The 115,343-nt window shown below is 60.9% G+C and carries 95 protein-coding genes and 2 pseudogenes (2 of these 97 cut by a window edge); 34 read left to right on the top strand and 63 right to left on the bottom strand.

The window, feature by feature from the left end:
• Together U5A08_RS17980 and U5A08_RS17975 are read left to right on the top strand one after the other, a co-directional pair.
• Positions 1-703, top strand: the 3' portion of a protein-coding gene (locus tag U5A08_RS17980) for a YebC/PmpR family DNA-binding transcriptional regulator (RefSeq protein WP_253396885.1). The gene continues 5 nt to the left of window position 1, outside the view; only the last 703 of its 708 coding nucleotides appear in the window; its start codon lies off the left edge, out of view; it ends in the stop codon at positions 701-703.
• 109 nt (positions 704-812) lie between these two features.
• A protein-coding gene (locus U5A08_RS17975) for an IS3 family transposase (protein WP_321847797.1) occupies positions 813-2,188 on the top strand; the annotation gives its coding sequence in 2 pieces (ribosomal slippage) (positions 813-1,313 and positions 1,316-2,188; 1,374 coding nt in all).
• A gap of 100 nt (positions 2,189-2,288) precedes the next feature.
• On the opposite strand, the gene U5A08_RS17970 is transcribed toward U5A08_RS17975, so the two are convergent.
• The 4 genes from U5A08_RS17970 to U5A08_RS17955 form a co-directional block, all read right to left on the bottom strand.
• Positions 2,289-3,602 (bottom strand): protein kinase, encoded by a 1,314-nt coding sequence (locus U5A08_RS17970; RefSeq protein ID WP_321847795.1) that lies wholly within the window; start codon positions 3,600-3,602, stop codon positions 2,289-2,291.
• 40 nt (positions 3,603-3,642) lie between these two features.
• Complete coding sequence (gene zapE / locus U5A08_RS17965; RefSeq protein ID WP_321847793.1) at positions 3,643-4,737, bottom strand: cell division protein ZapE; 1,095 nt, start codon at positions 4,735-4,737, stop codon at positions 3,643-3,645.
• A gap of 108 nt (positions 4,738-4,845) precedes the next feature.
• Entirely contained in the window at positions 4,846-5,583 is a 738-nt protein-coding gene (locus U5A08_RS17960; protein WP_321847792.1) for an anti-sigma factor family protein, read from the bottom strand.
• On the bottom strand, positions 5,580-6,086 hold the full coding sequence (locus tag U5A08_RS17955; protein WP_253396877.1) for a sigma-70 family RNA polymerase sigma factor: 507 nt from the start codon (positions 6,084-6,086) through the stop codon (positions 5,580-5,582). The genes U5A08_RS17960 and U5A08_RS17955 overlap by 4 nt, the downstream gene beginning before the upstream one ends.
• Before the next feature lie 198 nt (positions 6,087-6,284).
• Between U5A08_RS17955 and U5A08_RS17950 the strand changes: the two genes are divergently transcribed.
• From U5A08_RS17950 to U5A08_RS17930, 5 genes are all read left to right on the top strand, one after another.
• Complete coding sequence (locus U5A08_RS17950; RefSeq protein WP_321847791.1) at positions 6,285-7,892, top strand: amino acid adenylation domain-containing protein; 1,608 nt, start codon at positions 6,285-6,287, stop codon at positions 7,890-7,892.
• Positions 7,885-9,183 (top strand): FNR domain-containing protein, encoded by a 1,299-nt coding sequence (locus U5A08_RS17945; protein ID WP_321847790.1) that lies wholly within the window; start codon positions 7,885-7,887, stop codon positions 9,181-9,183. Before U5A08_RS17950 ends, U5A08_RS17945 begins: the two co-directional genes overlap by 8 nt.
• 43 nt (positions 9,184-9,226) lie before the next feature.
• Positions 9,227-9,991: an enoyl-CoA hydratase-related protein gene (locus U5A08_RS17940; protein WP_321847789.1), complete on the top strand. Its 765-nt coding sequence runs from the start codon at positions 9,227-9,229 to the stop codon at positions 9,989-9,991.
• Between the two features lie 120 nt (positions 9,992-10,111).
• Positions 10,112-11,194 (top strand): catalase family peroxidase, encoded by a 1,083-nt coding sequence (locus U5A08_RS17935; protein ID WP_321847788.1) that lies wholly within the window; start codon positions 10,112-10,114, stop codon positions 11,192-11,194.
• Complete coding sequence (locus U5A08_RS17930; protein ID WP_321847786.1) at positions 11,191-11,730, top strand: cytochrome b; 540 nt, start codon at positions 11,191-11,193, stop codon at positions 11,728-11,730. The genes U5A08_RS17935 and U5A08_RS17930 overlap by 4 nt, the downstream gene beginning before the upstream one ends.
• A 40-nt stretch (positions 11,731-11,770) precedes the next feature.
• On the opposite strand, the gene U5A08_RS17925 is transcribed toward U5A08_RS17930, so the two are convergent.
• Positions 11,771-12,922, bottom strand: a complete 1,152-nt coding sequence (locus tag U5A08_RS17925; RefSeq protein WP_253396865.1) for a M14 family metallopeptidase — start codon at positions 12,920-12,922, stop codon at positions 11,771-11,773.
• Between the two features lie 463 nt (positions 12,923-13,385).
• Complete coding sequence (locus tag U5A08_RS17920; protein ID WP_253396863.1) at positions 13,386-13,736, bottom strand: DUF6124 family protein; 351 nt, start codon at positions 13,734-13,736, stop codon at positions 13,386-13,388.
• Between the two features lie 129 nt (positions 13,737-13,865).
• On the opposite strand from U5A08_RS17920, the gene U5A08_RS17915 reads away from it, so the two are divergent.
• Entirely contained in the window at positions 13,866-14,501 is a 636-nt protein-coding gene (locus U5A08_RS17915; RefSeq protein WP_253396862.1) for a LexA family protein, read from the top strand.
• Here U5A08_RS17915 and U5A08_RS17910 read toward each other — a convergent pair.
• The 4 genes from U5A08_RS17910 to U5A08_RS17895 are packed head-to-tail and all read right to left on the bottom strand — an operon-like array spanning position 14,498 to position 20,024.
• Positions 14,498-16,423: an acetyl/propionyl/methylcrotonyl-CoA carboxylase subunit alpha gene (locus tag U5A08_RS17910; protein WP_321847782.1), complete on the bottom strand. Its 1,926-nt coding sequence runs from the start codon at positions 16,421-16,423 to the stop codon at positions 14,498-14,500. The genes U5A08_RS17915 and U5A08_RS17910 overlap by 4 nt on opposite strands.
• The gene (locus U5A08_RS17905) at positions 16,420-17,226 is read right to left on the bottom strand and encodes a gamma-carboxygeranoyl-CoA hydratase (protein ID WP_321847778.1); all 807 of its coding nucleotides are present in this window, start codon (positions 17,224-17,226) and stop codon (positions 16,420-16,422) included. The genes U5A08_RS17910 and U5A08_RS17905 overlap by 4 nt, the downstream gene beginning before the upstream one ends.
• Before the next feature lie 15 nt (positions 17,227-17,241).
• Positions 17,242-18,849, bottom strand: coding sequence for a carboxyl transferase domain-containing protein (locus tag U5A08_RS17900; RefSeq protein WP_321847776.1), 1,608 nt, complete (start codon positions 18,847-18,849; stop codon positions 17,242-17,244).
• A gap of 11 nt (positions 18,850-18,860) precedes the next feature.
• The gene (locus tag U5A08_RS17895; RefSeq protein WP_321847775.1) at positions 18,861-20,024 is read right to left on the bottom strand and encodes an isovaleryl-CoA dehydrogenase; all 1,164 of its coding nucleotides are present in this window, start codon (positions 20,022-20,024) and stop codon (positions 18,861-18,863) included.
• Between the two features lie 176 nt (positions 20,025-20,200).
• On the opposite strand from U5A08_RS17895, the pseudogene U5A08_RS29945 reads away from it, so the two are divergent.
• Together U5A08_RS29945 and U5A08_RS17890 are read left to right on the top strand one after the other, a co-directional pair.
• A pseudogene (locus tag U5A08_RS29945) lies at positions 20,201-20,368 on the top strand (hypothetical protein); the annotation flags it as partial.
• 81 nt (positions 20,369-20,449) lie between these two features.
• The gene (locus U5A08_RS17890; protein WP_321847773.1) at positions 20,450-25,627 is read left to right on the top strand and encodes an NEL-type E3 ubiquitin ligase domain-containing protein; all 5,178 of its coding nucleotides are present in this window, start codon (positions 20,450-20,452) and stop codon (positions 25,625-25,627) included.
• A gap of 548 nt (positions 25,628-26,175) precedes the next feature.
• Here the strand turns inward: U5A08_RS17890 and U5A08_RS17885 are convergent.
• From U5A08_RS17885 to U5A08_RS17875, 3 genes are all read right to left on the bottom strand, one after another.
• A complete protein-coding gene (locus tag U5A08_RS17885) occupies positions 26,176-27,075 on the bottom strand; it encodes a hydroxymethylglutaryl-CoA lyase (protein WP_253396849.1) in 900 nt (299 codons plus the stop codon).
• Between the two features lie 16 nt (positions 27,076-27,091).
• Positions 27,092-27,487 (bottom strand): MerR family transcriptional regulator, encoded by a 396-nt coding sequence (locus tag U5A08_RS17880; RefSeq protein ID WP_253396847.1) that lies wholly within the window; start codon positions 27,485-27,487, stop codon positions 27,092-27,094.
• A gap of 115 nt (positions 27,488-27,602) precedes the next feature.
• Entirely contained in the window at positions 27,603-28,538 is a 936-nt protein-coding gene (locus tag U5A08_RS17875) for a LysR family transcriptional regulator (protein WP_253396845.1), read from the bottom strand.
• A gap of 151 nt (positions 28,539-28,689) precedes the next feature.
• Here U5A08_RS17875 and U5A08_RS17870 point away from each other — a divergent pair, with 151 nt between their 5' ends.
• Complete coding sequence (locus U5A08_RS17870; RefSeq protein ID WP_321847770.1) at positions 28,690-29,916, top strand: acyl-CoA dehydrogenase; 1,227 nt, start codon at positions 28,690-28,692, stop codon at positions 29,914-29,916.
• Positions 29,917-30,048: 132 nt separating this feature from the next.
• Here U5A08_RS17870 and U5A08_RS17865 read toward each other — a convergent pair whose 3' ends face one another.
• Complete coding sequence (locus tag U5A08_RS17865; protein WP_253396841.1) at positions 30,049-31,380, bottom strand: substrate-binding domain-containing protein; 1,332 nt, start codon at positions 31,378-31,380, stop codon at positions 30,049-30,051.
• 134 nt (positions 31,381-31,514) lie between these two features.
• On the bottom strand, positions 31,515-32,327 hold the full coding sequence (gene xthA, locus U5A08_RS17860; protein WP_321847769.1) for an exodeoxyribonuclease III: 813 nt from the start codon (positions 32,325-32,327) through the stop codon (positions 31,515-31,517).
• 168 nt (positions 32,328-32,495) lie between these two features.
• On the opposite strand from xthA, the gene U5A08_RS17855 reads away from it, so the two are divergent.
• The 7 genes from U5A08_RS17855 to U5A08_RS17825 all read left to right on the top strand — a co-directional run bounded on the left by U5A08_RS17855 (position 32,496) and on the right by U5A08_RS17825 (position 43,413).
• The gene (locus U5A08_RS17855; protein ID WP_253396838.1) at positions 32,496-33,146 is read left to right on the top strand and encodes a GNAT family N-acetyltransferase; all 651 of its coding nucleotides are present in this window, start codon (positions 32,496-32,498) and stop codon (positions 33,144-33,146) included.
• Positions 33,147-33,209: 63 nt separating this feature from the next.
• Positions 33,210-34,937 (top strand): autotransporter assembly complex protein TamA, encoded by a 1,728-nt coding sequence (locus tag U5A08_RS17850; RefSeq protein ID WP_321847766.1) that lies wholly within the window; start codon positions 33,210-33,212, stop codon positions 34,935-34,937.
• The gene (locus tag U5A08_RS17845; protein ID WP_321847765.1) at positions 34,937-38,608 is read left to right on the top strand and encodes a translocation/assembly module TamB domain-containing protein; all 3,672 of its coding nucleotides are present in this window, start codon (positions 34,937-34,939) and stop codon (positions 38,606-38,608) included. The genes U5A08_RS17850 and U5A08_RS17845 overlap by 1 nt, the downstream gene beginning before the upstream one ends.
• 142 nt (positions 38,609-38,750) lie before the next feature.
• Positions 38,751-39,224, top strand: a complete 474-nt coding sequence (locus U5A08_RS17840) for a MarR family winged helix-turn-helix transcriptional regulator (protein ID WP_253396835.1) — start codon at positions 38,751-38,753, stop codon at positions 39,222-39,224.
• The gene (locus U5A08_RS17835; RefSeq protein ID WP_321847759.1) at positions 39,221-40,672 is read left to right on the top strand and encodes an efflux transporter outer membrane subunit; all 1,452 of its coding nucleotides are present in this window, start codon (positions 39,221-39,223) and stop codon (positions 40,670-40,672) included. The genes U5A08_RS17840 and U5A08_RS17835 overlap by 4 nt, the downstream gene beginning before the upstream one ends.
• Before the next feature lie 15 nt (positions 40,673-40,687).
• On the top strand, positions 40,688-41,884 hold the full coding sequence (locus tag U5A08_RS17830) for an HlyD family secretion protein (protein WP_321847758.1): 1,197 nt from the start codon (positions 40,688-40,690) through the stop codon (positions 41,882-41,884).
• Positions 41,884-43,413 carry a DHA2 family efflux MFS transporter permease subunit gene (locus tag U5A08_RS17825; protein WP_321847756.1) on the top strand — a complete coding sequence of 510 codons (1,530 nt, stop codon included), beginning with the start codon at positions 41,884-41,886 and terminating at the stop codon, positions 43,411-43,413. The genes U5A08_RS17830 and U5A08_RS17825 overlap by 1 nt, the downstream gene beginning before the upstream one ends.
• Before the next feature lie 183 nt (positions 43,414-43,596).
• Here the strand turns inward: U5A08_RS17825 and lpxH are convergent, their stop codons facing one another.
• Positions 43,597-44,346 carry a UDP-2,3-diacylglucosamine diphosphatase gene (gene lpxH / locus U5A08_RS17820; protein ID WP_321847754.1) on the bottom strand — a complete coding sequence of 250 codons (750 nt, stop codon included), beginning with the start codon at positions 44,344-44,346 and terminating at the stop codon, positions 43,597-43,599.
• Positions 44,343-44,846 (bottom strand): peptidylprolyl isomerase, encoded by a 504-nt coding sequence (locus tag U5A08_RS17815; RefSeq protein WP_253396825.1) that lies wholly within the window; start codon positions 44,844-44,846, stop codon positions 44,343-44,345. The genes lpxH and U5A08_RS17815 overlap by 4 nt, the downstream gene beginning before the upstream one ends.
• Positions 44,847-45,095: 249 nt before the next feature.
• Here U5A08_RS17815 and U5A08_RS17810 point away from each other — a divergent pair, with 249 nt between their 5' ends.
• Together U5A08_RS17810 and cysS are read left to right on the top strand one after the other, a co-directional pair.
• Positions 45,096-46,793 carry a glutamine--tRNA ligase/YqeY domain fusion protein gene (locus U5A08_RS17810; protein ID WP_253396823.1) on the top strand — a complete coding sequence of 566 codons (1,698 nt, stop codon included), beginning with the start codon at positions 45,096-45,098 and terminating at the stop codon, positions 46,791-46,793.
• Between the two features lie 15 nt (positions 46,794-46,808).
• Entirely contained in the window at positions 46,809-48,197 is a 1,389-nt protein-coding gene (gene cysS / locus U5A08_RS17805; protein WP_321847751.1) for a cysteine--tRNA ligase, read from the top strand.
• A gap of 111 nt (positions 48,198-48,308) precedes the next feature.
• Here cysS and U5A08_RS17800 read toward each other — a convergent pair whose 3' ends face one another.
• The gene (locus tag U5A08_RS17800; protein WP_253396819.1) at positions 48,309-50,195 is read right to left on the bottom strand and encodes a DUF262 domain-containing protein; all 1,887 of its coding nucleotides are present in this window, start codon (positions 50,193-50,195) and stop codon (positions 48,309-48,311) included.
• 214 nt (positions 50,196-50,409) lie between these two features.
• Complete coding sequence (locus tag U5A08_RS17795; RefSeq protein ID WP_253396817.1) at positions 50,410-50,745, bottom strand: DUF6124 family protein; 336 nt, start codon at positions 50,743-50,745, stop codon at positions 50,410-50,412.
• Positions 50,746-51,124: 379 nt separating this feature from the next.
• Between U5A08_RS17795 and U5A08_RS17790 the strand changes: the two genes are divergently transcribed.
• Positions 51,125-51,583, top strand: coding sequence for an HIT family protein (locus tag U5A08_RS17790; protein ID WP_253400406.1), 459 nt, complete (start codon positions 51,125-51,127; stop codon positions 51,581-51,583).
• Positions 51,584-51,710: 127 nt separating this feature from the next.
• On the opposite strand, the gene U5A08_RS17785 is transcribed toward U5A08_RS17790, so the two are convergent.
• From U5A08_RS17785 to U5A08_RS17755, 7 genes are all read right to left on the bottom strand, one after another.
• On the bottom strand, positions 51,711-52,049 hold the full coding sequence (locus U5A08_RS17785; RefSeq protein ID WP_253396816.1) for a Na+/H+ antiporter subunit G: 339 nt from the start codon (positions 52,047-52,049) through the stop codon (positions 51,711-51,713).
• On the bottom strand, positions 52,046-52,324 hold the full coding sequence (locus tag U5A08_RS17780; RefSeq protein WP_253396815.1) for a K+/H+ antiporter subunit F: 279 nt from the start codon (positions 52,322-52,324) through the stop codon (positions 52,046-52,048). The genes U5A08_RS17785 and U5A08_RS17780 overlap by 4 nt, the downstream gene beginning before the upstream one ends.
• Positions 52,321-52,809 (bottom strand): Na+/H+ antiporter subunit E, encoded by a 489-nt coding sequence (locus U5A08_RS17775; protein WP_253396814.1) that lies wholly within the window; start codon positions 52,807-52,809, stop codon positions 52,321-52,323. The genes U5A08_RS17780 and U5A08_RS17775 overlap by 4 nt, the downstream gene beginning before the upstream one ends.
• Positions 52,806-54,488, bottom strand: coding sequence for a monovalent cation/H+ antiporter subunit D (locus U5A08_RS17770; protein ID WP_321847743.1), 1,683 nt, complete (start codon positions 54,486-54,488; stop codon positions 52,806-52,808). The genes U5A08_RS17775 and U5A08_RS17770 overlap by 4 nt, the downstream gene beginning before the upstream one ends.
• The gene (locus U5A08_RS17765) at positions 54,485-54,829 is read right to left on the bottom strand and encodes a Na+/H+ antiporter subunit C (protein WP_007986256.1); all 345 of its coding nucleotides are present in this window, start codon (positions 54,827-54,829) and stop codon (positions 54,485-54,487) included. Before U5A08_RS17765 ends, U5A08_RS17770 begins: the two co-directional genes overlap by 4 nt.
• Positions 54,829-57,750: a monovalent cation/H+ antiporter subunit A gene (locus U5A08_RS17760; RefSeq protein WP_321847740.1), complete on the bottom strand. Its 2,922-nt coding sequence runs from the start codon at positions 57,748-57,750 to the stop codon at positions 54,829-54,831. The genes U5A08_RS17765 and U5A08_RS17760 overlap by 1 nt, the downstream gene beginning before the upstream one ends.
• 209 nt (positions 57,751-57,959) lie before the next feature.
• Entirely contained in the window at positions 57,960-58,889 is a 930-nt protein-coding gene (locus U5A08_RS17755) for a DMT family transporter (protein WP_253396810.1), read from the bottom strand.
• 92 nt (positions 58,890-58,981) lie between these two features.
• On the opposite strand from U5A08_RS17755, the gene U5A08_RS17750 reads away from it, so the two are divergent.
• Positions 58,982-59,545: a helix-turn-helix domain-containing protein gene (locus U5A08_RS17750; protein ID WP_247403865.1), complete on the top strand. Its 564-nt coding sequence runs from the start codon at positions 58,982-58,984 to the stop codon at positions 59,543-59,545.
• A 220-nt stretch (positions 59,546-59,765) separates the two neighbouring features.
• Here U5A08_RS17750 and U5A08_RS17745 read toward each other — a convergent pair whose 3' ends face one another.
• Positions 59,766-60,674 carry a hypothetical protein gene (locus U5A08_RS17745; RefSeq protein ID WP_321847735.1) on the bottom strand — a complete coding sequence of 303 codons (909 nt, stop codon included), beginning with the start codon at positions 60,672-60,674 and terminating at the stop codon, positions 59,766-59,768.
• Positions 60,675-61,004: 330 nt separating this feature from the next.
• A complete protein-coding gene (locus U5A08_RS17740; protein ID WP_321847734.1) occupies positions 61,005-61,913 on the bottom strand; it encodes a hypothetical protein in 909 nt (302 codons plus the stop codon).
• A 333-nt stretch (positions 61,914-62,246) separates the two neighbouring features.
• Here U5A08_RS17740 and U5A08_RS17735 point away from each other — a divergent pair.
• Together U5A08_RS17735 and U5A08_RS17730 are read left to right on the top strand one after the other, a co-directional pair.
• Positions 62,247-62,441, top strand: a pseudogene (locus tag U5A08_RS17735) (ABC transporter ATP-binding protein); the annotation flags it as partial.
• A 12-nt stretch (positions 62,442-62,453) separates the two neighbouring features.
• Positions 62,454-63,848: an FAD/NAD(P)-binding protein gene (locus U5A08_RS17730; RefSeq protein ID WP_253396807.1), complete on the top strand. Its 1,395-nt coding sequence runs from the start codon at positions 62,454-62,456 to the stop codon at positions 63,846-63,848.
• Between the two features lie 290 nt (positions 63,849-64,138).
• Here the strand turns inward: U5A08_RS17730 and U5A08_RS17725 are convergent, their stop codons facing one another.
• Genes U5A08_RS17725 through U5A08_RS17710 form a run of 4 tightly spaced genes read right to left on the bottom strand, consistent with a single transcriptional unit; the run spans position 64,139 to position 68,759 of the window.
• Complete coding sequence (locus U5A08_RS17725; protein ID WP_321847731.1) at positions 64,139-65,392, bottom strand: efflux RND transporter periplasmic adaptor subunit; 1,254 nt, start codon at positions 65,390-65,392, stop codon at positions 64,139-64,141.
• On the bottom strand, positions 65,382-66,863 hold the full coding sequence (locus U5A08_RS17720) for a TolC family protein (protein WP_321847729.1): 1,482 nt from the start codon (positions 66,861-66,863) through the stop codon (positions 65,382-65,384). The genes U5A08_RS17725 and U5A08_RS17720 overlap by 11 nt, the downstream gene beginning before the upstream one ends.
• Positions 66,856-68,055 carry an ABC transporter permease gene (locus U5A08_RS17715; protein ID WP_321847728.1) on the bottom strand — a complete coding sequence of 400 codons (1,200 nt, stop codon included), beginning with the start codon at positions 68,053-68,055 and terminating at the stop codon, positions 66,856-66,858. The genes U5A08_RS17720 and U5A08_RS17715 overlap by 8 nt, the downstream gene beginning before the upstream one ends.
• Complete coding sequence (locus U5A08_RS17710; RefSeq protein ID WP_276197494.1) at positions 68,052-68,759, bottom strand: ABC transporter ATP-binding protein; 708 nt, start codon at positions 68,757-68,759, stop codon at positions 68,052-68,054. The genes U5A08_RS17715 and U5A08_RS17710 overlap by 4 nt, the downstream gene beginning before the upstream one ends.
• A gap of 357 nt (positions 68,760-69,116) precedes the next feature.
• Here U5A08_RS17710 and U5A08_RS17705 point away from each other — a divergent pair, with 357 nt between their 5' ends.
• Positions 69,117-69,869 (top strand): TetR/AcrR family transcriptional regulator, encoded by a 753-nt coding sequence (locus tag U5A08_RS17705; protein WP_253396800.1) that lies wholly within the window; start codon positions 69,117-69,119, stop codon positions 69,867-69,869.
• 168 nt (positions 69,870-70,037) lie between these two features.
• Here the strand turns inward: U5A08_RS17705 and U5A08_RS17700 are convergent, their stop codons facing one another.
• Positions 70,038-71,099, bottom strand: a complete 1,062-nt coding sequence (locus U5A08_RS17700; protein WP_321852247.1) for an FUSC family protein — start codon at positions 71,097-71,099, stop codon at positions 70,038-70,040.
• A 23-nt stretch (positions 71,100-71,122) separates the two neighbouring features.
• Complete coding sequence (locus tag U5A08_RS17695) at positions 71,123-72,739, bottom strand: NADP-dependent glyceraldehyde-3-phosphate dehydrogenase (RefSeq protein ID WP_321847725.1); 1,617 nt, start codon at positions 72,737-72,739, stop codon at positions 71,123-71,125.
• A gap of 138 nt (positions 72,740-72,877) precedes the next feature.
• On the opposite strand from U5A08_RS17695, the gene U5A08_RS17690 reads away from it, so the two are divergent.
• A complete protein-coding gene (locus tag U5A08_RS17690) occupies positions 72,878-73,741 on the top strand; it encodes a Dyp-type peroxidase (protein ID WP_321847723.1) in 864 nt (287 codons plus the stop codon).
• 61 nt (positions 73,742-73,802) lie between these two features.
• On the opposite strand, the gene U5A08_RS17685 is transcribed toward U5A08_RS17690, so the two are convergent.
• Positions 73,803-74,549, bottom strand: a complete 747-nt coding sequence (locus U5A08_RS17685; RefSeq protein ID WP_253396795.1) for a carbonic anhydrase — start codon at positions 74,547-74,549, stop codon at positions 73,803-73,805.
• Between the two features lie 200 nt (positions 74,550-74,749).
• Here U5A08_RS17685 and U5A08_RS17680 point away from each other — a divergent pair, with 200 nt between their 5' ends.
• The 3 genes from U5A08_RS17680 (at position 74,750) to U5A08_RS17670 (ending at position 77,799) form a co-directional block, all read left to right on the top strand.
• Entirely contained in the window at positions 74,750-76,114 is a 1,365-nt protein-coding gene (locus U5A08_RS17680) for an MFS transporter (protein ID WP_253396793.1), read from the top strand.
• A gap of 70 nt (positions 76,115-76,184) precedes the next feature.
• Positions 76,185-77,315, top strand: a complete 1,131-nt coding sequence (locus U5A08_RS17675) for an MFS transporter (protein WP_321847720.1) — start codon at positions 76,185-76,187, stop codon at positions 77,313-77,315.
• A gap of 43 nt (positions 77,316-77,358) precedes the next feature.
• A complete protein-coding gene (locus U5A08_RS17670; RefSeq protein ID WP_373423812.1) occupies positions 77,359-77,799 on the top strand; it encodes an MEKHLA domain-containing protein in 441 nt (146 codons plus the stop codon).
• Here the strand turns inward: U5A08_RS17670 and U5A08_RS17665 are convergent.
• Both U5A08_RS17665 and U5A08_RS17660 read right to left on the bottom strand, forming a co-directional pair.
• Positions 77,796-78,317, bottom strand: coding sequence for a DUF3087 domain-containing protein (locus tag U5A08_RS17665; RefSeq protein WP_321847719.1), 522 nt, complete (start codon positions 78,315-78,317; stop codon positions 77,796-77,798). The two genes, U5A08_RS17670 and U5A08_RS17665, sit on opposite strands and share 4 nt — an antisense overlap.
• 221 nt (positions 78,318-78,538) lie before the next feature.
• On the bottom strand, positions 78,539-78,775 hold the full coding sequence (locus U5A08_RS17660; protein WP_321847718.1) for a DUF6555 family protein: 237 nt from the start codon (positions 78,773-78,775) through the stop codon (positions 78,539-78,541).
• Between the two features lie 120 nt (positions 78,776-78,895).
• Here U5A08_RS17660 and U5A08_RS17655 point away from each other — a divergent pair, with 120 nt between their 5' ends.
• Entirely contained in the window at positions 78,896-79,720 is an 825-nt protein-coding gene (locus U5A08_RS17655; protein ID WP_253396781.1) for an arylamine N-acetyltransferase family protein, read from the top strand.
• Between the two features lie 88 nt (positions 79,721-79,808).
• Here the strand turns inward: U5A08_RS17655 and nuoN are convergent, their stop codons facing one another.
• From nuoN to U5A08_RS17545, 22 genes are all read right to left on the bottom strand, one after another.
• A complete protein-coding gene (gene nuoN / locus U5A08_RS17650) occupies positions 79,809-81,272 on the bottom strand; it encodes an NADH-quinone oxidoreductase subunit NuoN (RefSeq protein WP_253396779.1) in 1,464 nt (487 codons plus the stop codon).
• Between the two features lie 7 nt (positions 81,273-81,279).
• Complete coding sequence (nuoM, locus tag U5A08_RS17645; RefSeq protein WP_247396842.1) at positions 81,280-82,812, bottom strand: NADH-quinone oxidoreductase subunit M; 1,533 nt, start codon at positions 82,810-82,812, stop codon at positions 81,280-81,282.
• Positions 82,813-82,867: 55 nt separating this feature from the next.
• Positions 82,868-84,721 carry an NADH-quinone oxidoreductase subunit L gene (gene nuoL / locus U5A08_RS17640; protein ID WP_253396777.1) on the bottom strand — a complete coding sequence of 618 codons (1,854 nt, stop codon included), beginning with the start codon at positions 84,719-84,721 and terminating at the stop codon, positions 82,868-82,870.
• Positions 84,718-85,026, bottom strand: a complete 309-nt coding sequence (gene nuoK / locus U5A08_RS17635; RefSeq protein WP_026140165.1) for an NADH-quinone oxidoreductase subunit NuoK — start codon at positions 85,024-85,026, stop codon at positions 84,718-84,720. Before nuoK ends, nuoL begins: the two co-directional genes overlap by 4 nt.
• Before the next feature lie 2 nt (positions 85,027-85,028).
• Positions 85,029-85,532: an NADH-quinone oxidoreductase subunit J gene (nuoJ, locus tag U5A08_RS17630; protein WP_247396832.1), complete on the bottom strand. Its 504-nt coding sequence runs from the start codon at positions 85,530-85,532 to the stop codon at positions 85,029-85,031.
• A gap of 9 nt (positions 85,533-85,541) precedes the next feature.
• On the bottom strand, positions 85,542-86,090 hold the full coding sequence (gene nuoI / locus U5A08_RS17625; protein WP_003174725.1) for an NADH-quinone oxidoreductase subunit NuoI: 549 nt from the start codon (positions 86,088-86,090) through the stop codon (positions 85,542-85,544).
• Positions 86,091-86,101: 11 nt separating this feature from the next.
• On the bottom strand, positions 86,102-87,109 hold the full coding sequence (nuoH, locus tag U5A08_RS17620) for an NADH-quinone oxidoreductase subunit NuoH (RefSeq protein ID WP_017848062.1): 1,008 nt from the start codon (positions 87,107-87,109) through the stop codon (positions 86,102-86,104).
• Positions 87,106-89,820: an NADH-quinone oxidoreductase subunit NuoG gene (gene nuoG, locus U5A08_RS17615; RefSeq protein ID WP_017848061.1), complete on the bottom strand. Its 2,715-nt coding sequence runs from the start codon at positions 89,818-89,820 to the stop codon at positions 87,106-87,108. Before nuoG ends, nuoH begins: the two co-directional genes overlap by 4 nt.
• Positions 89,821-89,955: 135 nt before the next feature.
• Positions 89,956-91,311, bottom strand: coding sequence for an NADH-quinone oxidoreductase subunit NuoF (gene nuoF, locus U5A08_RS17610; protein WP_247397094.1), 1,356 nt, complete (start codon positions 91,309-91,311; stop codon positions 89,956-89,958).
• Entirely contained in the window at positions 91,308-91,805 is a 498-nt protein-coding gene (gene nuoE / locus U5A08_RS17605) for an NADH-quinone oxidoreductase subunit NuoE (protein ID WP_321847712.1), read from the bottom strand. Before nuoE ends, nuoF begins: the two co-directional genes overlap by 4 nt.
• Positions 91,806-91,807: 2 nt before the next feature.
• Entirely contained in the window at positions 91,808-93,592 is a 1,785-nt protein-coding gene (gene nuoC, locus U5A08_RS17600) for an NADH-quinone oxidoreductase subunit C/D (protein WP_253396773.1), read from the bottom strand.
• Positions 93,593-93,664: 72 nt separating this feature from the next.
• Positions 93,665-94,339 (bottom strand): NuoB/complex I 20 kDa subunit family protein, encoded by a 675-nt coding sequence (locus U5A08_RS17595; RefSeq protein WP_003219572.1) that lies wholly within the window; start codon positions 94,337-94,339, stop codon positions 93,665-93,667.
• Between the two features lie 10 nt (positions 94,340-94,349).
• Positions 94,350-94,763 carry an NADH-quinone oxidoreductase subunit A gene (locus U5A08_RS17590; RefSeq protein ID WP_003219575.1) on the bottom strand — a complete coding sequence of 138 codons (414 nt, stop codon included), beginning with the start codon at positions 94,761-94,763 and terminating at the stop codon, positions 94,350-94,352.
• 657 nt (positions 94,764-95,420) lie between these two features.
• Positions 95,421-96,746 carry an isocitrate lyase gene (gene aceA, locus U5A08_RS17585; protein ID WP_024076175.1) on the bottom strand — a complete coding sequence of 442 codons (1,326 nt, stop codon included), beginning with the start codon at positions 96,744-96,746 and terminating at the stop codon, positions 95,421-95,423.
• Between the two features lie 492 nt (positions 96,747-97,238).
• Positions 97,239-97,976 (bottom strand): secretin N-terminal domain-containing protein, encoded by a 738-nt coding sequence (locus tag U5A08_RS17580; RefSeq protein WP_321847708.1) that lies wholly within the window; start codon positions 97,974-97,976, stop codon positions 97,239-97,241.
• A gap of 245 nt (positions 97,977-98,221) precedes the next feature.
• Entirely contained in the window at positions 98,222-98,644 is a 423-nt protein-coding gene (locus U5A08_RS17575; protein WP_253396768.1) for a GNAT family N-acetyltransferase, read from the bottom strand.
• On the bottom strand, positions 98,637-99,806 hold the full coding sequence (locus U5A08_RS17570; RefSeq protein WP_321847707.1) for a ribosomal protein uL16 3-hydroxylase: 1,170 nt from the start codon (positions 99,804-99,806) through the stop codon (positions 98,637-98,639). The genes U5A08_RS17575 and U5A08_RS17570 overlap by 8 nt, the downstream gene beginning before the upstream one ends.
• Positions 99,807-99,890: 84 nt before the next feature.
• Positions 99,891-101,261 carry an adenylosuccinate lyase gene (purB, locus tag U5A08_RS17565; RefSeq protein WP_247397111.1) on the bottom strand — a complete coding sequence of 457 codons (1,371 nt, stop codon included), beginning with the start codon at positions 101,259-101,261 and terminating at the stop codon, positions 99,891-99,893.
• Between the two features lie 125 nt (positions 101,262-101,386).
• Complete coding sequence (gene hflD, locus U5A08_RS17560) at positions 101,387-102,010, bottom strand: high frequency lysogenization protein HflD (protein ID WP_253396763.1); 624 nt, start codon at positions 102,008-102,010, stop codon at positions 101,387-101,389.
• Positions 102,007-103,131: a tRNA 2-thiouridine(34) synthase MnmA gene (gene mnmA / locus U5A08_RS17555; RefSeq protein WP_253396761.1), complete on the bottom strand. Its 1,125-nt coding sequence runs from the start codon at positions 103,129-103,131 to the stop codon at positions 102,007-102,009. The genes hflD and mnmA overlap by 4 nt, the downstream gene beginning before the upstream one ends.
• Positions 103,132-103,190: 59 nt before the next feature.
• A complete protein-coding gene (locus U5A08_RS17550; RefSeq protein ID WP_276197516.1) occupies positions 103,191-103,637 on the bottom strand; it encodes an NUDIX hydrolase in 447 nt (148 codons plus the stop codon).
• Positions 103,638-103,852: 215 nt separating this feature from the next.
• Positions 103,853-106,078 (bottom strand): NADP-dependent isocitrate dehydrogenase, encoded by a 2,226-nt coding sequence (locus tag U5A08_RS17545; protein ID WP_321847704.1) that lies wholly within the window; start codon positions 106,076-106,078, stop codon positions 103,853-103,855.
• A 505-nt stretch (positions 106,079-106,583) separates the two neighbouring features.
• Between U5A08_RS17545 and icd the strand changes: the two genes are divergently transcribed.
• On the top strand, positions 106,584-107,840 hold the full coding sequence (gene icd / locus U5A08_RS17540; RefSeq protein ID WP_321847703.1) for an NADP-dependent isocitrate dehydrogenase: 1,257 nt from the start codon (positions 106,584-106,586) through the stop codon (positions 107,838-107,840).
• An 82-nt stretch (positions 107,841-107,922) separates the two neighbouring features.
• Here icd and cspD read toward each other — a convergent pair whose 3' ends face one another.
• Complete coding sequence (gene cspD, locus U5A08_RS17535; protein WP_301295020.1) at positions 107,923-108,201, bottom strand: cold shock domain-containing protein CspD; 279 nt, start codon at positions 108,199-108,201, stop codon at positions 107,923-107,925.
• A 223-nt stretch (positions 108,202-108,424) separates the two neighbouring features.
• Here cspD and clpS point away from each other — a divergent pair, with 223 nt between their 5' ends.
• On the top strand, positions 108,425-108,793 hold the full coding sequence (clpS, locus tag U5A08_RS17530; protein ID WP_010567912.1) for an ATP-dependent Clp protease adapter ClpS: 369 nt from the start codon (positions 108,425-108,427) through the stop codon (positions 108,791-108,793).
• 29 nt (positions 108,794-108,822) lie between these two features.
• Positions 108,823-111,093: an ATP-dependent Clp protease ATP-binding subunit ClpA gene (gene clpA / locus U5A08_RS17525; RefSeq protein ID WP_247397124.1), complete on the top strand. Its 2,271-nt coding sequence runs from the start codon at positions 108,823-108,825 to the stop codon at positions 111,091-111,093.
• 239 nt (positions 111,094-111,332) lie between these two features.
• On the opposite strand, the gene infA is transcribed toward clpA, so the two are convergent.
• The 3 genes from infA to aat form a co-directional block, all read right to left on the bottom strand.
• Positions 111,333-111,551: a translation initiation factor IF-1 gene (infA, locus tag U5A08_RS17520; RefSeq protein ID WP_002553999.1), complete on the bottom strand. Its 219-nt coding sequence runs from the start codon at positions 111,549-111,551 to the stop codon at positions 111,333-111,335.
• A 100-nt stretch (positions 111,552-111,651) separates the two neighbouring features.
• Positions 111,652-112,359, bottom strand: a complete 708-nt coding sequence (locus U5A08_RS17515) for an arginyltransferase (RefSeq protein ID WP_253396753.1) — start codon at positions 112,357-112,359, stop codon at positions 111,652-111,654.
• Positions 112,360-112,414: 55 nt separating this feature from the next.
• Positions 112,415-113,095, bottom strand: a complete 681-nt coding sequence (aat, locus tag U5A08_RS17510) for a leucyl/phenylalanyl-tRNA--protein transferase (protein ID WP_321847700.1) — start codon at positions 113,093-113,095, stop codon at positions 112,415-112,417.
• Between the two features lie 499 nt (positions 113,096-113,594).
• Here aat and U5A08_RS17505 point away from each other — a divergent pair, with 499 nt between their 5' ends.
• On the top strand, positions 113,595-115,343 hold the 5' portion of the coding sequence (locus U5A08_RS17505) for a DNA translocase FtsK (protein ID WP_253396749.1). It continues 657 nt past the right edge of the window; only the first 1,749 of its 2,406 coding nucleotides appear in the window; it begins with the start codon at positions 113,595-113,597; the stop codon falls past the right edge of the window.

Genomic DNA, 115,343 nt, shown 5'->3' with positions numbered 1-115,343 from the left:
CGCACAGTGGAAAGTCAAACATAAAGAAGCGGCAGCCAATGCCAAGGGCAAGATCTTCGGCAAACTGGTGAAAGAGATCACTATCGCTGCCCGTAACGGTGCCGACACCGCGACCAACGCCCACTTGCGTCTGGTGGTGGAGCAGGCCAAAAAAGCCTCGATGCCCAAGGAAACCCTGGACCGCGCCATCAAGAAAGGCGCCGGTCTGCTCGGGGAAACCGTGCAGTACCACCGCGTGACCTACGAAGGGTTCGCCCCGCATCAGGTGCCGCTGATCGTTGAATGCGTGACCGACAACATCAACCGCACCGTGGCCGAAATCCGCGTGGCGTTCCGCAAGGGCCAACTGGGCGCTTCCGGCTCCGTGGCCTGGGACTTCAACCACGTCGGCCTGATCGAAGCCGCGCCGGACAGCCCGGACGCCGATCCTGAAATGGCGGCCATTGAAGCCGGCGCCCAGGATTTCGAAGAGGGCGAAGAAGCGGGTACCACCCTGTTCATCACCGAAACCACCGACCTCGACGCCGTGCAGAAAGCGCTGCCGGAGCAGGGTTTTACCGTGCTGTCGGCCAAACTGGGCTATATCGCGAAGAACCCGGTGACGGGTTTGACCGACGAGCAGATGGCTGAAGTCGAAGCCTTCCTCGAAGGCCTGGACAACCATGATGACGTGCAGGATATGTTCGTCGGCCTGGCCGGCTGATTCGTGGCTGAATAAACACGGTCCAAACTGTGGGAGGGGGCTTGCTCCCGATAGCGGTGTGAAGTGCGCCCCAAAAGTTGGACACTCATCCAACTCCTGGGGCTTTTTCATGAGCAAGTACGCCGCGCAGTTCAAACTTTCCGCCATTACCGCCTTCCTAGAGCGAGGCCGTGGCTTTCGCCATATTGCAGCCCGATTTCAAATGGACCCCACTTTGCTTCGCCGCTGGGTGGAAGCTTACCGGCTGCACGGTGAGGCCAGTCTGAGTAGTTCCGGTGGACGTTATAGTGCTTTGTTCAAGTTCTCCGTTCTGCAACGCATGTGGCGTGACTCCCTCTCTTTTCGCCGCGCAGCGGCACTCTTCAATCTGGGTGACTCTACCCAAGTGGGCAGATGGCAGCAGCAGTATTACAGTGGCGGTATTGAAGCCCTGGCCTCAGGGGAAAAAGGATTGAATATCGCTATGTCCAAACCACCAGCTAAACCTCGAAAAACGGCTGCCCCACTCACCGACCAAGAGCGTGCTCACAAGGCTTTACTTGATGAACTCCAGTATTTGCGCATGGAGAACGCCTACCTAAAAAAGCTTGGGGAGTTAGGCGAGGCGGTAATGAGGCGCGAGAAAGAAGCGAAGAAAAAGCCCGATTAGTCTCTGAGTTGAGGCAAAGCTTCCCTTTGGACCCTTTGCTCAAACTGGTTGGGCTCGCCCGCAGCACGTACTACTACCAACTCAAGGCGATGGACGGAGCAGACCGGTTCGTTTCGCTGAAAGCCTCTATCCAGAGCCTTCAAGACGAGCATAAGGGGCGCTTCGGCTATCGTCGTATGACTTTAGCTCTGCGCAGCAACGGACAGTTGATCAACAGTAAAACGGTGCGGCGACTGATGGGGGAGTTGAGTCTGAAATGTACGGTACGACCGAAGAAATACAGATCGTATCGAGGGCCGATGGGAAAAGTCTCGCCCAATACCCTGGCTCGTCAGTTCGAGGCTGAACAACCGAATCAGAAATGGGTAACGGATGTCACCGAGTTCAAAGTGGCTGGCGGAAAGCTGTATCTGTCTCCAGTTTTAGACTTGTACAACGGAGAAATCGTGGCTTATCAGACCGCCACACGCCCCCAATATGCGTTGGTGGGCGACATGCTGGAACAAGCTCTTGAGCGCTTGCCTGAGGGCGTCAAACCCATGCTGCACTCGGATCAGGGTTGGCACTATCGATACCCAAAGTACCGGGATCAACTAGAAAAAGCAGGGTTGGAACAGAGCATGTCACGCAGAGGAAACTGCTATGACAACGCCACAATGGAGAGCTTCTTTGGTACGTTGAAGTCAGAATTTTACTACCGGGAAAGCTTCGACAGCGTGGCTCAGTTGCAGGCTGGACTGGCTGAATACATCCATTACTACAACCATAAACGAATCAAAACGAAGCTTGGCGGACTGAGCCCTGTAGCGTACAGAGCCCGGTCCGCTGTAGCCTAACAATCACTGTCCAACTTTTGGGGCGCACTTCAGTGTGTCAGTCAACGACGATGTTGAATGGGCCACAGCCATCGGGAGCAAGCCCCCTCCCACATTGGGTTCAGTGGTGTGGAATAGATTGCAGCAGCGCTTCGACTTCTTTGAAGCTCGGCCGGGCCAACACCTCGGGCTGACAGCAGCGCGCCTGTAAGCCTTCCAGGATCTGGCGTGCGGCGTCGCTCAAGCCCGTGTCAATCCGCTCCAGCAACTCCCCGAGCAACACCCCGAACGCACGCACTTCAATGCGTTGCAGCGCCCTGGTTTCCACGGTGTCCGCCGAGGCATGGAACGACGCCGCGCCGAAATCTCCGAGCAAGCAGTCGCCCGCCGCGTTCCACAGAATATTGTGGGCGTAGAGGTCGCCATGGGTGATGCCGTGGCGGTGCAGGTGCGCGGCCACCGAGGCGATGCCGCGTGCCATGCGCAATGCCACGGCGAGGCTGAAGCGGGTGGCCGGTTCGTAGATATCGCGGGTGCAGGACGCCAGGCTCGGCAGGGCGGCGAGGTTGCGGTAGCTCGGCTCGATCAGGTCCATCACCAGTGCGGCCTGGTCATCCGGGTGGCCAACCACGCGGCCTTCCACCTTGATCAGGTTGGGATGCAGCCCGGCGGCAATGCACGCCTGCATTTCGTGCAGCGGTGAGCCATCGCTGGTGATGCTGCCTTTATACAACTTGACCGCCACCGGCTTGGCCGAGGGTTGCCAGAGCGCCTTGCGAATCACCCCGGAGGCGCCTTCTCCGAGAACCTCCGCCAGTTCCAGTGCCGACCACGGAATGTCTGGCGTCGCGTCGTCGTCAGCCACGTCTACCGCCATTTCCACCGGGTTGCCGGCGTAGGCCAGCCAGGTCAGGCTGGGCAGTGCCAGGAGCCAGTGCGGCAGGCCGGTGAGGCGGTTGGAGGCGATGCGGATCAGCTCGAGGTTGTGGCAGTTGGCCAGGCTTGGCGGCAGGTGCGCCAGGTGGTTGCCGGCCAGCATCAGTTTTTGCAGCAGCGGCCGCTGGCCCAATTCGTCGGGCAGTTGGCTGATGCAGTTGTCGGTGAGGATCAACCAGCGCAACAGCGGTGGCAGCGCGGCGGCCGGTACGTGGCGGATGCGGTTGGCCTTGAAGCCGATCATGCTCAGCTTTGCGCATTGGCCCAGGCAGGCCGGCAGCTCGGTAAAGGCGTTGTCCGAGCAAAACAGCACGCGCAGGTGCGGCAGGCGGTGCAGGTCGTCGGGCAGGCTGCTCAGGGCGTTGCCACTGAGGTTGAGGATTTCCAGGGAGTCGGCCAGTTCGAAGATTTCCCGGGGGAATTCGGTCAGCCCGCAGGACAGGTCCAGGCGCTGGATGCCGGCCAATTGGCCGGCCTTGAGTTGGGCGAGGGTATTCATGAACGGCGCGGTCACTCGGCAAGGTGGGTGTAAACGGCGCTCATGATAGCGGGTCGGGCGTGTGTTGCGGGTGGACCGCTTGCAATTGGTTCAGGCGACTGGCAGTACGCGCCAGATCGATGGCTTGGCCGCTCAACGCCTGCTCCAGCGGGTGCGCACCGATCAGGATCAGCTGTTTATCCTGGTCGTAGAGCACGTCCACCAAATTGATAAAGCGCTGTTGCACGGCAATCGGACAGTCTGCCAGGTGCGGCAGCCCGTCGATGATCCAGTGGTCGAAGTCCTGGCACAGCAGCAGGTAATCCATCACCGCCGTGAGTTGTTCGCAGAGGTCAGCGAACGTGAAGGCGATGCGCCGTGCCTGCTGGCTGCGGCAGCGCAACGGGCGGTTGCCGACTTTCAGCACCTGCGCCAGGCAATCCGTGGCCGGCAGCCCGAGCGCGGTGCGCTGCGCCGTCGTGCCTGGCCACACGTACTGACCGCTGCTGAAGCGCTGTTCGGCATGGGCCTGGGGCAGGCTGCGGAAGTCCTCGGGCGAGCTGACTTCCAGCACGTCCATGCGCGCCGCGATCAGCTCGATCACCGGTTTGAAGCGCTCGTGGTACAGCGGGTTGGGTAATAGCCCTTGCGGCGGGTAATTGGACGTCACCAGCACCAGCACGCGACGTTGGAACAACGCCTTGAACAGGCGATTGATCAGCATTGCATCGCCGATATCGTGGACGTGGAACTCGTCGAAACACAGCACGCGGCAGCCGTCCAGCAGCGCATCAAGGGTCACGGCCAGTGCGTCGTGGTGCTGACGATGGGCGAACATGCCCCGGTGCAGGTGGGCGAAAAAGTCATGGAAATGCACGCGTTGTTTTTCAGCAATCGGCAATGCCTGGAAAAACCCATCCAGCAGCCAACTCTTGCCGCGCCCCACCGGCCCGTGCAAATACAGGCTGCGGGCGGGCTGGCCGGCGAGCAGGTGCCGGGTTTCACGCGCCATCGCGGCAATCGCCTGGGCTTGTGCGGCGCTGAGGGTATAGCCGTGCTGCTCGGCCTTGGTCTGAAAGAACGTCGGGATGGGCGAGTCGTCGTGGGTGTGGGGTTTTTTACCGAGCAAACGACGGATCAGGGAACGCGGCGCCAAAGGGAGTCACTCTGTGTGCGGTGGTCGCTCACTTTAGGGCGACACCTTGGATTTGACCAATAGAGAAGCGCGCCGCCAGCTATCTCGAAACCGCATGGCTGTCGGTTTCTAGAAGCGCAGCAGCGGCGTGGTCGGCTGATCCACCGGGCTGACCATCGCATAGTTGTACCCGCCGCCGGACCAGTACTCGGCCTGCAAGCCATCGGCGCTGCGGCTGCCACGGGGCAGGAAGTTATTTTCCGGGCCAGGTGGGCGGATATAAAAACTGATGTGCCGGCCTTGCAGATCTTCGTACAGCACCATCGCCGCCGCGCCTTGTTCGGTGCTGAGCAAGCGCCCGCTGACAGGGCTGAAGCCCGCCTGGCTCAGGTCTGGCAGGCGCTGGGCCTGGTTGAAATAGCGGTCGAGCCAGGCTTGCATCGTGTCGCTGCCCTGGGCGTGATAGTCGGCGGGCAGCACGCCGTCCTGGGCAAACAGGCGGTAGGCCTGCATGGCGTCAGTCATGGGCAACATGGACGGTTGCGTGGCTTCGCGGGCCTGCCAGCCGCCCAGACCGCCAAGGCTGATCGCTATCAGCAGCAGCGCCGCCGTGGCGAAATGGCGGCGCGACTGCTGCTTGATGCGCTGGCGGATCAGCGCCGGGTCCAGATTCGGGTTGGCCGGCTGCTGGAGTGCGCCACTCAAGGCGGCGCGCAATACGTGTGCGTCCTGCTGCCAGGCATGGACCTGAGCGGCGACCTCGGGGTGGGCCGCCAAGTAGGTTTCCAGCACGCGCCGATCGCTCTCCGGCAGTTGCTGATCGACGTAGGCATGCAAATCGTGTTCGCTGGGGGGCAGGCTGATCATTTGAGTATCCGCAGGGAAGGGCTGCTAATTTCGCCATCGCTGAGTTGACGCAGGGCTTGGCGCGCCCTGGACAGGCGCGACATTACGGTGCCGATGGGCACATCGAGAATCTGCGCGACTTCCTTGTAGCTCAAGCCTTCGACCGACACCCACAACAGCAAGGCGCGCTGTTCGCTGTTGAGCTGGTCGAAGGCTTGCAGGGTCGACTGGGCGATCACCGTGCGTTCGACCGAGGGCTGCACATCATCGCGGCCAGTAAACAACTCAAGCATGCGTGCATAGCGACGGGTGCGCCGATGGGCATCGAGAAACTGCCGGTAGAGGATCGAGAACAGCCAGGCGCGCAGGTCGCCGTCGACGGTTTTGTCGGCCCAGCGCGTGATCGCCCGTTCCAGGGTCGATTGCACCAGGTCGTCGGCGCTGCTGGCGTTACGGCTCAGGGACACGGCAAAACGCCGCAGCCTGGGGATGAGTTCACGTAACTGTTCGTCGAGTTCATGCATGGGGAATCGAGTCTAGCCGGTTGTATGCAGGTAGACGCTGCTCCCTGTAGGTTATTCCACTCGCGATGAAAAGAAACTTTACGCGTGACGGTGAGACGTTTCTGTAAATCCTGAGCACCTGTAATCACCGGCTCGCGCCTCAATCCACCCTCGTACCTGCCAGCTATTTTTCGGCAGTCAACCGATGAGGGTGTATCCATGACGTTTTCACCGACCGACAAGCAGCTTTTTTCCCACCCGGTGCTGGCGCATCTGTCTGTCCTGCAGCGAGTCTTGTTTGAGCAATGGGGCTTTGGCCCGTCAACCCCTCCGGGCTACGGCTGTATCCACCACGCCATCGAAGCGCAAGCGGCGCTGGCGCCACACGCGACGGCGGCGGTGTGCGCGGGGCAGCGCATCAGTTACGAACAACTCAACCGCCAAGCCAATCGTTTGGCCGCGCGTCTGGTCGAGCAGGGCGTGCAACGCGGCGACACGGTGGCGCTGTTCGTCGAGCGTTCGATCCCCATGGTGGTGGGCCTGTTGGCGGTGTTGAAGGTCGGCGCCGCGTATGTGCCGCAGGACGCCAGAATCGTACCGCCCCTGCAACTGGCCATGGTCCTCGAGTCCTTGACCAGCCCGGTGATTCTGACCCTGTCGAACCTCGCGGATCGCATTCCGCCGGACGCCGCCCAGCGCCGCCTGTGCCTGGACACCTTCCTGGCCGAAGAGCCCTGGATCTCCCAGGACCATCATCCCGCGTTCGCCGCCGCCGACACCCATGACCTGTGTTTCGTGCTGTTCACGTCCGGCACGACAGGGCGCCCCAACGGCGTGTGTGTCAGTCACCGTAACGTCTGCAACATCCTGCTGACGCAGCCCGGGCGGATGGGCATGGCGCCGGGCCGCAACGTGGGGCAGATCCTCAATATCGGGTTCGACATGGCGGCCTGGGAAATACTCGGCTGCCTGGCCCATGGCGCGACGTTGCTGATTCGCGGCAAAGCCATTGCACAGACCGCTGCACAGTGCCATGTGTTGATTGCAACCCCCTCGATACTGGCGCGCCTCGACCCTCGGCAGTGCCCCGATCTCCAGGTGGTCGCGGTCGCCGGAGAACCCTGTTCCCAGGCCCTGGCCGAGCGTTGGGCCGAGCACTGCACGTTCTACAACGGCTGCGGGCCCACCGAAACCACCATCGTCAACACGCTGCATCGGCATGTGCCTGGCGCGCCATTGACCATTGGCCAGCCGACACCCAACAACAGCGTGTACGTGCTCGACGAACAGGGCCGCCCCTGTGAGTTGGGGCAAACCGGGGAAATGTGGGCGGGCGGCGCCGGGGTGACGGCGGGCTACCTGAACAACCGCGCACTGACCCACGAACGGTACCGCCCGGACCCCTTTCTGGGCGGCGACGCCATGATGTTCCGCACGCGCGACCTAGGGCGCTGGACCGCCGATGGGCAACTCGAACACTTGGGCCGCGTCGATGACCAAGTGAAAGTCCGCGGGTTCCGCGTGGAACTGGACGCGGTGTCCACCGCCCTGGAGGCCGGCGATGGCTGCACGCGGGCGGTCACGCTGAAGCTCGACAGCCGCACCTTGGTGGCCTTTGTTTCGCCGGCCGGCGCCGACGTCGCGTCTTGCCGATGGCAGTGCGAGCAACGCCTGGCCTATTACTGCGTGCCGTCACTGATTGACGTGGTGGAGCATTTTCCACTGACCGCCAGGGGCAAGATCGACAAGGCGCTGTTGCTGCAACGGGCGCGCCAACGGTGGGTGGCATTGCAGGCGTTCGCGCCGCAGGAGTCTGGCCATGCTTGATGCGCTGAGCCAAACCGTGGTGCCGCCCAAGCCGGCGCTCTGGCGGCGCTGGACGGCGTTGCCGGTATTTTCCTACTACAACCGCCTGATGGCGCTGGTGTTGATCAGCAACCTCGCGTTTGCCGTGTTCGGCGTCGGCCTGCCGGGCATCACCGCGCAGACGTTGTCGGAGCTGGTGCTGATCAACCTGTCGCTGGCCATCCTGATTCGCCAGCAATACCTGATCAATGCGTTGTTCTGGTTGGCGACGCGTGTCCCCGTCACCTGGCCGCTACGTGTGCGGCGCAGCGCGGCCAAGGTGTATCACGTCGGCGGGCTGCACAGCGGCGCGGCACTGGCGGCCACGGGTTGGTTCGCGGGGTGGGTCGGTGTGCAGGCCACGGACTATCTGCAGCAGCCGGGCAGTGTTTCGCTCGCCGGGTTGTGGCTCGGGGCTACGTTGCTCGGCGTGTTGCTGTTGATGGTGGTCATGGCTCAACCGCGCATTCGGGGGCGATTTCACAATGGCTTCGAGCGGGTTCATCGGTTTGCGGGTTGGGGCGCGTTGCTGTTGTTTTGGGGGCTGACGGTGCTGGCGTCCGTCGATAGCTTTGCGAGCCTGTTGCACAGCGGCGCGTTCTGGATGCTGGTGCTGTTGACGCTGAGCATCGCGCTGCCCTGGCTGCGGCTGCGCAAGGTTGCCGTTGAACACACGCGGCCTTCCGGGCATGCGGTGATTACGCGTTTTACCCACACCACGCCTTTCGCCGGTTCGTCGACTGCGATCAGCCGGCATCCGCTGCTGGAGTGGCACTCCTTTGCCAACATCCCTACGCCGGGCCAGGCCGGGTTTCGTCTGACCATCTCCCGCGCCGGGGATTGGACGGGGCGGTTTATCGAGGACTTGCCGAGCCATGTATGGGTCAAGGGCATCACCACTGCCGGCGTGGCCAATGTGGAAACCCTGTTCAAGTCGGTGGTGTACGTCGCTACCGGCAGCGGGATCGGTCCGGTCATGCCGCATTTACTCGCGGCGCGGCTGCCGATTCAACTGATCTGGTCGACCCGCAGCCCAAGGAAGACCTACGGCGACGAATGGGTCGACGAGATCCTGCGCGCCCAGCCCGGCGCGTTGATCTGGGACACCGATGCGCGCGGCAAACCGGACCTGGTGCAGTTGGCCTACGGCGCGGTGCAAGCCTTTGGCGCGGAGGCTGTGATCTGTATCGCCAACCAACGACTGACGCGACAGGTGGTGCAAGAACTGGAAGCCCGGGGCATACCCGCCTATGGCGCGATCTGGGATTCCTGAAAAGCGCGTGTTCATTCAACAATATCAATCACTGGAGGTGCCTATGAATGTAGTGATCGAGCGTCAGGGTCGGGTGGTCCTGGTCAGGCTCAATCGTCCCCAGGTCAAGAATGCGCTGAACTCGGCGCTGATGACCGAGCTGGTTTCCTGTCTGGAGGCTCTGGACCAAGACCCCGAGGTCGGGTGTTTTGTCATCACCGGCGGTGCGCAGTATTTTGCCGCCGGAGCCGATATCAAGGAGATGAGCGGCAAGACCTATCAGGACATGCTCAACGAGGATTACTTCGTCGGCTGGGAGGCATTTACCCGCCTGCGCACGCCGACCATCGCCGCCGTCAACGGTTACGCCTTCGGCGGAGGGTGCGAACTGGCGCTGATGTGCGACATGATTTTTGCCGCCGATAGCGCCACCTTTGCCCAGCCGGAGATCAAGCTCGGCGTGATCCCAGGCATGGGCGCGACCCAACGTCTGACAGGCTTGATCGGCAAGGCCAAGACCATGGACCTGGTGCTGACCGGACGGCCGATGAGCGCTCAGGAGGCAGAACAGGCCGGGCTGGTGTCGCGTGTCTATCCGGCGGCGAGCTTGCTTGAGCAGACTCTGGTGGTGGCCGCGCAAATCGCCGGTTTTTCTCGCCTGGCCACGCGGGCGGCGCGCGAGGCGGTCGAGCAATCCCTGCAGCTGGGCTTGCACGAGGGCGTGCGGCTGGAACGCCGGCTGTTCCACAGTCTGTTCGCCACGCCTGATCAGCAGGAGGGCATGCGGGCGTTTCTCGACAAGCGAGCGGCCGTGTTTAATCAGGTCTAGGAGGGCGCAGGACCCAGTGCTGGGGCTACTCTGAAAAAAACTACAGCGGAAGGGGAATAAACCTACACGGGATTCGTCTCATAGCTCAATTCCCCCCTGGCCACGTGCCCTGGAGCTTTCATGGTAGATCACTCATCACCGCCCCGTCGGCCACTCGGCACGGCTAGCCTGGTGCTTAGGCTGGCGTGTATCGGTGGCGTGGTAGCGGCTGTCGCCGGGGCGTTTGCCTACGTCAACGGCACCTTCGACCCACAACGCCTGCAGCCCAAAACCCTGGTCAATGCCCTGGAAACCAATAACGGCGTCCACCCGGGGTTCCGGCGCAACCATGCCAAGGGCGTGTGTGTCGCGGGGTACTTCGAGAGCAGCGCCGAGGCGCGGGCCTACTCCAGTGCCCAGGTATTCAGCGCGGCCAAGACCCCATTGATCGGCCGGTTTGCCTTGCCCAGCGGTAATCCCTACGCGCCGGACAGCAGCGTGCCGATCCGCAGTTTTGCCGTGCAATTCAGCCAGGCCAACGGCCAGCAGTGGCGCACCGGGATGAACAGCATGCCGGTGTTTCCGGTGGGCACCCCCGAGGCGTTCTACCAACTGCTCAAGGCCGGCGCGCCCGACCCGGCCACCGGCAAGCCGAACCCGGCGAATATGCCGGCGTTCTTTGCGGCCCATCCCGAGGCCGCGCCGTTCCTGGCGTGGGTCAAGACGGCCAAGCCATCCGCCAGCTATGCGACGGAAACCTACAACGGTATCAACGCGTTTTTCCTGGTGGGCGCCGATGGCAAGCGCCAGGCCGTGCGTTGGGCGGTTGTCGCGCAGAGCCAGGATGCTGTGGGCGATACCGCGCCAGCCGGCAGTGATTTCCTGGAAAAAGATCTGGTGCAACGCCTGGCTTCCGGACCGCTGCGTTGGCAGTTGAACCTGACCCTGGCCAACCCCGGCGATCCGCTCGACGATGCAAGCAAACCCTGGATCGGTGAGCACACCGTGTTGAACGCCGGCACCCTGGTGCTGCAAAGCAGCCAAGCGCAAGCAGACGGCGATTGCCGCGACATCAACTTCGATCCGCTGATTCTGCCAAGCGGTATCGAAGCCTCGAATGACCCGTTGCTGGCCGCGCGTTCGGCCGCCTACGCCAGTTCCTACCTGCGTCGCGCCGCAGAAGTCAGCCCGTTGCACCGCAGCCCTCAGGAGTCGAAGCCATGAATGCCCAACCACGGTTTTTCGCCCCGCTGGCGCGCTTGCTGCACTGGCTGATGGCGCTGATGATCATCGCCATGCTGTTTATCGGAGCGGGGCTGGCAGCGTCGGTTTCCGAACGGCATGAATGGTTGATTCACCTGCACAAGCCGCTGGGTATCGCGATTCTGGCGTTGGTGATAGTGCGCTTGGCAGTGCGCTTTTCCACGCGCCAACCGCCGTTGCCTAGCGATTTGCCGCGATGGCAAGTGTTGGCGGCCAAGGCTTCCCATTGGCTGCTGTATGCCTTGATGCTGGTGTTGCCGCTGCTCGGTTGGGCGATGATTTCGGCGGCGGGCGACCCGGTGATGCTCAGCCGTTCGGTGCAACTGCCGGCGCTGGTGGCGGCCAACGCGCCGTTGTTCGCGGTGCTGCGCAAGGCCCATGGCTATCTTGCCTACGTGCTGTTTCTCACGGTGCTGTTGCACCTGGCGGCGGCGCTGTTCCATGGGTTGATTCGCCGTGACGGCGTGCTGCAGAGCATGACGGGCACCCAGGACTGAGGCCCGCGCTCGATGGTTGTGGCGAGTACGCTCGCCGCATTCAGCGCAACAGGCTGACGATATCGGCCACGCTGCTCAACACATCCTTGCCCAACTGCATCGACCGTTTGCCCGACCAGCCGGTGTGCGGGTTGGGCGCGTCGTCGTTGTCCTTGAAGGGCATCTCCAGGGTCAGCGACAGGCAGTCGTATTTCTCCCCGACGGCATTGCAGGCCAGGGTCATATTGGCTTCGCCCGGTAGGTCGCGGGTGTAGCCGTGGGTAGTCTGGAAGTCACGGGTCAAGGCGCTCAGGTGGCTGCGGAAGTGTTTTTCCAGGCCTTCGATACGCGGGGTGTAGCCGGGGTTGCCTTCGCAGGCGGCGGCGAATACGTAGGGGATTTCCTCGTCACCGTGGATATCGAGGAACAGGTCGACACCATACTTTTCCATTTGCGTCTGGACGAACAGCACTTCAGGGCTGATCTCCTGGCTGGCGTTCTGCCAGGCGCGATTGAGGTCCTGGCCCATGGCGTTGGTGCGCAGGTGGCCGTGAAACGCGCCGTCGGGGTTCATGTTCGGCACCAGGTACAGGTCGGCGACGGCCAACAGCTTTTTCAGCTCGGTGTCACGGTCCTGCTGCAGGCGTTCGATGATGCCTTCCATAAACCATTCGGCCATGTGCTCGCCGGGGTGCTGCTGGGCGATGATCCACACCTTGCGCCGACCTTCGCCACCTTTGCCACGGCGCAACAGTTGGATATCACGGCCTTCGACACTTTTACCGGTGGCCAGCAAGCGGGTGCCCGCATGGCTCAGCGCCTGGTCGATGAGCCAGTCGTGGCGCTCGCGGCTGTAGGGTTCGAAGTAGGCAAACCAGGCGTGTTTCTCACGGGTTTCGAGACTGATGTGCAGGGTTTCGCCGTCGAAGCGCGTAGGCACCCGGAACCAAGTGACATGGTCATACGACGCCACGGCGTTATAGCCGCTCCAGGCGTGCTTATAGGACGATTGCCCGGCGTTGCTCAGGCGGAAGGTGTGGGTGTGGCCCACATGCATGCCTTCGGCCTTGAAGTGGAACCATTGGAAATGGTGACTGCGGGTGTCGGGTTTGATTGCCAGCAACAAGTGATAGGCATCGCTGGCATCCAGAACCTGGATGTTGCCACTGTCGAAGTCGGTGCTGATTTTGATGGAGGTCAAGGCCACGGTCATAGTCTGGCTGCCTGAGTAGGAGTGTTGTGGCGGTTATCTTACACAGAGGCCGGGCAAAATCCGGATGCAAAATTGTTGCGGGGAGGGGGGGGCGTCATCCTTGACGCCGCGGCAGCTTAGAATTTATGAGATTGATTCTCAAGTGCTATTTCGCAAAGGTCTACGCCAGAGCGGTCGCCTGACTTTCTTTTGACGATGGTCTTTTGCTATCATGCGTGCCATCAAGCAACACAGTCTTCATTAGCCTGAAGCCATGCCAGGAAAACTGGCAAAAAAAAGACCCGGCCAAAGAGCCGGGTCAAAAACCGTGATTAGCCTGATGAGGAGATATTCCAAGAGTCCGACCTAAGGTCCCTTGGTCTATCGACTGATCTCGCGATCAGCTGGGTCCAATAATAATCATTATCATTTGCAAGTCAAATGTTTTTATCCGAGGGATAGAACTATTTTTCTTTCGCGTGGCTCATGCATCGTCCTGAGCCTGCGGCGCCTGCAACGATCGCTCCACCATCGCCTTCGCCATATCAATCAAATACACCACTGAAAATGCCAGGTCACGCTGGTTGCCTTGATGGCTGCTCGCCGATTCGTAGGCCGTGGCAGCCGCGCTGCGCAACAGGTCCGAGGCATGCACCAGGGCTTCCTCCGGGCTGATGCCGGGCTTGATGCTGAAGAAGGCGTCATTCGGGGCCGAGTCGCACATCTCTTCTTTCAAATAATAGTCCAGCGCACGTTGAGCGGCGCCGCTGCTGCGCATGTCGAGCAGTTCATGGGATTCGGGTTCGCCGGGCAGGCGATAGGGGCTTGTCGTCATAGGTCGGTACTCGGGTTGGGTGTCGAAACGCTGATGCCCGATAATAGTACGTATCGTATTTATGTCGTTTTATGGATTACTACAAACTGTTTATTGCCCTGAAAAATACGCAACGTATTGTCAGGCCCCATGGATAACTGGATAGCGTTGGTCAGGGCCAACATGAAAGACCGCAAGGTCACGCAGGATGAACTGGCCGAACGCCTGGGCATGTCCCAGGGCGGTGTGGGGCATTGGCTGAACAAGCGCCGGGTGCCAAGCCTGGCGGACATGAACCGGGTGCTGGAAGCACTGGGGCTGGGCGACCTGGAAGTTGCGCTGGATATTCGCCAGAAGACCGATGCACAGCCGGCCGGGCTACAACATTACAATCCGTATTTTCGCTACCCGGTCAGTGACTGGAAAGGTGTGTGCGAACTTCGCGAAGAGCGCCCGGCCTACGGCGCGGCACGCTTTGAACTGACGGATTATCACGCCCAGGGCGAGGCTTACTGGCTGCCCGTGGTCGGCGATGCCATGACCGCGCCCAGTGGCCTGAGCATCGGTGACGGCATGATCATCCTGGTGGACCCGGCCATCGACGCCGAACCCGGCAAGCTGGTGGTCGCGCAGTGTGCGCACAGCACGCAGGCGACCTTCCGCCAATTGCGCGAAGAGAGCGGCCAGCTGTACCTGGTGCCGCTCAATCCGACTTACCCCAAGCGGCTGTTCAGCGACGATTGCCGCATCCTTGGCGTCGTCGTGCAGGCCTCGGCGAAGTTCTAGTCCGCTGTTTCAAGCTCCACCAGCGCGCAACCTTCGGCAACCATTTCGCCTTCCTGGCAGAACAATGCCTTGACTACCCCGGCCTGGGGCGCGCGGATGCTGTGCTCCATCTTCATCGCCTCCAGCACCACCAATTGCGTGCCGGCTTCGACGGTCTGGCCGACGTCCACCAGCACACGCACGATGCTGCCGTTCATCGGTGCGGTGAGGCCGCCTTGGTGGGATTGGTTGGCCTCAACCGCCGCAATCGGATCGAACAGGCTGATGGCATGCATTTCGCCATCCCAGCGCAGGAACAGCGTGCCGGCGCTGCGCACAGCCAGATGGGCGCGGCGCATCCCCTGGTGCTCGATCAGCAGCTGTTCGCCTTGCAGTCGCGGCGCGTGCTGCGCCAACGTCACCAGGCGATCCTGGCCGTTGCTGCTCAAGTGCAGCGAGACTTCGGCGGGCAGCCCCGCGCGAAAGCCACGGGTGTCCGCCCATGGCCCGTTACCCGCTGGCAGGCTCTGCATGAAGGCCGAACCTGCGGCCTGCCAGAACGCGTCGCTCAATGCTCCGGGCGCCGGCAACAGTTCGTCCTGATAGCGCGGAATAAAGCCGGTATCCAGCTCGGCGGCGGCAAACGCCGGATGGGCGATGATGCGTCGCACGAAGCCCAGGTTGGTCTTGAGCCCGCCGACGGCGAACTCGTCGAGCATGCTCAACAGCCGCAGCCGTGCTTGTTCGCGGTCCTCGCCCCAGGCAATCAGCTTGCCGAGCATCGGGTCGTAGAAGGGCGAAACGCTGTCGCCTTGCTCGACACCGCTGTCCACGCGGCGACCCGGGCCGGGTGCGGATTCACGGTACAGCGTCAGGTGGCCGGTGGCGGGGAGGAAATCATTGGCCGGGTCTTCGGCGTACAAGCGTACCTCGATCGCATGCCCGATCAACGGCACCTGCGCCTGGGTGATCGGCAGCGCTTCGCCCTGGGCCACGCGAATCTGCCAGGCCACCAGGTCGAGGCCGGTAATCGCCTCGGTCACCGGGTGCTCCACCTGCAGCCGCGTGTTCATCTCCATAAAGAAAAAATCGCCCCGGGCATCCAGCAAAAACTCCACCGTGCCCGCGCCCACATAACCAATGGCCTGGGCCGCACGCACTGCGGATTCGCCCATCGCCCGGCGTTGTTCGGCACTCAAGCCGGGCGCCGGGGCTTCCTCGACGACCTTTTGGTGGCGCCGCTGGATCGAACAGTCGCGCTCATTGAGGTACAGGCAGTGCCCGTGCTGATCGGCAAACACCTGGATCTCCACATGGCGTGGCTTGAGCAAGTACTTCTCCACCAGCATCTGCGCGTTGCCGAACGACGACAACGCCTCCCGCTGGGCGGAGGCCAGGGCTTCCGCCAGTTGGCTGACGTCCTCGACCACCTTCATGCCCTTGCCACCGCCCCCGGCCGTGGCCTTGAGCAGCACCGGGTAGCCGATACGCGCACAGGCGGCGCGGAAAGTTTCCAGGTCCTGAGCCTCGCCGTGGTAGCCCGGCACCAGCGGCACGCCGGCGGTTTCCATCAGGGCCTTGGCCGCCGACTTGCTGCCCATGGCGTCGATCGCCGAGGCGGGCGGGCCGAGGAAGATCAACCCGGCGGCCTCGACGGCGCGGGCAAAACCGGCGTTTTCGGAAAGGAAGCCGTACCCCGGATGAATCGCCTGGGCGCCGCTGGCCTGGGCGGCGGCGATCAGCTTGTCGATTTGCAGGTAGCTGTCGCTCGCTTTGCTGCCGCCGAGGTCGACGCGGATATCGGCTTCGCGGCTATGGCGCGCCTCGCGATCGGTGGCGCTGTGTACCGCCACGGTGGTCAACCCCATCGCCTTGGCGGTGCGCATCACCCGGCAGGCAATTTCGCCACGGTTGGCCACCAGCACGCGGGTCAGTGTGTTCATGAACGTGGCTCCTGCGACTGCCAGCTGGGCGGGCGTTTTTGCAGGAACGCGCGCAAACCTTCCTGGCCTTCGGCGCTGACGCGGATCCGTGCGATGGCATTTTCGCAATAGCGGCGCAGCGCCGGGGTGAGGGCGCCGTTACCGACTTCGCGCAGCAAATCCTTGCTCGCACGCATCGCCGCCGGGCTGTTTTGCAGGAGGTTGGTAATCCAGTGGTCGACCTGTTGATCCAGGGTTGCGGCCGGATAGCTTTCCGCCAGTAGGCCGAGTTCGCGCGCTCGCTCGCCGCCAAAGCGCTCCGCGGTCAGCGCATAACGACGCGCGGCGCGCTCCCCAATGGCTTGCACCACAAACGGGCTGATCACCGCAGGCGCCAAACCAATGCGCACTTCCGACAGGCAGAACTGTGCTTCATTCGCCCCAATCGCCATGTCGCAGCAACTGATCAGGCCCAGCGCGCCACCGTAGGCGGCGCCTTGCACCACCGCCAGGGTCGGGATTTTCAGCTTGGCCAGGTTGTACATCAGCTCCGCCAGTTCGCGGGCGTCGTCGAGGTTGGTGGCGTAATCCAGTTCGGCCGATTGCTGCATCCAGGCCAGGTCGGCGCCGGCACTGAAGTGTTTGCCGCGCCCGCGCAGGACCAGAAAGCGCAACGACGCATCGCCTTGCACGTGGTCGAGGGCGATGATCAGTTCGCGGATCATCTGGGCATTGAACGCGTTGTGCTTGGCTTCACGGCTGAGCCACAGCGTGGCGAAACCACGGCTGTCGGTGATCAGTTCGAGGGTGTTGAAATCGTTCATGGGGTACAGCTCCATTTACATGCGGAACACGCCGAAGCGGCTCGGCTCGATGGGGGCGTTCAGCGCGGCAGACAGGGCCAGGGCCAGCACGTCGCGGGTCTGCAACGGGTCGATGACGCCGTCATCCCACAGGCGTGCGCTGGAGTAATAGGGGTGGCCCTGGGTTTCGTACTGGTCGAGGATCGGCTGCTTGATCGCCGCTTCCTCATCGGCACTGAACCCGTTGCCGGCGCGTTCGGCCTGCTCGCGCTTGACCTGCACCAGCACGCCGGCCGCCTGTTCGGCGCCCATCACGCCGATGCGCGCGTTGGGCCACATCCACAAAAAGCGCGGGTCGTAGGCGCGGCCGCACATCCCGTAGTTACCGGCGCCAAAGCTGCCGCCGATGATCACGGTGAATTTCGGCACTTTGGCGCAGGCCACCGCCGTGACCAGCTTGGCGCCGTGCTTGGCGATGCCGCCGGCTTCGTACTTCTGGCCGACCATAAAACCGGTGATGTTTTGCAGGAACAACAACGGAATCCCGCGCTGACAGGCGAGCTCGATAAAGTGCGCACCTTTTTGTGCGGCTTCGGCGAACAGAATCCCGTTGTTGGCCAGGATCGCTATCGGGTAGCCGTGCAAGTGCGCAAAACCACAGACCAGGGTGGTGCCGAACAGCGCTTTGAACTCATCGAATACCGAACCGTCCACCAGCCGCGCAATCACTTCGCGCACATCGAACGGCTGTTTGGCATCCGCCGGGATCACGCCGTACAACTCTTCGCCGCTGTACAGCGGCGCCACTGGCGTGCGTTGCAGCAACTGGCCTTGTTTGCGCCAGTTGAGGTTGGCTACGCTGCGCCGTGCCAGGGCCAGGGCGTGTTCATCGCTGTCGGCATAGTGGTCGGCCACGCCGGAGATCTTGCAATGTACATCGGCACCGCCGAGGTCTTCGGCGCTGACCACCTCACCGGTGGCGGCCTTCACCAGCGGTGGGCCGGCGAGGAAGATGGTGGCTTGCTGGCGCACCATGATCGCTTCGTCCGCCATCGCCGGCACATAGGCGCCGCCTGCGGTACACGAGCCCATCACCACCGCAATCTGCGGGATGCCCTGGGCACTCATGTTGGCCTGGTTGAAGAAGATCCGCCCGAAGTGCTCGCGGTCCGGGAATACCTCATCCTGGCGCGGCAGGTTGGCGCCGCCGGAATCCACCAGGTAGATGCACGGCAGGCGGTTCTGTTCGGCGATGGTCTGGGCGCGCAGGTGTTTCTTGACCGTCAGCGGGTAGTAGGAGCCGCCTTTCACCGTGGCGTCGTTGGCGACGATCATGCATTCGACGCCTTCGACCCGGCCGATCCCGACAATCACCCCGGCGGCGGGCACGTCTTCGCCATACACCTGGTGGGCGGCCAATTGGCTGAGTTCCAGGAACGGCGAGCCCGGGTCGAGCAAGCGGTTGATCCGCTCACGTGGCAGCAGTTTGCCACGCGAGGTGTGACGCTCCTGAGCCTTGGCGCCGCCGCCTTGCTGCACCCGGGCGAGCAGGGTGTGCAGGGCGTCGACCTGTTGGCGCATCGCCGCGCTGTTGGCGGCAAATTCCGCCGAGCGCGGGTTGAGCTGGGTGTGCAAGGTGGCCATGACGCGCTCCTTCAGCGGGTTTCGTTGAAGAGTTCGCGACCGATCAACATGCGTCGGATCTCACTGGTGCCGGCACCGATTTCGTACAGCTTGGCGTCACGCAGCAGGCGTCCGGCGGGGAATTCATTGATGTAGCCATTGCCGCCCAGGATCTGGATCGCGTCGAGGGCCATTTGCGTGGCGCGTTCGGCGCTGTAGAGGATCACCCCGGCCGCGTCCTTGCGCGTGGTTTCGCCGCGCTCGCAGGCCTGGGCCACCGCGTACAGGTAGGCGCGGCTGGCGTTGAGCTGGGTGTACATGTCGGCGACTTTGCCTTGGATCAGTTGGAATTCGCCGATGCTCTGGCCGAACTGCTTGCGGTCATGGATGTAGGGAACGATCAGGTCCATGCACGCTTGCATGATCCCGGTCGGGCCGCCTGAAAGTACGACGCGCTCGTAGTCCAGGCCGCTCATCAGCACTTTGACGCCGCCGTTGAGTATGCCGAGGATATTTTCTTCGGGCACTTCCACATCATCGAAGAACAGCTCGCAGGTGTTGGAGCCGCGCATGCCGAGCTTGTCGAACTTGTTGCTGCGGCTGAAGCCTTTCCAGTCGCGCTCGACGATAAACGCGGTGATGCCGTGGGCGCCTTTCTCCAGGTCGGTCTTGGCGTAGATCACGTAGGTGCTGGCGTCGGGGCCGTTGGTGATCCAGGTCTTGCTGCCGTTGAGCACGTAGTGGTCGCCGCGCTTGTCGGCGCGCAGTTTCATCGAGACCACGTCGGAACCGGCATTCGGCTCGCTCATGGCCAGGGCGCCGACGTGTTCGCCACTGATCAGTTTCGGCAGGTACTTGAGTTTCTGTTCATGGCTGCCGTTGCGGTTGATCTGGTTCACGCAGAGGTTGGAGTGGGCGCCGTAGGACAACGCCACCGACGCCGAACCCCGGCTGATCTCTTCCATGGCCACCACATGCGCCAGGTAACCCAGGCCGGCACCGCCGTATTCTTCCGCCACGGTAATGCCCAGCAGGCCCATGTCACCGAACTTGCGCCACAGGTCGGCGGGGAACAGGTTGTCGATGTCGATTTGTGCCGCGCGCGGAGCAATCTCCTTGGCCACGAAGGACTGCACTTGGTCGCGCAGCATGTCGATGGTTTCGCCGAGGGCGAAGTTCAGGGAGGGGTAACTCATGGAAGGCACCTTTATTATTGAGCTTTGTTGTTGTGGGGTGACGGCGCCGGGGGAGGGGCGCTAACCTTTACGTTAACGTAAGCCTGTGTCGCGGCGCTGTCAATCGTAGTTTACGTATACGTCAACCTGCAAAAAAGACAACAGGGGTGAGCGGTGTACCCGAGGCTACAGCGTGATCGGCCAGCGAGCTGGAACTGCAAGCGTGGTGCAAAGGCCGCATTGCGCATTTCAAGACGCCCAAGCATTTCAGAATCGTGGAGGAATTCCTGATTACGGTGACGGGCAAGGTCCAGAAATTCCGCATGCGCGAAATCGGCATCGAAGAGCTGCACGCCGAGCGCTGAATTGAGGTACATGCCTACTGCTTCCCGCTGACACGCGTTACCTAAAGTGGCGGATTATTTCGCCACTTGAAGGTTGTAACGATGACAGGCAGCACAATTACCCCGCGCGCACGCCCGGTTCCTGATGAGCAGAGCCCACATGTGCAGGTAATCAGGAGCAACACCCCAGACTGGTACACCGAGGCGCTGGATGAGCGCAAAACCGAGTTGGCGTCGTTGGGCCTGAATATTCCCCCCTGGTACAAAAAAGCCTCGACGAGTGCGAGGGACCGCATGAAGGCCGTCCACACGCGCAGCAGGCACTCCTTGAACCAGGTGGATCAAATGTTCAGTGGGCTGCAAGGGCCGACGGAGTATGCCGAGCCGTTGTTGGTGGCCGCAATCGAAAAAAAGTTCGGCCAACGGCTGGACGTCAGAGCGGTGTTTTATGCCCGCAAGATGGAGCAGAAAGAATGCAGCACCGAGCCCAATGAGGTCCTGACCACCCGCGTCAGCGAATTGGCCTCGGAGTACTATTTCTACCGCGGAATCAGCCTGCTGGAGGCAGCGCTGAACAACTTCACCCCGGACGAGGCAATCGAGCCGGTTTGCCAGGACTGTCACCTGCTCACGCGATACAACTTTTACCAATATTCAAGCACGAGGCTTCATCCGGCGGGAAACGTTCGGGTGGCGAAGTTGGGCATCAAGGCCCATGAGTTTGCCCAACTGTGCAGGGAGCTGGATCTGGGGCACTCGTACTACGAACATGTACGAGCCTTTATCAATAGCCAGATACAGACAGACGCAACGCAAGGACGGATTGGCAAACTGTACAGCAACCTGATCATCAGCCATCGGCATCAATTGGAGCTGGCAGCCGAGATTGCCTTGATGAAGGGCGACATCCAGCCCGATGATTACCAACTGATCAAGGACATTTTGATTGACCAGTTGGGGGCCAAGCAAGCACAGGAGACGGTAAAATTTTCGCCGCTGCGGTTATGCACCTTCGTTCTCGAGAACATCCTGATCATCGGACCGGTCATATGGCGCGCCAACCTGAGAAATGCCGAACTCTTGCCGCGACGGTGCATGGTGTACATCCCTGGCGATCCCCTCCATCCGCTCAAAGCCTATAGCAACATTGCGGCCTTTACCGACCACCTGACGACACGCTTGTGTGGTGCCGACTACCGGAAATTCTTCAGTCAGTTCGTGCCGCTTGCCCATCAGGACGGGTTCTTTACGCAACTCAAAGCTTTGCTCGATCCGGATGCGGCCTACTCCGACGGCGACGATTTTGCCCCTGCCAAAAAAGGCCGGATCAATCACCAGGGAACCTACGCGACGTCGTGGCGAGATATGTGGATGGACTGCGCGAAGCAGCGCATCCAGATGATCATGAACAATGCCAGTTCCTGTGCGGTGTCGACTCAGGACGTCACTGATCGGGCTTATAAGGCCTGGCTCTGGTCGTGGGGCGGTACGGCGCTGGATATTCTCAATCTTGCCTCTGCGGTGGTGCCGTTTCTCGGTGAAGTCATGTTGGTCGTCGCGGCCGTACAGATGGTCTATGAGATCGGTGAAGGGATTGAAGCCTGGTCTGAAGACGATGCTCAAGCGGCCTGGGCGCATTTTTCGGTGGTGGGGCTCAACCTGGCGATGCTGGCGGTACCCGTGGGGCTGATGGCGGCGAAAGACACGGCATTTGTCAAACGTCTGGTGCATGTGGAGTTCGGTGGACGCACACGTTTGTATGATTTCAAGCCGAGGGAATACCTGCACCAGGTTACGTTGCCCGACGGGCTCAAGGCGAACGCCCAGGGGCTCTATGTGCATGAACGAGGCCTGTACCTGTCGGCAACGGATGGGGGGTACTACAAGGTTGAGGCCAGCGACACCGCACACGAATTCAAGCTCCTTCACCCCGATGGCGATTCACGTTATGCGCCACGGCTGCGTCACAACAATGAGGGGGCCTGGGTGCATGAGTTTGAACAGCCGTTGACGTGGGATCGCAAGACCCTGCTGCGTCGTATCGGCCATACAGTCGATCACCTGAGCGATAGCCAGCTTGAGCACGCCAGAGCGATGAGCGGTGTGTCGGATGACGAGTTGCGTCAGGTATTTACCGAGCATCGGGAGCCTGCGCCACTGTTCAAGGACATGCTCCGGCGATTTGAATTCAACGCCAGGCAACAGGCCTTTATCGAACGCTTGGGACACTCGGATCCTGAGGTTTTTGCCCGGGTCGACTGGTTTATGCAAGTCAGGTTGTTGATTGACAGTGGTCGGTGGCCTGAATCGCGGGTGCTGGTGGCCGTTGATGAAGGGGGTAACCAGGTGTGGAGATCCGGCCCTGTGACGGACCCCGCTCGGGTGGTCACGCTCAAGCATGAGCAGGTCCAGAGCGGCCTGCTCTTTCCTACATTATTAAACCAGTTGAGCGAGCCCGAAATACGCCACTTGTTGAATGAAGAACTGATTGAGCGCAGGACTCGGCCTATCATCGAAGCGCTCCGTCGGCCACCGGCACATCAACCTGCTGGCGCCGCCGCCCCAACGCTCGATTCCCTGCTCGAACTGGAGATGCTAAAACGGCGTACACCTGCCGGCAGGGCATTGAGATACCGCGACTATTTGCTGGAATTAGCCAAAAGCAACAGAGGCAAGCTGTTCAATATGGAGATGTCGGCCGGTGAAGTTTCCGGTGATGCAAACGTGCAGTTGATCCAGAGCAGCGTTCCCGGTGTGCCTAAACTGGCTGCCGAGCAAATAGTGATCCATGCCAGCAGCCGGGAGTTGGCAAGCATGACGTCTACGTCACGCTTGCCGTTGCGTTTGGCTGAGGAGGCGCGCTACTACGCGCAGAAGGCGCGTGTCATGCGGGCGCATGCGGATCTTCTGTTCGGCAATCAACTCACGATGGACGGCGTGCGTCTGGCCCTGCACAAACTGGCCTCATTACCGGGATTTTTGAGTGATGCGTGTATTGAGTTGCGTGCGGATACGAACGATGGCCCTGTACTGGACCAGGTGGGAGATGTGAGCGCCCCCACACGATTTCGCCTGATCTGCACCGACATGAAGGAGTGGACGCTCTACCGCACGGCGGAAGACCTTGTGTACCGGGGCACAGGCGAGAACGCCTTTTTCAGTGTGCTCTGGTTAGGCAGCGGCGGTAAGTTCACCACTTGGTCAGCGTTCGAGACGTCTACTCAAACCCTGAAAGTTCGGCTTACGCAACTGCCACTGAGCGAACAGGCAAGCCGGCGTGCGCTTGGTTTGCAAACAATCAGGCCGGGGTTCAAATCACCGATGCGCCTGGCCGACGGACGCATCGGTTATCCGCTAAGTCCGGTGGGCGGCGCGGACGGGCGGCCGTTTGTTTGTAAGATGAAAGCGATGTCGCTCTATCCATCAAAGTCCCTGGAAGAGGTCGAGGCAATGCTTGGCCTTCTAGGCGCCGGCGACGCCACGCTTCTGGAGAGGCTGACTCACCTGGAAGTGGAGTTCGCAGAACTGGACAGGACGCTGGTCAGTTGGCAGCAGGAGGCGGGCTCAGGCTACGCAATGACCAGGCGCCGAGTCGCGGGCGCGATCAAGAACGCTTGGCGGCGAGGCTCCGCACAGGCGTTCGCAGGGGATCAAACACCGATCGGTCACGTGCTGGATCTGTCGGATGAGGTGGTCGGCGAACTGCCGGCGATCACCGCGAACATGGACCATGTGGGCCGCCTGGTGTTACGTCGGATGGGGCTTTCGGACAGCACCTCTTCTTTTCTGAATGCATTTGGCGGATTGCGCTGGCTGAACATGAGCGAGAACAACCTTACGCAACTGCCGGAGTTCAAGAATGGCGGAGCAGGGCTGACCAAGCTCAACCTGAGTCGAAATGATATCCAACTGACCGAACAAAGCCGCGTGCGCCTGGAGGCTATGCAGAGCTTGAAGATTCTGAATCTGGGGGATAATTCCCGCTTGGGATGGCAGGCCGATCTGCGCGGCTTGCGAAATCTGAATCAACTTTATCTACCGAATACGGGCACCATCAGGTTTCCTGTGGGGGCCGAACGGGTGCCGCACCTGGCCCACATCGACCTGCATACGAACCGGATCACCCAGTTGCCCGAATACGCTTACGAGCATCTGGAGCGCATCAACGTGCATGACAATCCTCTGTCGGCGGCTACCCTCGAGCGACTTCGTTTGGACAGGCCAATGAGCCCGGCGCAATGGGGTGAGCACATCTCCGTGGACGAAGCACGCGGTTTGTGGCTGGAGGGGGCTTCGCCCGCAGAGCAGGTGCGGCGTGGTGGTGTGTGGGACGGACTCAGGGCCAGCCCTGAGTCGGCCGATTTTTTTACGGTATTGGCCGACACCACCCGCAGTGCCGAATACGTCAGCGAAGTGACCCGCCCGGCACTGGCGCAGCGAGTGTGGGACATGCTGGAGGCGGCGAGTGAAAGCCAAGAGATTCGCGAGTCGTTATTCGCGGTTGCCGACGACCGAGTCACCTGTGGCGATGGCAGCTCGGTCGAGTTCATGAACCTTGAAAGTGAGCTGATGGCAGCCAGGGCGCTTGAGTTGGCGGGCGCGCAGAATGCCGAGAGGCCGCTGATATCCACGGCGAAGAGGTTGTTCCGGTTAACGCTGGTGGACGCCATTGCCCAACGGGATGTCGCGTCGCGAGGGCCGGGGTTTACCGAGCAGGTCGAAGTGATCCTCGCGTATCGGACCCGGCTGGCGGAAAAACTGGACTTGCCGGTCATATCCCGGGACATGTTGTTTTTCGAGCAGGCGAACGTGAGTCAGGCGGCGATTGATGAGGCCTATGCGCAAGTGCTGAGGGATGAGGGTAATGCCGCTGCCGAGGAAGTCTTTTTTGTCGGACGCATGTTCTGGGAGAAACACCTGCGCACCCAATACCCGCAAGCCCTCAAGGCGTTGATGGTGCCGGCGGTTGATCTGATCGAGCAGAAAAGCACTGCGTTGTTTGAGCTTTCGGATCTGCAAGGAGAGCCGCTCAGCGACGCGGACGAGAGCACAAGGAATCAGTGGCAGATAAAGTATGACGCGGTGGCCGACCGGTTGGCGGGCCTATTGGGCCAGCGTCGGGCTGACATTCTGGTGGACGGCTCGATGCAAAGTGCCTTTTTCGAGAGCGAGCTCAGCCTATTGGGGTGGGAGCGACGGGAGCTGGAACAACGAGCGCTGAAAGCCCTGACGCGCAAGGTGCTCAATAACTTTGCGGCCATGGAAGGGACATCGCTCTGAACGAAGGGTGCAGACAGCACAAAGGGGACCCTAAGGTCCCCTTTAATTTGTTGTTACGTGCTCTTTTTTTATTATTGAGGGGCGGTCTATTGTTGTTTTTAGCAACCGTTACCCTTTACCGCTGTTTTTGGCGACCCCCATTCAGGGTCAAGAGCAAACGTATTTTTTTGAGCGCTGATCTGCTTCTTCGCACGCGATCCAACCAGTGGGTAGCTACCTGAGGTAGTTTTATTGTTCTCTATCCGGTTGCGGGTTTCGGCAAGCCGTACCCTGCGAAGCACATCTTCTCCAAAAAAATCTGTTAGCTGCGTCTCTGCCGTGTTGTTTTTGTTATGTCAGAGTCGTTTCGTCTTATTTTTATTAGGTTTGGCGCTTTTTATTCTTGTTATGCCATAGAGATAGCAGAAGCCGTGCCAACTTTTAAAAATCGTTTAAAATCAATGATTTGAGTTTTTTGTGAGAAATGGCCTACGGTAAACGCGGGAAAATATGTTCCCGTGTTACTCGTCCGGCCAGCCTGCGGTAACACATTGTCACGGCTAAGCTACTCAACTGGCGTTACGCGCCCTGGCAACGCGCGAGCCGCTGGGTCGGCCGAGTACGTCGCTGATCTGCCGGCCCGCGAGAATCAATCGCTCCAGGTCGATGCCGGTCTCGATCCCGAGGCCGTTGAGCAGGTACACCACATCTTCGGTGGCGACGTTACCGCTGGCGCCTTTGGCGTAGGGGCAACCGCCCAGGCCCGCGATAGAGCTGTCGAACACGTTGATTCCTTCCAGCAGGCTGGCATAGACGTTGGCGACGGCCTGGCCATAGGTGTCATGGAAGTGCCCCGCCAACTTGTCCCGTGGCACCTGTGCGCCCACCACCTCGAACAACCGGCGCGTGGCCCCCGCCGTGCCGGTGCCGATGGTGTCGCCCAGGGACACTTCATAGCAGCCCATGGCAAACAGTTCGCGGGCCACCGCCGCCACTTGTTCCGGGGCGACCGCGCCTTCATAGGGACACCCCAGCACGCAGGACACATAGCCGCGCACACTGACCCCCTGCTGTTTGGCGGCCGCCATGATCGGCACGAAGCGCGCCAGGCTTTCACTGATCGAGCAGTTGATGTTGCGCTGGGAAAACGCCTCGGATGCGGCGGCAAACACCGCGACCTCCTTGACCCCGGCGGCCAGCGCATCTTCAAAACCGCGCAGGTTCGGCGCCAGCGCGCCGTAGGTCACGCCGGGCTTGCGCTGGATCTGCGCAAAGACTTCGGCGGAGCCGGCCATCTGCGGCACCCATTTAGGCGAGACAAAACTGCCGACTTCGATATAGCTCAGGCCGGCGGCGCTTAAGGCATCCACCAACTGCACCTTGTCGGCCACGCTGATGGGTTGGGCTTCGTTCTGCAATCCGTCGCGCGGGCCGACTTCGACCAGGCGCACATGGGAGGGGAGGGACATGGCAACTACCTTATGATCAACGGCCAGCCTGGCCTTGGATGGTTTCGGCCAGGGCCTGGGTGCAGCGCTCTTCGGCGGTGTCCAGTTCCAGCTTCATTTGTTCGATATCCAGCAACTGCTGCTCCAACTGTTCGCGACGCTCGGCGATCTTCACCAGCATGCTGTTGAGTTGGATATGGTTGCCGCTGGTGGGGTCGTAGAGTTCGATCAGTTCACGGCATTCGGCCAGGGAAAAACCGATGCGCTTGCCCCGCAGGATCAGCTTGAGGCTGACCTTGTCCCGCGCCGAGTAGATGCGCTCCTGGCCCCGGCGTTCCGGGGCCAGCAGGCCTTGTTCTTCATAGAAGCGAATGGCGCGGGTGGTGATGTCGAGCTCGCGGGCGAGGTCGGAAATGCTGTAGGTCGTGCTCATGAGGGCGCTCAAGAAGGTCTTGGCGCTAAGCTAATGGCAGGTTGACGTAAACGTCAAGGGGCGCTGCGCAGCCCATCGGGGGCAAGCCCCCTCCCACAGGGGGCGTTCTTCAACCTCAGGCCTGTTGTTTATCCAGCTTATTTTCATGGGCTGTGACCTGCTGGCACAACTCGATCATTTGCTCACGCATCCAGCGGTTGGCCGGGTCCTGGTCGGTGCTTTCGTGCCAGTACAGGTGGGTTTCCACCGCTGGCACGTCGTTGACCGGCAGATTGAACCAGTGCAGTTCATGACGGCGGGCGAAGCGTTCGGGAACGGTCATCACCATGTCGGTCTGCTGCAACACTTGCGAGGCCATCAGGTAATGCTGGGAGCGCAGGGCGATCTTGCGCTGGATGCCCATCTTGCCCAGGGCCAGGTCGACATGGCCCAGGCCGTTGCGGCGGCTGGAGATATGGATATGGGTCAGCGACAGGTAATCATCCAGGCTGAACGTAGCCTTGCCCGCCATCGGGTGACCCTTGCGCATGGCGCACACGTAGCGGTCTTCCATCAGCTTGACGTGGCGCACCTGCGGGTCGGTGTTGAGCGGCGCATCGACGGCAAAATCCAGGCGCCCGGCGGCCAGCTCTTTGGTGGTCTCGCGGCGTTTGGACAGGAAGCTCTCGATCACCACCGTCGGCGCCAGGCGACGCAGGCGCTGGAACAGCAGCGGCAGGATTACCGCCTCGGTCAAGTCGGTCATGCTGATGCGGTAGGTCTTGGCCGCCTGCTGCGGGTTGAAAATCCGGCTTTCCTGCACCGACACCCGCAGCAATGACAGCGCATTGCGCACTGGGCCGATGATGTTCTGCGCCATCGGCGTGGGCACCATGCCTTGGGCGGTGCGCACGAACAGCGGGTCGTTGAAGGTCTCGCGCAGGCGTGCCAGAGCATTGGACACCGCCGGTTGGGTGATGCCGACAATCTGCCCGGCACGGGTCAGGTTGGCTTCGGTGTAGATCGCGTCAAAGACGATAAACAGGTTGAGGTCGACCTTGCTCAGATTCATTTCGTTGCGCTCTTATTGTTAGGTGGCCATGCCCCGATCATATATCGGTGATGAATGTTAATACACGCCGAGAATAGGCTAGGTAAATTATCAACGCTGTTCTAGCATCGATTGCATGACCTAAACAACCTCTCAAAGAAGGGAGCTGCTCATGGATTTCGCCTATTCGCCCAAGGTTCAGGAACTGCGTGAACGCGTCACTGCGTTCATGGACGCTTACGTTTACCCAGCCGAACCGGTGTTCGAACGCCAGGTCAGCGAAGGCGACCGCTGGCAGCCCACCGCGATCATGGAAGAGCTGAAAGCCAAGGCGAAAGCCGAAGGCCTGTGGAACCTGTTCCTGCCCGAATCCGAATTGGGCGCCGGCCTGACCAACCTTGAATACGCGCCGCTGGCGGAAATCATGGGCCGTTCGCTGCTGGGCCCGGAGCCGTTCAACTGCTCCGCGCCGGACACCGGCAACATGGAAGTGCTGGTGCGCTATGCCAACGCCGAACAGAAACAGCGCTGGCTCGAACCGCTGCTGCGCGGCGAGATCCGCTCGGCTTTCGCCATGACCGAGCCTGACGTGGCCTCCTCGGACGCCACCAACATGGCTGCCCGCGCCGAGCGCCAGGGCGACGAGTGGGTAATCAACGGCAAAAAATGGTGGACCTCCGGCGCCTGTGACCCGCGCTGCAAAATCCTGATCTTCATGGGCCTGAGCAATCCCGATGCGCCGCGCCATCAGCAGCACTCGATGATCCTGGTGCCGGTGGACGCCCCTGGCGTGAAAATCGTGCGCCCGCTGCCGGTATTCGGCTACGACGATGCGCCCCACGGGCACGCCGAAGTGCTGTTCGATAACGTGCGTGTGCCGTATGAAAACGTCCTGCTGGGTGAAGGCCGTGGCTTTGAAATTGCCCAGGGGCGCCTTGGTCCTGGCCGCATTCACCACTGCATGCGCTCCATCGGCATGGCCGAGCGCGCGCTGGAACTGATGTGCAAACGCGCCGTCAGCCGCACCGCGTTCGGTAAACCGTTGGCGCGCCTGGGCGGCAATATCGACAAGATCGCCGACTCGCGGATGGAAATTGACATGGCACGCCTGCTGACCCTGAAGGCGGCGTACATGATGGACACCGTGGGTAACAAAGTGGCGAAAAGCGAAATCGCGCAGATCAAGGTCGTGGCGCCGAACGTGGCGTTGAAGGTGATCGACCGCGCGATCCAGATCCATGGCGGCGCGGGCGTCTCCAACGACTTCCCGCTGGCCTACATGTACGCCATGCAACGCACCCTGCGCCTGGCCGACGGCCCGGACGAAGTCCACCGTGCGGCGATCGGCAAGTTCGAGATTGGCAAGTATGTGCCTAAAGAGCTGATGCGCGGCGGGTAGTAACACCGCGTCGCCTGCTATCGCGGGCAAGCCCCCTCCCACACTGGACCGCGTTCTCATGCACAACTCGGTCGACTGTGGGAGGGGGCTTGCCCGCGACGAGGCCCGTGCGAACAACACCAAACCCAAACCTCAGTACACCCACACCTCCACCCGCCGATTCTTGATCCGGCCTTCATCCGCCGTATTTGCCGCCACCGGCATCTGCGCGCCGAACCCGCGAATATCGCGCAGCACCACGCCGTTCTTGACCAGTTCCCGACGCACCGCCATCGCCCGCAGCTTGGACAACAGCGCCGCGCGTTGCGGGTCATTCTTGATATCGCCGAACCCCACCAGCGTCACCTGCTTGTCGAGCTTGTCGTGGCTTTTTATATACGCCACCACGCGTTGCACATCCTGGCGCGCTTTGTTGTCCAGGCTGGCGCTGCCTTCTTCGAAGCGAAAATTCACCGTCAGGCGCTGGGCCTCGCGGGCAATTGCCTGATAGTCCTCGGGCATCGAAGGGCGCGGCTCCACGCCCATCGCCTGGACCCGCTGCGCGATAAACCCGTTGGCCGCCACGATCGCCTGGCCCTTGCTGCTTTGGGTAAAGTCCACCAGCGCCTTGGCCCACGGGTTGTGTGTGGTCGGCGGCAGGTAAAAGAACAGGCGGCGCGACAGCGGGTAGTCCTCGGTGGCAATCAGGCTGTTGAGCGGCAACATCGGTTGCGAGTCACCGTCGACGATCGCCACCGCCTTGGCCTGGCGCACATAGGGCAGGCCGATAAAGCCGATGCCTTGCGGGTCCTGGCTCACCGCATCCGACAGTTGCTCGCTGGCCTCGAAGCGCTTGGCCGACGCGGCGAGGGGCTTGCCGCGACGGCTGAGCACCAGGTCCTTGAACGTGTCATAGGTGCCCGACCGGTCATCCCGTGCATATAAATGAATCGCTCCGCCGATGCCGCCGAGTGCCTCCCAGGTACTGATCTCACCGTTGAAAATCTGCGCCAGTTGCTCGGTGTTCAGCGTATTCAGCGGGTTGCGTGGGTTGAGGATGATGGCCAGGCCGTCGATGGCGATCACCTGTTCGGCCTCGGGGCTTTTCAGGTCGCCCAGGGGTTCGAGGTCCACCAGTTCGCTGTCTTTGATCGGGCGGGATGAGGCGGCAAGGTCGGCGCTGGCTTTGTGCAGCGCGGCAAACCCGGTGCTGGAACCATGGGCCGCGACCTCGATGGTCAGCGTCTTGCCCTGGCGAGTCTTGCCGATCACGCGCAGTTCATTGGCGCCTTCGGCGGGTTCAGCGTGTACCCCTTGCAGTCCCTGCTGCTCCATCAACCCCTTGACCAGCGCCGGGCCAAGCGCCGCGCCAATAGTGTTGGAGCCCTGGATGCGCAAGGCGGGGCCTTGATCGGGAACGGGCAGCGGCGCGCTAACGGCAAACAGGGGAAAAAGGGTCAGCAGTAACAGAACGCGCGGGATCATGCCGGCACCGTCTCGAGGCAAAGGGAGTGCTGCGAGATTAAGTCAGTTGGGTTTCAGTAATATGACTGACGCTCAACTGTAAAAATGTGGGAGGGCGCTTGCTCCCACATGGTTTAAGCGCGTCGTACTTGAAATCAGCTCAATTCCAGCCAGATCGGCGCATGGTCCGAGGGTTTTTCCAGGCCGCGCAGTTCGTAGTCCACCCCCGCATCCTTGATCCTGGGCAGCAAGCCGTTGGACGCCAGGATCACGTCGATACGCAGGCCACGCTTGGGCTCATCTTCAAACCCACGGCTGCGGTAGTCGAACCAACTGAAACGGTCGGTCACGTCGGGGTTGAGGTGGCGGAAGCTGTCCACCAGGCCCCAGTTCTTCAGGCGGGCCATCCACTCGCGCTCTTCCGGCAGGAAGCTGCACTTGCCGGTTTTCAGCCAACGCTTGGCGTTGTCGGGGCCAATGCCGATGTCGCAGTCTTCCGGGGAAATATTCACATCGCCCATCACCACCAACGCCTGGTCGCTGCTGAACTGGCTTTCCAGCAACTGTTGCAAGTCTGCGTAGAAGCGCTGCTTGGCCGGGAACTTGGTGGGGTGGTCGCGGCTTTCGCCTTGGGGGAAATAGCCGTTCATGATGGTGACCGGGTTGCCCTGTGCATCGGCGAAGGTGCCCCAGATAAAGCGGCGCTGGGCGTCTTCTTCATCGCTGGCAAAACCTTTGTGTACGCTCAATGCTTCTTTGCGCGAGAGCAGGGCGACACCGTAATGGCCTTTCTGGCCGTGGTAGTACACGTGATACCCCAGGGCCTGCACGTCGGCCAGGGGGAACTGGTCGTCGTGGACCTTGGTTTCCTGCAGGCCGATCACATCGGGTTGATGCTTTTCAATCAGCGCCGCCAACTGATGCGGGCGAGCCCGTAGCCCGTTGATATTGAAAGAGACGATTTTCATGGTCGGCTGTCCAGTCTGGCAAAAGGGCGATGCTAGCCGACAAGTCGGACGGGGGCCAGCGTGGCGGTAGGACGGATGCGCTGCTAATGTCTGGGAACGACTTGCGCTGCGTAAGTTCGTACCCATAAGAACGCCGTCTTTTGAATGGCGCCCAGGGAGATTCACCGTATGCCTGACACTTCAACTGCGATTGCCGAAATCCGTCTGCTCAATAGCGACTATTCCAGCGAAGCACGCTCCCTGCTGTACCAGGCTTATCGCCATGAGCCGACGTTCGCCTACATCTTCGAAGCTGAGCGCTCGGGGTATGAGCAGCGGGTGCGTGCCACCGTGCGCGAGCTGGTCAAGCAGCATTTCTTTCAGAAACTTCCTGCCATCGGCCTGTTCGTCGACGACCGCTTGATCGGCATTGCGTTGATCGCGCCGCCCCAGCGGCGCCTGGGCATCACCGAGAGCTGGGCCTGGCAATTGCGCATGTGGTTGAGCACCGGTGTGCGCGGTACGCGGCGTTACCTGGATTATCACCAAGCGGTGTTGGCGTGCCTGCCCAGCGAGTCGGTGCATGTATTGCCGTTGCTGGGCATTCACCCGCAATTCCAAGGCAAGCACTTCGGTGAGCAACTGCTCGGCGCGGTACACAACTGGTGCGCCGAGGACCCGCATTCGTCCGGCGTGGTGCTCGATACCGGCAATTCGCGTTACTTGGAGTTCTACAAGCGTCAGGGTTATGAGGAGATCGGCGAAGTTGCTGTAGGACCGATCCTGGAGCATGTGTTTTTTCATGCCAATCCACAGCCGTTACAGGCTGTAACGACTTGAGTCAGGATTTTCAGATAAATCTGAGTTCAAAGAGTCTCTCCAGCTCGTGTAGCATCCGCGCCTATGAAGTTTCCAGGAAGATTTACCAGCGGCTTGATTCTGCTGTTCACAAGCTGCGGCGCTTTGGCGCAAAGCGAACTGGACGTACGCGTCAAACCCTCAAACGACGCGTTGAAAGCCAACATCGAAGGCTACATCGGCGGGGTAGGCGATCGCGATGAAGAAGCGTTGCTGCGGTTCAGCCGTGGCGCCGAAGAGCAGGCGCGCAAAGCGGCCCAGGCCTTGGGCTTCTATCAGCCGCAGATCAGCAGTGATGTGCAGGGCGGCAAGAACCCGCGCCTGACCCTCACCATCGACCCCGGGGAACCGGTGCATTTGCGCAACGTGACCCTTCGGGTCGATGGCCCTGCGGCGGCCCTCAAAGCCTTTCGTGTGCCCGCCAGTCACGACCTTCAAACCGGTGCCGTGCTCAACCACGGCCATTACGAAGACGCCAAGCGCCTGATCCAGAACCAGGCCTCGCGCTACGGTTTCTTCAGTGGGCGCTTTACCCGCCAGACCCTGTCGGTCGACCCCAAGGCGGGCGTCGCCGATATCGAACTGGTGTATGACAGCGGCCCGCGTTACACCTTGGGCAAGGTCAGCTTTGCCGGCAATACGCCCTTTGATGAAGAGCTGCTGCAGCGCATGGTGCCGTTCAAAAACGGTGCGCCCTACGATTCCGAACTGATCGCCGAGCTGAACCAGAACCTGCAAGGCAGCGGCTTTTTCGAGGGCGTGCGGGTGGACGCCGCGCCGGCTGCGTCGGCCAACGATGTGATCCCGGTCGCGGTGCAACTGGAAACCCGCAAGCCACGCACCATGGGCCTGGGCCTGGGTTTTTCCACCGACGTCGGCCCGCGGGGCAAGGCCAACTGGACGCGCCACTGGGTCAACCCCCAGGGTCACAGTTACGGCTGGGAAGCCGAACTGTCGGCGCCACGGCAGAACGTTGGCCTGTGGTACGACATCCCGCTCGACCCACCGCTTACCGACAAGCTGCGTTTCGCCGGCGGCTACCAGAATGAAGAGCTGGCCAACACCGACACCCTGAGTAAATTGCTCACCCTCGGCCCGGAATGGCACAGCAAGTTGCCCAGCGGCTGGACCCGGGTGGTCTCCCTCAAGTGGCAGCGTGAGGAGTATCGCCTGGGCGACGATTCGGGCCTCAGCAACCTGCTGATGCCGGGGCTCAGCTATTCCTATCTGCGCAGCGACAACCGCATCGATCCGCACCACGGCTACCACCTGCAATTCGACACCAAGCTGGCCAAGGAAGGTCTCGGCTCCGACACCAACCTGCTTTACGGTACGGCGATGGTCAAAGGCCTGACCACCGTGTGGGACAAGCACCGTTTCCTCGGGCGGGCGCAGATCGGCGGCAGTGCCACCAACGGCTACAAGTCGGTGCCGCCGTCGCTACGCTTCTTTGCCGGCGGCGACCAGAGCGTGCGTGGCTACGAGTACCAGACCCTGTCGCCGGAGAACGACCGCGGCGACCGCATCGGTGGCCGCTACATGGTGGCCTTGAGCGCTGAGTATCAATATTCCATCGCCGAAAAATGGCGGATCGCGACCTTTATCGACCAGGGCAACTCCTTCAACACCCTGGAAATGCCAAGCCTGAAAACCGGCGTGGGCGTCGGCCTGCGCTGGGTGTCCCCCGTCGGGCCGATTCGCCTCGACCTGGCCCATGCCCTGGAAGACCCGGGCGGTATTCGTTTGCACTTTTCCATGGGGCCTGAGCTGTGATGCGTGGTTTGAAAAGAGCCGGGCTGGTTGCCGTCGCCCTCCTGGCCGTGGTGTTGCTGGCGTTGTGGACGGTACTCGGAACCCAGGCGGGCAGCCGTTGGGCGTTGGGCCAGGTGCCGGGCTTGAACGTGGACAATTTCCAGGGCCGTCTGGGCGGTCAGTGGAGTGCCGAGCGGTTGGTGTGGCAGCAGGGTAGCGACCGTGTCGAGCTCAACGCGCCGACGTTCGACTGGTCGCCAGCCTGCCTGTTGCGCATGACGCTGTGCATTGATCGGTTGGATGTGGACCAAGTCAGCCTGCAATTTGCGCCAAGCACGGAAGAGAGCAACGGGCCGATTCAGTTGCCGGCGCTGAAGTTGCCGGTTGCGCTCCAGTTGGGCGACGTTCGCGTCGGCAGCCTGCTATTTAATGGCAGTGAAGAGCTCAAGGACCTGCAATTGGCCGCACATTGGACCGCCGCCGGCCTGCAGATCGACGCCGTACACCTGCAACGCGACGACCTCGTGCTGGACCTGTCCGGCCTGCTGCAACCTGTCGGCGACTGGCCGTTGACCGCCAGCGGCAACCTGAGCCTGCCCTACGCGCCAGGCAGCGCGCCGTGGACAGTCGCGCTCAAGGTCGACGGCGACTTGCTCAAGACCCTCAAGCTCGACGCCGACAGCAGCGGTTACCTGTCGGCCAAGCTCAGCGGCGAGTTGCAGCCGCTGGTGGAAAACCTGCCGGCGCAACTGCACATCACCGCCGACGCCTTCAAACCCAGCGCCGATTTGCCGGACACCCTGCAACTCAATCAACTCGACCTGACCGCCAAAGGCGACCTGAACAGCGGTTACCAATTGCTCGGCAAAGCCGTACTGCCAGCGGAAAAAGGCCCAGTGGAGATGCTGCTGCAAGGTCGGGTGGACGCCAAGGGCGCGCAGATCGCCGGCCTGGATCTGATGGCTGGCGACAAACAAAGCCTGAAACTCACGGCACAACTGGACTGGCAACAAGGCTTCAGTGCCGACGCCAAGATCGATTGGCTGGACTTCCCCTGGCATCGCCTCTACCCAGTGATCGACGAGCCGCAGGTCATCTTGCGCACCTTCAATGGCGAAATTTCCTATAAGGACGGCAATTACCTCGGCAACCTCAAGGCCGACCTCGATGGCCCCGCGGGTAAATTCAATGTGGTCACACCGTTCAGCGGCGACCTCAAGCAAGTGTACCTGCCCGAGCTGAAACTGGCTGCCGGCCAAGGCAAGGCCGAGGGTCACCTTAACCTGCAGTTCGCCGACGGCATCGCCTGGGACACGGCGCTCGACCTGTCGGCGCTGAATCCGGCGTACTGGCTCGCGGAATTGCCGGGCACCCTGGCCGGACCGCTGCGCAGCAAAGGCGAGTTCAAAAACGAACAGCTCAAGCTGAACGCCGACCTCGACCTCAAGGGCCGTCTTCGCGGGCAGCCCGCCGTGTTGGCCGCCAAGGCCGAAGGCGCGGGCGAGCAATGGACCCTGGCCAACCTGGATATCCGCCTGGGTGACAACCGCATCAACGGCAGCGGCAGCCTGCAACAACGCCTGGCCGGGCAGATCGATATCAAACTGACGCGCCTGGCCCAGCTGTGGCCGCAGTTGCGCGGGCAGGTCAATGGCCGACTCGATGTGGCCGGCAGCCTCAAAGCGCCGCAAGGCAAACTCGACCTCAAGGGCCAGCAACTGGCGTTTGCCGACAATCGCCTGCAAAGCCTGAGCCTCGACGCCACGCTCGACAACGCCCAGCGCGCGAAGATCGACCTCAAGGGCAGCGGCATCCAAAGCGGCGACACCCAAGTCGGCACCCTGACTGCCAGCGCCCAGGGCGATGTCAGGCAGCAGAAGGTCCAGTTGGATCTGGCCGGCCCACTGGTCAAGCTGGCCCTGGCCCTGGACGGCAACCTCGACCAAGGCAACTGGCGTGGGCGCCTGGCCAGCGGCGACGTGCAAGCCGGTGGCCAGGACTGGAAGCTGCAGGCCCCGGCGAAAATCGAGCGGCTGGCCGATGGCAAGTTGACCTTCGCCGCTCACTGCTGGGTCGCAGGCACGGCCAGCCTGTGCGGTGAAGACCAGCGGCTGATGCCCGAGCCGAAGCTGCGTTATCACCTCAAGCAATTCCCCATCGACAGCCTGGCCGCCTGGTTGCCCAAGGACTTCGCCTGGCAGGGCACGCTCAACGCCGACGTACAGCTCGACCTACCGGCCAGCGGCCCCAAAGGCGTGATCGCGGTGGATGCCAGCGGCGGCATTTTGCGCGTCAAGGATAAGCACCAGTGGCTGGATTTCCCCTACGACACGCTGAAACTGGACGCCACTCTCAACCCCAAGCGCATCGACACCCGGCTCAACTTCCAGGGCGGCAAACTCGGTGAGTTGCTGTTGCAGGCACAGATCAACCCGCTGGCGAAAAACAAGCCGATCAGCGGCACCTTCAGCCTCACCGGTCTCGACCTTGCTGTGGCGCGGCCGTTTGTGCCGATGGTGGAAAAACTCCACGGCAAGCTCAACGGTACTGGCCGCATCTCCGGCGGCCTGCTGGCGCCGCTGGTCAACGGCAACGTGAACTTGGTGGGCGGCGAGATTTCCGGACCGGAACTGCCCATCAGCCTCGAAGGTTTGAACGTGCAGGCGCTGATTGCTGGCGAAAGCGTGCAACTCGATGGCCGCTGGCGCAGCGGCAAGGCCGGGCAGGGCAGCCTCAAGGGTCATATCGACTGGGGGCGCGCCCTGGTGGTCGACCTCAGCTTGCAAGGCTCGCAACTGCCGGTCACCGTCGAGCCTTACGCGGTGCTGGAAGTCGCGCCCGACCTGAAAATCAGTCTGAAGAACGACAAGCTCGCGATCGCCGGCAAGGTGCAGATCCCGCGCGGTGACATCACCGTGCGCGAACTGCCGCCGTCGACCGTCAAGGTCTCCGATGACACGGTGATCGTCGGCAGCCAGACCGAAGAGGGCAAGCCGCCGATGGCAATGGCGATGGATATCGACGTGGCGGTGGGTGAAGACCAGCTCAACTTTTCGGGTTTCGGCCTCACCGCCAAAGTGCAGGGGCATGTGCATATCGGCGACAACCTGGACACCCGCGGCGAGCTGTGGCTCAACGACGGCCGCTACCGTGCCTACGGCCAGAAGCTGGATGTGCGCCGTGCGCGTTTGCTGTTCGCCGGGCCGCTCGACCAGCCTTATCTGGATATCGAAGCGATCCGCAAGACCGGCGATGTCGTCGCCGGTATCCGCTTGAGCGGCAGCGCCGAACAGCCCACTACGCAGATCTTCTCCGAGCCGGCCATGAGCCAGGAGCAGGCGCTGTCCTACCTGGTGCTCGGCCGTCCGCTGAGCACCACCGGTGAAGACAACAATATGCTCGCCCAAGCCGCCCTGGGCCTGGGCTTGATGGGCAGTGCCGGGGTGACCTCGGACATTGCCAAGAACCTCGGCATCCAGGATTTCGAACTCGATACCCAAGGCAGCGGCACCAACACCGCCGTGGTCGCCAGCGGCAAGATCTCGGAGAAACTCAGCCTGCGTTATGGGGTTGGGGTGTTCGAGCCGGCCAGCACCATTGCTTTGCGCTACCTGTTGAGCAAGAAGGTGTATCTGGAGGTGGCCAGCGGTGTGGCCAGTTCGTTGGATATTTTCTATAAGCGGGATTTCTAGATCCGCCCTCGATGAAAAAGTGCGAGCGGGCTTGCTCGCTCGCACATACCAAGCAAGCTAATCATTTCATTTGACATTCGCTGCCTAAGCAGTAATATCTCGTCACACATTCGCTGCCTAGGCAGTAATAAGGTGACTTCCGATGAAACACTTCACCCCGGACAACTTCCACAACTGCCACCTCGGGCTGTTGCTGGGGCGTGCCGCCATCCTTAAAGACAAGATCATCGACACCCATATGGAGCCGCACGGCATCACCGCCGCGCAGTTCAAGGTGTTGATCATCATGGCGCAGTTCGGTGTCGACACCCCGGCGGAACTGTGCCGCCACCTGTCCCTGGACAGCGGTTCGATGACCCGCATGCTCGATCGCCTGGAGCAAAAAGGCCTGCTTGGTCGCAAGCGTTCGGCGCTGGACCGCCGCCAAGTGCAGTTGGTGCTGACGGATGACGGCCAGCGCCTGGCGGACAGGCTGCCGTACATCGGCGCCGAGGCATTGAACCAGTTGGCCGGTGCACTGGAGCCAGGTGAATTGCAAACCCTGGAAAAGATCCTCAAGAAAATGCTCATAGCTGCCGGTGATCCCATCACCCTTCAGCGGGTAGGTAAAGCATGAACACACGTGCCCTTTGCCTGGTGCTGGCGGCCATGAGCATGGCCGGTTGCGCCAACTTCAGCGGCCTCGACACCCAGGGCCAACGCCTCGACGCTAACACCCTGCAGACCGGTCAGTCGTTGACCGGCGTGACCCTGTCGAGCGCCGCCTGGCCCCGCGCCGACTGGTGGAAAAGCCTCGGCGACCCGCAACTCGACGGCTTGATCCAGGAAGCCCTGCAAAACAGCCCCGACATGCAAGTGGCCAGCGCCCGTGCCCACCAGGCCGAAGCCGCCGCCTATGCGGCGAACGCCGCACGCATGCCGACCCTGGACGCCAGCGCCGGTGTCAGCCGTTCGCGCCTGGCGAAAGACAAGGACCCGCTGGGGCAGGGCGATGCCTACTCGACGGTGCGAAATATCGGCGCCAGCTTCAACTACAACTTCGACCTCTGGGGCGGCCAGCGTGCTGCCTGGGAAGCCGCGTTGGGCCAGGCCCGGGCCGCCGAAGTCGACCAGCAGGCCGCGCGCCTGACCCTGGCGGCCGATGTGGCCAAGGCTTACAGCGACCTGGGCCAGGCGCATATCGTGCGCGACCTGGCCAATGACGATCTCAAGCGCACCCGGCAAATGCTCAACCTGAGCCAGCGCCGCCTGAACTCGGGCATCGACAGTCAGTACCAGTTCCAACAGACCGAAAGCCTGGAAGCCAGCTCCCAGTCGCAACTGATCGATGCGGAAAAACAACTGCAGAGCGCAAAAATCGCCTTGGCGGTGTTGCTCGGCAAAGGCCCGGACCGCGGCAACGAACTGGCGCGCCCGGCGGTACTCAAGCCCAGCGCCGTCGCCGTACCCTCGGTGCTGCCCGCCGAATTGCTGGGCCGTCGCCCGGACCTGATCGCCGCACGTTGGCGTGTGGAAGCGGCGAGCAAGAACATTGCCGCCGGCAAGGCCAACTTCTACCCCAACCTCAACCTGAGCGCGAGCGCCGGGGCCGAGTCGTTGCTGGGCGATGCGATGTTCGGTTCGGCCAGCCGCTTCTTCAACATTGCGCCGACGATCTCGCTGCCGATCTTCGACGGCGGTCGCCTGCGCGCCGACCTCGATGCGCGTGATGCCGACTATGACCTGGCCGTGGCCCAGTACAACAAAACCCTGGTGCAAGCCCTGGGCGATATTGGCAACAGCCTTTCACAACTGCGCGAAACCGGTCGGCAGATCCAGGCCCAGCAACACGCCGCGGACATTGCCCAGCAGTCCTACGACACCGCGATGCAGCGTTACAGCTCGGGGATCGGCAACTACCTGGACGTGCTCAGCATCGAGCAGCAATTGCTGCAAGCCCAGCGCCAGCTAGCGACCCTGAATGCCGCGCAAATCGACCTGTCGATCCAACTGATGCAAGCCCTGGGTGGCGGCTACGACGCCGCAAATGTGGCATCGACCACCCCAGCTACACGCACGGAATAATTTGAGGTGACTGACATGGCTACTGTCGAAAGCAACACCGCAACGGGAAAGCCCGATAACAACCCACGCAAACGCAAAGTGATGCTGATCGGCCTGACGCTGATCGTCATCCTCAGCGTCGTCGGGGTTTGGGGTTGGTATGAACTCTACGGCCGCTTCAATGAAAGCACCGACGACGCCTACGTCAACGGCAACGTGGTGGAAATCACCCCGCTGGTCACCGGCACCGTGGTCAGCATCGGCGCCGACGATGGCGACCTGGTCCACGAAGGCCAGGTGCTGATCAACTTCGACCCCAACGACGCAGCCGTCGGCCTGCAAAGTGCCGAGGCCAACCTGGCCCGCACCGTGCGCCAGGTGCGGGGTTTGTACAGCAACGTCGATGGCATGAAAGCCCAGGTCAATGCGCAGAAGGCGGATGTGCAAACCGCCCAGGACAACTTCAATCGGCGTAAAACCCTGGCCCAGGGTGGGGCGATTTCCCAGGAGGAACTGTCCCACGCCCGCGACAGCCTGACCGCGGCCAAGAACGCCCTGACCAACCTTGAACAACAGCTCAAAAGCAGCAACGCGCTGGTGGATGACACGGTGATTTCGTCCCATCCGGACGTGCAAGCCGCCGCCGCGCAACTGCGCCAGGCCTACCTGGCCAATGCGCGTAGCACCTTGATTGCCCCCGTCACCGGCTATGTAGCCAAGCGCACCGTGCAACTGGGCCAGCGCGTGCAGCCGGGCACGGCGTTGATGGCGGTGATCCCGCTGAACCAGCTGTGGATCGACGCCAACTTCAAGGAAACCCAACTGCGCAATATGCGTATCGGCCAACCGGTGGACATCGAAGCGGACATTTACGGCAGTGATGTGAAGTTCAGCGGCACCATCGACAGCCTCGGCGCCGGCACCGGTAGTGCGTTTGCCTTGTTGCCTGCGCAGAACGCCACGGGTAACTGGATCAAGATCGTGCAACGGGTGCCGGTGCGCATCCATATCAATGCCGAAGAACTGGCCAAGCACCCGCTGCGCGTGGGCTTGAGCACCCTGGTCAACGTCGACCTGCACGACCAGAGCGGCCCGGTGCTGGCGCAACAGGCGCCACAAAAGGCCTCGTTCACCACCAACGTGTATGACCGCCAATTGGCCGAGGCTGACGCCATGATCACTCAGTTGATTCATGACAACAGCCTCGCCGCGCCCAAGGCTGTGCAACGCTGATGAGCCATAACGCGTCCTTCTCGCCGCCCAGCTTGTTGATGGCCACCATTGGCCTGTCGCTGGCGACTTTCATGCAGGTGCTCGATACCACGATCGCCAACGTGGCGTTGCCGACCATCTCCGGCAACCTCGGCGTGAGTTCGGAGCAGGGCACCTGGGTGATCACCTCGTTCGCGGTGAGCAACGCCATTGCCTTGCCGTTGACCGGCTGGTTGAGCCGACGCTTTGGCGAGGTGAAGCTGTTTCTCTGGGCCACCATTCTGTTCGTGCTGGCCTCGTTTCTTTGCGGTATTTCCACTTCAATGCCCGAGCTGATTGGCTTTCGGGTGCTGCAAGGCTTGGTGGCCGGGCCGTTGTACCCGATGACCCAGACGTTGCTGATCGCGGTCTACCCACCGGCGAGGCGCGGCATGGCCCTGGCGTTATTGGCGATGGTCACGGTGGTGGCGCCGATTGCCGGTCCCATCCTCGGCGGCTGGATCACCGACAGCTACAGTTGGCCGTGGATCTTCTTCATCAACGTGCCCATCGGCGTCTTTGCGGTGATGGTGGTGCGTTCGCAGTTGAAGAAACGCCCGGTGGTCACCAGCTACCAGCCGATGGACTATGTGGGGCTGTTGAGCTTGATCGTCGGGGTCGGCGCGTTGCAGATCATCCTCGACAAGGGCAACGACCTGGACTGGTTCGAGTCCAACTTCATCATTGTGGGGGCGGCGATTTCGGTGATTGCCCTGGCGGTGTTCATCATCTGGGAAATGACCGACAAACACCCGGTGGTCAACCTGCGGCTGTTCGCCTACCGCAACTTCCGCATCGGCACCATCGTGCTGGTCCTCGGCTACGCGGGCTTCTTCGGCATCAACCTGATCCTGCCGCAGTGGCTGCAAACCCAGATGGGCTACACCGCAACCTGGGCCGGCCTGGCGGTAGCACCGATCGGTATTCTGCCGGTGCTGATGTCGCCGTTTGTCGGCAAGTATGCGCACAGGTTTGACCTGCGCCTGCTGGCAGGCCTGGCGTTCCTGGCGATTGGCTTGAGCTGCTTCATGCGCGCCAGCTTCACCAATGAGGTGGACTTCCAGCATATCGCCCTGGTGCAGCTGTTCATGGGCATCGGCGTGGCGCTGTTCTTCATGCCGACCTTGAGCATCCTGATGTCCGACCTGCCGCCGCACCAAATCGCCGACGGTGCAGGTCTTGCGACCTTCCTGCGGACCCTGGGCGGTAGCTTCGCGGCCTCGCTGACCACCTGGATCTGGATTCGCCGCGCCGACCAGCACCATGCGTACATGAGCGAGAACATGACCACCTATGACGCGGCCACCCGCAATGCACTGGAAGCACTCGGTGGGGCAGGGCACAAGGCTTATGCGCAGTTGGACCAGATCCTCACCAGCCAGGCGTACATGATGTCCACCGTGGATTACTTCACGTTGCTGGGGTGGATGTTCATGGGCTTGATGCTGCTGGTGTGGCTGGCCAAGCCGCCGTTCACCGCGAAGGCAGGGCCGGCTGCATCAGGGCACTGATCAACCAAGGTTGGAATGCAATCAGCCGGTGCTGGAATGCAATCAACCAAGGCTGGAATGCAATCAGCCAGGGTTGGAATGCAATCAACTGTGGGAGGGGGCTTGCCCCCGATAGCGGTGGGGCAGCCTCAAACAGGCTGACTGATACACCGCCATCGGGGGCAAGCCCCCTCCCACAGTTGATCAGGCGCCGGGAAGTGCCAGTTGCGGGTTCACAAGGTCAAACGCCGCCAACTGAAACCCTTGCTCATCCACCTGCAATGCCCAGCCTTGCTTGTCCCAATCCCCCAGCACAATGCGCTTGGCCGCCTGGTCACCAATCTGCAACTTATGAATGGCGGGGCGGTGCGTATGGCCGTGGACCAAGGTGCGCACGCCGAACTGCTGCATCACCCGCGGCACTTCCTCGGGGGTGACATCGACAATGTCGTTGGCCTTCATCCGCGTCTGCGCCCGGCTTTCGCTGCGCAGCTTGCGCGCCAGTGTGTGGCGGGTGCGCAAGGGCAGGTGACGCAGGATAAACAGCACAATCGGGTTACGCAGGGTGCGCCGCAGCTTCATATAGCCGACGTCGCGGGTGCAGAGGCTGTCGCCGTGCATCAACAGCACGGGCTCGCCGGCGAGTTGCACGACGCTCGGGTCCTTGAGCAGCTTGGCGCCCGCAGCTTTGCAGAACGCCTTGCCGATCAGGAAGTCGCGGTTGCCATGCATGATGAAAATCGGTGTGCCACTGTCGCTCAACTCGCGCAGGGCCGCGCAAATCGAGCGCTGGAAAGGGGTGATCCCATCGTCGCCAACCCAGGCTTCAAAGAAGTCCCCGAGGATGTACAACGCCTGGGCGCCACGGGCGCGGCCGTGGAGTAAATCCAGAAACGCCCGGGTAATGTCCGGGCGATCTTCTTCCAGATGCAAGTCTGAAATCAGCAATATCACTCAACGATCTCGGCTTTCTCGATGATCACGTCGTCTGTTGGCACGTCTTGGTGGCCGGCTTTGCTGGTGGTGGCAACGCCTTTGATCTTGTCGACGACGTCAGTGCCTTCGGTGACTTTACCGAACACCGCGTAGCCCCAGCCCTGCACGTTCTTGCCGCTGTGGTTGAGGAAGGCGTTGTCGGCGACGTTGATGAAGAACTGCGCGGAGGCCGAATGCGGCTCCATGGTACGGGCCATGGCGACGGTGTATTTGTCGTTGGAAAGGCCGTTGTCCGCTTCGTTCTGGATGCTTGGGCGCTTGTCTTTCTTTTCTTTCATGCCAGGCTCGAAACCGCCGCCCTGGACCATGAAGTTGCCGATGACACGGTGGAAAACGGTGTTTTCGTAGTGGCCGGCTTTCACGTATTCAATGAAGTTGGCGACGGTGATTGGCGCTTTCTCGGCGTTCAGTTCGATGACGATGTCACCGTGGTTGGTGGTCAGTTTGACTTGAGTCATGTGTACTACTCTTTTCAGGAAATTCGTGGGTTCGGGCGCCTATGCGCCTGACCTGTTTGGCTAAACGGTGGCCAAGACGCGCAGTTTAGCGTGCCCTGCGGGAATTTCGAGGTGGTTTTTTACCGCCCGGGCAATTAAAGCAGCAGTTTTGGGTCGCGCTCTGTCAGGCGGTTGACCGCTTCGGCTATGATAAGCCCTTTGTTTTATCTGGCCTGACCAAGGCCACGTACTCGTCTGTTCAAGGATATTATGAGCAAGCCCACTGTCGACCCTACCTCGAACGCCAAGGCCGGCCCTGCCGCCACGGTCAACTTCCTGCGCCCGATCATCCAGGCGGACCTGGATTCGGGCAAGCACACGCAGATCGTCACCCGCTTCCCGCCAGAGCCCAACGGCTACCTGCACATCGGTCACGCCAAGTCGATCTGTGTGAACTTCGGTCTGGCCCAGGAGTTCGGTGGCGTCACGCACCTGCGTTTCGACGACACCAACCCGGCCAAGGAAGACCAGGAATACATCGACGCCATCGAAAGCGACATCAAGTGGCTGGGCTTCGAATGGTCCGGTGAAGTGCGCTATGCGTCCAAGTATTTCGACCAGTTGTTCGACTGGGCCATCTTACTGATCAAGGCCGGCAAGGCCTACGTCGACGACCTCACCCCTGAACAGGCCAAGGAATACCGTGGCACGCTGACCGAGCCGGGCAAGAACAGCCCGTTCCGCGACCGCTCGGTGGAAGAGAACCTGGACTGGTTCGCCCGCATGCGCGCCGGTGAGTTCGCGGACGGCGCCCGTGTACTGCGTGCCAAGATCGACATGGCCTCGCCGAACATGAACCTGCGCGACCCGATCATGTACCGCATCCGCCATGCCCACCACCACCAGACCGGTGACAAGTGGTGCATCTACCCGAACTACGACTTCACCCACGGTCAGTCGGACGCCATCGAAGGCATCACCCACTCCATCTGCACCCTGGAGTTCGAAAGCCACCGTCCGCTGTACGAATGGTTCCTGGAGCACCTGCCGGTTCCGGCACAGCCGCGCCAGTACGAATTCAGCCGCCTGAACCTGAACTACACCATCACCAGCAAGCGCAAGCTCAAGCAACTGGTGGATGAAAAGCACGTCAACGGCTGGGACGACCCGCGCATGTCGACGCTGTCGGGCTTCCGTCGTCGCGGCTACACGCCCAAATCCATCCGCAACTTCTGCGAAATGGTCGGCACCAACCGTTCCGACGGCGTGGTCGACTTCGGTATGCTCGAATTCAGCATCCGTGACGACCTCGACCACAGCGCCCCGCGTGCCATGTGTGTGCTGCGCCCGCTGAAAGTCGTGATCACCAACTACCCGGAAGGCCAGGTCGAGAACCTCGAACTGCCACGCCACCCGAAAGAAGACATGGGCGTGCGCGCACTGCCGTTTGCCCGTGAAATCTACATCGACCGTGACGACTTCATGGAAGAGCCGCCAAAAGGCTACAAGCGCCTGGAACCCGCCGGCGAAGTGCGCCTGCGCGGCAGCTACGTGATCCGCGCCGACGAGGCGATCAAGGACGCCGCGGGTAATATCGTCGAACTGCGTTGCTCGTATGACCCAGAGACCCTGGGCAAGAACCCTGAAGGCCGCAAGGTCAAAGGCGTGATCCACTGGGTGCCGGCCGCCGCCAGCGTCGAGTGCGAAGTGCGTCTGTACGATCGTCTGTTCCGTTCGCCGAACCCTGAGAAAGCCGAAGACAGCGCGAGCTTCCTCGACAACATCAACCCGAACTCCCTGCAAGTACTCACGGGTTGTCGTGCCGAGCCATCCCTTGGCAATGCACAGCCGGAAGACCGTTTCCAGTTCGAGCGCGAAGGCTACTTCTGCGCGGATATCAAGGACTCGAAACCTGGTCATCCGGTATTCAACCGTACCGTGACCTTGCGTGATTCGTGGGGCCAGTGATTTAAGGGATTTGTCGTGCTAACGATCTACAACACGCTCAGCAAGAGCAAAGAAGTCTTCAAGCCGCTGGATGGCAACAAGGTGCGCATGTACGTATGCGGCATGACCGTATACGACTACTGCCACATCGGCCACGGCCGCAGCATGGTCGCCTTTGACCTGGTGACCCGCTGGTTGCGTTTCAGCGGCTACGACTTGACCTATGTGCGCAACATCACCGACATCGACGACAAGATCATCAACCGCGCCAAGGAAAACGGCGAGTCGTTCGACGCCCTGACCGCGCGCATGATCGCCGCGATGCACGAGGACGAGGCGCGCCTCAACATCCTCAAGCCGGACATGGAACCGCGCGCCACGGACCATATCCCGGGCATGCACGCGATGATCCAGACCTTGATCGACAAGGGCTACGCTTACGCCCCAGGCAATGGCGACGTGTACTACCGCGTCGCCAAGTTCATGGGCTACGGCAAGCTGTCGCGCAAGAAAATCGAAGACCTGCGCATCGGCGCGCGCATCGAAGTCGACGAAGCCAAGCAAGACCCGCTCGACTTCGTGCTGTGGAAAGGCACCAAGCCCGGCGAGCCAAGCTGGGAATCACCTTGGGGCGCCGGGCGTCCGGGCTGGCACATCGAGTGCTCGGTGATGTCCACCTGCTGCCTGGGCGAGACCTTCGACATTCATGGTGGCGGCAGCGACCTCGAGTTCCCGCACCACGAAAACGAAATCGCCCAAAGCGAAGCCGCCACCGGCAAGACCTACGCCAACGCCTGGATGCACTGCGGCATGATCCGCATCAATGGCGAGAAGATGTCCAAGTCCTTGAACAACTTCTTCACCATCCGCGACGTGCTGGAAAAGTACCATCCGGAAGTGGTGCGTTACCTGTTGGTGTCGAGCCACTATCGCAGCGCGATCAACTACTCGGAAGACAACCTCAAGGACGCCAAAGGCGCTCTGGAGCGTTTCTACCACGCGTTGAAAGGCCTGCCCTGCGTGGCCCCGGCCGGCGGCGAAGCGTTCGTGGCCCGGTTCACCGAAGTGATGAACGACGACTTCGGCACCCCGGAAGCCTGCGCGGTGCTGTTCGAGATGGTGCGCGAGATCAACCGCCTGCGTGAGAGCGATCTCGACGCAGCGGCCGGTCTGGCTGCACGCCTGAAAGAACTGGCCAGCGTGCTGGGCGTGTTGCAGATGGAAGCCGATGACTTCCTGCGAGCCGGCGCTGAAGGGCGTGTGGATGCGGCTGAAGTAGACGCGCTGATCCAGGCGCGTTTGGCGGCTCGGGCCAACAAGGACTGGGCGGAGTCCGACCGCATCCGTGACCAACTGACCGCGATGGGTGTGGTGTTGGAAGACGGCAAGGGTGGGACGACGTGGCGGTTGGCTGATCAGGCTTGATCTGTAAGCGCTGAATGAAAAACGCCCCGACTGGTTCGGGGCGTTTTTTTAATGGGGCTAAGCGTCTGAAACCGTGACAGAGCTCCAATCAAATGTAGGTGCTGGCCTGCGTCACGTACTTGGACCAATCCACAATGTCCGTGCGACCTCAAATAATTTGGCGCCACGTTCAGTGATAGTTGTTTCGTTCCACTGAGTTATTTGCATCAACTCACGATTTAGATGAAGATTTGAGTGTTCAAACAATGCCTGTCGCTTCTGAGAATATGCATGATTTTGCAGTGAACGGTTAACTCCATAGTGTACGAGAGTGAGATTGCCCATGCGAGGTACGGAGTACTCACGATTAAGAATGGCTTGTGAGCGATTGTCTAAGTGGCCTGATACATATTCAAGTTTGTACGCTTCAGTTGCTTCAGCAGCGGTTGAAAGTGTACCGTCGGAGAGTGACCAGTGCGCATACCAAGACTGAGGAAGGATGTGGTCGATGTCTAAGGTATCCAACGCCAATGGCACGCGCTCTTCACTTCGCTCTGTACGGAGTGCCGTTTCTAGACGGTGGAAGGTGGTCCGTAGCTTTATCGCATCGAGGCGACCTGGATAAATATCACCTTCCAGCCAATGGTGTAGAAACTCTTCGTCAGTTGGCCAGCGCGAAGCGTCCCCAAGCGGTTCAGCCAAGTTTTTTCGAAACGCAGTGGCGCTTAGCTCTCCAGCTTGAAGTTTTTTCAGTTGTTGTGAAAAAACTTTGTTGTAGCTTTTTCTGGTGAGTCCGCATACCGCCCGGCGCACTAGATATGATTCTATGCAGTCAAAAATGTTGTGCTGGTCTTCAAACGAAAGATACGATGAAGCAACCTTGAGCGCCAAGGCGTGCGTAGGAGACGCATCCCACGCGGCAACGCGTCGACCGAATATGCCAATGGGTGTCTCTCCAGTGCCTTTTACCAAATTACGATAGTGTTCGGCGTGGCTGTTGAGCAACTCAAGTTGGGCGTCTGCGCTGTATAGTTTCGGTGTGTCATCCACAAAACGGCGATAGCCAGCGTATAATCGTCCGATATCAATTTCTTCAGCAGTTTCTGCTTGCAGTACGGTTTGTACGAACCACTCCAGTCGGGGCCGGTTGAGTCGGCCACGTGACTGTGGCTCTGACCATAATTCATCTTCAAATCTGGACCAGAGATTTTTGTAAAGATCATCAGCATTCAATCCAGCACGCATAAAAATGAAGTTGCGAATTAAATCGGTCGCATGGAGTTGTGCACCATGACCATTGAGTGTTTCAAATATGACTTGGGCGTCGTCGTCTTCACCCAGTGAAATGCATACTATTGAAAGGTCTGTAAGGACAGCTGTCGCTAAAGCCACTGCGACGGAGAGGTAAGACTCTTCCGTCTGACTCTCTCCCCATTCGATCATCGCATTACGGAAAAATACAATCGCTTCTAGTGCTGGAGGATGGTTAATGCCTATTTTTCGAATACTGCCGCTTTGCGTAAAGCTCGAAGGAAATCTTTCACGCAGGTCGTCGATCGATATAGCCGTCATCGCTTGGGTATATTGATGACGGTCTCGAAATGTGGGCCAGAGCTTGAAAAGCTCTACCTCTTTTTCTTCCATGGTCTCTTGGTTGCTGTTGCGTAGACAGGTTTCGATGACGGGCAGGAAATTTGGCTGTTCCCATTCGCGCAAAGCGTGCGTCAATGCAGTCAGTACATATTGCATCGTTGTCAAACGTTGTTGTCCATCAATGATGTGGTGTCGCTCGACTCCTAACAGGCCTGTCTTCTTTTGGGGTTCCAGCACGACGGCCCCCATAAAATGAGGCACTGCCTTATCGCCTGTAAGACGAGATTCTGCTTTGTCGCGTATGTCTTCCCAAAGGCGCTCCCATTGGTCTTCTCGACTCCATACGTAGGGCCGTTGGTAGAACGGAACTCGATACTGACGCCTGTCTTGAAACATCTGCTGGATGTTGAAGGTGCGTGAATCCATTTGCCCTGTTTCCTTTTGGCTTTTTAAGACGCGTTAGTGAGTTTTTCCTTGGGCTATCCAAGCGATCCAGTTGGAATGTTGGTACAGAAATTAACCGCTTCAATCCGCAAAATATCAAAACCCTAGATCAGGTTCACGTCGGCAGCGATCAAGTAGCAGGAGCGTATCTATTTACTCCCCTCATAGATACGCCAGTTGTAAGGCCGCTCTGGTCCTAACGCTGAGCTGGGAGTGGATACTGATCCAATGCTCTATCCACTAATAATTCAATTCCCTCCAGCATCCGGCAAATTCCTAGCGCCACGCTACGCGAAGCGCCATCAATTTCGAACGCCAAATGGCTCGCCAGTGCCTGAGCTGACGCAAGATCCTCCGACGCATTGACCAGCAGTGTCTCGGCATCCACGTTATCGCGCACGGCAAAGAGGCCATGGTTTGGTGCAGGCTGTTCGGTGTTCTTGGGTGAGTTCAAATAATGGTTAATCGCTCGATGAGCAGCAGCTTGAAACGCGCTTGAATTCGACGGCGGATTCGGACTGTCTTTAATCATGATTTAGCTCCTAGAGTATTGGAGCCACCACCCATCGCTGCGAAACGATACCCGGGTGGCAGCTGTACGCAGGTTCGCAGACCGGGACTCTAGGCACCCGGCATACCCGAAGGTATCCCGCGCACAGCCGCCATAACATCAGGCATTAAAAAACGCCCGCTATCTGAGGTGGACGCTGTGCGTCTAGAGTTTAACCGGGCTGCGAAACCCGGTCGCTGAATTTGCAGCGACCGCCGAAGATTAGTGATGCATCGTCCGAGGGGCAACCCTAAAAAGATGTCGGAAAGTTCTCGTTTCTACGGTTTTTTTGACGCCGGCCGACGCTTACTTTTAGATAGTCGCCACAACCCAACCCATGATGAAACTGACGGTGATTCAAATGGATTGTATTTTCTGCAGCATTGTCCGAAAAACCTCCCCGGCCCATATTCTGTGGGAAGACGAACACCATATGGCCTTCCTGTCTATTTTCCCCAACACCCCAGGCTTCAGCGTGGTGATCCCCAAGCAACATTACGGCAGTTATGCGTTTGCGCAGTCGGATGAAGTGCTGTCAGGTCTGGTGGTGGCGGCGAAGAAAACTGCGCAGCAGATCGACCGGGCGTTTCCCGATGTGGCGCGCACGGGGATGATCCTGGAAGGCTACGGGGTGGATCACCTGCATGCGAAGCTGTTTCCCATGCATGGGACGGGGCAGGACAGCACGTTCAAGCCGTTGAGCTCGAAGGTGGATAAGTTCTTTGAGGCCTATGAAGGGTATATCTCGTCGCACGATTCGGGTCGGGCGGATGATGCCGAATTGGCGGAGTTGGCGGCACGAATCCGATCCTTCGCCTAGCCTCAATCCAACTGTGGGAGGGGGCTTGCCCCCGATAGCGGTGTGTCAGCGACAGCTGCATTCACTGACACCCTGCTATCGGGGGCAAGCCCCCTCCCACATTTTTTTGACCGTGTCGCTTCAGAACTCAGCGACGGCTGCTGACCTCGGCCGGCACGTCATCCCCGGCCATGCGCTTGCGGAACAACGCCGTGCGCGCCAGCAGCAGCGTCGTCACCGGCACCGTGATCGACAACAAGATCGGGATCAACCATCCGTGCAACACCGGCGCGGACTTGAGCATCGAAAAATAGATGATCGACGCCAACGCCACGCTCCACGCGCCCAACGTCGAGGCCAGTGCCGGCGGGTGCATGCGCTGGAAGAAATCCTTCATGCGCAGCAACCCGATTGCGCCAATCAGCGCAAACACGCTGCTCAGCACCAGCAACACGGCCACGCACACTTCAATCCATAACGGCATCATTCGATCACCTCGCCACGCAGCAGGAATTTGGCCAGGGCAAATGACCCGACAAAGCCAAACAGCGCGATCAACAGCGCCGCTTCGAAGTAGGTATCACTGGCATACCGAATGCCCAGCACCAGCATCATCAGCATCGCCAGGATGTACAGATAGTCCAGCGCCAGGACCCGGTCCTGGGCCGATGGGCCTTTGAACAGGCGGATCAGGGTCAGCGCCATGGCCAGCGAGAACAGGAACAGGCTGAACAGGATCGCATTGGAGAGCAGGGCGCTCATTCGAAGATCTCCATCAAGGGCCGTTCGTAGTCGTGTTTGAAGTGCTGGATAAACTGCGCTTCATCGTCCAGATCGAAGACGTGCAACAACAGGATGCTGCGGTCCAGGGCGAGTTCCGACCAGACGGTGCCGGGGGTCACGCTGGTGATCATCGACAACACGGCCAGGCCGTTGGCGTCGCGCAGGTCCAGGGGGATTTTGATAAAGCGCGAACGCGGTGGCCGCGAGCCGCACACCAGCACGCCCCAGGCGACTTGCAGGTTGGAGACGATCACATCACGCCCCACCCGAAAGAACAGGCGGATGATCACTCCGGGACGATGGATACGAATCGACAACGGGCGCAGCGGCGCCATCAGCAGCGGCGCGAGAAAACCCAACAGCGCGCCCAGCAGCAGGTTGCCAGGGCTCACGGACAGGTTCAGCACCAGCCACAACACCCACAACGCCAGCGATAACCACGGGGCCGGGAACAGGCGCTTCATGGCTGCACCTCCAGCGCGGCGGTCCTGGCTTCAGGGCTGGGCACCGGGCGTGTGGCCATGACCGCCATCACATACTGTTCCGGGTTGTTCAGGCTCTTGGCGGTGTCGAGGGTGTAGCGCATCAGCGGCTCGGCCTTGAAGGTCAGCAGGATGCTCAGGCCGAGCAGGAAGAAGATCGGCACGCACTCGTAACGGCGCAGCAGCGGTGAAGGGCGCTCTTCCGGGGTCCAGAAGCGTTGGATGCCCAGGCGGGCGAAGGCGATCAGCGAGGCCAGGCCGGACAGGATCAGCAGCGCCACCAGGCCCCACGCGGCAGGGCGGACGGGCTCATCCAGCGCATGGCCCAAGCCCAGCGGATTGACCAGCGCGCTCAACAGGCTGAGCTTGCCGATAAACCCCGACAGCGGCGGCATGCCGATGATCAGCAGCGCGCAGGCGACAAAGCTCAAGCCGAGGAAGGCCATGGTCCAGGGAATCACCTGGCCGACCACGGCTTTCTGTTCGTCATCGAGATTGACGCCGGGACGTGGATGCAGGGATTCCATGGCTTTGGGCAGCGCATCAATCTCTTCATCCAGCGGCAGGTCGTTGGCCGAGCGCGAGCGTTCGATCAATTCGGCCAGCAGGAACAGCGCGCTCAAGGCCAGTGTGGAACTGACCAGATAGAACAATGCCCCGGCTGTCAGGTTGGGCTGGGCGAACCCCACCGACGACAGCAGGATGCCGGCCGAGACCAGGATGCTCAAGCTGGCCATGCGCTCCAGGCGCTGCGCCGCCAGCATCGCCAGCGCCGCACAGAGGATGGTCGCCATGCCGCCGTACACCAGCCAGTCGCCGCCGAACAGCGCCGACGCCCCGGCCTGGCCGGAGAACAGCAGGGTCCACAGGCGCAGCACGGTGTACACGCCGACCTTGGTCATGATCGCGAACATCGCCGCCACCGGCGCGCTGGCCGATGAGTACGCCGGCGCCAGCCAGAAATTCAGCGGCCACATACCGGCCTTGGCCAGGAATGCGGTGGCGAGGATCGCCGCCCCCGCGTGCAACAGGCCGCGATCGGCCTCCGGCACCAGCGGGATTTTCAGCGCGAGGTCCGCGAAGTTCAGTGTGCCGGTGACGCCATAGATCAGCGCCGCGCCGATCAGGAACAGCGACGACGCCAGCAGGTTGATCGCGATGTAATGCAGCCCCGACGACACCCGCGCCCGCCCGGAACCGTGCAGCATCAAGCCATAGGAGGCCGCCAGCAACACCTCGAAGAACACGAACAGGTTGAACAGGTCGGCGGTGAGAAAGGCGCCGTAGAGGCCCATCATCTGGATCTGGAACAACGCATGGAAACTGGTGCCCGCGCGGTCCCAGCGGGCCATGGCGAACAGCAGCGCACTCACGCCGATGATCCCGGTGAGTACCAGCATCAGCGCCGACAGTTGGTCCACCACCAGCACGATGCCGAACGGCACTTGCCAGTTGCCGGGCAGGTACACGCCGATCGAGCCGGGGCCACCTTGTTGCGTCCAGTACAGCAGCAAGATCGCGATAGCGAGGCCGAGCATGCTCGAGAACAGGTTGATACGCGCCTTGAGCGGGCGGTGCTTCTCGCCGAGCATCAGCATCAGGGCGGCGGTCAGCAGCGGCAGCAGGATCGGCGCGACGATCAGTTGATTGACCCACGTCATTCCTTGGGCTCCCGGCCGTCCACATGGTCGGTGCCGGTCAGGCCCCGCGACGCCAGCAGTACCACGAGGAACAGCGCGGTCATGGCGAAGCTGATCACGATCGCCGTCAGCACCAACGCCTGGGGCAGGGGATCGGTGTAGTGCAACAGGTCTTGCGGCACGCCGTCCTTGATGATCGGCTCCTTGCCGATAAACAGGCTACCCATGCTGAAAATGAACAGGTTGACCCCGTATGACAACAGGCACAGGCCCATCACCACCTGGAACGTCCGTGGTCGCAGGATCAACCAGACCCCGGAGGCCGCCAGGACCCCAATGGCAATTGCGATGACTTCTTCCATCAGGCGGCTCCTTCCGGTGTAGCAACGGTTTTCGGCTGGTTGCTCGGTTTATGGGCTCGCACCGATTGGTGACCGAGAGCGGTGAGCATCAGCAGCGTCGAGCCGACGACCATGGCGTACACGCCGACGTCGAAGAACAGCGCGCTGGCGATATGGATGTCGCCCAGCACCGGCAAGCTGAAATGCCAGGTATGGGTGGTGAGGAACGGGTAGCCGGCGAACAAGGCACCGAGCCCGGTCAGGGTCGCCGAGAACAGGCCGAAGCCCATCCAGCGCATCGGCCGCAAACTCATCTGCGCCTCGACCCACTGGGTGCCGGCGACCATGTATTGCAGGATAAACGCCACCGACATCACCAGGCCGGCGACGAAACCACCGCCCGGCTGGTTATGGCCACGCATGAACAGATAGAACGACACCACCAGCGCAATCGGCAGCAGCAGGCGCACCAGCACCGCCGGCACCATCATGTAGCCCAGGGCGGTGTCGCTGGCCTGGCGTGGGTTGATCAGGTCGGTGGCCACGTCCGGCGCGAGTTGGCGCTGTTGCGCGGGCAATTGCATGCTTTCCTTGGAGGGGCGGAAGCGCCGCAGCAGGGCGTACACGGTCAGCGCCACGGCGCCGAGTACGGTGATTTCGCCCAGGGTGTCGAAGCCACGGAAGTCCACCAGCATCACGTTTACCACATTGCTGCCGCCGCCTTCGGGGAGGGCGCGGCTCAGGTAGAATGAGGAAATATCGTTGGGCGTCTGGCGGGTCAGCATGGCATAGGACAGCAGCGCCATGCCGCCACCGACCACGGTGGACAGCAGGAAGTCGCGCAAGCGGCGAATGCGTGCCTTGCGCAACGTATTGGGCAGTGGCGAGACTTCTTCGATCCGCCGTGGCAGCCAGCGCAGGCCCAGCAGGATCAGCACGGTGGTCACCACTTCGACGACCAACTGCGTCAGCGCCAGGTCCGGCGCCGAGAACCACACGAAGGTGATGCAGGTCATCATGCCGCACACGCTGACCATGGTCAGGGCCGCCAGCCGGTGGTACTTGGCTTGCCAGGCGGCACCGAGGGCGCAGGCAATCGCCAGCAGCCACAGGGTGACGAATACGATGGAACCCGGGATCTTCGGCCGGTCGCCCCAACTGAGGCCGCTGTTGAGCATCGGGATCATGCCGCCGATCACGGCGACCAGCACCAGCAGGAACAGCTGCGTCTGCAGGCGCTTGGTGCTGATGCGTTTCTCGATCCTGCGCACGCCGCGCATCATCACCACCAGGCAGCGTTCGAAGCCGCGCTTGCCATTGAAGTAGCTGATGATCGGCGGGTACTTGAAGCGCCCACGCTTGAGTTGCTTGCGCAGCAGCAGGTAAAGCACCACGCCACCGGACATCGCCACCAGGCTCATGATCATCGGTGCGTTCCAGCCGTGCCAGATGGCCAGGCTGTATTCCGGCAGCACCCCGCCGACCACCGGCAGTGCGGCGGCGGCGAGGATCGAGCCGACCACCTGGGCCGGGAAGATCCCCACCAGCAGGCAGGTGAACACCAGCAGTTCCACCGGCGCGCGCATCCAGCGTGGAGGCTCGTGCGGGGTGTGGGGCAGGTCGGTTGCGGGCGGGCCGAAGAACACATCCACCGTAAAGCGCAGCGCGTAGGCCACGCTGAACGTGCCGGCGATGGTCGCGATCACCGGCAGGGCGATTTCCACCCAGGCGGTCGCTGAGATAAACACGGTTTCAGCGAAGAACATCTCTTTGGACAGAAAGCCATTGAGCAACGGCACGCCGGCCATGGACGCACTGGCCACCATCGCCAGGGTCGCGGTAAACGGGATCAAGCGCACCAGGCCGCTGAGCTTGCGGATATCGCGGGTGCCGCTTTCGTGGTCGATGATGCCGGCCGCCATGAACAGCGAGGCCTTGAAGGTGGCATGGTTGAGGATATGGAACACCGCAGCGACGGCGGCCAGCGGGCTGTTGAGGCCGAGCAGCAGGGTGATCAGCCCCAGATGGCTGATAGTGGAGTAGGCCAGCAGGCCCTTGAGATCGTTCTGGAACATGGCGCAGTAAGCGCCGAGCAGGAGGGTCACGGCGCCGGCACCGCCGACGATCCAGAACCATTCTTCGCTGCCGGACAGCGACGGCCACAGGCGGGCCAGCAGGAACACGCCGGCCTTCACCATTGTCGCCGAATGCAGATAGGCCGATACCGGCGTCGGTGCCGCCATGGCGTGGGGCAGCCAGAAGTGGAACGGGAACTGCGCGCTTTTGCTCAGCGCGCCGACCAGCACCAGGGCCAGCATGACCGGGTACAGCGAGTGCGCGCGAATCTGATCGCCCGCCGCCAGAACCCGGTCCAGGTCATAGCTGCCGACGATATGCCCGAGCAGCATCACACCGGCCAGCAGGCACAAACCGCCCGCGCCGGTGACCATTAACGCCATGTAGGCGCCGCGTCGCGCATCGGCGCGGTGGTGCCAGTAGCCGATCAGCAGGAACGAGAACAGGCTGGTCAGTTCCCAGAAGAACACGATCTGGATCAGGTTGCCGGAGATCACCAGGCCGAGCATGGCCCCCATGAATGCCAGGAAAAACGCAAAGAAGCGTGGCACCGGATCGTCCGGCGACATGTAGTAACGCGCATACAGCGACACCAGCGTGCCGATGCCGAGTACCAGCATCGAGAACAACCAGGCGAAGCCATCCATGCGCAAGACGAAATTCACGCCGAGGCTGGGCAACCACATGAATTCTTCGCGGATCACCCCGCCGTGGGCGATTTGAGGGTAGAGCAGGGCGACTTGAATGGTACCGGCCAGGGCAATAAGGCCGGCCAGCAGGGATTCGGTGTTACGCGCATTGTGCGGCAGCAAGGCCGCCAGACAGCTGCCGATAAAAGGCAGAAGCAGTAGAACTATCAGGGACATAGGGCTCTAATCTGCGGGAGTTTGGGATGCATCATACGTGCCGCTTTCTTGATCACCAAACGGCAACGTGTGGCAGGATCCTACAAGGTAGGCTGAAAACGCCCATTTGGCATTGTTCCAAATACCCTTTCCCACAAACGACACCGCCCCAGGTGGGCGCCGGATTTACCCGCGATGGCGACTTGACTGCCTCCGCTACCGCTCGGACCTTACCCCTGCTGCTCCTGTTCCTTGGCATTTTGCAATTCGATGGCTTTCTGTCCGCGCGTCTTCAGCTCGCTCACCACCACCGCCGCCACGATCAACGCCGCCCCGACCATCGCAATCGGCGGGAACCGCTCCCCGGCAATCCGCCCAACCACGCCGGCCCACACCGGTTCCCCGGCATAAATCAACGTGGCCCGCGTCGGCGAAACGCTCTGTTGCGCCCAGTTCATCGCCACCTGGATCACTGCGCTGGTCAAGCCCAGGCCCACCGCACTGAACAACAGCAACCAAGAGAACCCCGGCAGCGCCTCGCCCATCGGCACCACCATCAGGAACGACAACAACGACGCGGTGGCCAGTTGCACCACGGTCACCCGACGCACGTCCACTTGCCCGGCAAACGCGCTGATCAGGATGATCTCGGCGGCAATCGCCACCGCGCCGATCAGCGTGGCGATTTCGCCGGGGCTGAAATTCAGCGAGGCGCCGGCAGGGCCGGTCAACAGCATCAAGCCGGCGAACGCCAGCATGATGCCAATGCTCGGCATCAACCCCGGCCGACGGCCCAGCACCAGCCATTGCAACAACGGCACGAAAGGTACGTAGAGCGCGGTAATAAATGCCGACTGGCTGCTCAGAATCGTCTGCAGGCCGATGGTCTGCAACCCGTAGCCGAACATGATCGCAACGCCGATAAATACCCCGGCTTTCAACTCGAACAGGGTCAGGTCGCGCAGGGTGCGCAAAGAGAAAAAACCGACCGCGAGCGTCGCCGCGGCAAACCGCAGGCCCACGAAAAACATCGGCCCGCTGACCGTCATGGCGTGCTGCACCAGCAAAAAGGTGCCGCCCCAGATCATGGTGATGAACACCAGAATGCATTCGGCTTTGCTGAAGCGGTTGAAACGCGAGGGAGCATTCGGGGTGGTCATGGCGGCTCAGTCTTGCAAGGGAAGGGCGCGGAACGCACAATGCGTCGCACGCTGGGCAGTATACTGCGCACACCCACCCATTGAGCAATATAGTGCACAAAGAAAATCCGCAACGGGCCTCGGTCCTGCAGCACGTCAGCCAGAATGTGCGTCGCCTGCGTCATGCCGCCGACTTGAGCCAGACAGCGCTCTCGGAAAAGTCCGGGGTCAGCCGGCGCATGCTGGTGGCCATCGAGGCCGGCGAGAAAAACGTCAGCCTGTCCACCCTCGACCGCGTCGCCGAAGCGCTGGACGTGGCCTTCAGCGACCTGATCCAGGCCCCGGACGCACCGGACCATAGCCGTATCAACGAACTGGCCTGGGCCGGTGACATCCCCGGCAGCAAAGCCGTGCTGCTCGCCAAAGCCACGGCGCGGCGTGAAGTCGAACTGTGGGAAATGCGCCTGGAGCCGGGCGACCGCTACAGCCCCGAGCCGGACCCGGATGGCTGGAGCGTGCAGTTGTTCGTGTTCGAAGGCAGCCTGACTTTGGTGCTGGATGACCAGGAAAAACCGGTCGCCGCCGGTGAGTTCTTCATGTTCGCCAGCCGCCAGGCCCACGCCTATCGCAATGACGGCGACGTGGCGGTGCGCTTTGTACGCAATGTGGTGATCTAACTGTTTACCGGGCAACAGCGGATGGGCACTTTGCTCGATCGCTGGCGGATTCGTTCCTTTAAAATACCGACAACAGCCAGATTTTTTGAGGATTAATTTCAGGCACGACTCCTGCTATCACGCCGGTCTTGGCAAATGTACAGAACGACAGGGCTGTTGAGCGTGCCTGACTCACCGTGTGAGGGGACGGGTGTTTTGAATCATTCGCAAAACTCGACGACTAACTGTCCTCTTGTTCCATGTCGAATTTTCCATTTTCTACCTTTAAGAAGCGTATGCTGCCATCTGCAAGTTCGACGGTGGCCTCAAAGTTGAACTCGCCCAAGAGTTTTCCTGTAAGGTCCGTGAAATCCGGAATGGATTTAAATGTGATCTCACCTTTGTCGGCGCGCCAGGTGGTGCCCTCAAGGACGTTGCTGAAAAATATCCGGACCTGGTTACTGTTTGGGTGGAATTCGTAAGTTCCGGGTGAAAGACCGTTGGCGATATTGATTGATATGTGTCGATTCTTACGGTCAGGTTTTGAAGCAAACTGTTGCGACCAGGCCTGGAGGTAGGCAGGGAAACTGCCGGTCTCTCCCTTTTTATTGAAGCCTGTCGAGGTAGACTGATAAGGTTCATTAATCGACCCGCTAAGGTCACACGCCATTGAACTGCTGGCTCTGGTTTTTCTTTCCTCGATAAACCCTTGGATTTGCATTTTGCCTTGAGTAAGGGAAACCTGGTCTGAAGCGTGCTCTGCATCAAATTCGAATGTTAACTCCACTGTCTGTAGGTTTTTGTTCAACGTGACCGTCACACGCCCACGGTTGGCGGGGTAAGGTTGATAGATTGAGTGCCATACTTTTGCCCAAAACGCATTGGCTGCCCCCGGTTTATTGTGTTCGGAAACGATGTCGTAGGTTTTTCCTTCAACATTTCCATCATCAGGAAAGTGCAGTGAAATTATTTGATATACTTCCTGCTCGCTGTCAGCGCTGCTGGCCGATATGTTCCATCTTTTTGTTTTTTCATCCAGGTAGAATAAGAAGCGTGCGCCCTCGAAACTTTTAAAATCATCGTCGCACTCCACTATTGCACTGGCTGTGTTTGAAGTGGCTTTTGGCTTGGCTTTACTCGAACGGTTCATAAACGGCGCTCCTTTGTTGTGGTGTGGGTTCGGCCTGAGTTTATTAAGCGGGTAATACAATATCTACTGTCAAAGATGACAGGTTTAACGTGATTGTTTTTAATAGCGAAATTGACTATTCGAAACCCGTGTTTGAACGCCGCTCAACCATCACGAAGCGGACGACCTGCAAGTGGACGCCGCCTCGCCGCTGCTGACCTTGAATACCGGTCAGCAATTGCGCGGCGCCCAGGCGGTGTTGGCGAATGTACAGAACGACAGGGCTGTTGAGCGTGCCTGACTCACCGTGTGAGGGGGCGGGTGTTTTGAATCATTCGCAAAACTCGACGACTAACTGTCCTCTTGTTCCATGTCGAATATTCCATTTTCTACCTTTAATAAACGTACGCTGCCATCGGCAAGTTTAGCGGTGGCCTCGAAGTTGAACTCGCCCAAGAGTTTTCCTGTAAGGTCGGTGAAATCCGGAATGGATTCAAGTTTGATCTCACCTTTGTCGGCGAGCCAGGTGATGCTCTCAAGGAGGTTGCTGAAAAATATCCGGACCTGGTTACTGTTTGGGTGGAAGCTGTAAGTTCCGGGTGTAAGATCGTTGGCGATATTGATTGATATTTGATAATTTTTAATGTCGGGTTTCGAAGAAAGCTGTTGCGACCAGGCCTGGAGGTAGTCAGGGAAACCGCCTGTCCCTATCCTTTTTCTGAGGGCTGTCTCGGTAGACTGATAAGGTCCATTAATCGACTGGCTAAGGTCACACTTCATTGAACTGCTGGTTCTGGTTTTTCTTTCCCTGGTAAACCCTTCAAGTTGCATTTTGCCTTGGGTAAGGGAAACGTGGGCTGAAGCGTGCTCTGCATCAAATTCGAATGTTAACTCCACTGTCTGTAGGTTTTTGTTCAACGTGACCGTCACACTCCCACCGGTGGCGGAGTAAGGTTGATAAAATGAGTGCCCTGCTTTTGCCCAAAACGCATAGGCTGCCCCTGGTTTCTCGGGGTCGGAAACGATGTCGTAGGTTTTTCCTTCAACATTTCCATCATCAGGCAACAGCAGTACAATGATTTGATTGTTTCCCTGCTCGTCGTTAGCGCTGCCGGCCGATATGTACCATTTGTTTATTTTTTCATCCAGATAGAAAAAGAAGCGTGCGCCCTCGAAACTTTTATAATCATCGTCGCGTTCCACTATTGCACTGGCTGTGCCTGAAGTGGCTTTTGACTTGGCTTTACTCGAGCTGTTCATGAGCGGCGCTCCTTTGTTGTGGTTCGGGTTCGGGTTCGGCCTGAGTTTATTAAGCGGGCAATACAATATCTACTGTCAAAGATGACAGGTTTAACGTGATTGTTTTTAATCGCGAAAGTGTCTATTTGGAACCCGTGCTTGAACGCCGCTCAACCATCAATTCCGGCCCCGCTCGACAGGATATTCACTGTTGCTCCAGCAACAGCGAAGAAGCACTTTGTGCTGTGCCCGCCTCTCACTATTGATGAACGCTTGGGTTTTACGGCGTTTTATATCGGCACGGTTCCTGCTTAGCCTTTAAATAAATGCTATCGACTTTCCGTTCAACCCCCATTATTCGAGATCATCGCGCCGCTCAACCGCGAGCAGCAGGTGAGCTTCCTGATCGCCGAGCAGAACATCAACGTCGCGCTCAACTATGCGTCCCAGGGCTATGTGCTGGATACTGTTCGCGTGGTCTTGAGCGGCAGTGTCGTTGAACTGTTGGCGCGCGGCGATTTGCATGACATTTATCTGGGTAAACAGTAAAGGCGAACAGGCATGACTGAATCCATCCGCAACGCTGATGTCCTGATCATCGGTGGCGGCCTGAGCGGCACGATGCTGGCCGTGCAACTGCTGCGCCGGCCCGGTTCGCGGCAGATCCTGGTGATCGAACCGCGCGCCGAACTTGGCCGCGGCGAGGCCTACAGCGCGGTCGAGCTGGGCCATACCTTGAACGGCAATGCGGCGCGCATGAGTGTCGACCCGGACAACGCCGACGACTTGACCCAATGGCTTACCGAGTACATCGGCGCCGGTGGCTGGCCGGAGTCGGACCAGCAGCACGTGCCGATCAGTGAGCTGTTCCCGCCACGCGGGATTTTCGGGCTGTACGCGCAGCAGCGCTTGGCTGAGGCCAAGGCGCTGTCGGCCTCTACCGTCGAGCATATCCGCGCCGAAGTGGTCGACCTGCAAGTGGAGCACGCCTCGACGCTGCTGACCCTGGACAACGGCCAGCAACTGCGCGGCGCCCAGGCGGTCTTGGCCACCGGGATGTTTCCGGCGGCGCGCACGCCGCAGACCGAATCCAGCGGCTTGAACGCCGCCGCGGTAGACCCGTGGGACGTGCAGGCCATGACTCAACTCGACCCCGGCTCGACGGTGCTGATCATCGGTTCCGGGCTGACCATGGTCGACGCCGTGGTGTCGCTGGAACAGGCCGGGCACCGGGGGCCGATCGAGGTGTTCTCGCGCCACGGTCTGCTGCCCCATGTGCGTCGACAACCCCCGGCCTGGGACGATTTTCTCGCCGCCGACCACCGCCTGCGCAGCCCTCGGCAGTTGCTGCGTGAGGTGCGTCGGCAATGCCGCATCGCGACGGCGCAGGGCATCGATTGGCAGGCGCCGCTGGACACCGTGCGCGCGCATATCGGCCGGTTGTGGAGCCAGGCCAGTGAACGCGAGAAGCGCCAGTTCGTGCGGCATGTGCGGCCGTGGTGGGAAAGTCATCACCACCGTTCGCCGCCGCTGAGCGCGCAGTTGGTGGCGCGCCTGCATGAAGAGGGGCGCCTGCGCATTCGTGCGGCGTCGTTCAAGGGCTTGGCGCCTGCGGTCAACGGGGTCAGCATCCGCTTGCGTCAGCGTGGCGAGCAAACGATCACCGAGGTCGCGGGCGCGGCGCTGATCAATTCCAGCGGTATCGAATACGACTGGCGCCGCGTGGCCCGGCCGTTGCCCCAGCAGTTGCTCAAGCGCGGGTTGATCCAGCCGGGTCCGTTGGCGCTGGGGATTGCGGCGGATGCGTCGGGTGCGGTGCTGGATGCCCAGGGCCAGGCCAGCCGGCGCCTGTTCGCCATGGGCCCGCCGTTGCGCGGGATGTGGTGGGAGAGCACGGCGGTGACCGATGTGGCGCTTCAGGCCAAGGCGCTGGCGTTGAAACTGACAAACATCTGAATGTGGGAGGGGGCTTGCCCCCGATGGCAGTGGATCAGTTACAAACAAGCTGACTGACCCACCGCCATCGGGGGCAAGCCCCCTCCCACCTTTTTGACCGCGCTCGGCTTCCAGTACCAGGTCAGTTATAGGGCCGCCTCGCCAATATCAAAAGCCAAATGAGATCTATCTGATCCATGGAGATCCAAATGTGGGAGGGGGCTTGCCCCCCGATGGCAGTGGATCAGTTATAAACAAGCTGACTGACCCACCGCTATCGGGGCAAGCCCCCTCCCACAGGGGATCTCCCTCTACCTTGGGGTCTTCACAAAGCCGGGTTTTAGCCCGAATACCTCGACGCCCTGCGGTGTCGATTGCCCGGTGGTCACGGTCACGCGTTCCACCGGCTTGTCCATCGCCGGCCGATATTCGACCGTCCTGTCCGGCTGGATCGCCTGGCTCGGAATCACGATCGCCTGTGCATTGTTGTAAGTGACGATGGTCAGTCGCGCGCTCATCCCCAGCCGCACCCGTTGCAATTGCTGTGGGGTCAGCTTGGGGATCGACAGGGTCACCGGAAACTGCGCGCTGCCCTGGGTATCGCCGGCAATCGCCAAGCCGCTGACCACACTCACCGAGCCGCTCAGCCGTTCGCCGTCGAAGCCATCGCCCATCACTTCCACCGCCTGGCCCTGGTGCAGTTGGTTGATGTCCAGCTCGGAGACCTTGGCGACGATTTTCAGCCGTTCGATATTGGCCAGGCCGAACAGCACCTGGCCCTGGCCGACCTTGCTGCCGGCCTGCACCGGGGCGTTGGTGTTGCCAGCGCCTTGTGCCGCGTTGCCGCTTCCGGGTACGGGCACCACGATGCCGGAGAAGGGCGCCTTGACCTCCTTGCCTTCGAGCTGCTGGTACAGGGCGTCGTACTTCACCGTGGCATTGGTCAGCTCCATCTCCGCGATCTGTCGGTATTCGCCTTTGCCTTGCTCCAATGCCTGTTGCAGTTCATCGCGCGCAGCGATCAGGTCCAGCTGTTGCTGCTGGGTCTGCTGCTTGAGGTCGTCCAGTTCGTTGCGCGGGATGATGCCGCGCTGAAACAGGTTTTCGCTTTCGGTGAGTTTGTGCTGGGTGTTGCCGGCGCTCATTTGCGCGGTGCGCAGGCTGCGGCGCGCGCGGCTGACGGTGGGGCTGTTGTCCCAGTTCTGCATGTCCTGCACGGTGCGCCGGGCCTTGAGTTGGGCGGAGAGTGCATCGCGCAGTTGCACTTCGAGCAGGGCCGGGTCCATGCGCAGCAGCACTTGCCCGGCGTCGACGCGCTGGCCTTGCTCCACCAGGTTGGCCTGCACATTGCCGTCGAACGGCGCGGTGAGGATGAGGGTGGTGTCGGGCTCGATCTTGCCCACCAGGCCGATCTGGTGTACCAGCGCGTCAGGCTTGACCGCCAGCCACTGTTCGGCGGTGTTCAGCGGTTCGGCGGCGCTGCGATGGCTTTGCACGGCAATTCCCGCGCCCGCCAGCAGCACGATCAATCCAGCCGCCAGCAGGCGTTTTTGGTTAGTAGTCATTGAGGGCGATTTCCCAACTTTCCAGCGTCATGCCCAGGGTCAGATCGAGCTGGGTCTGGGCGTTCAAATAAGCGATCAGCGCATTGAGCTGCGCGTTTTCGGCGTTGCGCAGGTCGGTTTCGAAACTCAGCACCTGGAAGTTGGTCGAGCGCCCGGCGCTGAGCTTTTCGCGCTCGATCTCGATCTTGCGCCGCGACAGCTCTACGGCGCGCTGGGAGATTTCATACTGGCGCCAGCGCGTGCCGAGGTCGCGTACTACGTTGTTCACGCTGCGTTCCAGCTCCTGGCGGGCGTCGGTGATGCGGATGGTCTGATCCTCCACATTCACCCGTGCCCGCACTTCGGCCTGGCGCGTGCTGATGTCGCCGATGGGGATTTGCACCTGCACCCCGGCGTAGCTGTCCCAACTGCGGTTGTTGCCGCTGCCGGCGTCGTTGTTGTAGTTGTCGCGCAACTGGTTCGCCCCGGCCACCAAGTCCACTTGCCAGCGCCCGGAGTCTTTGGCGATCACCAGGTTGAGGTCGGCCTGCTGGCTGCCGAGCAGGGTGGCGAGGTACTCCGGTTGCTGGTTCTGCGCCAGGTTGAAGGCCTCGCGTTTGTCGATCTGCATGGGCTTGGCCTCCAGGGCTTCGGTGGCGCGGATCGGCGTCGACAGGTCGAGGGCCAGCAGGCGCAGCAAGGCCAGGCGGCTGCTGTCGAGTTGGTTCTGCGCTTCTTCCACACCCAGTTGCTGGGTGGCGATGTCGGCTTCGGTCTGCACGATCTCGAACTCGGCCATGCGCCCGGCGCTGATCAGCGCCTTGTTCACTTCCAGCAAGGTGCCGGAGCGTTTCAGTGCGTCCTGGACGATGCTCAGTTGCTCCTGGGCGCGCAGCAATTCGCGGTAGGTGGCGATGATCTGGCTGATGGTTTGCGCCACGTTGGCCTTGAGGTTCAGGCGGTTGGCCTGCTCCGCCAGGCGCGACAGGCGCAGCGGCGCGGTGGTCGCATCCCAGCCGGCGCCGCGCATCAGCGGCTGGATGAGCGCCAGGTCGAGGCCGTCGCTGCGGTAGCGACCGGCACGGTTGGCGTTATTCAGTTGCTGGGTCCAGGCCATGCTCAGGCGCGTGCCGTACTCACCCAGCAGGCTGGTGGCCGGTGCCACGTTGGCATTGCGTGCGTTGTCGGCGGAGCCACGGGTGCTGCGGTAATAGCTATTGAGGCTGAGCTTGGGGTTGAACACGTCTTCGGCCACGCGCAGGTCGAACTTCTGTGCGACCCGCTGCAGGTAGGCGCTGCGAATCGCCGGGTTGTTGCGCAGGCCCAGGTATACCGCATCGCCCAGGGTGATGGCGGTGACCTGGGCATTCAGCGAGACGCCGCGATCGTAGCCACTGCGCGTGGTGCTGGGCGCTGCGGGGCGGATCACCACGTCGGCGGCGACACTCGGCAGGCTGATCAGGGCCAGGAGCAGCAGCAGGCGTTTATTCATCGCGCAACGCCTCCACCGGCTGCAACCGCGAGGCCGAGACCGCCGGGTAGATGCCAAAGAACAAGCCCACCAGCAAGGTGCTGCCCACCCCCAGGGGCAGGGCGGCGACCGCCAGGGCGAAGGCCCAGCCCGACAGCCAGGCGTAGAGCCAGGCGGCGGTCATGCCGAGCACCGCGCCGCACAACGCGCCGACGGCGGTGAGGGTGATGGCTTCGAGCAGGAACAGGTTGCGAATATCCCGTTGGCGCGCGCCGAGGGCCATGCGAATGCCGATCTCGCGGCGGCGTTCGGAGACGTTCATCAGCATCACGTTCATCACCCCGACACCGCCGCCCACCAGGGAGATTGCGCCGAGCGCCAGCAGCAGGTAGGCGAAGGTGCGGCTCTGGCGGGTCATGCCGTCGATCATTTGCTGGGGTACGGTGATGTCGACGGTGTGCTCGGTCAATTGGCGTTGCAGCGCGGCAGCGGCGTCCCGTGCGATGCGTTCCATGTCCTGCCCCGGCGCGGCGCGGATGATCACGTTGCCGATTTGCGGGCTGGCGTAGATGCGGCGCATGCCGTCGGCGGGAATGAACAGCGATTCGTTGGCTTGCACCGGCATCAGCATCGCCCGGGGCTGGTTGTGCAGGATGCCGACCACCAGGAACAGGTAGTCGTTGATGCGCACGCGGTCGCCCAGTTTCAGCGGCTCACCGGGGGCGCCGAGGGCTTGGGCGATCTGGTCACCGATCACGCCGTAGGTTTCATTGGCGTCGAAGGTCGACAGGAAGCGCCCCTCGCGCAGCACCAGGCGCAGGGCGGCCGGGATATCCGGCGTGCTGCCGACAAAGTTGGCGTTGACGCTGCGGCCATGGAACACGATGGGGCCGCTGAACAGGCTCAGCGCGCCGATGTGCGCGATACCGGGCACGGCCTGGCGCACGGCGTCGAGGTCGAGGCGCGAGCGCATTGGTACGTTGCTGTCGCCTTTGGGCGGAAACTGCGCGACCAGGGTGTCGGTGCCCATGTCCTTGAAAATCAGCGCGGCGTCCATCGCCGCGTTATGGCCGATATTGATCAGCGCCACCACCGACGAACTGCCGATCACGATGCCCAGCAGTGCGAGGATCGAGCGTTTACCCAGGGTGCGCAGGCTGACGAACGCTTCATGCAGCAATTGGCTCAGGCTCTGCTCGACGCGCAGGCTCATGGGCGACCGGCCTCGTGCACCACGCCGTTACGCACCAGGATCTTGCGCTCCAGGCGCTCGGCGATGTGCGCGTCGTGGGTGACGATGATCAGCGTGACCTGTTGCTCGCGGTTCAGCGCCAGGAGCAGGTCCATGATGTCCTGGGCAGTGCTGCTGTCGAGGTTGCCGGTGGGTTCGTCGGCCAGGATGACCGAGGGCTTGCCCACCAGCGCACGCGCAATCGCCACACGCTGGCGCTGGCCACCGGAGAGGTCGGCGGGGCGATGGTGGGCGCGCTCGGCCAGGCCGACCTGCTCGAGCATGCGCAGCGCCTGTTCCACCGACTCGTGGCGCGACACCCCGCGATAACTCAGAGGCAGGGCGACGTTGTCCAGGGCACTGAGGCGCGGCAGCAGGTTGAAACTCTGGAAGACGAAGCCGATCTGCTGGTTGCGGATCGCCGCCAGTTCATCCGGGCTGGCACTGAAAATATCGTGGCCGGCAAAGCGGTACTGGCCGCCGTCGGGCAAGTCCAGCAGGCCGAGGATGTTGAGCAGGGTACTTTTGCCGGAGCCGGAGGCGCCGAGAATGCCGCAACTGTCGCCGCGGGCGATGGACAGGCACACGTCATTGAGGATGGACAGGTGCTGACCGGCGAGCTGATAGCTTTTGCCGATGCCTTGCAGGGAGATCAAGCCTGGGTGCGCGGGGGTGTCTGTCATCATGACTACGCCTGCAGTCTCGACGCCGCCGTGCTGCCTCCCGTAAAGATTTGTAACAAGTTCGGGAGCTGCCTGGAATGCGTCGCGGACTGGTTTGATTTCTTATTTTTAAAATATTGTTTGAATACTAACCGCGTTCAACCGGCTCCGCCAGCCATCGTTGTAGAGGGTTTTTACCCTTTGAAATAAATGCACCGGGAGCGAAATCGATCGCTCAAAAATCCTTTGGCTAGGCTCAACGAGCCGGAATGCAAGGGCTTGCGATGAGATGGTGGAGTGTCACTGCTTGCTTTCGAGCGATGGCCCCGGTATAAAAAATCAAATTTATTTTTAAAACAATATTTCCCGCTTGGAACTTTTATGGTCGTGAAGAAAGTCAGCTCTCCAAACATTACCAAGACTCGATTGCTGGATGCGACAGAGGCTCTCTTCATCAAATATGGTTATGACGCCGTTTTGTTACGGCAGATTACCGAGCGTGCCCAGGTGAACCTGGCCGCCGTGAACTATCACTTCGGGGACAAGGATTCCCTGATGAAAACCCTGCTGATGCAGCGCCTGGAGCCGCTCAACGAGCAGCGCCTGGAACTGCTGGCACGCTGCGAAGCCGAATCCGACGGCCCCCTCGATTGCGACACGCTGCTCGGCGTGCTGTTCGCTCCGGCCATGGGCCTGGAGCGCAGCGACCCGGCGAGCGGGGAAGGGCGTTCATTCATTCGTTTCCTCGGGCGGGTCTACAGCGATACGTCGCCGTTTATCCAGGAATACCTCAAGGTGCATTACCAGCCGGTGTTTCAGCGCTTCTTCGAAGCCTTCGCCCTGGCCTTGCCGGACTTGCCGCGCAATGAACTGGGGGTACGCCTGCAGTTTGCCCTGAAGGCGATTTCCGGTGTGATGGCCGGTACCGAACTGCGCCTGTTGATGAACTCCATGAGCCTGGGCCGCCCGGCCACGGATGCCGAAGTGATGGCCAAGTTGATTACGCTGGTCTCGGCGGCGATTCGTGTGCCGCAGCAAAGCCCCGAGGCGGAAGTGGCGTTGGCCAAGGTGCTCGATACCCAGCGCGCGATTCGCGAGCAAGCGACAGCGCCCGCCGGCAAGGCGGCGCGCTAGCCCGAATCCGGGGCAAAAAAAAGCCCGCTGGGGCGGCGGGCTTGATGTGCAACGTTTGTAACGGATGAGGCTTCACCCTACGGCTCGCCATGTGAATAAATCGTGAAAAATATGTAAGAGAAAGTGTGAAAGTGTTGGCGCGGGTAAACGCGCTAAAAAACCTAAGGATCAGATCTTCCAATGGCCAGCACTTTTGGCCAACCGCTGGCGCATCTCATCCACATTCGCCGCCAATTGCACGGTCAACAACCGATACCCATCCAATGCACTGTAGACCGGCGCATCCAATGTCGGCTCGTTGGCAACAGCCTGGCTCGGCCGCTCCAACCGTGGTGTCACGCCGGACCTCAGCGCTCGCGCCATTCCGACCAATTGCACCCGAATCTGCCGGTGCTCGGCTTTCAACATCACCTGCATCCGCGCCATTGCCTGTTCGTCGCGAGGGTCCGGCCGGGTGTTGCCCAGAATCTCCAGGGTGCTGATGCACATGCGCAAATGCCGTTGGATCGTGTCCAGTTCGGTCATGGAGATCCGCACCTCCTTGGACACCGAGGGCATCAACGAACGCAGTTGCAGCATCGCCGTATTCACGCGGCTGAGCAGTTTGAGGTGTGCGTCGTCGGTGACCGATTGGCCGCTGATGATGCGGCTATAAATCGCGGCGCAGTCGCGCAAGGCGCTGGCCAGGTTGTAGCGCCAGGAGTACACGGCATACAGCGGCAGGGCGAAGGAAAACGCCAGGGCCAAGGCAATACCGATCAGGATATCGACCGTGCGCCACAACCCGTCTGACAGCGGATTGTCGCCATGCCCGGCGACGATAAACACGGTGATTGCCGACAACAACGCGGTGTACCCGCCCTTGCCGATGGCGTGATAGGAGAAGAACCCGCACACCACCGACATCAACAAGTACGTCAGCAGCGGCTGCCCCACATACGCCTCCTGCACCACCAGCAGCAAACCGACGCTGGCGCCGATCAGCGTACCGTAGGCGCGCTCCATGGCCTTCTTGCCGATATTGCCGTGGTGCTGCAGGCCGCCGATCACCACCAGCATGGTCACCGACGCCCACTCGCCGTGGGGCAGGTTGATGCCGGTGGTCAGCAGGATCGTCGCCAGCAAACCGATGGACACGCGCACGGCGTGGATCAGCTTGGCATGGCGATAGCGGCGGTAAGGGTCGAGCAGCGGGCGCAGCAAGCGCCGCGCAAACACAGGCAAATGCAGGTTAATCAACGGCAAGCAGTCCTCTAGAAAATGTAGTCAGTGGTCAAGAAGTTCGAGTCGCGGTTGCGCAGGATCTCGCTGAGCAGTGCCTTGTTGTTGTCCTGGAACTTGGTCGCCACCAGGGTGCGGATCGAGAACACGCGCAAGGCGTCATGTACCGACAGCGTGCCTTCGGCCGAGTTCTTGCGGCCGTTGAAGGGGAACGTGTCCGGGCCACGCTGGCACTGGGCGTTGATATTGATACGGCCGACCTGGTTGGCAAAGGTGTCCACCAACCGTCCGATTTCGGCCGGGTCGGTGCCGAACAGGCTCAGTTGCTGGCCGAAATCCGAGTCCAGTACGTAATCGATCACTGTCTCCAGGTCACGGTAGGGCACGATCGGCACCACCGGGCCGAACTGTTCCTCGTGGTACACGCGCATCTGCGGGTTTACCGGGTACAGCACCGCCGGGTAGAAAAAGGTACCGCGACTGACGCCGCCATTGGCATTCACCACGCGGGCGCCGTGTTGGGCCGCATCGGCGACCAGCGCGTTGAGGTAATCGATCTTGCCTGCGTCCGGCAGCGGCGTCAGTGCCACGCCGTCTTCCCACGGCATGCCGGGCTTCAATGTCGCCAACTTGGCGTTGAATTTCTGGATGAAGCTGTCGACCACGTCTTCATGCACAAACAGGATTTTCAACGCGGTGCAGCGCTGGCCGTTGAACGACAGTGAGCCGGTGACGGCTTCGCTGACGGCATTGTCCAGGTCGACCTGGGGCAGCACGATGCCCGGGTTCTTCGCGTCCAGGCCCAGGGCAGCACGCAGGCGGTGCGGGCGTGGGTGCAGTTTTTTCAGGTCGCTGGCGGCCTTGTTGGTGCCGATGAACGCGAAGATATCGATCTTGCCGCTGGCCATCAGCGCGCTGACGGTTTCGCGGCCGCTGCCATAGATCACGTTGATCACCCCGGCCGGGAAGCTGTCGCGGAACGCTTCCAGCAGTGGGCGGATCAATAGCACGCCGAGCTTGGCCGGCTTGAATACCACGGTGTTGCCCATGATCAGCGCCGGGATCAGCGTGGTAAACGTCTCGTTCAACGGGTAGTTATAAGGCCCCATGCACAGCGCCACGCCCATCGGCACGCGGCGGATCTGACCGAGCGTGTCCTGTTCCAGCTCGAAGCGGCTGCTGCGGCGGTCGAGTTCCTTGAGGGCATTGATGGTGTCGGTGATGTAGTCGCAGGTGCGGTCGAACTCTTTCTGCGAGTCCTTGAGGTTCTTGCCGATTTCCCACATCAACAACTTGACCACCACATCACGCTGTTCGCGCATGCGCCGCAAAAACGCTTCGACGTGCCGGATGCGGTCGACCACGCGCATTGTCGGCCATTCCCCCTGGCCGCGGTCATAGGCGCGCACGGCGGCGTCGAGGGCGCTGAGGGCGGTGTCGGCATCCAGCAGCGGGGTGCTGCCGATGTTCACGCGTTCGTCCCCCAGTTGCACCGGGCTGAGGACCTGGGCCAAGGGGCCGTTCCATACCCGCAACTGGCCGTCGACCAGGTAATCACGCTGTTCAATGGGCGCAGCCAGGCGAAATTGCTCGGGAATATCGGCGGCACGGGTGGGAAACAGTTGGGCGAGCAGGTTATCGGTGGTCATGTTGCTACCCCTGGAATAGTTGCAAAACATGACTAGAGAGTCACCCAACAACGGCTTCTGTGGCAAGGCTTGCGCGCTTTCTTGTACGCACGGCGGCGCATGGCGGGTAAACTGCGAGGCTTTCTTGAAGGAGTTCACATGAGCCAGTACCAGCCGGGCATTCTTGCCGCACCGGTGCCTTTGCAGGCACGTCATCTGTTTTTTGCCGTGGACTCCCTGGCCGCTGTACCTGCTGCGTTGGACGCACTGGCGCAGTGGGCGGATTCGGCCGCAGTGGTCGGTCTGGGTGAGCCGCTGGTCAACGCACTGGGCGCGCGGATCGAAGGGCTGCGCGCATTCCCGGCCATCAGCGGGCCGGGCGCGCACAACCCCTCCACCCAGCAGGCATTGTGGGTGTGGCTGCACGGCGTGGATCGCGGCGAATTGCTCTTGCGCAGCCGCGCGTTGGAGAAAACCCTGGCCCCGGCGTTCCGCCTGGTGCAGTCGACCGAAGGCTTCCGCTACAAGAGCGGTTTTGACCTGACCGACTACGAAGACGGCACCGAAAACCCCCACGACGAGGCCGCCGTCGAAGCCGCGCTGACCGACAGCGGCGCCAGCTTCGCCGCGATCCAGCAATGGCAGCACGACCTCGATGGTTTCGCCGCGTTGCCTGCCCAGGAACGCGACCACATCATCGGTCGCCGCCATGGCGACAACGAAGAACTGGAAGACGCGCCCGAGTCCGCCCACACCAAACGCACTGCCCAGGAAAGCTTCACCCCGGAAGCGTTCGTGGTGCGCCGCTCGATGCCCTGGGCAGAAAACGGCCAGGCTGGCTTGATGTTCCTCGCGTTCGGGCATTCCTTCGATGCGTTTGAAGCGCAACTGCGCCGCATGAGCGGGTTGGAAGACGGCATCGTCGACGGCCTGTACCGCATCAGCACACCGCTGACCGGCGGCTATTACTGGTGCCCGCCGCTCAAGGATGGGCGCCTGGACCTCAGTCGCATCCGGAGGTAACGCCCTTTTCAAGCTCGGGCGTTACTGACGCTCGGCCAAGATGGGCCAATGGCGCGAACGCCTAGCCGATTACCTCGACCTTGCCGCTGTGCAGCCTGTAGACACCGCCGACGATATTCAGTTTTCCCGTGGTCAGGGCGTCGGCCAGCAGGCTCGATTCCGCCTTGAGCCTTGCCACGGTGTCGATGACATTTTGCGCGATGGCGTTTTCGAGCACATCACCGGGCGCGTTCAGTACTTTGTTCACTGCCGGCTTGAATACGTTGGCCAGGTGTTGGATCTTTCCGGGAAACCTGGCGTTGTCTTTGACCGCCTTGACCCCAGCCGCAACGGCGCCGCAGCTGTCGTGCCCCAATACCATGATCAACGGTGTTCCCAGTACGGCCACGGCATATTCGAGGCTGGCGAGGCCGTCATCGGTCACGAAATTACCCGCCACCCGCACGGCGAAGAGATCGCCGCGGCCGGTGTCGAAGGCGTATTCGGGGGCAATTCTCGAATCGGCGCAGCTCAGTACGGCGGCGAACGGATTCTGCCCGCCCACCAAGGCCTCGCGCTCGCTCATGAAATCATGGCGCTTGGTAATCCCTTCGGTATACCGCTGGTTGCCCTCGATCAAACGTGTCAGGGCCTGCTCTGGGTTGAGTGTGTTGGCCGGTTTCGGTGCTGGTGCCGGTGCGGCGTGTGCCGTGGTTGGGGGCAGCGCGCCAGCCAGCAGGAGCGCGCTTGCGCCAACGGAGGTCAGACGCAGGAAATTTCGTCGGCCATGGTTAAACGGGGTATCAGCGGGCTTGCGAGTGTTGCACATTGACAAGGGCCTCGGCGTAGGACGTTAGAGAAAGAGCGCCAAGGGTGCAAAGGATGCTCCGTAAAAGCAGTAGGAGGTTTCTGTGTGTAAGCGCGTGGCGGTGCATTCAACATGAAATTTTTGACAGTTAGCGCATTGGTCTCTGAAAAAAAATCACTGCAGCCCTTAATCTAGAGCCCTTTTTCACCTGAGTGTCGCTCATGTCTTCTGCTGTCGATGGGTTACCCTTGAATAAGCGCCTGCCGGCGGTGATCGCCATTTCCCTGGGCATCGGCATGGCGACCCTGGACACGGCCATCGTCAACACGGCGCTGCCGACCCTGGCCGACGGCATTGGCACCGACTCCGCTTCGGTGATCTGGGTGGTCAATGCCTACCAGTTGGCGATCATTGCCACGGTGCTGCCCTTCGCTTCGCTGAGCGATGTGCTTGGGCACCGTCGGGTGTACCTCGGTGGTTTGCTGCTGTTTATTGTTTCGTCGCTGTTTTGCGGGATCGCCGGGTCGCTGGTGGCGCTCACGGCGGCGCGGGTGGTGCAGGGGCTCGGTGCGGCGGCGATCATGAGCGTCAACACGGCGTTGCTGCGGCATATCTACCCGTCGCGCATGCTCGGGCGCGGCCTGGGCTATAACTCGCTGGTGGTCGGGCTGGCGTTTACGCTCGGGCCGACGGCTGCGTCGGCGATTCTGTCGGTGGCGAGCTGGCACTGGCTGTACCTGATCAACGTGCCGCTGGGGTTGCTGGCGTTGATGTTGGGCCTGCGCTCATTGCCGGTCATTCCCGTGGCCGGGCATGCCTTCGATCGCCTCGCCGCGCTGTTGTGTGCCGGGCTGTTCGCCTTGCTGGTGCTTGGCCTGGGGACGGCGGTGCATGGCGCCCAAGGCGCATTGACCCTGGGCCTGATCGCGCTGGCGCTGGTGTGCGGCGCGTTGCTACTGCGCCGTCAGGCCGGGCACCCGGCGCCGATGCTGGCAGTGGACTTGTTCAGGCGCCCGGTGTTTGCGCTGTCTTCGCTCACGGCGATCTGCGCCTTCAGCGCCCAGGGCCTGGCCTTTGTGTCGCTGCCGTTTCTGCTGCAGGCGGTGCTTGGGCACAGCCAGGTGGAAACCGGTTTTCTGATGACGCCCTGGCCCGCGGTCGTGGCGGTGATGGCGTTGGTCGCCGGGCGCCTGGCAGACCGCGTGTCCCTGGGCCTGTTGTGCGGGATCGGCCTGTTGATGCTGAGCGTGGGCATGGCGGCCCTGGCGACGTTGCACAATGACGCATCGGCGTTCGAGATCGGCTGGCGCATGGCCTTGTGCGGGGCCGGTTTCGGGTTCTTCCAGTCACCCAACCTCAAGGCGTTGATGACCAGCGCACCCTTGGCGCGCAGTGGTGGGGCCAGTGGCATTGTGGCGATCTCGCGGTTGTTGGGGCAGACGCTGGGAGCGTCGCTGGTGGCTTTGTGTTTTCACTGGTCCCTGGGCAGCGGCCCGCACTACGCGTTGTGGTTGGGCTGTGCGTTTGCGTTGGTGGGCTGTGTGGCCAGCGGCCTGCGGTTGTTGCCGTATGACAAAAAGGTTTAATCGAGCGTTGTAAAAAGCTATTCGAGGAGGCTACGGTGGCGACCTGAATATTTCGGGATGTTTCAGATTTATGTCAAGCCAGGCCCAACGCACTGCCGACATCACCTCCCGCCGCGCCGCGCTGACCTTGGCTTTATGCCTGCCCAGTGACGTGTTGCTTTATCTGCTGCTGCCCATGGAATCCCAGGCGTTCGGCATCACGTTGGCCCAGGCCGGGGTGCTGCTGGCGGCCAACCGACTGGTGCGGATTTTCGGTTACCGGCATGTGCTTAATTTCTATGCCCGCCACGGCGATCGTCTGACCTGCATGATCGCCGCCGGTGCCGCGATGCTGTGCGCCCTGGGTAACTCGCTGCTGTCGGGCTTCGCTGCATTGTTGGGCTTGCGGCTGGTCTGGGGCTTGTGTTTTGCCGCGTTGAATCTGTCGACCCAAGTACTGGCGACCGCCGAGCCGACGGGCGCCGCACGCCGGGCAGGGCGCTCGCGGGCATTGATCGCCCTCGGGCCGATGCTTGCATTGCCACTCGGGGGCTGGCTGACCTTATCGGCCGGGCCGCGTCCGATCTTTCTGATTCTCGCCGGCTGCTGCCTGCTGGGCTTGTGGATGGCGCGGGGGTTGCCTACTGTCGGCCATGATTTGCACAGCAGTCCGGGGCGCCGTTTCAAGTGGCCCGACAGTGTGGCGCTGTGGTCGTTTATCGAAGGTGTGGCGCTGGATGGGCTGTTTATCTTTGGGCTGTCGATCCAGGCACAGAAGCTCCTCGGTGGCGACGCGGTGTTGATCGCCGGTGGCTTGATGGCCTTGCGTTATGTCTCGGAAATGCTCCTGAGCCCGTTGGGCGGTCGCGCGGCGCAACGCTTCGGTGCGACGTCGATGCTGTTGCTGTTTTCATTCCTGAGCGCGTTGGCCCTGGCTGCTTTCGGCAGTTATTGGGTGATCGTCGGCGCGGCCGCGGTGCTGGTGTTGCGGGCGTTGCAATTGCCCCTGGTGACGACTTTGGTGGCCGAGCGCAACCCCGGTTCGATGCGCGTGTCGGCATTGGCCTCCAATGCGGTGTGGCGCGATATCGGCGCCGGCCTCGGGCCGCTGCTGGCGGGGTTGTTGCTGCCGGTAGCTGCGGCCCCTTGGGTGTTTGGCCTGGCGGGCGCAGCGATAGCCGTGAGCGCCGTGTTCTGCTGGCGGGCAAAGTGTTCCAACTGACAATGAGAGGCAGTGTGTGACCCGACAAGAAGACTTCGTGCGCGTGCTGGATGACGCCTACCGACACTGGACCGGCCAGGGCTTGCCGGCCCCCGAGCATCTGGACGCACAGCAACGCCTGAGCTGGCTGCACGCCGATGCGCCCTACAGCCTGCTGGCCCACGACGGCGCGGCGGACCCGCGGTTTACCTACGTCAATGCGTGCGCCGTGCAGTGCTTCAAATACCCGCGCGAGACCTTCATCGGCATGCCGTCACGCTTCAGTGCTTCGGAACTCGACCGCGCCGCGCGCCAGGTGTTGCTGGAGCACGTCAGCGCCAATGGTATCGCCCACGGCTACAGCGGCTGGCGGGTGGATGCGCATCAGCAGCCGTTCATGATCCATGCCGGTGTGGTGTGGACGTTGCTCGATGCCGCCGGCCTGCCGTGTGGGCAGGCGGCGCTGTTCTGGCCGGATGCGCAGCGCATCGGGGTGTTAACTTAAGCGCCTTTGAAACTGACCAGCCAGGACGGATTGAAACGGGTTTGCTCGGTATCGAGCCCCAACGCTTGCATCTTCGCCTTATGTGCCTCGATCTCGCCGACCAACTGCGCCTGGGCGCTGGAGTTGGCGTCCAGCTCATGCATTTGCGTCAGCCCCAGGTGATAGAAACGCAGGACCTTGAGCGCCATCGGGTCATTGGCCTGCACGCGGTCGGTGACCTTGTGCATCACGTTGGTCACGCGCATCAGGCTGCGCTTGAGCTGCCAGCCATACACCGCCGGCGCCAGCCATGGCTGGGTCCAGAACGGGCCACGCACCAGGGCGAGGGTGATCAACACCCCGGCAAACACGCCACCCACGTTGTAGCGAAAGTTGTCGCCGCCAGCTTCGCCGAACAGCATCACCGCCAGGCTCGACAACAGCATCGCCAGGGCCACGAACAACACAGCCACGATTAACGTACTGCGGCGGGTCTGCTGGCGGTAGGTGATGGGGTCGCAGGGTTTGAGCTCGAACATCCGGGGGAAATCTCCTTGGCGTTTGTAGGGGATAGAGCAGGGCGGCATCTTCTCATGCTTGGCGACGGGGTGTGCGGTAAACGCGTTGAGCGAAGGCTTGTGGGGCGTTCTCTATGATCGATTACAAGTAGCCCCGGCCCGGATCGCACACGCAATGCCCCGAAAGAGCGTGAGCAACCAAATGCTGTCGAAAAAAAACCGTCGTTGAACGGGGCGTTTGTTTATTTGGGCGGTACCCAGTTGACGTCGGTGATGCCGTACTTCTCGGCCCAGGGCCGGGTGGTTTTTTTCACTTGTTCATGGCCGACCCGACCAATGCGGCTGACGTGTGCAATATCGGCATCAACCGCTGCCCAGTGCCAGGCCTCGGCGTTATTCATCACTTCTGCACGCACTACGAAGGACTTCGGTTGACCGTGCAGTTGGTAGGTAATGGTGTAGATTTTTGCGGTAATCATGTTGCCTCCCTGTCTTGTTATAGATGGATAGGAAAGCGTTCAAAAAGGTTCATTCAAAATGACAAATTACTGCGCCGGGCGTCATAGTGAGGCCTTCGCCACGCGCCCAAGGATCGCGTCATGTCCCGCCTGACCCATAGCCATCTGTACCTGCAACGCCTGGGCTACGATGCACCACCGCCGCCGACCCTGCAAACCTTGCAAGACCTGCAATTGCGGCATGTGTGTACGTTCGCCTTTGAAAGTCTGTCGACCCTGTTGCACTTGCCAGTGCCGATCGACCTGCCCAGTGTCGAGCAAAAAGTGTTGCTCGATGGCCGTGGTGGGTATTGCTATGAGCTGAATCAACTGTTCCTGGAACTGCTGCAGGAACTGGGCTTCGACGCACGCGGTATCACCGGACGGGTTGTGATGGGCGGGCCGCCGGACGCACACACCGCGCGTACCCATCGCCTGAGCCTGGTGACGGTGGACGGTGTGCGCTATATCAGCGACGTCGGCTTTGGCGGCATGGTGCCGAGCAGCCCGTTGCGCCTGGACTGCGAAGCGATCCAGGCCACCGCCCACGAACCCTATCGCCTGACCTGCAAGCAAGGCAGCTACACCTTGTGGGCCCAGGTCGGTGGGGAGTGGCGTGGCTTATATGTGTTCGACCTGCTGGTGCAGGCAGACATCGACTATGAAATCGGCAACTGGTACGTCTCCACGCATGCGGGTTCGCCGTTTCTCGGTCAGTTGAAAGTCGCGCTGTTAGCGCCGGGTAAGCGTCATACCTTGAACAACGGCCACTACGCGATGCACTCCCTGGACGGTCCCAGCGAAAAACGTGCGATAGCGAGTGCCGATGAACTGCTTGATTTGCTGCGCGGCACCTTTGGCCTTCGTCTGCCGGTGCATCAGCGACTTCGCGAAACGCTCGATGGTTTAGTGTTGGCCGATCTTTAGAGCCATTGAGCGCGCGCGTTCTCTGCCCCAGAAATGCAAAAACGGCACCCGAAGGTGCCGTTTTTGTTTACCACATACCGCTAAGCGATCAAACGCCCAGCACCGCGTGCTGCACCAGCGTGAGCAACGGTTGCGGGTACACGCCGAGGAAGAAGGCGAGCAGGGCGATGGCCAGCAGCATCACGCCGCCGGCTTTCTGTTCCCAGTGCAGCTCAGCATCCACACGGCGCAGGTTTGGCTCGATCAGGAACAGGGTCACCATCACGCGCAGGTAGTAGAACACGCCGATGGCGCTACCCAGGATGAGCGAGGCAACCAGCCACCATTGATGCGCTTCAACGCCGGTCGCGATGATGTAGAACTTGCCGATAAAGCCCGCAGTGAGCGGGATACCGGCCAGGGACAGCATCATCAGGGTCAACACGGCGGTCAGGTACGGACGGCGCCAGAACAGGCCTCGATACTCGTACAGGGCGTCGGCGTCACGGCCTTTGTAAGGCGAGGACATCAGGGTGATGACACCGAAGGCGCCGAGGCTGGTGATCACGTAGGTGGCCAGGTACACGCCGATTGCTTCCAGGGCCAGACCTTTGCTCGCCACCAGGGCGATCAGCAGGTAGCCGAAGTGGGCGATGGACGAGTAACCCAGCAGACGCTTGAGGTTGTTCTGGGTCAGCGCCAGCAGGTTACCGAACAGGATCGACGCAACGGCGATCACGCTCAGTACGTCGCTCAACACGCCGGTGTTGGCCGCCGGGGAGATCTGGAACAGACGCACCACCACCGCAAACACCGCCACTTTCGTCGCCGTGGCCAGGAACGCAGCCACCGGCGCCGGAGCGCCTTCGTACACGTCCGGCGTCCACAGGTGGAAGGGCACCAGCGACAGTTTGAAGGCCAGGCCGATCAGCATCATCGCCAGGCCCAGTTGGGCGATCGGCGCAGGCATGCTGGTGGCCGCCAGGGCGTGGCCGATACCGGTGAAGCTCAGGCTGCCGGCTTCGGCGTAGAGCAGGGCCATACCAAACAACAGGAACGCGGAGCCGGCGGCCGACAGCACCATGTACTTGATGCCGGCTTCCAGGGAACGCTTGTTGAAGAAGGCGTAGGCCACCAGGCCGTAGGTCGGGATCGACAGCAGTTCCAGGCCGATGAACAAGCCGGCCAGGTGCTGCGCGCTGACCAGCACGATACCGCCGGCCGCAGCCAGCAGGATCAGCAGGTACAGCTCTTCGCGGTTGCCCGGGTAGCCGGTGCCGCCTTCGCCGAGGTAGGCGTGGGCGAGGGTGACGCAGGCCAGGGTGGCGACGAGGATCAACGCGATATACAGCAGCGCGAAGTCATCGATCATCATCAGCGGGGTCACCGCCAGGGGGGCGACCTTGAGTGCCGGGATGATCGACAGCAAGGCCAGGTTCAAACCCGCGCAGGACAGCAGGAAGGTTTGCGCGTGATTGCGACGCCAGGCGATCGCCAGCATCACCACCACAATGGTGAGGCTGGTGATCAGCAGCGGCGCAAGCGCGATAAAGTGTTGGATCGTGAATTCCATAGCGCTCTTACCGGGCCGAAGCGAGTTGAGAGAAGGCGGTGCCGAACCACTGCTGCACGCCATGCATCGTTGCGGCAGAAGTGTCCAGGAACGGTTGTGGGTACACGCCGATGTAGATCAGCAGGACCGCCAGACCGAGCACCATGATCAGTTCGCGAGCATCCATCCCGTGCAGGACGGTGTCGGATTTGGCCGGACCGAAGTACGCACGGTGGATCATGATCAGCGAGTAAACCGAACCGAATACCAGGCCGGAAGTGGCGATGGCGCTGATCCACGGCGTTTGTACGAAGGTACCCATCAGGATCAGGAACTCGCCGATGAAGTTGCCGGTGCCCGGCAAGCCCAGGGACGCGGCGGCAAAGAACAGGCTGATCGCCGGCAGGTAGGCGATGCGCGACCACACGCCACCCATCTCACGCATGTCACGGGTGTGCAGGCGCTCGTACAACTGGCCACTGAGGATAAACAGCGCGGCGGCCGAAATACCGTGGGCCAACATCTGGATCACGGCGCCTTGCAAGGCCAGTTGGCTGCCGGAGTAGATGCCGATCAGTACGAAACCCATGTGGGAAACGGACGAGAAGGCAATCAGACGCTTGATGTCGGTTTGCGCGAAGGCCAGGAATGCACCGTAGAAGATCCCGATCAGACCCAGGGTCATGGCGATCGGCGCGAACTCGGCCGAGGCATTCGGGAACAATGGCAGCGCAAAACGCAGCAGGCCGTAGGCCGCCGTCTTCAAGAGGATACCGGCCAGGTCCACGGAACCGGCGGTCGGCGCCTGGGCGTGAGCATCCGGCAGCCAGGAGTGGAACGGCACCACCGGCAGCTTCACCGCGAAGGCGATGAAGAAGCCCAGCATCAGGATGTACTCGGTGGTCAGGGACATCTTGGTTTTCAACAGGTCGGCGTAGTTGAAGGTAATCACGCCCGTGCTGTTGAAGTTGACCAATACCAGACCCAGGATCGCCACCAACATGATCAGGCCGGAAGCCTGGGTGAAGATGAAGAACTTGGTCGCCGCGTAGATCCGGGTTTTCTTGCCGTCCGAAGAACTATGACCCCAGAGCGCGATGAGGAAGTACATCGGCACCAGCATCATTTCCCAGAAGAAGAAGAACATGAACAGGTCGAGGGCGAGGAACACGCCGACCACGCCGCCCAGGATCCACATCAGGTTCAGGTGGAAGAAGCCCACGTGACGCTGAATCTCTTTCCAGGAGCAGAGTACCGAGAGGACACCCAGCAGGCCGGTCAGCAGGATCATCAGCAACGACAGGCCGTCGAGGGCCAGGTGTACGTTGATGCCGAAGCGCTGGATCCAGACGTGCTTGAACTCAAGCGCCCAGGTCGGATCGGCGCCAGGCGCCGGAGCAAATGAATAGTCGCCATGGGCCCACAGCCAGAGGCCGAGAGCGAGTTCCAGGGACATGGTCAGCAACGCAATCCAGCGGGGGAGGGTGGCGCCGAAGCGTTCACCCATCCAGCAGAGCAGGCCGCCGATAAAGGGGATCAGGATTAGCCAGGGCAGAATCATGACGGGCTCGTTTCCTTTCGCAAGTTCGCAAAGTTCGCAATGTACTTAGACATGGTCAGACCGCTACCACAACGATGGCGCCGATCACCAGAACGGCACCCGCCGCCATGGAAGCTGCATACCAACGCAATTGGCCAGTCTCGCTGCGGCTCAGGGCGGTGTGGCCAGCCTTGGCGGCGCGCGGGATCAAACCGATGGTCTGGTCGAGCGGGTCTTTGCGCAGCACAAAGCTGATCGCAAGGTAAGGCTTGACGAACAGTTTGTCGTAGATCCAATCGAAGCCCCAGGCGGCGAACCACCAGGCCGACAGGAAGCGACCAATGCCACTGTTGGCGACGGCGGTGACGAAACGACGCTTGCCGAGGAACAGCAGGGCTGCGAGCAGGATACCGGCCACCGCGATGGCGCCTGAAGCGAGCTCCAGGCTGTGCTTGGCATCGCCGCCGGCATGGCCGACGCTTTCCGGCAGTACACCGGCCAGTGGCGGAGTGATCAAGGCGCCGATGAAGGTCGACAGGATGATCAGCACCGACAGCGGCAGCCAATGGGAGATGCCGTGGCCTGCGTGTGCTTCGGTCTTGGCTTCACCGTGGAAGGTGATGAAGATCAGGCGGAAGGTGTACAGCGAGGTCATGAACGCACCCACCAGGCCTGCGTAGAGCAGGTTCTGGTTACCGCTGGCAAAGGCTTCCCAGAGGATTTCGTCTTTCGAGTAGAAACCGGCGGTCACCAATGGCAGCGCAGAGAGTGCGGCGCCACCGACGATGAAGCTGGCGTAGGCCAGTGGCAATTTCTTCCACAGACCGCCCATCTTGAAGATGTTCTGCTCGTGGTGGCAGGCAACGATCACCGCACCGGAGGCGAGGAACAGCAGGGCCTTGAAGAAGGCGTGGGTCATCAGGTGGAAGATCGCCGAGTCCCAGGCACCGACGCCCAGGGCCAGGAACATGTAGCCGATCTGGCTCATGGTCGAGTAGGCGAGGATACGCTTGATGTCGGTCTGCACCAGCGCGGCGAAGCCGGCCAGTACCAGGGTCACGCCGCCGACCAGGCCCACCAGGTGCAGGACGTCCGGCGCCAGGGTGAACAGGCCGTGGGTACGGGCGATCAGGTAGACACCGGCGGTCACCATCGTTGCGGCGTGGATCAGTGCCGAAACAGGCGTCGGGCCAGCCATCGCATCCGCCAGCCAGGTTTGCAGTGGCAGTTGCGCGGATTTACCGACAGCGCCGCCCAGCAGCATCAGGGTCGCCAGGGTGATCCAGAAGTCGCCGACCTGGAATTTCTGCGGTGCCAGCACCAGCAGTTCCTGGATGTTCAGCGTGCCCACCTGTTGGAACAGGATGAACAGGCCGATGGCCATGAACACGTCGCCGATCCGGGTGACGATAAAGGCTTTGAGTGCTGCGTTACCGTTGTTGCGGTTGCTGTAGTAGAAACCGATCAACAGGTACGAGCACAGGCCCACGCCTTCCCAGCCGAAGTACAGGAACAACAGGTTATCGCCCAGCACCAGGAACAGCATGCTGGCGATAAACAGGTTGGTGTACGCGAAGAAGCGCGAGTAACCGGCTTCACCGCGCATGTACCAGGACGCGAACAGGTGGATCAGGAAGCCTACACCCACCACCACGCCAAGCATGGTGATCGACAGGCCGTCGATGTAGAGGGCGAAGTTAGGCTTGAAGCCTTCCACCGACACCCACTGCCACAACACCAGGGTGTAGTGACCGCCTTCCGGCGGCGCAACGTTGAATTGCCAGATGACGTAGGCGGTGACAATCGCCGACAGGCCGATGGAGCCCACGCCGATCAGGGCCGAGAGGTTTTCCGACCAGCGTCCGCGAGAGAACGACAGCAGCAGGAAACCGATCAGGGGAAATACGAAAGTCAGAAAGATCATGTTCATCCGCGCATCTCACTGGCAGCGTCGATATCAAGCGTGTGGAAGCGACGATACAGTTGCAGCAGGATCGCCAGGCCAATACTGGCCTCGGCGGCTGCCAGGCTGATCACCAGGATGAACATGACTTGTCCATCCGGCTGGCCCCAACGGCTACCTGCCACGATGAACGCCAGTGCCGCAGCGTTCATCATGACTTCCAGGCTCATCAACACGAACAAAATGTTACGGCGAACCATCAGGCCGACCAGGCCAAGGCAGAACAGGATGCCGGCGACCGCCAGACCATGCTCCAAAGGGATAGCAGGCATCGTCATTGCTCCTTGGCTTCGTTACGGCCCAAGTGGAAGGCGGTGATGGCCGCGGCGAGCAGCAGCATCGAAGCCAGTTCGACCACCAGCAGGTACGGGCCGAACAGGCTGACGCCCACGGCCTTCGCGTCAACGGTGGTGTGGCCGATGGCCTGGCCGCTCTGGTGAGCGAACAGGACATACAGCAGTTCAGCCAGCAGCAGCGCGGCGAGGATCACCGGGCCGAGCCAGATGCCGGGCTTGAGCCAGACGCGTTCCTGGGCGACCGAGGCCGGCCCTAGGTTGAGCATCATCACCACAAACACGAACAGCACCATGATGGCGCCAGCGTAGGCGATCACTTCCAGTACACCGGCGAACGGTGCGCCGAGGCTGAAAAAGGTCATGGCCACGGCGATCAGCGAAATGATCAGGTAGAGCAGGGCGTGCACGGGGTTGGTGTTAGTGACCACGCGAAGCGTGGACACCACTGCAATACCCGATGCGAAATAGAAAGCGAATTCCATCTTTCTTCCTTAAGGCAGCAAGCTCTTCACGTTGATCGGCTCGGCTTCGTTTTGTGCGGCGCCTTTCGGCTTACCGGCAACGGCCATACCTGCAACACGATAGAAGTTGTAATCAGGGTTTTTACCGGGACCAGAGATCAGCAGATCTTCTTTCTCGTACACCAGGTCCTGACGTTTGAACTCGGCCATCTCGAAATCCGGTGTGAGCTGGATCGCGGTGGTCGGGCAAGCTTCCTCGCAGAGGCCGCAGAAAATGCAGCGCGAGAAGTTGATGCGGAAGAAGTCCGGGTACCAGCGACCGTCTTCGGTTTCAGCTTTCTGCAGGGAGATGCAACCCACCGGGCATGCCACGGCGCACAGGTTGCAGGCTACGCAACGCTCTTCGCCATCGGGGTCGCGGGTCAGTACGATGCGGCCGCGATAGCGCGGCGGCAGGTACACCGCTTCTTCCGGGTATTGCAGGGTGTCGCGTTTGCGAAAGCCGTGACCGAACACCATCACCAGGCTTCGCAACTGGGTACCGGTACCCTTAACGATGTCGCCAATATATTTGAACATGGGTCAAATCCTCACTGAACCGCGCCCGCTGGCGTGTTCAACAACACAACGGCAGCAGTCACCAGCAAATTGATCAGGGTCAGCGGCAGACAGAAGCGCCAGCTGAAATCCATCACCTGGTCATACCGTGGACGCGGAATGGAAGCGCGCAGCAGGATAAACAGCATGATGAAGAACGCGGTCTTCAGTAAGAACCAGAAGATCGCCAGCTGTGGCAGGATGCCGAACGGACCGTGCCAGCCGCCGAAGAACAGCGTGACCAGCAGGGCCGAGATCAAGATGATGCCGATGTACTCACCGACGAAGAACATGCCCCACTTCATGCCGGCATATTCAATGTGGTAACCGTCGGCCAGTTCCTGTTCCGCTTCCGGCTGGTCGAACGGGTGACGGTGAGTCACGGCGACGCCAGCGATGAAGAACGTACAGAAGCCAAAGAACTGCGGAATGATGAACCACAGGTTCTGCGCCTGGTACTCGACGATGTCGCGCATGTTGAACGAGCCGACCTGCACCACGATGCCCATCAGCGCGAGGCCCATGAACACTTCGTAGGACACGGTCTGGGCCGAGGCCCGCAAGCTGCCCAGCAGGGCGAACTTGTTGTTACTGGCCCAACCGGCGAACAGTACCGCGTAGACCGACAAGCCGGCCATGGCGAAGAAGAACAGCAAGCCGATGTTCAGGTCCGCCACGCCCCAGGTCGGGGTGATCGGGATGATCGAGAAGGCGATCAGCAAGGCGCTCATGGCCACGACCGGTGCCAGGGTGAAGATCACCTTGTCGGCAAACGGTGGCGTCCAGTCTTCCTTGAAGAACATTTTCAGCATGTCGGCAGCGATCTGGAACATGCCGAACGGGCCAACGCGGTTCGGACCGTAACGGTCCTGCCACCAGCCCAGCAGGCGACGTTCGACGAAGCTGAGCAAAGCGCCCGCCACGACCACGGCCAACAGGATCACGATGGCCTTGACGACCGCAATGATCACATCGATGACTTCAGGGGTGAACCAGGTCATTGCGCTGCCTCCTGCAGACCGTCAACGGTTTGGCCAAAGATCGACGGTGGAATACCAGCGATGCCTTTTGGCAGTGCAACCAGGCCGGCACCCAACTCGTCGTTGATGCGCAGCGGCAGACGCAGGGTCTTGCCAGCGACGTTCAGGCTGAGCAGGGCACCATCGTTGACGCCGAGACGGTCGGCTTCGGACTTGGCCAGGGACACGTAGGCCGCCGGGATGCGTTCTTGAACCGGTGCGGCTTTGGACGAGGTCTCGTCGCTGCCGAACAGGTGGAAGAACGGCACAACCTGCCAGGTGCCCTGGGCCGGGTTGAACGGCCGCGGTACGGCGGCGAACCAGTTCAACGCGTCGCCCTGGGGTTCGATCAGGCGGGTGCCCGGGTCGCCAGCGCGGATATGACCACCGACTTCGTCCTGGAACTTGTTCCAGGCCTGCGGCGAGTTCCAGCCCGGCGACCAGGCAAATGGCACCTGCTGACGTGGCTCGACCGAACCCGAGTAACCTTCCATGGAGAAGGCGAACGCGGTGTCGTTGTCTTGCGGAGTACGCGGTTCATGCACGCTGATGTCAGCGCGCATGGCGGTACGACCGGAGTAACGCAGCGGCTCACGGGCGAGTTTCATGCCCTTGATGCGGAACGCGGCGGACGGTGCGGCGTCAACGATGCGCGCCAGTTGCGGGGCGCTCGCCGCGACGGCTGCGGTGACGTGGTCGAGCTGGGTCCAGTCGATCGGTTGATTCAGCAGGGTCGAACGCAGGGCATGCAGCCAGCGCCAGCCTTCGTGAACCAGGATGCTGGCGTCCATGTACTTCGGATCGAACACCTGGAAGAAGCGCTGGGCGCGGCCTTCCTGGCTGACCAGGGTGCCGTCGCCTTCAGCGAAGGTCGCGGCCGGCAAGACCAGGTCGGCACGCTCGCTGGTGGCGGTCTTCTGGTGATCGGCAACGATCAGCACTTTGGCGGCGTTCAGCGCGGCGTCGACCTTGGCCGAATCCGTGCGGGTGTACAGGTCGTTTTCCAGCACTACAAGGGCGTCGGCTTTGCCGTCGATCACGGCTTGCAGGGCGCTGTCGACGGACTCGCCACCGAGCATGGCCAGGCCGAGGCTGTTGGCTTCCGGCACGATCAGGCTGATGGAACCGTTCTTCTCGCGCAGCTTCAAGGCCTTGGCGATGTTGGCCGCCGCTTCGATCAGCGCCTTGGAACCCAGCGAGGTGCCAGCGATGATCAGTGGGCGCTTGGCCGCCAGCAGGGCGTCGGCGATGCGCTGGGCGAGTGCCACGGCTTCAGCGTCCAGGCCTTCAACGGCAGGCGCGCTGGCGTCAAGGGCATGGGCCACGGCGAAACCGAGGCGGGCCAGGTCATCCGGCGCTGCGTGTACGCATTCTTCGGCGATGTCGTCGAGCTTGGTTTCGGCCAGGCTGGCGATAAACAGCGGGTTCAGCGCGTGCTGGCCGATGTTTTTCACCGCGGCGTCGAGCCACGGCTGCACGCGCATGGCGTCGGCCATGGCTTCGGCCTTGCCTTTGACCGACTGGCGCAGCGACAGAGCCATACGCGCGGCGGTCTGGGTCAGGTCTTCGCCGAGCACGAAGATCGCATCGTGGTCTTCGATGTCGCGCATGTTCGGCACGGGCAGCGGGCTGTCGTTCAGCACTTGCAGGACCAGGCGGATGCGCTCCAGTTCAGCGGCTTCGATACCGCAGTAGAAGTGCTCGGCGCCGACCAGTTCGCGCAACGCGTAGTTGCTTTCGAGGCTGGCGCGTGGCGAACCGATGCCGACGATGTTGCGACCGCGCAGCAGGTCGGCGGCTTTATCCAGGGCTTCGTCGGTGTTCAGCTTCGCGCCGCCGGCCAGCAGTGGCTGACGTGGGCGGTCTTCGCGGTTGACATAGCCATAGCCGAAACGGCCACGGTCGCACAGGAAGTACTGGTTGACCGAACCGTTGAAGCGGTTTTCGATGCGACGCAGTTCGCCGTAGCGCTCGCCCGGGGAGATGTTGCAACCGCTGGAGCAGCCATGGCAGATGCTCGGTGCGAACTGCATGTCCCACTTGCGGTTGTAGCGTTCGGAGTGAGTCTTGTCGGTGAACACACCGGTTGGGCAGACCTCGGTGAGGTTGCCGGAGAACTCGCTTTCCAGTACGCCGTCTTCAACGCGACCGAAGTACACGTTGTCGTGGGCGCCGAATACGCCGAGGTCGGTGCCGCCGGCGTAGTCTTTATAGAAGCGCACGCAGCGGTAGCAGGCGATGCAGCGGTTCATTTCGTGGGAAATGAACGGGCCCAGTTCCTGGTTCTGGTGGGTGCGCTTGGTGAAGCGATAGCGGCGCTCGTTGTGGCCGGTCATCACCGTCATGTCTTGCAGGTGGCAGTGACCGCCTTCCTCACAGACCGGGCAGTCGTGCGGGTGGTTGGTCATCAGCCATTCGACGACACTGGCGCGGAACGCCTTGGATTCTTCATCGTCGATGGAGATCCAGGTGTTGTCGGTGGCTGGGGTCATGCAGGACATGACGATGCGACCACGGGTGTCGTTTTCATCGGTGTACTGCTTGACCGCACACTGGCGACAGGCACCGACGCTACCAAGCGCGGGGTGCCAGCAGAAATAAGGGATGTCGAGGCCTAGTGACAGACACGCCTGTAACAGGTTGTCTGCCCCATCGACTTCGAGCGCTTTGCCGTCTACGTGGATAGTGGCCATGGTTCAAAGATCTTCGTTGGCCCGTTGTCAGCGGGCGTGGCTAATGGAATCTTGTTATTCATGTGCATCAACACAGCCTTGACGGCGTCAGCACATGACGAGGCGAGGGGCACGGACCCTTCGCCTGTTTAAGCGTTACGCGCCGACTACGATCGGCCTCGCCAGAGGCGGGACGGCGGCGCTGGTAGGCGCGATGCCGGCTTCGAACTCCGAGCGGAAATATTTGATTGCGCTGCCCAATGGCTCCACGGCGCCCGGTGCGTGAGCACAGAAGGTCTTGCCTGGGCCGAGGAAACCGACCAGCCCCAGCAGGGTTTCGATGTCACCCTCGCGGCCTTCGCCTTTTTCCAGGGCCATCAGCAGCTTGACGCTCCACGGCAGACCGTCGCGGCACGGGGTGCAGAAACCGCAGGATTCACGGGCAAAGAACTGCTCCATGTTGCGCAGCAGCGAGACCATGTTCACGGTGTTGTCCACCGCCATCGCCAGGCCAGTACCCATCCGGGTGCCGACCTTGCCGATGCCGCCGGCATACATCTGTGCGTCGAGGTGCTCGGGGAGCAGGAAGCCGGTGCCGGCGCCGCCCGGCTGCCAGGCCTTGAGGGTGTAGCCGTCGCGCATGCCGCCGGCGTAGTCCTCGAACAGCTCGCGCGCGGTCACGCCGAATGGCAGTTCCCACAGGCCAGGGTTCTTGACCTTGCCGGAGAAGCCCATGAGCTTGGTGCCCATGTCTTCACTGCCTTCGCGGGCCAACGATTTGTACCAGTCCACGCCGTCGGCAATGATCGCCGGCACGTTGCACAGGGTTTCGACGTTGTTCACGCAAGTCGGCTTGCCCCACACGCCAACGGCGGCAGGGAAGGGCGGCTTGGAACGCGGGTTGGCGCGGCGGCCTTCGAGGGAGTTGATCAGTGCGGTTTCTTCACCGCAGATATAACGCCCGGCGCCGGTGTGTACGAACAGTTCGAAGTCGAAACCCGAACCGAGGATGTTCTTGCCCAGCAGGCCTGCAGCCTTGGCTTCTTGCACCGCACGGTTGAGGTTCTTGGCGGCGGTGGTGTATTCGCCACGCAGGAAGATGTAGCCACGGTAGGTTTTCAGCGCGCGGGCGCTGATCAGCATGCCTTCGATCAGCAGATGGGGCAGTTGCTCCATCAGCATGCGGTCTTTCCAGGTGTTCGGCTCCATTTCATCCGCGTTGCACAGCAGGTAGCGGATGTTGATGGATTCGTCTTTGGGCATCAGGCCCCACTTCACGCCAGTGGGGAAGCCTGCACCGCCGCGGCCCTTGAGGCCGGCGTCCTTCACGGTCTGGACGATATCGTCCTGAGCCATGTCGGCAAACGCTTTGCGCGCAGCCGCGTAACCGTTCTTGGCCTGGTACTCCTCGAGCCATACAGGCTCGGCATCGTCACGCAGGCGCCAGGTCAGCGGGTGAGTCTCGGGCGACCGCTTGATGCGGTTGGCCGGGCCGAAGGAAGTCAGGGTCATGGGTAGCCCTCGAGCAATTGGGTCACGCCAGCAGGCTGCACGTCACCGAATGTGTCGTCGTCGATCATCAACGCCGGCGCCTTGTCGCAGTTGCCCAGGCAGCACGCCGGCAGCAGCGTGAAGCGGCCGTCCGGGGTGGTTTGGCCGAGGCCGATGCCCAGCTTGTTCTGGATCTCGCTGACCACCGACTCGTGACCACCGATGTAGCAGACCATGCTGTCGCAAACGCGAATGATGTGGCGGCCCACGGGCTGGCGGAAGATCTGGCTGTAGAACGTGGCCACGCCTTCAACATCGCTGGCGGGGATGCCGAGGATCTCGCCGATGGCGTAGAGGGCGCCGTCCGGCACCCAGCCACGTTCCTTCTGGACGATCTTCAAGGCTTCGATCGACGCCGCGCGCGGGTCTTCATAGTGATGGAGCTCGTGCTCGATGGCCGAGCGCTCGGTTTCACTCAAGGTGAAACGGTCTGTCTGGATAAGCGTGTTATTCATGCTTAGCGGTCCACGTCGGCCATAACGAAATCGATACTACCCAGGTACGCAATCAAGTCCGCGACCATCTCGCCTTTGATCACCGAAGGGATCTGCTGCAAGTGCGGGAAGCTTGGAGTACGAATCCGGGTGCGGTAGCTCATGGTGCCGCCATCGCTCGTCAGGTAATAACTGTTGATACCCTTGGTCGCTTCGATCATCTGGAAGGATTCGTTGGCCGGCATGACCGGGCCCCACGAAACTTGCAGGAAGTGCGTGATCAGGGTTTCGATGTGCTGCAGCGTGCGCTCTTTCGGCGGCGGCGTGGTCAGCGGGTGATCCGCCTTGTACGGGCCGGCCGGCATGTTGCGCATGCACTGCTCGATGATTTTCAGGCTCTGGCGCATTTCTTCGACGCGCACGATGCAACGGTCGTAGGCATCGCCGTTGGCCGCCAGCGGGACTTCGAATTCGAAGTTCTCGTAGCCGGAGTACGGGCGCGCTTTACGCAGGTCGAAATCGCAACCGGTGGAACGCAAGCCTGCACCGGTGACGCCCCATTCCAGGGCCTCTTTGGTGTTGTAGGCCGCGACGCCGATGGTGCGGCCCTTGAGGATGCTGTTGTCCAGGGCGGCTTTCTGGTACTCGTCCAGACGCTTGGGCATCCAGTCGATGAATTCCTTGACCAGACGCTCCCAACCATTGGGCAGGTCATGGGCCACACCGCCGATGCGGTACCAGGCCGGGTGCAGGCGGAAACCGGTGACGGCTTCGATGACCTTGTAGGCGCGCTGACGGTCGGTGAAGGTGAAGAACACCGGGGTCATGGCGCCGACGTCCTGGATATAGGTACCCAGGAACAGCAGGTGGCTGGTGATCCGGAAGAACTCGGCCATCATGATGCGGATGGTATCGACGCGGTCCGGTACCTTGATGCCGGCCAGCTTCTCGACCGAGAGCACGTAAGGCAGGTTGTTCATCACGCCGCCGAGGTAGTCGATACGGTCGGTGTACGGGATGAAGCTGTGCCAGGACTGGCGCTCGGCCATCTTCTCGGCACCACGGTGGTGGTAACCGACGTCTGGCACGCAGTCGACGATTTCTTCGCCGTCCAGTTGCAGGATGATGCGGAAGGCACCGTGCGCTGAAGGGTGGTTCGGGCCCAGGTTGAGGAACATGTAGTCCTCGTTGGTGCCGGAACGCTTCATGCCCCAGTCTTCCGGACGGAAGCGCGCGGCTTCTTCTTCAAGCTGCTGCTTGGCAAGCGTCAGGCTGAACGGATCGAATTCGGTGGCGCGGGCAGGGAAGTCCTTGCGCAGCGGGTGACCTTCCCAGGTCGGCGGCATCATGATGCGCGACAGGTGCGGGTGGCCTGGGAAGTCGATGCCGAACATGTCCCACACTTCGCGCTCGTACCAGTTGGCGTTTGGCCAGATACCGGTCACGGTCGGCACGCTCAGATCGCTCTCGGACAGGGCGACCTTGATCATCACGTCGCTGTTACGTTCCAGCGACATCAGGTGGTAGAACACGGTGAAATCGGCGCCGCTCGGCAGTCCCTGGCGCTTGGTGCGCAGGCGCTCGTCCACGCCATGCAGGTCATAGAGCATGACGTATGGCTTGGGCAGGTTGCGCAGGAAGGTCAGGACTTCGACGAGCCTGGCACGCGCCACCCACAGCACCGGCATACCGGTACGTGTGGCCTGGGCGGTGAAGGCGTCAGGGCCAAAACGGTTATTGAGTTCGACGACCACATCCTGGTCGTCTGCCTTATAAGGCGGGATGTACAGAGCACTGCCTGTAGTCATGGTTTTTTATCGCTTTCGGTCAACGTAAAGAATGAAGCCAGGTTTTCGTTCTATAAAAGAAGCGGCTCTGGATCAGACTTCGTCGGGGCTGCGCAGGTTGGTGACCTGAATACGCTGTTCGCGGCGCTGTTCCTTTTGTGACGGCATCTCGGCGCGGTAAACGCCTTGATCTCCGACAACCCAGGAAAGTGGGCGACGCTCCTTGCCAATCGATTCCTGCAACAGCATCAAGCCTTGCAAAAATGCTTCAGGGCGGGGCGGGCAGCCAGGCACGTAGACGTCCACGGGCAGGAACTTGTCCACCCCCTGAACAACGGAATAGATGTCGTACATGCCACCGGAGTTGGCGCACGAACCCATGGAGATAACCCACTTTGGCTCGAGCATTTGCTCGTAGAGACGCTGAATGATCGGCGCCATCTTGATAAAGCAGGTTCCGGCGATAACCATGAAATCCGCCTGACGCGGCGAGGCCCGGATCACTTCGGCGCCAAAGCGCGCGATGTCGTGGGGCGCCGTGAAGGCGGTGGTCATTTCCACGTAGCAGCAGGACAGACCGAAGTTGTACGGCCACAGGGAGTTTTTACGCCCCCAGTTGACCGCGCCGCTCAGCACGTCTTCCAGCTTGCCCATGTAGATGTTTTTGTGGACTTGGTCTTCTAACGGATCGGAAACGGTTTCCCGTTCGCCGATGGGGTACTGCTCGTTAGGAGCATCCGGGTCGATCCTGGTGAGATTGTATTGCATCGCCAAAGCCTCATTGTTTCAGCTTCGCTTGCCGCTTGCGACGAGCTTCCGGAGCCCAATCAAGGGCGCCCACTCGAAATAGGTAGACAAGGCCTGCCAACAGAATTGCTATGAAAACGAGGGCTTCGACGAATCCGGTCCAGCCGCTTTCGCGGACGGACACAGACCAGGCAAAGAGAAAGAGGGCTTCGATATCGAAGATCACGAACAGCATCGCGACCAGATAGAATTTGGCTGAGAGCCGCAAGCGGGCGCCACCTGTGGGCAGCATGCCGGACTCGAACGGTTCGTTTTTGCTGCGGCCCCAGGCTTTTGACCCGAGTAGGCTGGAGACGCCGAGCATGAAGGCACAGAGGCCGACAACACCGAGGAGGAAAATGGCAAAGCCCCAGTTGTGGGCCATGAGTCCTGTCGCTTCGGTCATGCTGGTAATCCTTAACAGAGAGCAAAGGTCTCTGAGCTCGAAAAAGTAACAATGCAGTGACGATATGTCGCAGCGGAATCAATCGCGGTGATTTTATGGCTAAACACCGGGCAAGTAAAATTCCTATAGCGAAATTATTCGGTGGAATAAGCACATAGTACACCTCCGTAGGGCTGCAGCCCTTGAGTTACGGGCATTAGCGGGCTTTTTATCAAATATGTTTTGTTTAACCTGTAACGACGCTTTTATGGTCCAAATGATAATGAATGTTATTTGGGTGGGCGTTAAGCGGATGGTTGCGGTGTGGTGCAGGAAGTTGTCGTTACTTGCTTGATTACCGCTAGTTGCCGGTGCGGATCTTTTAGCTGATTTATCTGAACAAAATACCGCTTTGGATCAATGTTTTGCCCAAAATTTTCAGGTTGGACGCATTTCCCAGTGTGGGAGGGGGCTTGTCCCCGATTGCGGTGGATCAGCAGCGAAGTATTGACTGACACACCGTAATCGGGGACAAGCCCCCTCCCACATTTTTGATTTGTGTGGTGTCAGGGGGCGTTTTTTCGGGCAAAAAAAACGCCCCGAACCAGTCGGGGCGTAGATCGAGCGGCATTGCGGTTAGCTTTTTACCGTGCCCGCAATGGCCGTTTGCTCAGTCACTCAGTGGAACTGTTCTTCTTCGGTCGAACCGGTCAGCGCGGTCACGGACGAGGTGCCGCCCTGGATCACGGTGGTCATGTCGTCGAAGTAGCCGGTGCCCACTTCCTGCTGGTGAGCCACGAAGGTGTAACCCTTGGCGGCGTCAGCGAATTCCTGCTCCTGCAGCTTCACGTAGGCGGTCATGTCGTTGCGGGCGTAGTCGTGCGCCAGGTTGAACATGCTGTGCCACATGTTGTGGATGCCGGCCAGGGTAATGAACTGGTGCTTGTAGCCCATGGCGGACAGTTCGCGCTGGAACTTGGCGATGGTCGCGTCGTCCAGGTTTTTCTTCCAGTTGAAGGAAGGCGAGCAGTTGTAGGACAGCAGTTGGTCTGGGTATTCCTTTTTGATCGCTTCAGCGAAGCGACGGGCTTCTGCCAGGTCCGGCTTGGCGGTTTCGCACCAGATCAGGTCGGCATAAGGGGCATAGGCCAGGCCGCGAGCGATGGCCTGGTCGAGACCGGCGCGCACTTTGTAGAAGCCTTCCTGGGTACGCTCGCCAGTGACGAACGGTTGGTCGTATGGGTCGCAGTCCGACGTCAGCAGGTCGGCAGCGTTGGCGTCGGTACGGGCCAGGATGATGGTCGGTGTACCGGCAACGTCAGCAGCCAGACGGGCAGCGGTCAGCTTCTGCACGGCTTCCTGGGTCGGTACCAGTACTTTGCCGCCCATGTGGCCGCATTTTTTTACCGAGGCCAGTTGGTCTTCGAAGTGAACGCCGGCGGCGCCTGCTTCGATCATGCTCTTCATCAGCTCGTAGGCGTTCAGCACGCCGCCGAAACCGGCTTCGGCGTCAGCCACGATCGGTGCGAAGTAGTCGATGTAGCCTTCGTCGCCCGGACCTTTACCGGCTTTCCACTGGATCTGGTCGGCGCGACGGAACGAGTTGTTGATGCGCTTGACCACGGTTGGCACGGAGTCTACCGGGTACAGCGATTGGTCGGGGTACATGGATTCGGCGGAGTTGTTGTCCGCAGCCACTTGCCAGCCGGACAGGTAGATCGCCTGGATACCGGCTTTTACCTGTTGGACTGCCTGGCCACCGGTCAGGGCGCCCATGCAGTTGACGAAATCTTTGTCGGGACGGAAGGAAGGCTTGGCGCCCTGGGTGACCAGGTTCCACAGCTTCTCGGCGCCGAGTTTTGCAAAGGTGTGCTCAGGTTGAACCGAGCCGCGCAGGCGGACGACGTCAGCAGCGGAGTAAGCGCGGGTCACGCCTTTCCAGCGTGGGTTTTCAGCCCAATCTTTTTCAAGGGCTGCAATTTGCTGTTCGCGTGTCAGTGCCATGGAGATAAACCTCGTCGCATAGGTCTGGGTGGAAAATTCCGTTTGCCAGCCACGTATACAGTGCGTGGGCATGGCTGCTCGCTGACCAGAAGCACCGGTGTTCAAGTCAAGTCTGGCGGGGAGGCGACGGGATGAACGAAGGGCGAGAGGGGAGTTGGGCAGGTAAGGGCGAACTGCGAACGGTCTTCGGGCGTCGTGGGCCTTTGGGCGATCCAACAGTGTGTAGCCGCGTTACCTGGTTAGCTTCCGTCCCTCGGGACAACTTCGTTCCAGTCGCAACCTCGTCAAACACACCTTGTGGGCGGTACAGACACGAATCGGCTCAGGTGGGTAACTTAGAGTGACGATCCGAAGGCCCTTGCCAGGGCCTCTGATTAGCGGGAGCGAGGCCATCATGCCCATGCTTTTTTGGATCGTCAAATGTTTTGTAGTGCTTTTTTTCTGGCACTACATCTTTAGTCTCATACGACTCGTCAGTCAGTTATTGGTGCTTCAGTTCAAGGTCTCGACTTTAACGCGTAAAGTCAGGTCGTCGCGGCCCTGGGTAGTGTAGGTGCGGGTTTGAGAGGTTTTGTCGGCCTGGGTTTCGCGATTGATGCCGGCCAGCGGAATCCACTCGCCCAGGCGACCGCTGACGCTTGTGTCGGTGCTCTGCACGTTCACTACATCGGGACGCTCCTGGCTCATGCGGTCACGGTTGGTACTGATCGCCAGGTGCACGGTGTCGCCTGTCACGCTGGCGGTCACGTAGAAGCCTTGAGTGACGTTGCGGTACTGGGTCTGGTTTTGCGGGCGGCCATAGGCATCGGGCTGGGTGGTGGTCAGCGGCACGCTCTGGCCCACCTGGATCAGTGCGGGCACGCCTTCGCTGGCCTGGATCTGCTGGATCCCGCCGTCGCGGCTGGCGGTACCGTAGCTGATGATGCGGGTTTGGCTGTCGCCACTGTTTTGCTGGTTGTTTTCGTTGGTGTCGACGGTGATCAGCAGGCGCTTGGCCGGTGTGTCCAATTGCGCGAGCAAGGCGCGCAGGCTCTGGATCTTGGCAGGGTCGGCATTGACGATCAGTTGATTGCCGTAGGCACTGACGGTGCCATCCTTACCGAGGAAGTTCTGCGCCACCGGCAGCAGGTCGGCGCTGGTGCGGTTGCTCAGGTTGACGACTTCGGTGTCGGCCACTGCCGTGAAGCTGGCGGTCAGGAGGAGGGCTGTGAGCAGGGTGCGTAGGGACATGTCCGTTATCTCTGCGAGTCATAAGGCTTGATAGTGCCAGTTTGTCGGCCTGGCGGGTCGCAAGTTGAATCGTAGATGGCAAAACACCCTGGCGGGGCAGGGTATTTTTGGTGTTGCTGAAATAGTTATCGGGGGCAAGCCCCCTCCCACATTTTGACCGAGAGCATCCCTTGGAATGCGGTCGAATGTGGGAGGGGCGGTGCGACGATTCGACTTGCCCCCGATAGCAGCGACGCGGTCCCGGATCAGCCCTCGCGCACCATATCGACGTGCGGAATCCCGACTTCAAGGAATTCCTCGCTGACAATCTTGAAGCCCAGTCGCTCATAGAACGGCGCGGCATAGACCTGTGCGCTGAGGAACTGTTTGTGCTGGCCGCGTTTTTCGGCTTCGCCGATCACCGCTTCCATCAGCTTGTCGCCGACTTTCAGCCCGCGCCAGTCCTTGAGGACCGACACGCGGCCGATCTCGCCGCTGGGCAGCAGGCGCGCGGTGCCAATCGGAAAGTCGCCCTCGAACGCGAGGAAATGCACGGCATCCGCGTCGTCTGCGTCCCATTCCAGTTCGGGTGGAACCGATTGTTCGGCGATAAATACCGCTTCACGAATGCGCCGAATCTCGGCGATATCCTTATGCCAGTCCGCGACACTTACGTGAATCCTATTCATCGGCAAACCCCAGGCTTCCTTGCTTGACCAGTTCGCACAGCAGGTCGCGGGCATCTTCGTCCGTCAGCCATTCACTGAGGTTGTCGATGTGCAGGGCGTCGGCTGCGCAGATCATTTTCAGCAGTTCGCGCAGTTTGCCCGGCAGGTAACGGCTCTGGCCGCTGGCAAACAGCAGCAGGTCGTCGTCCACTTCGGACCAGGCCATGCGCGCGCTTGGGTTGCGGATCAGTACGCCGCCGTCTTCCAGGCTGCCGACCACGTCTTCTTCCAGCAGCTCTTCCGGGCCGGCGACCAGTTCCGGGTAGCGCGGCTCGGTCATGAACTGGCCGAACCAGGTCAGTAGCATGCGCTCGTCGCTCATGTGCTCGGCCAGCAGGCTTTTGAGACGGTTGAGGGCGTCGCTCTGGATCTGGTGCGGGTCGCTGACTGGCTGAATATCGGCGTCAGTGTAACGCTCTTCGTCGGTCAGGTACTGGCTCAGGAAGTCGGTGAAGTGGGTCAGTACTTCGGCAGCGCTTGGCGCGCGGAAGCCTACCGAGTAGGTCATGCAGTCATCTTCTGCAATGCCGTAGTGGGCCAGGCGTGGCGGCAGGTAGAGCATGTCGCCCGGTTCCAGCACCCATTCAGCGCTCTCTTCGAATTCGGCGAGGATGCGCAGGTCGGCGTGTTGCAGCATCGGGCTTTCAGAGCTGCACATCTGGCCGATCTTCCAGTTGCGCTTGCCGTGGGCTTGCAGCAGGAACACGTCGTAATTATCGAAGTGCGGACCCACGCTACCGCCGGGCGCGGCGAAGCTGATCATCACGTCGTCGATGCGCCAGCTGGGCAGGAAGCGGAACTGCTCGAGCAATTCGGCGACTTCCGGCACGAACTGGTCGACCGCCTGCACCAGCAGGGTCCACTCGCGCTCGGGCAAGGTGCTGAAGGTGTCTTCGGCGAACGGGCCGCGGCGCAGTTCCCACGGACGCTCGCCGTGTTCGATCACCAGGCGCGACTCGACTTCTTCTTCCAGGGCCAGGCCGGCCAGTTCATCGGCGTCGATCGGGCTTTCGAAGTCAGGAATGGCCTGACGGATCAGCAGCGGTTTTTTCTGCCAGTAGTCGCGCAGGAATTCCCGTGCCGTGATGCCGCCCAGAAGTTGAAGAGGGATATCAGGATTCATGTGTAACCTATTGAAAAAAAGCACTTTTCAGACTGGAATAAAAACGCCCGGCGCGGCCGGGCGTCTCAAAGGGGCTTGCGATGATCAGATGCGCTTGGCTTGGGCCACGGCGTTGCCGATGTAGTTGGCCGGGGTGAGCAGCTTCAGCTCGGCCTTGGCAGCGGCGGGCATGTCCAGGCCGTCGATGAAAGTTTGCAGTGCTTGAGGGCTGATGCCTTTGCCGCGCGTCAACTCTTTGAGCTTCTCATACGGGTTTTCGATGTTGTAGCGGCGCATCACGGTCTGGATCGGCTCGGCCAGTACTTCCCAGCATGCGTCCAGGTCAGCGGCGATTTTCTGCTCGTTGAGTTCCAGCTTGCTGATGCCTTTGAGGCTGGCTTCGTAGGCGATCACGCTGTGGGCAAAGCCCACGCCGAGGTTGCGCAGTACGGTGGAGTCGGTCAGGTCGCGCTGCCAGCGGGAGATCGGCAACTTGCTGGCCAGGTGCTGGAACAGCGCGTTGGCGATGCCGAGGTTGCCTTCGGAGTTTTCGAAGTCGATCGGGTTGACCTTGTGCGGCATGGTCGACGAACCGATTTCACCGGCAATGGTGCGCTGCTTGAAGTAGCCCAGGGAGATGTAGCCCCAGACATCACGGTCGAAGTCGATCAGGATGGTGTTGAAGCGCGCAATCGCGTCGAACAGTTCGGCGATGTAGTCGTGCGGTTCGATCTGCGTGGTGTACGGGTTGAAGCCCAGGCCCAGTTCGTCTTCGATGAAGGCGCGGGCGTTGGCTTCCCAGTCGATCTCCGGGTAGGCCGACAGGTGCGCGTTGTAGTTGCCTACGGCGCCGTTGATCTTGCCCAGCAGTGGGACTGCAGCGACTTGAGCGATCTGGCGCTCCAGGCGGTACACCACGTTGGCCAGTTCTTTACCCAGGGTGGTCGGCGAGGCCGGTTGACCGTGGGTGCGCGACAGCATCGGCACAGCGGCGAAGCGGATCGCCAGTTCGCGGATGGCTTCGGCGGTCTGGCGCATCAGCGGCAGCATCACGTCATCACGGCCTTCGCGCAGCATCAGCGCGTGGGACAGGTTGTTGATGTCCTCGCTGGTGCAGGCGAAGTGGATGAATTCGCTGACCTTGGCCAGTTCCGGCAGCTTGGCCGCTTGCTCTTTGAGCAGGTATTCGATGGCTTTGACGTCGTGGTTGGTGGTGCGCTCGATCTCTTTGACACGCTCGGCGTGCTCCAGAGAGAAGTTTTCCGCCAGGGTGTTCAATGCAGCGTTGGCTTCGGCGGAGAACGCCGGCACTTCGCTGATGGCGGGGTGAGCGGCCAGGCGCTGGAGCCAGCGCACTTCAACCAGTACGCGGGCACGGATCAGGCCGTATTCACTGAAAATCGGGCGCAGGGCCTGGGTCTTGCCGGCGTAGCGGCCGTCAACAGGGGAAACCGCAGTGAGCGAAGAGAGCTGCATGGGGTGTTCTCGGACAGTCGGGCAACGAAATGGGGCGCGTATCATACATGAAAAAATCCGCCGGTCCGTTGCCAACTGACCGGCGTATTACGCGTAACGGCTTGAAAATAGCCCGTGGCTGCGACTTATTCTTTGCGCATCAACGGGTAAAGCTCTTTGAGCAATTTGCGACGGCTGATGACCAACTGCCAACGATGACCACCCAATTGGCGCCACAACCGCGCCGAACGAATACCGGCCAGGAGCAGGGCACGGATCTTCGAGGCGTTGTTCGGTTGTTGCAGGTTGCGCATATCGCCATGCACCTGGATGCGCTGGCGCAACGTGCTCAAGGTGTCCTGGTACAGCGCGCCGCAAGCGGCGATGACGTTTTCGTGGGCCGGGCCGAAGTGTTCAACCTGGGACTGGATCTGCGGCAGGCGCTTGCCGATGGTCTCGAGCAGGTCGTCACGCTTGGCCAGTTGGCGCTCAAGGCCGAGCATCGACAGGGCGTAGCGCAGTGGTTCGCGCTGCAAGGTGCTCGGGTCGCGTTCCAGTGCGCCGACCAGCGCACGGTAGCCTTCGCGCAGCGCCAGGTCGTCACCGCCGTAGACTTCCAGGGTGTCCTTGGGGTCGCGAATCAGCAGGCTGCCGAGCATGCAGGTCAGGCCGGCCTCGGTGACCTGGCCGGTCTTGGCGATCTTGTCCACCAGCACCGCGGCGAGGAATACCCCGCCGAGCGCCGTCAATTGCTCCTGGGTCGGGCTCATGCCGGGCTGCTCCAGGGTTCGGCGACTTCAATCACGCCGCCCCCCAGGCACACCTCGCCATCGTAGAACACCACGGACTGGCCAGGCGTGACCGCGCGCTGCGGGTCGTCGAAGGTGGCGCGGTAACCGTCGGCGGTTTTTTCCAGGGTGCAGGGCTGGTCGCTCTGGCGATAGCGCACCTTGGCGGTCAGGCGGCGCGGCGCGCTCAGGTCCACCGGGTTGACCCAGTAGATATCCGAGGCGAGCAGCGCGCGGGAGAACAACCAGGGGTGCTCATTGCCCTGGCCCACGATCAGTTCGTTGTGCTCTAGGTCCTTGACCAGCACGTACCACGGCTCGTCACCGGCGTCTTTCAAGCCGCCGATGCCCAGGCCCTGGCGCTGGCCGATGGTGTGGTACATCAGGCCGTGGTGGCGGCCGATGACCTCGCCTTCGGTGGTTTTGATCTCGCCCGGTTGCGCCGGCAGGTATTGCTTGAGGAAATCGCTGAAGCGGCGCTCGCCGATAAAGCAGATCCCGGTGGAGTCCTTCTTCTTGGCGGTGGCCAGGTCGTGCTGCTCGGCGATCCTGCGCACTTCGGGCTTTTCCAGCTCGCCTACCGGGAACAGGGTCTTGGCGATCTGTTCGCCGCCGACGGCGTGCAGGAAGTAGCTCTGGTCCTTGTTGGGGTCCAGGCCCTTGAGCAGTTCGGTGCGCCCGTCGATATCGCGACGGCGCACGTAGTGGCCAGTGGCGATCAGGTCCGCGCCGAGCATCATGGCGTAGTCGAGGAACGCCTTGAACTTGATCTCGCGATTACACAGGATGTCCGGGTTCGGCGTGCGGCCGGCCTTGTATTCGGCCAGGAAGTGCTCGAACACGTTGTCCCAGTACTCGGCCGCGAAATTGGCGGTGTGCAGCTTGATGCCGATCTTGTCGCACACGGCCTGGGCATCTGCCAGGTCGTCCATGGCGGTGCAATATTCCGTTCCATCGTCTTCTTCCCAGTTCTTCATGAACAGGCCTTCCACCTCATAACCCTGCTCCATGAGCAGAACGGCGGAAACGGAAGAATCCACGCCGCCGGACATACCGACGATGACGCGCTTCTTTTGTGTGTCAGAAGGGGCTGGATCACGCATAGGGTTTCAACGGGTGTCTTGAAAAAGGACGCGATTCTAACAGGCCCAAGCCTTCAAGGCTAAAGAGAAGGTCGGATCAATTCGAGACTGTGACGAAAGCCGGCCAGATAATCGTCGATACAGCGGATGATCAGCTCGCTGCGCCAGGTGTCGCGCAGGGCCATCAGTTCCTCACGGGTCAGCCAGCGGGCGCGCACGATGCCGTCGTCTAGTTGATAGTCCGGGTGGTGTTTCAGCGCCTTGGCGGTGAAACAGACCCGCTGGTAGGTCACGCCGTTGCTCGGGGCGGTGTACAGGTAGATGCCGACGATGCCGGTGGCTTCGACGTCCCAGCCGGTTTCTTCGAGGGTTTCACGCACGGCGGCTTCGGTCAGCGTTTCGTGCGGGTCGAGGTGGCCGGCGGGCTGGTTGAGCACGGCGCGGCCGCCTTTGAGTTCTTCGACCATCAGGAAGCGGCCGTTGTCTTCGACGATGGTGGCGACGGTGATGTGGGGTTGCCAGGTCATTGGATGCCTCTCGATTCTGAGTGCGGTGCGGTCTTCAGGCAGGATTGCAGTCGGTGTGGGAGGGGGCTTGCTCCCGATGGCGGTGGGGCAGTCGACTTATTGGTAGCTGACTCACTGCTATCGGGAGCAAGCTCCTTCCCACATTTGAATCCGGTTTATTCGCTGGAAACACAAACCCCGGCACGGGGCCGGGGTTTGTTTGCATCCTTACAATCTTACTTCAGCTTGGCAATTGCCGCGTTGAGGGTGTTGCTCGGGCGCATGACCTTGCTGGTCAGCTCCGGGTTCGGCGCGTAGTAGCCGCCGATGTCCACGGGCTTGCCCTGTACGGCGTTGAGCTCGGCAACGATGGTTGCCTCGTTCGCGGCCAGGGTCTTGGCAAGTGTGGCGAATTGCGCTTGCAGCGCGGTGTCTTCGGTCTGCGCGGCCAGGGCTTGGGCCCAGTACAGCGCCAGGTAGAAGTGGCTGCCGCGGTTGTCGATGTTGCCGACTTTGCGCGATGGCGACTTGTTGTTGTCGAGGAACTGGCCGGTGGCCTGGTCCAGGGTCTTGGACAGTACCAGGGCTTTCGGGTTGTTGTAGGTCACACCCAAATGCTCAAGCGATGCGGCCAGGGCCAGGAACTCGCCCAGGGAATCCCAGCGCAGGAAGTTTTCTTCCAGCAACTGCTGCACGTGTTTCGGTGCCGAACCGCCGGCGCCGGTTTCGAACAGGCCACCGCCGTTCATCAGCGGCACGATCGACAGCATCTTGGCGCTGGTGCCCAGTTCCATGATCGGGAACAGGTCGGTCAGGTAGTCGCGCAGTACGTTACCGGTCACCGAGATGGTGTCCAGGCCCTTGCGGGTGCGCTCCAGGGTGAACTTCATCGCGTCGACCGGCGACATGATGCGGATGTCCAGGCCTTCGGTGTTGTGGTCTTTCAGGTAGGTCTGGACTTTCTCGATCACCGCACCGTCGTGGGCGCGTTGTGGGTCGAGCCAGAAGATGGCCGGGGTGTTGCTGGCGCGGGCACGGTTGACGGCGAGTTTGACCCAGTCCTGGATCGGCGCGTCTTTGGCCTGGCACATGCGGAAGATGTCGCCGGCTTCGACGGGCTGTTCCATCAGCAGGTTGCCCTTGCTGTCGGTGACGCGAACGACGCCGTCAGCCTTGAGCTGGAAGGTCTTGTCGTGAGAGCCGTACTCTTCGGCTTTCTGTGCCATCAGGCCAACGTTCGGTACGCTGCCCATGGTGGTCGGATCGAACGCACCATGAGCCTTGCAGTCTTCGATGACGGCTTGGTAGATGGTGGCGTAGCAGCGATCCGGGATCACAGCCTTGGTGTCGTGCAACTGGCCGTCGGTGCCCCACATTTTGCCGGAGTCACGGATCATGGCCGGCATCGAGGCGTCGACGATGACGTCGCTCGGCACGTGCAGGTTGGTGATGCCTTTGTCGGAGTTGACCATCGCCAGCGATGGGCGCGCGGCGTAGACCGCCTGGATATCGGCTTCGATCTGCGCTTGCTGCTCGGCCGGCAGGGCCTTGATGCGAGCGTACAGGTCGCCGATGCCGTTGTTCAGGTTGAAGCCGATCTGTTCCAGCACGACGGCGTGCTTGGCCAGGGCGTCTTTATAGAACTCGGCAACGATCTGGCCGAACATGATCGGGTCGGAGACCTTCATCATGGTGGCTTTCAGGTGAACCGACAGCAGCACGCCTTGTTTCTTGGCGTCTTCGATTTCAGCGGCGATGAAGCTGCGCAGGGCGTTCTTGCTCAGCACGGAGCTGTCGATGATTTCGCCAGCTTGTACCGAAGTCTTTTCCTTCAGTACGGTTGCGGTGCCGTCTTTAGCGATCAGCTCGATTTTGACAGCGTCGGCTGCCTCGATCTGTACGGCTTTTTCGCTGCCGTAGAAGTCGCCGTGGCTCATGTGAGCAACGTGGGACTTCGAGTCGGCGGCCCAGGCGCCCATCTTGTGCGGGTGCTTGCGTGCATAGTTCTTGACCGACAGCGGTGCGCGGCGGTCAGAGTTGCCTTCGCGCAGTACCGGGTTCACGGCGCTGCCCTTGATCTTGTCGTAACGTGCGCGGGTTTCTTTTTCCGCGTCGGTGGTTACGGTTTCCGGGTAGTCCGGCAGGGCGTAGCCCTTGGCTTGCAGTTCCTTGATCGCCGCCTGCAGTTGAGGGGTCGAGGCACTGATGTTAGGCAGCTTGATGATGTTGGCTTCAGGCGTAACGGCCAGGGCGCCCAGTTCGGCGAGGTGGTCCGGTACGGCTTTGGCGCCCAGTTGCTCGGGGAAGCTTGCGAGGATGCGCCCGGCGAGGGAGATGTCGCGGGTTTCCACGGCAATATCAGCGGAAGCGGTGAAGGCCTCTACGATAGGCAGCAGTGAATAGGTGGCGAGGGCTGGTGCTTCGTCGGTGAAGGTGTAGATGATCTTCGAGCGGGTGGGCATATTCGGATTAACTCTCTTCTTTGCTGAAAGCGTGCGCAGAAACTCGAGATGCGCCGGGTAGAGCGCGTTCGTTCAAAGTCATCCATGAGCGAAAGGTCGAGATTTCTTCGCGGTGATGTTGGGTTGCATCAGTCGAGCGTCAAGCGGGTGGACTATTGTTTAGTCCGGCTTTTCAGGCGCGGGGCGTTGCTTTCTATTGAAGAAGCAGGCGGTCGGCCGTCGTGACTCTTTGGTCAGCGGCGGCATTATACATAGGTCGCTATGCTTACGCCGAGCTCTCATACAAAAGGTGGGTCGTCCATTGGTCTAAAGGTCGCAGGGACCAAATCGCGCCTAAAGTCGCATGATGTGCTCAAGATTGGCGCTTTTCCCTTTGCTTTCAAGCTAGTAGGCAACTAAATATGCTGTTTTCGCTGCAAATGAGCGTGGCGTGAGGTTTCAGTCGTCATTTATCTGGAGTAGGCTCGGACGCAGCCAGATGTTCAATCCATAGATGGAGTTCAGCATGGGATACAAGAAGATTCAGGTTCCGGCAGTCGGCGACAAAATCACCGTCAATGCAGACCATTCTCTCAATGTTCCTGACCAACCGATCATCCCTTATATCGAAGGTGACGGTATTGGCGTCGACATCAGCCCGGTGATGATCAAGGTGGTCGACGCAGCTGTTGAAAAAGCCTACGGCGGCAAGCGCAAGATTTCGTGGATGGAAGTTTTCGCCGGCGAAAAAGCGACCCAAGTCTACGACCAGGACACCTGGCTGCCCCAGGAAACCCTGGACGCGGTCAGGGATTACGTGGTGTCCATCAAAGGCCCGCTGACCACCCCGGTCGGTGGTGGCATCCGTTCGTTGAACGTGGCCCTGCGCCAACAACTCGACCTGTATGTGTGCCTGCGCCCGGTGCGCTGGTTCGAAGGCGTGCCAAGCCCGGTCAAGAAGCCTGGCGACGTGGACATGACCATCTTCCGCGAAAACTCCGAAGATATTTACGCCGGGATCGAGTGGAAAGCCGGTTCGCCGGAAGCGATCAAAGTGATCAAGTTCCTCAAGGAAGAAATGGGTGTTACCAAGATCCGTTTCAACCAGGATTGCGGCATCGGTATCAAGCCGGTCTCCAAGCAGGGTACTGAGCGTCTGGTGCGCAAAGCGCTGCAATACGTCGTGGATAACGATCGTGAGTCGCTGACCATCGTGCACAAAGGCAACATCATGAAGTTCACCGAAGGTGCCTTCAAGGAGTGGGCCTACGGCATCGCCGAGAAAGAATTCGGCGCGACCCTGCTCGACGGCGGTCCATGGATGCAGTTCAAGAATCCAAAAACCGGCAAGAACGTAGTGGTTAAAGATGCAATTGCCGACGCCATGCTTCAGCAGATCCTGCTGCGCCCGGCCGAATACGATGTGATCGCCACGTTGAACCTCAACGGCGACTACCTTTCCGATGCGCTGGCGGCGGAAGTAGGGGGCATCGGCATTGCGCCGGGGGCCAACCTGTCCGATACCATCGCCATGTTCGAGGCTACCCACGGTACTGCGCCCAAGTATGCGGGCAAGGACCAGGTCAACCCGGGCTCATTGATTCTGTCGGCGGAAATGATGCTGCGCCACATGGGCTGGACCGAGGCGGCTGACTTGATCATCAAGGGCACCAATGGCGCGATCTCGGCCAAGACCGTGACCTATGATTTCCATCGCTTGATGGACGGTGCCAAGTTGCTGTCTTCGTCGGGGTTTGGCGATGCGTTGATTTCGCATATGTAAGCAAAGTGGCATAAAAAACGGCCACCCTGGATTGACTGGGGTGGCCGTTTTCGTATTGCAAGACTGCATGCTCGGCGGCGAATCAGGCCGTTTGTTTCTTTTCTTTATGAGCGTGCGATGCTGCGGGCTTTTCCGGTGTTCCAGTTTTCACTGCATCAATATTTACGGCGTGCAGCCCTTTCGGTCCTTGAATGATTTCAAAGCTCACAGCTTGCCCCGCCTTCAGCGTTTTGTACCCATCCATGATGATCGCCGAATAGTGTGCAAAAAGGTCCTCGCTTTTACCTTCTTCGTTAATAAAGCCATATCCCTTGGCGTTATTGAACCACTTGACCTTGCCACTGATCTTGACGCCAGACATACCCATATCCCTCTGCACCAGACTCCATCACTGGAGTATCATCCAGTTTATCCGTCCTAACCCGAATAATAAGGTTGACTGCGCGGACCTTTTTTACCCACTGTGGGTTCTATTGGTTGTAACACTGATTTACCGATAGTCAAGGTGACCGAAGGGTCAGAGTTGAAATTCTGACAGGTCGCCCCCACCACTGTATTTGAACCACTGACGAACCTTTCTTTCCATGCATGCAATCAGCCAGATTCGACTAACATTCAATCAGGATCGACCGGATCACGAACACGATGACGACGGTTCTGCAGGCATTGCTGTCCAGGAGGCTAAGCCTGCTCTACAGGCGCCGCCGATGTACAAGGTGGTTTTGTTCAATGATGACTACACACCGATGGATTTCGTGGTCGAAGTGCTCGAGGTGTTTTTTAACCTGAACCGCGAGTTGGCGACCAAGGTAATGCTGGCCGTTCACACAGAAGGACGGGCAGTATGTGGAGTGTTTACCCGCGACATCGCCGAGACAAAGGCCATGCAGGTCAACCAGTACGCCAGGGAAAGCCAGCATCCGCTACTCTGTGAAATCGAGAAGGACGGTTAACGCCGACCACTTGGGTATGAGGTGAAGCTATGTTAAACCGCGAGCTCGAAGTCACCCTCAATCTTGCCTTCAAGGAGGCTCGTTCGAAGCGTCATGAATTCATGACCGTCGAGCACCTGCTGCTGGCACTTTTGGATAACGAAGCTGCCGCCACCGTTCTGCGTGCGTGCGGCGCCAATCTCGACAAACTCAAGCATGACCTGCAGGAGTTCATCGACTCCACGACGCCACTGATCCCCGTGCATGACGAGGACCGTGAAACCCAGCCGACCCTGGGCTTTCAGCGGGTATTGCAGCGTGCTGTTTTCCACGTGCAGAGCTCCGGTAAGCGTGAAGTCACGGGCGCCAACGTGCTTGTCGCCATCTTCAGTGAACAGGAAAGCCAGGCAGTGTTTCTGCTGAAACAGCAGAGCGTTGCCCGTATCGATGTCGTCAACTACATCGCCCACGGTATCTCCAAAGTGCCTGGGCACGGCGAACATTCCGAGGGTGAGCAGGATATGCAGGACGACGAGGGCGGTGAGTCTTCTTCTTCGGGCAATCCATTGGATGCCTATGCCAGCAATCTCAATGAGCTGGCGCGCCAGGGGCGGATCGATCCGCTGGTGGGGCGTGAGTCTGAGGTTGAGCGTGTGGCGCAGATCCTCGCGCGTCGTCGCAAGAACAACCCGTTGCTGGTGGGTGAGGCGGGCGTGGGTAAAACCGCGATTGCCGAAGGCCTGGCCAAGCGTATCGTCGACAACCAGGTGCCGGACCTGTTGGCCAACAGCGTCGTCTACTCTCTTGACCTCGGCGCGTTGCTTGCCGGGACCAAGTACCGTGGCGATTTCGAGAAGCGCTTCAAGGCGTTGCTCGGCGAGCTGAAAAAACGCCCGCAGGCGATCCTGTTCATCGATGAAATCCACACCATCATTGGTGCTGGTGCGGCGTCTGGCGGGGTGATGGATGCTTCCAACCTGCTCAAGCCGTTGTTGTCGTCGGGTGATATTCGCTGCATCGGTTCGACCACATTCCAGGAATTTCGCGGGATCTTCGAGAAAGACCGTGCCCTGGCGCGTCGTTTTCAGAAAGTCGACGTGTCCGAGCCTTCGGTTGAGGACACCATCGGTATCCTGCGTGGCCTCAGGGGGCGTTTCGAGGCGCACCATGGCGTCGAGTACACCGATGAGGCGCTGCGTGCCGCTGCCGAGCTGGCGTCGCGCTACATCAATGACCGGCACATGCCGGACAAGGCCATCGATGTGATCGACGAGGCGGGTGCCTATCAGCGCCTGCAGCCGGTCGAGAAGCGTGTGAAGCGCATCGACGTGTCTCAGGTCGAGGCGATAGTGGCCAAGATCGCGCGGATTCCGCCAAAACACGTCAGCAGTTCCGACAAAGAGCTACTGCGTAACCTGGAGCGCGACCTCAAGCTCACCGTGTTTGGCCAGGATGCCGCCATCGACTCGCTGTCCACCGCGATCAAGTTGTCGCGGGCGGGCCTCAAGTCGCCGGACAAGCCAGTCGGTTCGTTCCTGTTCGCCGGTCCGACCGGCGTTGGCAAGACCGAAGCGGCCCGGCAGTTGGCCAAGGCCATGGGCATTGAGCTGGTGCGGTTCGACATGTCCGAATACATGGAGCGTCACACCGTGTCGCGCCTGATCGGTGCGCCTCCGGGCTATGTCGGTTTTGATCAGGGCGGTCTGTTGACCGAGGCGATCACCAAGCAGCCGCATTGCGTATTGCTCCTCGATGAAATCGAGAAGGCACACCCGGAAGTCTTCAACCTGCTGCTGCAGGTCATGGATCACGGCACCCTGACCGACAACAACGGGCGCAAGGCGGACTTCCGCAACGTGATCGTGATCATGACCACCAACGCCGGTGCTGAAACCGCCGCGCGGGCTTCGATCGGCTTTACACATCAGGATCACTCTTCCGATGCGATGGAAGTGATCAAGAAGAGCTTCACGCCGGAGTTCCGCAACCGTCTGGACACCATTATCCAGTTTGGTCGCCTCAGCCATGAGGTCATCAAAAACGTGGTGGACAAGTTCCTCACCGAGCTTCAAGCGCAGTTGGAAGACAAGCGCGTGCAGTTGGAGGTGACGGACGCGGCGCGCAATTGGCTGGCCGAGGGTGGTTACGACGCGGCAATGGGCGCTCGCCCGATGGCGCGTCTGATCCAGGACAAGATCAAGCGGCCATTGGCCGAAGAGATCCTGTTTGGCGAACTTGCCGACCACGGTGGCGTGGTGCATATCGACCTGAAGGACGGCGAGCTGACCTTCGAGTTCGAAACCACGGCCGAAATGGCCTGATTGTTCTGCAACTACGCAAAAGGCGCCGAAAGGCGCCTTTTTGCTGCCTTGAAATGCAATTGCCAGAACAATGGCGATCCAATGTAGGAGGGGGCTTGCCCCCGATAGCGGTGTATCAGCAACAGATGTGTCTACTGGCACACCGCCATCGAGGGCAAGCTCCCTCCCACATTGGGTTTCAGGTAAATCCTGAGCACACAAAAACGCCCGGCATAACCGGGCGTCTTGTATTGACTTGATTAACGGGCGCGGTAAGTGATGCGCCCTTTGCTCAGGTCATAGGGCGTCAGCTCGACGCGCACTTTGTCACCGGTAAGAATACGAATGTAGTTCTTGCGCATCTTGCCGGAGATATGCGCGGTTACGACGTGCCCATTTTCCAACTCCACACGAAACATGGTGTTGGGCAGGGTGTCGACGACAGTGCCTTCCATTTCGAAGCTGTCTTCTTTCGACATGCAGTAAAGCCCTCGGTATCCAGTGAATGGCCCGGTGCAACTGCGCCAGGCAAAAGCGGCGTGCATTGTGCCCGAAAAAGGGTGTTTAAGCCAAGGGGTTCTAGTTAAGCGTGACCCATCTTTGATTAATCAGCAGTTCAATGGGGCGATATTGGGTCTTGTAGTTCATCTTTTTGCAGTTTTTGATCCAGTATCCAAGGTACAGCGCCTCCAGTTCCAGGCGCAGGGCTTCGCCGATTTGCCAGAGGATCGCGAAACGCCCCAGGCTGCGCCGCTCTTCGGCCGGTTCATAGAAGGTGTACACCGCCGACAGGCCATTGGGCAGCAAATCGGTCACGGCGACGGCTAGCAAGCGCCCGTCGAGTCGAAATTCGTAGAAACGCGAGAAGGGCAGTTCACGCACCAGGAACGTGGAAAACTGGTCGCGACTGGGTGGGAACATATCGCCGTCGGCGTGGCGTTGTTCGATGTAGCGCTGGTAAAGGTCGAAATACTCTTCACTGAACCTGGGATTGGCCGCCGTGACAGTCAGGTCCGCGTTGCGCTTGAGGATGCGCTTCTGGTTGCGGTCTGGCACAAACTGCGCCGCCGGAATTCGGGCTGGTACGCAGGCATTGCAGTTTTGGCAGTGCGGTCGGTACAGGTGATCGCCGCTGCGCCGAAACCCCATTTCCGAGAGGTCGGCATACACATGCACATCCATCGGCTGGCTGGGATCGAGGAACAGCGTGGTGGCCTGTTCGTCGGGCAGATAGCTGCAAGCGTGGGCTTGAGTGGCATAAAACTTCAATCGCGCCAGCTCGGTCATGATCAACCCTCGGATAAGCTTTGAAATAAGTGTAAGCCAGGTGCGAGGAAGTCGCCTAGGAAACCCACGGTCCAGCGCTGGGTTGGTCCAGATAGTCGCGCAGGAAACCGGCGAAGTCGCTGCGCGGTATGGCCCGCGCGCCCAGGCTGTGCAAGTGATCATTGGGCATCTGGCAGTCGATCAGCACAAATCCCCACGCCTGTAGCTGCCGGGTCAGTGTGGCAAAGCCGAACTTCGAGGCGTTATCGGCGCGGCTGAACATCGACTCGCCAAAAAACAACCGGCCCATCGCCAGCCCATATAGGCCGCCCACCAGTTCGCCGTTGTCCCAGACCTCTACCGAATGCGCGTAACCCCGCGTGTGCAGCTCCTGGTAGGCGCTCTGGATGCCCTCGGTGATCCAGGTGCCATCTGCATAGGCGCGTGGCGCGGCGCAGGCCTGGATGACCGCGGCGAAGTCCTGGTCGAAGGTCACGCTGTAGCGCTGCTGGCGCAATAATTTGCCCAGGCTGCGGGATACGTGCAGTTCGTCGGGGAAGATCACGGTGCGTGGGTCCGGTGACCACCAGAGAATCGGCTGGCCTTGCGAGAACCACGGAAAGCAGCCGTGGCGATAGGCCTGGATCAGCCGCTCGGCCGACAGGTCGCCACCGGCGGCGAGCAGGCCATTGGGTTCGCGCATGGCTTTGGCCAGCGGGGGGAAGGTCAGGGTGTCGCGTTGTAACCAGGTCAGCATGGCATCCAGGCTTACGGAAGGGGAGGGGGGTGGCAGGTACGGGGCCTGCCCTGAGAAGATTGATTATTGTCGACCCGGCGCCAGGGAGCCAGCCCGAATCGGGCATTGGTGTGGATTAGCGTGAACGGGTGTTTCTGCAACTCTCTCTCAGAGACGTGGTCGTATTCGGGACTGCCCCATGCAGGCCAATTGCCAACCTTGCCTGGATTGCTAGAAACAGCGCATAAGCCTTTGTCAGCAAAGGCAATGCGTGCTCAAATTGAACAGTATGTGACACTTGAATTGTTCAGGCTGCCGCGCAAGGGGCAAGTGCGTGGCATCAGGGACACAAACCCGTACAATGCGGGCATTCTGGCGTTATCGCCGTTTCACTCGTCAATCGCTCGGTGTTAAAGGTAGATTTAACGACGTTCGTATATTTTTTCAGCTGCTCGGATTGGGCGGCAGTGTGCAGTCATTCAACAGATGGACGCGCTAAAGGCGCAGGAAAAGACCCGTTTTGAAGAAATCCACCGCGACACAAAAAACAGTCGTGCCGGCCTGGCGTCAGCACCTGCATTATCGGCTCAAGGAAGGTGCACTGATCGCCATCGGCGCCCTGTGCCTGTTCCTGATGATGGCCTTGCTCACCTATGGCAAGGACGATCCGGGCTGGAGCCACAACAGCAAGATCGAAGACGTGCAGAACTTCGGTGGGCCTGCCGGTTCCTACAGCGCCGATATCCTGTTCATGGTGCTGGGTTATTTCGCTTACATCTTCCCGTTGCTGCTGGCGATCAAGACCTGGCAGATCTTCCGCCAGCGTCATGAGCCGTGGCAGTGGAGCGGCTGGCTGTTTTCCTGGCGCCTGATCGGCCTGGTGTTCCTGGTGCTGTCCGGTGCGGCATTGGCGCATATCCATTTCCATGCCCCAACCGGCCTGCCGGCGGGAGCAGGCGGTGCGCTGGGTGAGAGTCTCGGCGACCTGGCCCGCAAGACCCTGAATATCCAGGGCAGCACCCTGATGTTTATCGCGCTGTTCCTGTTTGGCCTCACCGTGTTCACCGACCTGTCGTGGTTCAAGGTGATGGACGTGACCGGCAAAATCACCCTCGACCTGCTGGAACTGTTCCAGGGCGCCGCCAACCGCTGGTGGTCGGCTCGGGTCGAGCGCAAGCGTATGGTGGCCCAACTGCGCGAGGTGGACACCCGCGTCAACGAGGTCGTGGCCCCGAGCACGCCGGACCGGCGTGAACAAGCCAAGGTCAAGGAACGCCTGATCGAGCGCGAGCAAGCCCTGAGCAAGCACATGTCGGACCGCGAGAAACAGGTGCCGCCGGTCATCGCCCCGGCACCGATCAAGGCTCCCGAGCCGAGCCATCGCGTGCAGAAAGAGAAACAGGCGCCGTTGTTTGTCGACAGCGCGGTCGAAGGCACATTGCCGCCGATCTCGATTCTCGACCCGGCCGAGAAGAAACAACTCAACTATTCCCCTGAGTCCCTGGCGGCCGTCGGCCATTTGCTGGAAATCAAACTCAAGGAATTCGGTGTCGAAGTGTCGGTGGACTCGATCCACCCCGGCCCGGTGATTACCCGTTACGAAATCCAGCCAGCGGCCGGGGTCAAGGTCAGCCGTATCTCCAACCTGGCCAAAGACCTCGCCCGTTCCCTGGCCGTGACCAGCGTGCGCGTGGTGGAAGTGATCCCCGGCAAAACCACCGTGGGCATCGAGATTCCCAACGAAGACCGCCAGATCGTGCGCTTCTCCGAGGTGCTGTCGACCCCGGAATACGACAACTTCAAATCGCCGGTCACCCTGGCCCTGGGCCATGACATCGGCGGCAAGCCGGTGATCACGGACCTGGCGAAAATGCCTCACCTGCTGGTGGCCGGTACTACCGGCTCGGGTAAGTCGGTGGGTGTGAACGCGATGATCCTGTCGATCCTGTTCAAGTCCGGCCCGGAAGACGCCAAGCTGATCATGATCGATCCGAAGATGCTCGAATTGTCGATCTACGAAGGCATTCCGCACCTGCTGTGCCCGGTGGTCACCGACATGAAGGACGCCGCCAACGCCCTGCGCTGGAGCGTTGCCGAGATGGAGCGGCGCTACAAGCTGATGGCGAAGATGGGCGTGCGCAACCTGTCGGGCTTCAATGCCAAGGTCAAGGAAGCCCAGGACGCCGGCACGCCGCTGACCGACCCGTTGTACAAGCGCGAAAGCATCCACGACGAAGCGCCATTGCTGACCAAGTTGCCGACCATCGTC

It is taken from the genome of Pseudomonas paraveronii (genome assembly GCF_963681955.1).
Lineage (GTDB): Bacteria > Pseudomonadota > Gammaproteobacteria > Pseudomonadales > Pseudomonadaceae > Aquipseudomonas > Aquipseudomonas paraveronii.
Note: the sequence above shows the minus strand (reverse complement) of the source record. Positions and strands in the feature narration are given on the sequence as shown.

What these genes read in the sequence shown, in the direction of transcription:
- U5A08_RS17955 (WP_253396877.1), bottom strand. Translation starts at nt 6,086, where the DNA reads ATGCATGAACTCGACGAACAGTTACGTGAACTCATCCCCAGGCTGCGG.
- U5A08_RS17910 (WP_321847782.1), bottom strand. Translation starts at nt 16,423, where the DNA reads ATGAACACACTGACCCGCGTGCTGGTGGCCAACCGTGGCGAAATTGCC.
- U5A08_RS17895 (WP_321847775.1), bottom strand. Translation starts at nt 20,024, where the DNA reads ATGAGTTACCCCTCCCTGAACTTCGCCCTCGGCGAAACCATCGACATG.
- U5A08_RS17850 (WP_321847766.1), top strand. Translation starts at nt 33,210, where the DNA reads ATGAAGTTTCCAGGAAGATTTACCAGCGGCTTGATTCTGCTGTTCACA.
- cspD (WP_301295020.1), bottom strand. Translation starts at nt 108,201, where the DNA reads ATGTCTGGCGTCAAGATCAGTGGCAAGGTCAAGTGGTTCAATAACGCC.
- U5A08_RS17720 (WP_321847729.1), bottom strand. Translation starts at nt 66,863, where the DNA reads ATGAATAAACGCCTGCTGCTGCTCCTGGCCCTGATCAGCCTGCCGAGT.
- U5A08_RS17840 (WP_253396835.1), top strand. Translation starts at nt 38,751, where the DNA reads ATGAAACACTTCACCCCGGACAACTTCCACAACTGCCACCTCGGGCTG.
- nuoH (WP_017848062.1), bottom strand. Translation starts at nt 87,109, where the DNA reads ATGACCTGGTTCACCCCTGAAGTCATCGATGTGATCATTGCGGTCGTC.
- U5A08_RS17570 (WP_321847707.1), bottom strand. Translation starts at nt 99,806, where the DNA reads ATGAATCCTGATATCCCTCTTCAACTTCTGGGCGGCATCACGGCACGG.
- U5A08_RS17835 (WP_321847759.1), top strand. Translation starts at nt 39,221, where the DNA reads ATGAACACACGTGCCCTTTGCCTGGTGCTGGCGGCCATGAGCATGGCC.
- nuoG (WP_017848061.1), bottom strand. Translation starts at nt 89,820, where the DNA reads ATGGCCACTATCCACGTAGACGGCAAAGCGCTCGAAGTCGATGGGGCA.
- U5A08_RS17890 (WP_321847773.1), top strand. Translation starts at nt 20,450, where the DNA reads ATGACAGGCAGCACAATTACCCCGCGCGCACGCCCGGTTCCTGATGAG.
- U5A08_RS17935 (WP_321847788.1), top strand. Translation starts at nt 10,112, where the DNA reads ATGGTAGATCACTCATCACCGCCCCGTCGGCCACTCGGCACGGCTAGC.
- nuoC (WP_253396773.1), bottom strand. Translation starts at nt 93,592, where the DNA reads ATGACTACAGGCAGTGCTCTGTACATCCCGCCTTATAAGGCAGACGAC.
- U5A08_RS17515 (WP_253396753.1), bottom strand. Translation starts at nt 112,359, where the DNA reads ATGACCGAGCTGGCGCGATTGAAGTTTTATGCCACTCAAGCCCACGCT.
- U5A08_RS17960 (WP_321847792.1), bottom strand. Translation starts at nt 5,583, where the DNA reads ATGATCAGCCTGCCCCCCAGCGAACACGATTTGCATGCCTACGTCGAT.
- U5A08_RS17905 (WP_321847778.1), bottom strand. Translation starts at nt 17,226, where the DNA reads ATGAACGATTTCAACACCCTCGAACTGATCACCGACAGCCGTGGTTTC.
- icd (WP_321847703.1), top strand. Translation starts at nt 106,584, where the DNA reads ATGGGATACAAGAAGATTCAGGTTCCGGCAGTCGGCGACAAAATCACC.
- nuoN (WP_253396779.1), bottom strand. Translation starts at nt 81,272, where the DNA reads ATGGAATTCACGATCCAACACTTTATCGCGCTTGCGCCGCTGCTGATC.
- U5A08_RS17575 (WP_253396768.1), bottom strand. Translation starts at nt 98,644, where the DNA reads ATGAATAGGATTCACGTAAGTGTCGCGGACTGGCATAAGGATATCGCC.
- U5A08_RS17725 (WP_321847731.1), bottom strand. Translation starts at nt 65,392, where the DNA reads ATGACTACTAACCAAAAACGCCTGCTGGCGGCTGGATTGATCGTGCTG.
- aat (WP_321847700.1), bottom strand. Translation starts at nt 113,095, where the DNA reads ATGCTGACCTGGTTACAACGCGACACCCTGACCTTCCCCCCGCTGGCC.
- nuoI (WP_003174725.1), bottom strand. Translation starts at nt 86,090, where the DNA reads ATGTTCAAATATATTGGCGACATCGTTAAGGGTACCGGTACCCAGTTG.
- U5A08_RS17970 (WP_321847795.1), bottom strand. Translation starts at nt 3,602, where the DNA reads ATGAATACCCTCGCCCAACTCAAGGCCGGCCAATTGGCCGGCATCCAG.
- U5A08_RS17845 (WP_321847765.1), top strand. Translation starts at nt 34,937, where the DNA reads ATGCGTGGTTTGAAAAGAGCCGGGCTGGTTGCCGTCGCCCTCCTGGCC.
- clpA (WP_247397124.1), top strand. Translation starts at nt 108,823, where the DNA reads ATGTTAAACCGCGAGCTCGAAGTCACCCTCAATCTTGCCTTCAAGGAG.
- U5A08_RS17550 (WP_276197516.1), bottom strand. Translation starts at nt 103,637, where the DNA reads ATGACCTGGCAACCCCACATCACCGTCGCCACCATCGTCGAAGACAAC.
- U5A08_RS17800 (WP_253396819.1), bottom strand. Translation starts at nt 50,195, where the DNA reads ATGGATTCACGCACCTTCAACATCCAGCAGATGTTTCAAGACAGGCGT.
- U5A08_RS17930 (WP_321847786.1), top strand. Translation starts at nt 11,191, where the DNA reads ATGAATGCCCAACCACGGTTTTTCGCCCCGCTGGCGCGCTTGCTGCAC.
- U5A08_RS17730 (WP_253396807.1), top strand. Translation starts at nt 62,454, where the DNA reads ATGACTGAATCCATCCGCAACGCTGATGTCCTGATCATCGGTGGCGGC.
- U5A08_RS17940 (WP_321847789.1), top strand. Translation starts at nt 9,227, where the DNA reads ATGAATGTAGTGATCGAGCGTCAGGGTCGGGTGGTCCTGGTCAGGCTC.
- purB (WP_247397111.1), bottom strand. Translation starts at nt 101,261, where the DNA reads ATGCAGCTCTCTTCGCTCACTGCGGTTTCCCCTGTTGACGGCCGCTAC.
- U5A08_RS17950 (WP_321847791.1), top strand. Translation starts at nt 6,285, where the DNA reads ATGACGTTTTCACCGACCGACAAGCAGCTTTTTTCCCACCCGGTGCTG.
- infA (WP_002553999.1), bottom strand. Translation starts at nt 111,551, where the DNA reads ATGTCGAAAGAAGACAGCTTCGAAATGGAAGGCACTGTCGTCGACACC.
- U5A08_RS17780 (WP_253396815.1), bottom strand. Translation starts at nt 52,324, where the DNA reads ATGAGCGCCCTGCTCTCCAATGCGATCCTGTTCAGCCTGTTCCTGTTC.
- hflD (WP_253396763.1), bottom strand. Translation starts at nt 102,010, where the DNA reads ATGAGCCCGACCCAGGAGCAATTGACGGCGCTCGGCGGGGTATTCCTC.
- nuoM (WP_247396842.1), bottom strand. Translation starts at nt 82,812, where the DNA reads ATGATTCTGCCCTGGCTAATCCTGATCCCCTTTATCGGCGGCCTGCTC.
- nuoK (WP_026140165.1), bottom strand. Translation starts at nt 85,026, where the DNA reads ATGCCTGCTATCCCTTTGGAGCATGGTCTGGCGGTCGCCGGCATCCTG.
- U5A08_RS17705 (WP_253396800.1), top strand. Translation starts at nt 69,117, where the DNA reads ATGGTCGTGAAGAAAGTCAGCTCTCCAAACATTACCAAGACTCGATTG.
- U5A08_RS17690 (WP_321847723.1), top strand. Translation starts at nt 72,878, where the DNA reads ATGAGCCAGTACCAGCCGGGCATTCTTGCCGCACCGGTGCCTTTGCAG.
- U5A08_RS17660 (WP_321847718.1), bottom strand. Translation starts at nt 78,775, where the DNA reads ATGATTACCGCAAAAATCTACACCATTACCTACCAACTGCACGGTCAA.
- U5A08_RS17875 (WP_253396845.1), bottom strand. Translation starts at nt 28,538, where the DNA reads ATGAATCTGAGCAAGGTCGACCTCAACCTGTTTATCGTCTTTGACGCG.
- U5A08_RS17855 (WP_253396838.1), top strand. Translation starts at nt 32,496, where the DNA reads ATGCCTGACACTTCAACTGCGATTGCCGAAATCCGTCTGCTCAATAGC.
- U5A08_RS17945 (WP_321847790.1), top strand. Translation starts at nt 7,885, where the DNA reads ATGCTTGATGCGCTGAGCCAAACCGTGGTGCCGCCCAAGCCGGCGCTC.
- U5A08_RS17925 (WP_253396865.1), bottom strand. Translation starts at nt 12,922, where the DNA reads ATGACCGTGGCCTTGACCTCCATCAAAATCAGCACCGACTTCGACAGT.
- U5A08_RS17740 (WP_321847734.1), bottom strand. Translation starts at nt 61,913, where the DNA reads ATGAACAGCTCGAGTAAAGCCAAGTCAAAAGCCACTTCAGGCACAGCC.
- U5A08_RS17870 (WP_321847770.1), top strand. Translation starts at nt 28,690, where the DNA reads ATGGATTTCGCCTATTCGCCCAAGGTTCAGGAACTGCGTGAACGCGTC.
- U5A08_RS17790 (WP_253400406.1), top strand. Translation starts at nt 51,125, where the DNA reads ATGGATTGTATTTTCTGCAGCATTGTCCGAAAAACCTCCCCGGCCCAT.
- U5A08_RS17770 (WP_321847743.1), bottom strand. Translation starts at nt 54,488, where the DNA reads ATGACGTGGGTCAATCAACTGATCGTCGCGCCGATCCTGCTGCCGCTG.
- U5A08_RS17865 (WP_253396841.1), bottom strand. Translation starts at nt 31,380, where the DNA reads ATGATCCCGCGCGTTCTGTTACTGCTGACCCTTTTTCCCCTGTTTGCC.
- nuoJ (WP_247396832.1), bottom strand. Translation starts at nt 85,532, where the DNA reads ATGGAATTCGCTTTCTATTTCGCATCGGGTATTGCAGTGGTGTCCACG.
- aceA (WP_024076175.1), bottom strand. Translation starts at nt 96,746, where the DNA reads ATGGCACTGACACGCGAACAGCAAATTGCAGCCCTTGAAAAAGATTGG.
- U5A08_RS17665 (WP_321847719.1), bottom strand. Translation starts at nt 78,317, where the DNA reads ATGTTCGAGCTCAAACCCTGCGACCCCATCACCTACCGCCAGCAGACC.
- xthA (WP_321847769.1), bottom strand. Translation starts at nt 32,327, where the DNA reads ATGAAAATCGTCTCTTTCAATATCAACGGGCTACGGGCTCGCCCGCAT.
- U5A08_RS17710 (WP_276197494.1), bottom strand. Translation starts at nt 68,759, where the DNA reads ATGATGACAGACACCCCCGCGCACCCAGGCTTGATCTCCCTGCAAGGC.
- U5A08_RS17915 (WP_253396862.1), top strand. Translation starts at nt 13,866, where the DNA reads ATGGATAACTGGATAGCGTTGGTCAGGGCCAACATGAAAGACCGCAAG.
- U5A08_RS17590 (WP_003219575.1), bottom strand. Translation starts at nt 94,763, where the DNA reads ATGACCGAAGCGACAGGACTCATGGCCCACAACTGGGGCTTTGCCATT.
- U5A08_RS17685 (WP_253396795.1), bottom strand. Translation starts at nt 74,549, where the DNA reads ATGTGCAACACTCGCAAGCCCGCTGATACCCCGTTTAACCATGGCCGA.
- U5A08_RS17795 (WP_253396817.1), bottom strand. Translation starts at nt 50,745, where the DNA reads ATGATTAAAGACAGTCCGAATCCGCCGTCGAATTCAAGCGCGTTTCAA.
- U5A08_RS17745 (WP_321847735.1), bottom strand. Translation starts at nt 60,674, where the DNA reads ATGAACCGTTCGAGTAAAGCCAAGCCAAAAGCCACTTCAAACACAGCC.
- U5A08_RS17900 (WP_321847776.1), bottom strand. Translation starts at nt 18,849, where the DNA reads ATGGCCACCTTGCACACCCAGCTCAACCCGCGCTCGGCGGAATTTGCC.
- U5A08_RS17595 (WP_003219572.1), bottom strand. Translation starts at nt 94,339, where the DNA reads ATGCAATACAATCTCACCAGGATCGACCCGGATGCTCCTAACGAGCAG.
- U5A08_RS17655 (WP_253396781.1), top strand. Translation starts at nt 78,896, where the DNA reads ATGTCCCGCCTGACCCATAGCCATCTGTACCTGCAACGCCTGGGCTAC.
- U5A08_RS17675 (WP_321847720.1), top strand. Translation starts at nt 76,185, where the DNA reads ATGTCAAGCCAGGCCCAACGCACTGCCGACATCACCTCCCGCCGCGCC.
- U5A08_RS17765 (WP_007986256.1), bottom strand. Translation starts at nt 54,829, where the DNA reads ATGGAAGAAGTCATCGCAATTGCCATTGGGGTCCTGGCGGCCTCCGGG.
- U5A08_RS17830 (WP_321847758.1), top strand. Translation starts at nt 40,688, where the DNA reads ATGGCTACTGTCGAAAGCAACACCGCAACGGGAAAGCCCGATAACAAC.
- U5A08_RS17695 (WP_321847725.1), bottom strand. Translation starts at nt 72,739, where the DNA reads ATGACCACCGATAACCTGCTCGCCCAACTGTTTCCCACCCGTGCCGCC.
- mnmA (WP_253396761.1), bottom strand. Translation starts at nt 103,131, where the DNA reads ATGCGTGATCCAGCCCCTTCTGACACACAAAAGAAGCGCGTCATCGTC.
- U5A08_RS17825 (WP_321847756.1), top strand. Translation starts at nt 41,884, where the DNA reads ATGAGCCATAACGCGTCCTTCTCGCCGCCCAGCTTGTTGATGGCCACC.
- U5A08_RS17755 (WP_253396810.1), bottom strand. Translation starts at nt 58,889, where the DNA reads ATGACCACCCCGAATGCTCCCTCGCGTTTCAACCGCTTCAGCAAAGCC.
- nuoF (WP_247397094.1), bottom strand. Translation starts at nt 91,311, where the DNA reads ATGACCCTGACTTCCTTCGGCCCGGCCAACCGCATCAAGCGGTCGCCC.
- U5A08_RS17775 (WP_253396814.1), bottom strand. Translation starts at nt 52,809, where the DNA reads ATGAAGCGCCTGTTCCCGGCCCCGTGGTTATCGCTGGCGTTGTGGGTG.
- U5A08_RS17880 (WP_253396847.1), bottom strand. Translation starts at nt 27,487, where the DNA reads ATGAGCACGACCTACAGCATTTCCGACCTCGCCCGCGAGCTCGACATC.
- U5A08_RS17680 (WP_253396793.1), top strand. Translation starts at nt 74,750, where the DNA reads ATGTCTTCTGCTGTCGATGGGTTACCCTTGAATAAGCGCCTGCCGGCG.
- U5A08_RS17920 (WP_253396863.1), bottom strand. Translation starts at nt 13,736, where the DNA reads ATGACGACAAGCCCCTATCGCCTGCCCGGCGAACCCGAATCCCATGAA.
- nuoE (WP_321847712.1), bottom strand. Translation starts at nt 91,805, where the DNA reads ATGAATAACACGCTTATCCAGACAGACCGTTTCACCTTGAGTGAAACC.
- clpS (WP_010567912.1), top strand. Translation starts at nt 108,425, where the DNA reads ATGCATGCAATCAGCCAGATTCGACTAACATTCAATCAGGATCGACCG.
- U5A08_RS17760 (WP_321847740.1), bottom strand. Translation starts at nt 57,750, where the DNA reads ATGTCCCTGATAGTTCTACTGCTTCTGCCTTTTATCGGCAGCTGTCTG.
- U5A08_RS17715 (WP_321847728.1), bottom strand. Translation starts at nt 68,055, where the DNA reads ATGAGCCTGCGCGTCGAGCAGAGCCTGAGCCAATTGCTGCATGAAGCG.
- U5A08_RS17885 (WP_253396849.1), bottom strand. Translation starts at nt 27,075, where the DNA reads ATGTCCCTCCCCTCCCATGTGCGCCTGGTCGAAGTCGGCCCGCGCGAC.
- nuoL (WP_253396777.1), bottom strand. Translation starts at nt 84,721, where the DNA reads ATGAACATGATCTTTCTGACTTTCGTATTTCCCCTGATCGGTTTCCTG.
- U5A08_RS17815 (WP_253396825.1), bottom strand. Translation starts at nt 44,846, where the DNA reads ATGACTCAAGTCAAACTGACCACCAACCACGGTGACATCGTCATCGAA.
- U5A08_RS17785 (WP_253396816.1), bottom strand. Translation starts at nt 52,049, where the DNA reads ATGATGCCGTTATGGATTGAAGTGTGCGTGGCCGTGTTGCTGGTGCTG.
- U5A08_RS17545 (WP_321847704.1), bottom strand. Translation starts at nt 106,078, where the DNA reads ATGCCCACCCGCTCGAAGATCATCTACACCTTCACCGACGAAGCACCA.
- U5A08_RS17580 (WP_321847708.1), bottom strand. Translation starts at nt 97,976, where the DNA reads ATGTCCCTACGCACCCTGCTCACAGCCCTCCTCCTGACCGCCAGCTTC.
- U5A08_RS17810 (WP_253396823.1), top strand. Translation starts at nt 45,096, where the DNA reads ATGAGCAAGCCCACTGTCGACCCTACCTCGAACGCCAAGGCCGGCCCT.